This is a genomic window from Micromonospora sp. NPDC000663 (assembly GCF_042898105.1).
GTDB lineage: Bacteria > Actinomycetota > Actinomycetes > Mycobacteriales > Micromonosporaceae > Micromonospora.
In genome coordinates this window covers 455,016-547,658 of the sequence record NZ_JBIAYR010000004.1, presented here as the reverse complement: position 1 = coordinate 547,658, position 92,643 = coordinate 455,016, and the positions used below count along the sequence as shown (strand labels likewise).

The following is a 92,643-nucleotide window of genomic DNA, read 5'->3' as shown; positions in this document are numbered from 1 at the left end:
CGGTCGGCGGTCGGCGGTCGGCGGTCGGCGGTCGGCGGTCGGCGGTCGGCGGTCGGCGGTCGGCGGTCGGCGGTCGGCGGTCGGCGGTCGGCGGTCGGCGGTCAGCGGTCAGCGGTCAGCGGTCAGCGGTCAGCGGTCAGCGGTCAGCGGTCAGCGGTCAGCGGTCAGCGGTCAGCGGTCAGCGGTCAGTTAGATCCTGGTCCGTCGGCACGGTGGCTCGTCGGACGCACTCGTGAAGAAGAGCACGACGTCGGGAATGGGCGTCGTCGGGTTCCTGGCTGCTGGCCGCATACACATTGCTCACCGGCGACCAGGCCATGGACATCGCGATGACCAGGGCCATGATGTCGAACGGGTCACCGCCGCGGATCCGCCCGGCGGCCTGGGCCTCGGCGATTGCCGTGAGCTTGTGATCGTCGTAGTGCTTGTGGGTCTCGACGAGGTGTCCGGCGGGCCGGCGTTCCAGCCGCGTCCAGGTCGCGAGCCGGATGAGGTCGGGGCGGCGCAGGTACTCGTCGTAGAGGCGAACGGCCCAGTCCGCGAGATCGTCGGCGTTGATCGGCACGACGTTGGTGATGCGCTCCAGCGAGCTGAGGAAGATCGCGTCGAAGAGTCGCTCCTTGTCCCCGAAGTAGGCGTAGAGCTGCGCCTTGTTGGTGCGGGCCGCCGTCACGATGCGTTCGACGCGTGCCCCGGCGATGCCGTGTTGGGCGAATTCCTCGGTGGCGGCGTCCAGGATGCGCTGGTAGGTCGCGGCACCTCGCGAGGTCAGGGGCTGCTCCGGCATGCTCCCACCCTAGCAAAACAGAACGGTTGGTTTGCTTCGCCTCGACTCCGGGCCTAAGCTCAGACAGACCGAACAGTCTGTTTAAAGGAGTCGATCATGCGACGGACCACCGGATGGCGAGCGACCGGCCCGACGGAGCTGGGGCGTACCCCGATCGAGCGCCGTGACCTACGCCCAGACGACATCGCGGTGCGGATCGACTACTGCGGGGTCTGCCACACCGATCTGCACGCCCTGCACGACTACGACCAGCACACCAACGCACACCTGGTGCCGGGTCACGAATTCACCGGCGTGGTGACCGCCACCGGCCCCGAGGTGACCAGCTTCTCGATCGGCGAGAGTGTCGCGGTGGGCAACATCGTCGACTCCTGCGGCACCTGCGCCATGTGCGCAGCCGGACAGGAGAACTTCTGCCACTCCTTCCCGACGCTGACCTACGGCGGCACAGATCGGCAGGACGGGTCGACGACCCTGGGTGGCTACTCCCGCGAATACGTCGTGCGGAACACCTTCGCCTACCCGCTGCCCGCCGACCTCGACCCGGCCGCGGCCGCCCCGCTGCTGTGCGCCGGCGTCACCGTCTGGGAGCCCTTGCGCTCCCATCGCGTCGGCCCAGGCAGTCGCGTCGCCGTAGCCGGACTCGGCGGCCTGGGCCACCTCGCGGTCAAAATGGCAGTGGCACTCGGCGCTACCACGACCGTGATCAGCCGCACCCAGGACAAGCGCGACGACGCCCGCCGGCTCGGCTCACACGACCTCGTCGACTCCACCGATCCCCAGCAGATGGCCGCGGCCCGCGACACCTTCGACCTCGTCATCGACACCATCTCCGCACCACACGACCTCGCCCCCTATCTGAAGCTGGTGGCGATGGACGGCACCCTCAGCCTGCTCGGATACCTGGGCCCGGTCACCGTGCAGACCACCGACCTGCTCGTCGGCCGCAAGAAGCTCAGCTCCGCCGGCAGCGGAGGCCGCCGCTCGACAGCCGAGATGCTCCGGTTCTGCGCCGACCACGGCATCGCCGCCGACATCGAGGTGCTCCCGTCGGCCCAGGTGAACACGGCAATCGACCGCCTCCGGCGAAATGACGTCCGCTACCGCTTCGTGCTCGACCTGTCCGACCTGGACTGAGTGCGGTTCGCGCTCACGTGACGACGATCCGGGCGTCGTCGGGCAGTCGTCGGGTCGCGCCCCGGCGGTCCAGCAGCTCCAGCAGGGGCACCGCCACCCGCCGGGTGGTGTCCAACGCCTGGCGGGCCGCGGAGAGGGTGAACGGCTGCGGCAGTCCCGCCAGCACCCGGACCGCGCCGTCGAGCGCGTCGGGCAGCAGCACCACGTTGTCGGCCAGCCGCAGCAGGGCGCCCGCCCGCACCGCCGCGCCGATCTCCCGGGGGCCCAGACCCAGGTCGACGAGGCGGTCCGCCTCGGGGGCGCGGAACGGGCGGTCGCCGTACTCGGCGCGGACCCGTTGCACGGCCCGGGCCACCGGTTCCGGCAGCACGTCGGCGCTCGCCGCCCCGACCCGCCCGGCGTGGATCCGCAGCGGCGGTCGGACCAGCGCCTCGACCAGCGCCCGGTCGGGCAGGGCGAGGCGCTGACGCAGCGCGTCCACCGGCATCCCGGGCTCCAACGGGTGCTCCCGGGCGTGACGGGCGACCTCCTCGGTCACCTGTTCGCCGAGCCGCCGCCAGTGCTCCGGGTCGGCCAGCCAGTCACCGGCCACCGGCGCGGCGTGCACGGGCACACCCATCCGGATCAGCGCACCGGCGCGGACGAGCCGACGGCGGCGCAGCTCTCCGGCCAGGTCGGGTCGGCCGTCCAGCCCGGCCAGGGCCTGCGCGCGGGCGGCTGCGGCACCCCGGCGGGCCAGCGGTGGCGGCGCCACGTCCAGCACCCGCACCCCACCTGTCACGTGGTGGCGGCCCGGGTCGCGCAGCAGCGCCCGGTCGCCCACCAGCAGCGGCAGCGGACGGGCCAACCGCAGCCGTACGGTGTCCGGGCCGAGCGGGCGGACGCGTACCGGCACCGCCGCCGACCCGACGTGCAGGGTGAGGGCGGCCGGCAGGTCGGCGGCGGGGTCGCCGGTCAGCCGGACGTCGACCAGGTCGGTGTGGTGAAACCGGCCCGGGGTGAGCAACGCGTCGCCGCGGCCGAGCCGGTCGCGGGGCGTACCGCGCAGGTTGACCGCCACCCGGGCCACCGCCGTCACCTCCGGCCGGGCCTCGCCCAGGGTGTGCAGGCCGCGGACCCGGACCGGTTCGTCGGCCCCGGCCAGCTCCAACTCGTCGCCCACCCGCAGGCGTCCGCCGCCGAGGGTGCCGGTGACGACGGTGCCGCTGCCCCGCACCGTGAAGCTGCGGTCGACCCAGAGGCGCACCGGGTCGTCCACAGCCGGCGCGGGCAGCCCGGCGGCGAGCTGGTCCAGGGCGGCCCGCAGGTCCGGCAGGCCCGCGCCGGTCAGGCCGCTGACCGCGACCGCCGGCACCGCGCCGAGGCTCGTCGCCGCGATCTCGGCGCGGGCGTGGGCGATGGCCGGCCCCGGGTCGGCCAGGTCCGCGCGGGTCACCGCCAGCAGGCCGTACGCGACACCGAGTGCGTCGAGCGCCGCCAGGTGCTCGGCGGACTGCGGCATCCAGCCCTCGTCGGCGGCCACCACTACCAACGCCGCGGGCACCGGGCCGACACCGGCGAGCATGTTCGGCACGAACCGCTCGTGCCCGGGTACGTCGACGAACGCCATCGTGGCGCCGGACGGCAGCGTCGTCCAGGCGAAGCCCAGGTCGATCGTCATACCCCGGCGGCGTTCCTCGGCCCACCTGTCGGGTTCCATCCCGGTCAACGACCGGACCAGTGTCGACTTGCCGTGGTCGACGTGCCCCGCGGTCGCGACGACGAACACGGTCAGTCGTCCCCGGGTACGCGCAGCACAGCCGCCCGGACCGCCTCGTCGGCCTCCTCGGGCACGCACCGCAGGTCGAGCAGGAGCCGGCCCCGGACCACCCGGCCGAGCACCGGCTGCTCGCCGGTGCGCAGCGGGCCCGCGTACCGCTCGGGCAGGCTCAGCGCCCACGAGTCCAGCTCCACCCCCGGGGCTCCGCCGCCACCGACCACCGCGACGGCCGGCACCACCTCGGCCTTGCGGCCGTCCGCGCCGAGTCGGTCACGCAGTCGCTCCACCCGGCGGCGCAGCGCGCCCGGGTCGGCGTGTAGGGCCGCCCGGGTCGGTGTGTCCGGCTGGTGCAGTGTGGCGGCCAGCGCGGCCAAGGTGAGCTTGTCCACCCGCAACGCCCGGGCCAGCGGGTGGCGGCGCAGCCTCTCGACCAGCTCGACGTCACCGAGCAGCAGGCCCGCCTGCGGGCCGCCGAGCAGCTTGTCGCCGCTGGCCGTGACGAGTGCGGCACCGGCGCGCAGGGTGCCGGCCGCGTCCGGCTCGTCGGGCAGAAGCGGATCCGCGGTGAGCAGACCGGAGCCGATGTCGGCGACCACCGGCACGCCGAGGGTGGCCAGTTGCCGCACCGGGGTCGCCGAGGTGAAGCCGGTGACCTGGAAGTTCGACGGGTGCACCTTGAGCACGAAACCGGTCTGCGGGCCGAGGGCCGCGGCGTAGTCGGCGAGTGTGGTGCGGTTGGTGGTGCCCACCTCCCGCAGCCGCGCGCCTGTGCTCTCCAGCAGGTCGGGCAGGCGGAAACCGTCGCCGATCTCGACCATCTCACCCCGGCTGACCACGATCTCCCGACCGGCGGCCAGGGCGGTGGCGGCCAGCACCAGCGCGGCGGCGCCGTTGTTCACCACGTGCACGGCCTCGGCGGCGGGCACGGCGGCGGCCAACGCGTCGAGGGCGTCCCGGCCGCGGCGGGCCCGCCGACCGGTGGCCAGGTCCAACTCCACATCGGTGTGACCGGAGGCGGCCACCACGGCGGCGACCGCCTCGGGTGACAGCGGCGCCCGGCCCAGGTTGGTGTGCAGCACGACGCCTGTCGCGTTGAGCACCACGCGGGGGCCGGCCGAGGGCAGCGCGGCGACCGCGGCGTCGCGTACCTCGTCGGGGTTCAGTTCGCCGCGGCGGGCCCGGTCCTGGGCGCGGACGACGACCGCCTTGACCCGGTCCCGACCGAGCGTCGCGCTGGCGGCGGCGAGCCGAGGATCGGCGAGCAGCGTGTCGGTGCGGGGCACCCGCCGTCGCGGGTCCGTCGGCCCGTCGCCCATCACGTCATCTCCCGCACTGGTTTTGGCGGAGACGGACGGGAATCGAACCCGCCTGGCCCGGGTCCCGGACCACACCGGTTTTGAAGACCGGGAGGGGCACCAGCCGCCTGAACGCCTCCACCGGACATTCGATCACAGCACGGACGGCACCGCCCGGTCAGGTGGAAGTTCCGCCGATGTTGCGCCGGGCTTCCACCCGCTCGCGCTGCGGCACCACGGTGTACCGGGGGTCGCGGGCCGAGGCGACGCCGCCGTAGAAGATGCCGAACCGGGTCGCCACCGAAGCGGCAAGCAACGCGGCGCCGGAGAGCGCGCCGACCGTCCGGCTGCGGCGGCCCAACAACGCCCCGGCGACCCCGGAGGCGGTCAGCAGCCGACCGGCGCGCAACAGTCGACCGGGGAGGCCCAGCCGGTAGGGCTCGCTGAGCAGACCGAGGCGGGTCTCCACCCGGTGCGCGCCGTACAGCTCCAGGGCCGCGCCGGCCACCGCCATCCGCCGGGCCGGTCCGGCCTGGGCCGGCGGCGCGGCGAGCAGACCCACGCCCGCGCCGCTGGCCAGCGCGCTGCCCGCGAAGATGACAGGCAACTCGGGGTACGCCTCATGCCACGACGGCACCGCCGTGTCGGCCAGCAACACCCCGGTGTACGTGGCCAGCGCGGGCGCGGCACCGCCGGCGAGCAGCCCGGCGGTGTGCCCGACCGACGGCAACGCCCGGCCGGCCAGCCCGAGCAGGCCGTGGCGCGGCAGCACACCGGCGGCCTCGGCGATCGCGGCGACACCGGCAGCCGGCCCGTAGGCGGTGAGGATCCAGGTGCCCATAGACATCGGCGAGGTCGGCTTCGCCACCCGCAGCATGTGGTGGAACCGCGCTGGGCGGCCCAGGTCCTTGACGAGGAACACGGCGCTGGCGCTGACGGCGGCCAGCGCGGTGACCCGACCGGCACGCCGCAACGCCGGCCGGCCGGTGAGCTGCCCACCGGCCGCGAGCAGCGACGATCCGGCCGCCAGCCCGCCGGTGAACAGGTACGCGGCGATGTCCCACTTCCAGACCGGCCCCTTGAGGATCGGCCGACCGTAGTACGACGTGAACTCCGCCTCCGGAACTCGCAGCTCCTCGCCGCCGCGACCGCCGCGTCGGCGGCCCGTGCGTCGACCGGGCTGGTCGACGGAGGTCCCCTGCGGTCCGGCAGCCTGGTGCCGCGTGGCGATCTCCTGCGGCGGGGCGGTCGCGTGCGGACGGTGGTCGTCGGCCCCCGTCGGCTCGCGGTCGGCACCGGGCTCCGGCCGCGCCGAGACGCCCGGTCGGTCGGAACCCTCGGCGGCCAGCCGGGCACGGAAGCGGCGGAACAGGTCGCCCACCTCGGGGCGCTGCGGACTCACGAGGAACCTCCGACGAACGCGGCGACGGTGGCCGCCGCCATGGCGAGCGCGGCGAGGCCTGCGCGTTTCCACATGGCCGGCAGGTCGCGGGTCGTCACGATCGGGTCCGGTGGCAACCCGTACACCTCGGGCTCGTCCAACAACAGAAAGAACGCCCCGTCGCCACCCACACCATCATTGGGGTCGTGCCCGTACAACCGGGCCTCGGGCACCCCCCGCTCATGCAGCGTCGCCACCCTGGCCGCAGCCCGCTCCCGCAACTCCTCCAAAGGCCCGTACTGGATCGACTCCGTCGGACACGCCTGCGCACACGCAGGCGTCATCCCCGCACCCAACCGGTCGTAGCACAACGTGCACTTCCACGCCCGACCGTCACCCTTACGCTGATCGATCACCCCGTACGGACACGCCGAAATGCAGTACCCACACCCATTACAGATGTCCTCCTGCACCACCACCGTGCCGAACTCCGTCCGAAACAACGACCCCGTCGGACACACATCCAGACACGCCGCATGCGTGCAGTGCTTGCACACATCCGACATCATCAACCAGCGGAAGTCAGTGCGCTGCTCGGCGCCGGTGTCCCGCCCCGGCGGTTGCGCCCCCGGCATCCCCAGGAACTGCGGTCCCGAGCCCGCGTCGACCGACCGCTGCCCGGCGGCGTTCACCGGCTCGCCGAGCACGTCCGCCGACGACGGGTGCTGCCCGGCCGGGCGGGGCTGCTCGACGAACGCAACGTGCCGCCACGAGTTCGCCGTCAACGCACCCGTGTTGTCGTACGACATGCCGAGCAGATCCAACCCGCTCTCCGGCACACCGTTCCACTCCTTGCACGCCACCTCACACGCCTTGCACCCGATGCAGACACTCGTGTCGGTGAAGAACCCCATCCGGGGCGGCGCGTTCACATAGCCCGCGTCGGGCGCAGGGTCCAGCGGACCGTAGAGGCTGTTCGGGTCAGGAAGCACCGCGCTGCTCCCCCTCGCTGTCGGTGGTGATCGCCGGAGCGTTCTGGCCCGGCGTCATCCCGGCACGCCGCTGGTAGTCGGCGACCAGGTCCAGCAATGCCGAGCCGGTCGGGCGACGGCCGGGCCGCACGTCGCAGGTGCCGACCTTGCTCTCCTGGATCAGCACGTTCGGGTCCAGGCTGATGCCGAACAGATCGTTGGCCGAGTCACCGGTCACCAGACCCTCGAAGCCGAAGTGGTACGGCAACCACACCTGGTGGATGATCCGGCCCTCCACCCGCAGCGGGGTGAGCCGATCGGTGACGAGCACCTTCGCCTCGATCACCGCCCGACCGCTGACCATGTGCGCCCACCCCAGGTGGTCGAGCCCTCGTTCGGCGGCCAGCTCCGGTGACACCTCGACGAACATCTCCGGCTGCAACTCCGCCAGCGGCGACACCGTACGGCTCATCCCACCCGCCGTGTGGTGCTCGGTGAGCCGGCTGACAGTGAACACGTACGGGAACACCTGACTGTGTTCCTGAGGCGGGCTCGGGTTCACCGAGTTCACCGGGTGCGCGTACATCTTGCGGGTCGGGTTGGCCTGCTGGCGGTACAGCGGGTTGCGCACCGGCGACTCCACCGGCTCGTAGTGCGTCGGCAGCGGCCCGTCCAGGACACCGCTGGGCGCGTACAGCCAGCCCTTGCCGTCACCCTGCATGACGAACGGGTCGTCACCGGCGATGCCCTCCGGCCCTGACGCTCCGGCCGGCGGCCGGTACGACGGCGGCTTGGTCTTCTCGAAGTCCGGCACGTCGTAGCCCGTCCACTCGCCCCTGTCCGCGTCCCACCAGACGTAGCGCTTGCGCTCGCTCCACGGGTTGCCGTCCGGGTCGGCCGACGCACGGTTGTACAGGATGCGGCGGTTAGCCGGCCACGCCCAGCCCCACTCGGCGGCGACCCAGTCCTGCTCGTGGCGGGACCTGCGCCGGGCCGCCTGGTTCACCCCGTCGGCGTACACCCCGGTGTAGATCCAGCAGCCCACCGCCGTGGAGCCGTCCGCGCGGGCCTCGGCGAAACTGGACAGCGGGCTGCCGGTCGTCACGTCGTACCCGTTGATCTCCCGCAGGACCGCCTCGGCGCTCGGCTCCGCGTGCGGACCGTGCGTGGGGTAGTCCCAGGTGAGGTCGAGCAGCGCCCTGTCGCGCGGCAGGTCGGAGCCGGCCAGCTTCTCGCGCAGCTTGCGCCCGAGGTGGTAGAAGAACCACAGCTCGGAGCGGGCGTCGCCCGGCGGCTCGACGGCCTTCTCCCGCCACTGAAGCAGCCGCTGCGTCTGGGTGAAGCTTCCCTCCTTCTCCACATGGGAGGCGGCGGGCAGGAAGAACACCTCGGTGCGGCACTCCTCCGGGACGATCTCACCGGTGGCCACCTCGGGACCGTTCTGCCAGAACGTCGCACTCTCGATCATGAACAGGTCCCGGACGACCAGCCAGTCCAGGTTCGCCATACCGAGCCGCTGCGCCCGACCGTGAGCGGAGCCGACCGCCGGGTTCTGCCCCAACAGGAAGTACCCCTTGATCTTCCCGTCGATCATGTTCAGCACCTGCTGGTAGGTGCCGTGGTCACCGGTCATCCGCGGCAGGTAGCCGTAGCAGAAGTCGTTCTCCGGGGTGGCCGCGTCACCCCAGTAGGCCTTGAGCAGACTGGCCGCGAACGACCGCGCGTTGCCCCAGAAGCCCTTCTGCCCCGGGTGCCGGATGCTGTCCACCCACTCGTCGAAGCTCGGGTGATCGGCGTGGTGCGGCATCGGCAGATAGCCGGGCAGCAGGTTGAACAGGGTCGGGATGTCAGTGGAGCCCTGGATGCTGGCATGCCCGCGCAGCGCCATCACACCGCCACCCGGACGACCCATGTTGCCCAGCAACAGCTGGATGATCGCTCCGGTCCGGATGTACTGCACGCCCACGCTGTGCTGCGTCCACCCCACCGAGTAGATCAGCATCCCGGTGCGCTCCCGGCCTGAGTTCGCCGTCCACGCCTGCGCCAACTCGAGGAACTGCTCCTGCGGGATGCCGCAGACCCGCTCCACCATCTCCGGCGTGTAGCGGGCGAAGTGCCGCTTGAGGATCTGGTAGACGCAGCGCGGATGCTGCAACGTCTCGTCCCGCCGGGTCTGGCCACTCACCTGAGCGCCGTGCGACTCGTGGGTCAGTCCGGCGGCGCTGTCCCGCTCCTGGGCGGTGTGCCCGCTGCCGGAGGAATCCTCGTGACCCTCGTACTGCCAGCTGTCCTGCACGTAACTGCCGGTCTCCGGGTCGAAGCCGGAGAAGAACCCGTCGCCGTCCTCGGTGTCGCTGAACTCCTCACTGACGATCGTCGCCGCGTTCGTGTAGGCGAGCACGTACTCCCGGAAGTCCAACTCGTTGTCCAGGATGTACCGCACCACCCCACCGAGCAGGGCGATGTCCGTGCCCGCCCGGATCGGCAGGTACGCGTCAGCGACAGCGCTGGTCCGGGTGAACCGGGGGTCGACGTGGAAGACCTTCGCACCCCGGCGCTTGGCCTCCATCACCCACTGGAAACCCACCGGGTGCGCCTCAGCCATGTTCGAACCCTGAATGACGATGACGTCAGCGTTGGCGATGTCCTGCTGGAAATCCGTCGCACCGCCACGACCGAAGCTGGCCCCCAGACCGGGGACGGTGGCGGAGTGTCAAATACGGGCCTGGTTCTCGATCTGCAACGCGCCGGCAGCCGTGAACAACTTCTTGATGAGGTAGTTCTCCTCGTTGTCCAGCGTCGCCCCACCCAGACTGGAGAAACCAAGCGTCCGGTTGAGCGGCCGGCCCTGCGCGTCCACGTCCTCCCAGGTCTGCTCACGCGCGGCGAGCATCCGGTCGGCGATCATGTCGAGCGCGGTGCCGAGCTCCAGGTCTTCCCACTGCGTCGAGTACGGACGGCGGTAACGGACAGTCGTCTGCCGCAACGGACTCGCCACCAGGCTCTTGCTCGCCGAACCCTTCGGACACAGCCGGCCCCGCGAGATCGGGCTGTCCGGATCACCCTCGATCTGACTGACCCGCCCGTCCTTCACGTACACCCGCTGGCCACAACCCACAGCGCAGTACGGGCACACCGAACGGGCCACGCTGTCGGCGGCCTCGGTACGGGGGGTCAGCTCCGCCGAACGCGCGGACTGCGCGGCGGCGCCCCGCCCGAGGGGGTCGGTGCCGGTGAGCTGCCGGTAGACAGGCCAGCCCTCGATGAACGTCCGCAGACCCATCCTCGACACCCCCTCCCACACGAGCGACCCCATGAACATAGGCCAGCCGAGACATCTTCGCGAGCGGGGGAAGTCAGACAACGCCGCCCCGGCCCGGGTGGGTCGGGGGCGGCGCTGTCTGTCGGTGTGCCTGTCGCCTCTCGGCGAGTGGCGCGACGGGGCTCCAACGGGAACTGTCCACGATCTCGACGCTGGACATGCCGATGGCCGGCACCCCGGAAGGCCGGCCATCGGTGGGGTCGTGCGGTGGGTCAGCTGTTCCAGTGCTGGGTGACGAGGTCGGTGGCCTGCTGTTCCCACTGGGCGTAGGCGTCCGGGTAGGCCGAGACCTGCACGGTCTGCGCGGCGTCGGTCAACGCCATGTCCTGCCACCCGTCGACCTGCTTCAAACCCTTGAGGAACGCGGTGGTGGAGTACTCGGGGTCAGTGATCTGCTCCGGCGTACCCCAACCACTGGACGGGCGCTGCTGGAACAGGCCCAGCGAGTCGTGGTCGTTGCGGTCGCCGAGGTGCCCGAGGTTCTCCAGCTTCGACTCCTGCAGGCTCGTGGCGATCGAGATGACCGCGGCCCGCTCGGGCAGGCCGGCCTTCTTCGTCGCGGCGATGATCGCCTTGACGTTCGCGCTCTGCTCGTCGTTCAGGGTGATGTGCGACTGCTCGCCCTGCGGCTTCGACGCGGCCACCTGCACCGCGGCGGGCTTGGCGTCGACCGGGGTGGCGGCGTGGGCGGCGACGGGGCCGGCGAAGACGCCACCGGCGAAGGCCAGACCAGCAACGGACAGCACACTCTTGCGCATGATCGTGTTCATGGGGGTAGCTCCTTCGGGGGTAGGAAACACCCGCGTGACAAGCCGGGTGTGAGCACCTCGTCCGGCGCTGCACAAAGTCGGGGGGTCGGCGGCCAGCGAGCCGGGGGCTCACGGCGCCGGGGTCCGGGTGTAACCAACCGGGGGCCGAAGTCATTCCGGGGCCGGCGGCACCCGCATCGAGGCGGTGCCTGGGGGGTCTGCAACGACCGGGCCGGGCTTCCCATTCCCACCGCGTGCGGGCGGGCCGAGCGGCCGTGGTCCTGCGATCGTCAGGGTATGTAACGACCCCCGGCCCGCCACGATTCCGCCGCACCGATGCCCCCGGTCACAACCCAGACACCCCAGGACCGGACATAACACTCACCCCACCCGGAGCCGAGCAGCGACCCGCCGATGATCCGTCCGGCATCTCCGACAACGGGCCATCCCGACGCACAGGACACCCCACGTCGCCGAACTCGCACCACACCAACCGGGCGCGTCTGCACCACATGTCCACCCGGCGGCCCACCGCGTCGGCGAGGCAACCGACCCGGCGAGAACCTGGTTGAGCGACACCCGGACTGCCGGGCGTTACCCTGACACCATGCAGGCCGTCTCCCCCACCGCGACCGACGTGGCCTTCCTGGCCCGCCCGGGTCGCCCCGCCGTGGTGGCGCGGACGCTCGCCGAGCTGGCCGGCCCCACCCGGGGGGTGGTGGAGTTGCCGGTGCGGTTGATGTGGAACGCGGAACGCACCTTCGACCTCGGCGACCCCGACCAGTTGCTGTGGATGTACGAGAACGTGCTGCGGGAGACCACCCGCGCCGAGGACCTGCGCGTCCTGATCAACGGTCGGACGCTGCGGCGGGTGTGGCGGCTGCTCAACCTGCCTCGGGGCGTACGCCTGGCGTGGGAGAGCCGCCACCGGGGCCTGCGGGCGGCGTGATCGCGCCGCATCTGCACGAGTTCTACCGGGAGGTGGCCCGGGTGGCGTTGGCCGCCGCCGGCCCGTACCGCTTCGTGTTGGGCGGCGGGGTGGCCTGGGCCGCGCACGGCCTCGTCGCCCGCCCGACGGAGGACGTCGACCTGTTCGCCGACGTCGAGGGTGCCGCCGCGGCGGCCTCCGCCGGCGTGCGTGTGGCGTTGGAGCGCGCCGGGTTCACCGTCACCGACGCCGACCCGGACAGCGACCTCGCCGAGCTGTTCGACGGGTTCGAGCGGGACATGAAGGACTTCGTGGTGGGCCGTGACGGGCGGCAGATCCGGCTCAGCCTGGCCCGGCTGGACCGGCAGCAGAGCCCCGTGGTGATGGATCTCGGCCCGGTCATGGACGTCCGCGACCTGGTGGCCAACAAGGTCGCGGCGCTGGTCAACCGGCGGGAGGTCCGCGACTTCATCGACGTGGCTGCGGCACTGGAGCACTACGACGTGACCGAGTTGCTGGTGCTGGCCCGGCAGGTCGACCCGGCACTGGACCCGGACGACGTGCGGGCCGCCGGCCGTTACCTCGACCGGCTGTCCGAGCAGCGCTTCGGCCGGTACGGCCTGGGCAGCGCCGACGTGGCCCGGGTCCGGGAGCGTTTCGCCACCTGGCCGCGCTGACCACCGCGCACCGTGCGGGCGGGCGACCCGGGGCCGCCCGCCCGTCGGCGGGTCACTTGGTCGGTCGACCGCCCGTGACGCCGAGGATCTCACCTGTGACGTAGCTGGACTCCTGCGAGGCGAAGAAGACGTACGCGGGAGCCAGCTCCGCCGGCTGACCGGGCCGGCCCTCCGGGGTGTCGGTGCCGAACTGTTCCACCTTCTCCTTCGGCATGGTCGCCGGGATCAGCGGCGTCCAGACCGGGCCGGGTGCCACCGCGTTGACCCGGATGCCCTGCTCGGCGAGGTCGGCGGCGAGGGCCTTGGTGAAGTTGGCGATCCCCGCCTTGGTGGTGGCGTAGTCGAGCAGCTGCGGCGACGGGTCGAACGCCTGGATCGACGCCGTGTTGATGATCGCCGACCCCTCCGGCAGGTGCGGGATGGCGGCCTTGCACAGCCAGAACATCGCGTACAGATTGGTCTTGAGCACCCGGTCGAACTGCTCGGTGCTGATCCCGAGGATCCCCTTGTCCTGCGACATCTGGTAGGCCGCGTTGTTCACCAGGATGTCGATGCCGCCCAGGTCACGCACCGTGCGGTCGACGAGTTCCTGGCAGTGCGCCTCGTCGGTGATGTCGCCGCGCACCGCGACACCCCGCCGGCCCGCGTCCTCGACCAGCCGGATGGTCTCCCGGGCGTCGACGTCCTCCTCCTCGCTCAGGTAGGAGATGACCACGTCGGCACCCTCCCGGGCGTACGCGATCGCGATGGCCCTGCCGATCCCCGAGTCACCACCGGTGATCAGCGCCCGTTTGCCGTCGAGCTTGCCGCTGCCCCGGTACGTGTCCTCCCCGTGGTCAGGCTTCGGCGTCATCTCCGCTGTCGAGCCGGGCGGCGACTGCTGCTGCCCGGGCTGGCCGGACTGCTGGCCGTACTGGCTGGTCGGGTCCTGCTGGGTGTGCTGGTCCTCACTCACCGACGTCTCCTCGCACCGCGCGGGTTCCTTCCCGCGACAACCGTTCCCCACCGCCCTACCCGGCGACGGCCTGCGGAAACCGGGGCTGACGTGGCAGGAGTGACGGGCTGTGGTTATGGTGCGCGAGTCGCCCACGAGGCGCGTCCACCCCCTTGGAAAGGCATGTCATGACCTCTCCCTCCGGCCCGTCGCGTCGCCAGGTGCTCGCCGCCGCGGCCGCGGCGGCGACCGCCCCGCTGATCGCTGCCGCCCCCGCGCAGGCGGCCGGCCCGACCCGGTCACGCACCTGGGACCTCACCCTCCTGGGCACGTCGGACACCCACGGCAACGTCTACAACTGGGACTACTACCGCGACGCCGAGTACGACGACAGCAAGCACAACGACATCGGCGTCGCGAAGCTCGCCACTCTGATCAACCAGATCCGCGCCGAGCGGCGCGGCCGGGCGACGCTTGTGCTCGACGCCGGCGACACCATCCAGGGCACTCCCCTCGCGACGTTCTACGCCAAGCAGGAGCCGATCACCGCCACCGGTGAGAAGCACCCGATGGCCCGCGCCATGAACATCATCGACTACGACGCGGTGACGCTCGGCAACCACGAGTTCAACTACGGTCTGCCGTTGCTGGACCTGTGGATCCGCCAGCTCGGCTTCCCGGCGCTCGCCGCCAACGCGGTGAACGCGAAGACCGGCAAGCCGGCCTTCCAGCCGTACGTCATCAAGAAGGTCTCCCTCGGCTTCGCCGCGCCGACCCTGCGCGTCGGCATCCTCGGCCTGACCAACCCCGGCGTGGCCATCTGGGACAAGGGCAACGTCGAGGGCCGGCTGCGGTTCGACGACATGGTCGCCACTGCCGCGAAGTACGTGCCGATCATGCGGGCCCGCGGCGCGGACCTGGTGCTGATCTCGGCGCACGGCGGCGACAGCGGCACGTCCAGCTACGGCCCGGAGCTGCCGAACGAGAACCCGGTGGCGCTGATCGCCCAGCAGGTGCCGGGCATCGACGCGATCCTGTTCGGGCACGCGCACAACGAGGTGGTCGAGCGGTTCGTCACCAACGAGCGCACCGGCGCTCAGGTGCTGCTCTCCGAGCCGTCGAAGTGGGGCCAGCGGCTCACCCGGATGGACTTCACCCTCGCGCGCGAGCGGGGCCGGTGGACGATCACCAAGAAGGCCGCCACCATGCTGAACACCAACACGGTGGTCGAGGACCCGAAGGTGCTCGCCGCCGTACGGGCCCAGCACCAGAAGACCATCGCGTACGTCAACCAGGTGGTTGCCCAGGCCACCGTGGAGATGTCCACGGTGGAGTCGCGGTACAAGGACACGCCCATCCTGGACTTCATCAACCACGTCCAGGCCGAGACCGTCACGAAGGCCCTGGCCGGCACGCAGTACACCGATCTGCCGGTGCTGTCGCAGGCCTCGCCGTTCAGCCGCACCGCGGTCTTCCCCGCCGGCGACGTCAAGATCCGCGACGTGGCCGGGCTCTACGTGTACGACAACACCCTCGAGGCGGTCGTGCTCAGCGGCGCCGAGGTGCACGCGTACCTGGAGTACTCGGCGAAGTACTTCCGGACCCTCGCCCCGGGCGCCCCGGTCGACCCGGAGCAGATCAGCGACTCGCCGGCCGTGCCGGACTACAACTACGACGTGATCTCCGGCCTGGACTACGACATCGACATCTCCAAGCCGATCGGCCAGCGGATCACCCGCCTGGTGCTGCCCGGGACCGACACCCCCGTCGCGGACAACGCGCAGTTCGTGATGGCGGTGAACAACTACCGGCGCAGCGGCGGCGGCAACTTCCCCGGCATCGTCAAGACCCAGGTCTACAACGAGCAGCAGGAGATCCGCCAGCTGCTCATCGACTGGGCACAGGCCAGGGGGACGATCAACCCGGCCGACTTCTTCCAGCCCAACTGGCGCCTCGTGCGCGAGGGCGTGCCGGTCTTCTGACCGGAGCAACCCGTCGAGGCGGGCCGTGGGTGTTGATCACCCGCGGCCCGTCGCGCTTTCTCAGCCCTGCACGTTCCAGCGGATCGGGTCCTCGGTCCTGTCCGGCCCGTCCCGCCCCGGGTCCGTCTCGGTCAACGCGACCCGGTCGTCCGGGCGGACGGCGGGCGGCAGCTCCCCGAACCGTACGTAGCGCAGAAACGCGTACTCGTCATCGGTGAACGGCTGCTCGGCCATCGTCACCTCCCTGCTCCCCCGCCATTCTCCGGCCGCTGGTGCGTCGGCGGAAGCTTCCGCTGTGCGGCAGGGTGCACAGCCTGTAAGCCGTCCTAGGATCCTGGGTGAATGGAGGGCGACGATCAGCCGGGCAGCCGCTCCAGCACCGCGAGCGCCGCCCGGATAGGCCGGCGCTGGAGCATCTCGGCGAAGCTCGCCCGCCCCTGACAGAACTGCACGAACATCCGCCAGCCCGGAGGCGTCGCCAGCAGCGCGTGGAACACCTCCGGACGGCGGGTGAACACGTCGAGCAGCCGGAACCCCGCCCGCATCTCCGGCACCAGACGCTCGGCCACCGCCCGCTCGTACCCGTCCAGCTCGCCGGCGGCGACAGCCACGCCTGCCAACTCCCCGGAGCGCAGCGCGAAGCTGATGCCCTCGCGGCTCCACGGCTCCAACAGCCCCGCCGCGTCACCGGCCACCAGCACCCGACCGGCACGCAGCGGGGATTCCTCCTCGCGGCAGCGCGTCAGATGACCGGAGTCATGCTCCGCCGGCAGCCCGGTCAACCCCAACCGGTCGACGAAGCGCCGCAGATACTCCCGCGTCCCCTCCCCCGCGCCCCGGGCCGCGATCACCCCGACCGTCAGGCGCTCCCCCTTGGGGAAGACCCACGCATAGGAGCCGGGCATCGCCCCCCAGTCCAGCAGCAGACGCCCCCGCCACCGCTCCTGCTCCGCCGGCGGCACCGGCACCTCCAACTCCAGACCGAGATCCACCTGCCGGTACCGCACACCCACGTGCCGGGCTGTCACCCCGGACGACCCGTCCGCGCCGATCACCGTCCGCGCCGTGAGCGTCGTACCGTCGGCCAGTCGCAGGCGTACCTGATCGGGGTCCTGCTCGATCGCACGGACCGCGACCTGCTCGCGGACCTGCGCGCCGGCGGCAACCGCCGCCGCGCGCAACCGGTCGTCGAACTCGTCCCGACGCACCATGGTCACCACCGGGGTGCCGTGCCGGCGGGTGAACTCCCGGCGACCGTCCCTGGTGAACGTCACCCGATCCACCCGGTCGCGCGCCGGCACCTCGATCCGGTCCCGGACGGCGGTCAGCGACGTGCCGATCAGGCCACCACCGCACGTCTTGTACCTCGGGTGCGCGGCCCGCTCGACGACCAGGGTGCGCACGCCCGCGCGGGCGGCTGCGTGGGCCGCGGAGAGCCCGGCGGGGCCGGCGCCGACGACGATGAGATCCCAGATGATCACGGTTGCAGCCTAGGGCACCGCACGCCGCGCGGACCGGCTGCGGCACGCCGCCTCGACCGCCCGATCGGGTGGGCATCTTCGCTGCCCCAGGGGGTACCCCACGCTGCGCAAACGTCCGCGCGGAGCGGACGGACAAAGGAGGAGATCATGCAGCAGGTGCAGCTGTCGGAGGTCGAGCAACGGGTGTACCAGGCGGTCACCACCCTCGAACAGCGCGGGCACGTGCCGTACCCCGACCTCATCAGCGAGGAGGCCGGACTGACCGAGGAGCAGGTGCACGCCCCACTGCACCAGCTCACCGAGAAGGGCCTGCTGCACCGCGAGGACTCCCCGATGGCCGGCCTCGACTTCGGACCCCGGTTCTGCGCCCGCCAGATGGCGTGACCCGAGGGACCGCCCGCGGCGATTCGGCCCCCGACGACCGGGGTAGCGAGCAGAAATGGACGATCACCGGTCGGCGGGCGGCTCGATGAGCACAGCGCAGGCGCCGCAGCCGCTCGACCCCGCCGAGAACCGCAAACGCTGGCAGGCCCTCGGCGTCGGGTTGGTCGCCGCGTTCATGACGCTGCTCGACGTGAGCATCGTCAACGTCGCGGTGCCGTCCATCGACCGCGCGTTGCACGCCTCACCGAGTGACCTCCAGTGGGTCCTGTCCGGGTACGCGCTCACCTTCGGCCTGGTCCTCGTGCCCGCCGGTCGCTTCGGCGACGCCCGCGGACGGCGCAACGCGTTCGTGTTCGGCATCTCCCTGTTCACCCTTACCAGCGCGCTCGCCGGCCTGGCCACCTCACCGACCTGGCTGGTCGCGGCCCGGCTGCTCCAGGGCGCCGCGGCAGGCGTGGTCAACCCGCAGGTGACCGGGCTGATCCAGCAGCTGTTCCGGGGGTCGGAACGCGCCCGCCCGTTCGGGCTGCTCGGCGCCACGATCGGTATCTCCACAGCCGTCGGGCCCCTGCTCGGCGGACTGCTCATCGCCGTCGGCGGCGAGGCGCACGGCTGGCGGTGGGTCTTCTTCGTCAACGTGCCCGTCGGCATCCTCGCGGTCATCCTCGGCTGGCGACTGCTGCCCAGCCGCCCCGAGGGCAAGCCGGACCGGCGGCGGCTCGACCCCGTGGGCGTACTGCTGCTCGGCGTGGGCGTGGTCCTGCTCCTGCTGCCGCTTGTGCAGGAACAGCAGTGGCAGACCCCGTGGAAGTGGGCGCTCATCCCGGCCGGCCTCGCGGTGCTCGTCGCGTTCGGGCTCTGGGAGCGGTCGTACGCTCGCCACCACGAGCCCCTGTTCGACCTGAAGCTGTTCACCTTCCAGTCGTACTCGCTTGGCGCACTCATCGCGCTCATCTACTTCGGTGGCTTCACCGCGATCTTCTTCGTCTTCACCCTGTACCTGCAGAACGGCCTCGGCTACAGCGCGCTCGTCGCCGGCCTGGCCATCACACCGTTCGCCCTCGGGTCGGCCGCCGCGTCCGCGCTGGGCGGACGTATCGTCAACCGGTTCGGTCGACCGCTTGTCGGGATCGGACTGCTCGCCGTGGTCATCGGCCTGGCCGCGACGGTCGTCGCGCTCCGCCTCGCGCCGGACGCCCCGGCGCCCTGGGTCACCGCCGCTCCCCTGCTCGTCGCCGGGATCGGCAGCGGGCTGGTGATCGCCCCCAACCAGACACTCACCCTCGCCCAGGTGCCCGTGCACCAGGCGGGCAGCGGAGCGGGCATGCTCCAGACCGGTCAGCGGATCGGCGCCGCGGCGGGCATCGCTGCGGTCGGCTCGATGTTCTTCTCCACCCTCGCCGACAGCCGCGGCAACTGGACCACCGCCTTCGAGACGTCACTCGTGCTGGCCACCGGGATCATCGCGCTCGCGCTGGTCGCCGCCCTCGTCGACATCCTGCGCAAGGGCTGACAACCCTGGGGTACGCAGATGGCCGGCGCCCCGGGTCGGGGGGCCGGCCATCTGCGGCTCAGCTGTTCCAGTACTGGGCGACCAGGTCAGCGGCCTGCTGCTCCCACTGCGCGTACGCGTCCGGGTAGGCCGAGACCTGCACCGTCTGCGCGGCGACGGTCAGCGGCATGTCCTGCCAGCCGTCGACCTGCTTCAGACCCTTGAGGAACGCCATCGTCGAGTACTCGGGGTCGGTGATCTGCTCCGGCGTACCCCAACCACTGGACGGGCGCTGCTGGAACAGGCCCAGCGAGTCGTGGTCGTTGCGGTCGCCGAGGTGGCCCAGGTTCTCCAGCTTCGACTCCTGCAGGCTCGTCGCGATGGAGATGACCGCGGCCCGCTCGGGCAGGCCTGCCTTCTTCGTCGCGGCGATGATCGCCTTGACGTTCGCGGTCTGCTCGTCGTTCAGGTCGATGTGCGACTGGACGCCCTGGGTGCCGTGCGGGATCAGCGTGCCGATGTCCGGCTTGTCGGCCTGCACGACCGCCACCGGCCTGGCATCGCCGACGGGGTTGTCGACGGCGTGGGCGACCGGGCCGGCGAACACGCCACCGACGAACGCCATACCAGCAACCGACAGCACACTCTTGCGCATGATCGTGTTCATGGGGGTAGCTCCTTCGGGGGTAGGTCCACCCGCTGCCACCGATGGGTGGAGCCGGGTGTGAGCACCTCGTCCGGCGCTGCGCGTACACGGGGAAAGTCTTCGGTCCCGACCGCCACGAGCGGGGGCTCGCGGTGCCGGACCGGGTGTAACGACTGGCGGCCGGGGGTCATTCCCGGGGCCTGACCCGCTGGCCGGCGGGCCCGTGGTCCTGCGGTCGTCGGGGTGTGTAACGGCCCCCGGCCCGCCACCATTCCGCCGCACGGGTGCGCGCGGCCACGGCCCAGACCCGGACATACCACTCAGGTTGGTGGCGATCGGATGCGCTCGGACAATCCGCACACAGGACGGGCTGGTGCCCGCCGGACGAATCCGGCGGGCACCAGCCTCAGGTGAGATCCGGGCACTGCCCGGCGGTGGTGCCGATCAGTGCGCAGCCCCACCGAAGCGCTGGCGACGCCGCCAGGCCAGGGTCAGCAGCAGCATGATCGCGCCGGCGCCGACGAGGCCGCCGCCGAGCTTCATGGGCGTACCGATGCTGTCACCGGTGACGGGCAGCGGCTGCTTCTTGTGCAGCACGCGCAGCTCGGTGCTGGCGGTCCGGCCGGACTCCCGACCGGTGGCGGTGAAGGTCAGCAGACCCGTCACCGACGGCCGGTAGCTCCTGGTGAAGCGGCCCTGGGAGTCGGTGAACGCCGTGAAGCTCAGCGGCGCGCTCGCCTGGTACGCCACCGGCGCCATGGCGACCGTGGTGCCGTCGCTGCGACGCGCCGGCGCCTGACCGGCCGCGGGAGCGGCGAGCGGCGTCACCGTCACCGTGATGTCGACCGTCTCGTTCGGACCGAAGCCCCTGCCGGTCAGCACGACCGTCTCGCCGAGGTAGATCGTCGGCCGGTTGACGGTCAGTGACGCGGCGGTCGGCGGGTACGGCGGCGGCTGGGGCGGGTCGGTGGTCGCGCTGGGCGTCGGCTGCGGCTGTGCCGCCCCCGCTGCCGTCGGCACGGCCACCACGGCCAGGCCGACCGTGAGCGCCATGATGATGCGGGATAGCCGCATGATTGGTTCCCTCCTACTGGTCACAGCTTGGTGCGGAATGAACTTGGGTGGTCCAAGGGCTGGCGGTGGGGGTCAGCCACAGCTCGGCCTGTCCGACGCCGGTCTTGGCCGTCAGCACGGTGACCTCCAGCGCCCGTTCGGCCCCGGGGCCCACGTCGACGTTCGCCGTCGCCACCTGGCGGCGGCGTTCCGTGCCGCTGCCGAGTGCCGTTTCGACCCCGTCGAGCCGGGCCTCGAGCACCGCTCCACCGGCCGGGCTGAAGATCGACACCAGGGTGCGTGCGGTGTACGGATCACCGGCCAGGCCGAGGCCGAGGACGGACTCGCTGAGTCCGGACTTCGGCGCCGTCGAGCGCAGGGTCACCCGCAGCCGGAGCTCGCGGCGACCGTCGGGGCGGCATTCGCCCACCGTCAGGTTCGCCGTCGGCCGCAGGTAGTAGCCGAGCTTCGCGCCGCTGCCGTCGTTGAGGAACACGCCGACGGTCGGCACGGTGTCCTGTTCCGGAAGCGTCCCGGCCATCCGGCTGCCGCCGAACGTCCGCTGTTCCTCAGGTCGGGCACTCCAGAACAATATCCGGCGTTCCGTGATAGCACGGTCAAATGCGGACAACAACACCCGTGGGTTGACATTCTTCTTGAAAAAGGCGTCAAACACCGCAGCGGCCGAGGAGGCGAAGAACCTGTCCTGCTCCCGGATGTCCAGCCGCTGGTAACTGTCATTGAGCAGGGTCTGCACGACCTTCTCGCTGGCCAGTGGCACGCCTCCGGGCACCAGCACCGGCCCTGTCGCCTTGAGCAGATAGGACAGCACCACCGGGTCGACGGCGAGCACACCGTCCACAGTCGTCCCGGTCTTGCGCCGGAACATCTCCCGGTACAGCGCGGCGGCGGTCGGGAAGTGCGGGCTCAGGTTGACGTCTGCGGGATAGATGCCGGGCAGGTCGGTCCAGATCGCGCGGGTCTCCGCCGGCAGCTTCAACGCCGGCGTGAACCGGCCCAGGGACGCGCTGCTGCCCTGCTGACCCATCTTGACCGCGCCGTTCTTGGCCTCGATCATCGCGTACGCGCCGAACATGCCGCCGGTCGCCCGCAACTCGGCGAGGTTCTGCGAGACAAGCAGGTACTTCCGCGAGCCGTGCATGCCGAGAAGCGGCGGCAGCAGCCGGGCACCCTGGTCGGCGGCGGTGGTCAGGCCGGCCAGGCGGTCGATCTCACCCCGCAGGTCGGTAAGCGCCTGGCGGATCTGGCTGACGAGCCGGTCGGCGGGCACCTCGGCCAGGTCGCGCCGGGTGCGCTGCACCGCCTCGTTCACCCCTGACAGTTCGGTGGAGACCGAGGTCAGCCGGGCCAGGTCCAGCCGGCCGTCGGTCGGGACGAGGCTGGTCAGGTCCGTCCGGAGCAGGGTCGGGAACGCGTGCCGGGCCAACTCGTCGATGGCGACCGCGATCTGCCGCACGGCGTCGAGGTCGTCGCCAGCGATCGGCGTGTGCCGGCCGAGCGCCCAGCCCGGGTCGTTGGTCGCGGCTCGGGCCGCGCCCGCCTGCTCCTGGAGTGCGGCGAGTGTCCGCAGGGCGCGGTCGGTGTCCCCGCCGACCACCTGGGCGCTCAACTCCCGCGCCAGACCGGCGGCGTTGAGCAGGTGCGAGCGCGCCTGCCACCCACGAAAGCCGACCCAGCCTCCCACCGTCAGCAGCAGCGACGCGACCACCAGGGCGCCGAGCAGCGCCCGTCGCAGTCGCGCCCGCCGGCGACGCCGGGACCGGCTACGCCGCCGGCGAGGCCGTTCGCTCTCCGTCACACCACACTCCCCATCCGGAACCGGACACAAAGTCCGATTTCCCCTGACGTTCTTAGCACGCATCGCGCACTCTCGTACCGTTATGGCATTTCTCGTCGCTTACGCGAGGTTCATTCGCGGGGCCGCGAGCTCCTCGACACGACCGGCCGCCTCGTACAGCAGCCGCTCGATCCGGTCGACCCCGGCCGGCAACGACATCTCCCGCAGGTACGCCGCACGCCCTCGGCGACCCATCTCGACCCGCGCCGGACCGGGGATCGTCGCGGCCAACCAGAACCGGTCGGCCAGCGCGGCCCAGTCCTCTGGCGGGCAGGACAGCCCCGCCCGGGCCCGTTCGACCAGCTCGGCGGTATCGCCGCCGGCCGAGGCCACCACCGGCGCGGCACAGGAGAGCGCGGCCTGCAGCTTGCCGGGCACCATGCCCCGCAGCTCCGGCAGATCCCGCAACATCACCAGCTGATAGTCGGCGGCGGCGTACAACTGCGGCATGTCGACAGGCGAGCGCCGCTCCACGAAGCGGACGTTCTCCGCGCCCAACTCGGCGGCGAGCCCCCGCACCCGCCGCTCCTCGCCACCCGAGCCGACCAGGACCAGATCCATCGTCCGGTCCAGCGCCGCCGCCGCCCGTACCGCCGTCTCCAGCCCCTGCCGGACGCCGATCGTGCCGGCGTGCATCACCACGCACCTACCGTCGCGGCGGACCAGCTGGCGGGCCGCGGCGTCCGGCGTCGCCGGATGGAAGATCCGCTCGTCGGTCCAGTTCAGCACCACCTGGACCCGTGCCGGGTCGGCGCCGGCGGCGACCACCAGGTCCCGCATGGACGGCGCGGCCACCGCCACCCGCGCGGCGGACCGGTAGATCCTCGTCATCGCGGCGGACATCCGCGTCGCCCACCGCCCCTCGGCCGCCTCGGCGGCGCCGTCGCGCGCCCAGACGTCCTGGACGTGCAGCACCGTCGGCACCCGCCCAAGCAGCCGCAACACCCCTGCCGCGGCGAACGTGGTGGCGGGCAGCTGGAAGACATACAGCGCGTCGACATCGCCCAGGACGCGGCGCGCGGCCATCGTGGCGCTGCCCGCGAAGGACAGGTAACTGGCCATCCGGGCGCCGGTGGAGGCGCCCGCACCGGTGTACCTCGGCACGCGCCGGACGGTCAGCCGTTCACTGTGCGTCTCGTGGTGCCAGCGCTGCCGCCAGCCCGGGTAGACGTGCCCGCCGGGATAGTCCGGGAAGCCGGTGAGCACCCGTACCTCGTGCCCCCGCGCGGCCAGCGCCTCGGCGAGGCTCCCCGGGATGAACGCCGGTTCGGGTGGGAAGTGGTACGACAGGATGCCGATCTTCACCGGGACACCGCCGTCCACAGCGGATCGACCCCGGTCGGCGCGGCACCGCACCCGGCCGGCACCCGGCCCGCGTACGATGCCGACAACCCCTCCCCGCGCGGCCACCGGCGTCGACGCACCGCGCTCGCGGTGCGCCCAGCCGGGTCCGCACCGACGGAAGGGACACCGATGGCCGACCGCGTGCTGTTCGTCTGCCACGCCAACCTGTGCCGATCGCCGATGGCCGAGTACCTGGCCCGTCGCCTGCTCGCCGACCAGCCGGTCACCGTGGCCAGCGCCGGCACCGACGCGATGGACGGCATGACCATGCATCCGTACGCCATGGAGGTCGCGGCCGAGAGCGGCGCGGACCCGGCGGACTTCCGGAGCCGGACGCTGCGGGCCGAATACCTGGCCGACGCGACGCTTGTGCTGACCGCGACCCGGCGCCAGCGCTCGGTCTGCACCTCGCTGGCGCCGGCGGCGCTGCACCGGACGTTCACGATGCTCCAGTTCGGCCGGTTGGCCGCGGCGGCCGAACCGGCCACCGAGCCGGCCGACGACCCGCTGGGAGCCGCGATCGCCGCCGCCACCCGCGCCCGGGGGCGGCTGCAACCCGCCGCCCCCGACGCGGATGACCTCCGGGACCCGATCGGCGGCACCGCCGCCGACTTCCGACGCTGCGCCGAGGAGATCGAACGGTCGCTGCGACCCCTCGCCGCGCTCATCGGGGCAGCCGGGTGAGCTCCTGGGTGCGGTCGCTGACGCCGTTGACCCCGTTGCTCTCGCTGTGCTTGGCCGCGGTGGCCCGGTCGGTCGGCACCGACGGCGTGGCGGTCGACGCGACCACCCGGTAGGCCTCGTACTGGTACGCCTCGGCCTTGGCCACCTTGGCCATGTTCAGCACACAGCCCAGCAGCCGCACCGAGACCGAGTGCAGCGAACGGGCCGCGGCGGCCACCTGGGTCCGCGAGGTGCGGCCCTGCTGGCTCACCAGGAGCGCGCCGTCGGCCTGCACGGCCACGACCACACCGTCGGTCACCGCGAGCAGCGGGGCGGTGTCGATGATGACGATGTCCGCCGACTCGCGCAGCGCCAGCAGCAGATCGGCCATCGCCTTGGAGCCGAGCAGCTCGCTCGGGTTCGGCGGGGCCGAGCCGCTGGGCAGCACCAGCAGGGACTTGTCGCCCCAGCGCTGCACCACGTCGCCGACCTGTACGTCGCCGACAAGCACGTCGGTCAGGCCGACGCCGGCGTCCAGACCCAGGTATTCGTCGACCTTGGGTCGGCGCAGGTCGGCGTCGACGAGCAGGACCCGCCAGCCGGCCTCCGCCAGAGCGATGGCCAGGTTGCAGGAGAGCGTGGTCTTGCCCTCGCCCTGCAGGGCGCTGGTGACGGCGATGACCCGGGCCGGCTCGTGCACGTCCACGAAGCGCAGGTTGGTCCGCAGCTTGCGGACCGCCTCGGCGCGCGCCGAGGTCGCCGCGTCGCCGACGATCAGCGGCGAGGTCCGGGCGCTGCTCTCGAACGGGATCTCACCGAGGAGCGGACTGCCGGTGGCCCGTTGCAGGCCGGCGGCGTCGCGCAGCCGGATGTCGGCCACGCCGCGCAGGATCGCCAGGCCGACGCCGAGCACCAGGCCGATCAGCGCACCGAGGGTGAGGTTGCGTACCGGCTGGGGTGAGACGGGGCTGGCGCTGACCCGTGGACCGCTCACCACCTCGATCTTGATCGGGGCCTTGCCCTCGGGTGGCGTCTCCACCTTCTGGACGAGGTCGACGAACTTCGCGGCGAGGGTCTCGGTCACCCGCAGGGCGCGGGTCTGGTCGGTGTCGGTGATCGACGCCCGCAGCAGGACGGTGCCGGCCTCGGTGGTGGTGCTCACCCGGCGCTGCACCTCGTCTGCGGTGAGCCCGACCGGGGTCTCGGCCACCACGCTCTGCGCCAGCCGGTCGCTGGTGAGCAGGTCGGCGTACGACTTGACGCGCTGCTGCAGGAAGAGCCCGCCCTGGTAGGCGTCGGTGACGCCCTGGTTGGGGGTGGTGACGAAGAACGTCACCGAGGCGACGTACCGGGGTTGGGCCCGTACGGTCAGGAACGCCGAGAGACCCAGAGCGACCATGACCGTGACCAGCACGAGCCACCAGTGCCGACGTACGTGCCGCAATTGGCGGAGCAGGTCCATCAGGCGCGCCTCCGTGCCGATCCGGTTACGCCAAAGAACTTCACGAAAACCCCCAAGGTCGTCTTAAACTCGTGAAACCATTAAAGCCGCTCATACGGCTTATGTCCGGAGTTATGTATTTTCGGCGACGAGATGTGCGCCGACATGACCAACCCGACAGAAGGCCATTCGGCAGCGGCGACATCGGGGAAAAGTCGCCAACCGATCAGGCGGTTTCCGTTCGGCACCCGCGGTCGCCGCGGCGCGCGCCCCCGGATAGGGTCGACAGCGGTGTGCCGGGAAGTCTGGTCGGCGAACGGATCCTGCCGTCCCGACACCCGAGGTGAACCCCGCACATGGCCGATCCCACCCCGCCCGCCGACCGGTTCCGGCTGTTCTCCCGGTCGTCCTGGCCCGAGGCGCGGCACCTGGCCGACGTCCTGCGCACCGAGACGGTCGGCGGCGCCCTGCTCCTGCTCGGCGCCGTGATCGCGCTGATCTGGGCGAACTCGCCCTGGTCCGACGCGTACCTGCGGTTCGGCGACTGGGTGCCCTGGCCCGCTGGCGCGCGCTGGCACCTCGACCTTTCCCTGGCCACCTGGGCCGCGGACGGCCTGCTGGCCATCTTCTTCTTCGTGGTGGGGCTCGAACTCAAACGCGAATTCGTCGTCGGGGAACTGCGCGACCCGCGACGGGCGGCCCTGCCGGTGGTGGCCGCCCTCGGCGGAATGCTGCTGCCCGCGCTCATCTACGTGGCGGTCGTGGTGGCCGGCGGCGGAGAGGGGCTACGCGGCTGGGCGATCCCGACCGCCACGGACATCGCCTTCGCGCTGGCCGTGCTCGCGGTGGTGAGCTCCCACCTGCCCCAGGGCCTGCGCGCCTTCCTGCTCACCCTCGCCGTGGTCGACGACCTGTTCGCGATCACCATCATCGCGGTCTTCTACACAGCCGACTTCCATCCCGTACCGCTTCTCGCCGCGCTGGCGCCGATCGCGATCTTCGCGCTGCTGGTTCGTCGGGGGCGTACCTGGTGGTGGGCCCTGATCCCCCTCGCGGTGGCCACCTGGGCGCTGGTGCACGCCTCAGGTGTGCACGCCACGGTGGCCGGAGTCCTGCTCGGCTTCACCGTGCCGGTCCTGGCCCGCCGCCCGGCGGGCGAGCCGTCGAGCGCCGCGCGTCCGACCGACGACGCCGGTGGTCTCGCCGCGCACCTGGAACACCTGTGGCGGCCGGTGTCCGCAGGCTTCGCCGTGCCGGTCTTCGCCCTGTTCGCCGCCGGCGTCACGCTGCGCGGCACCGACGTGGGGGCTCTGCTGACCGACCCGGTGGTCATCGCCGTCGTCGCCGGTCTGGTCGTGGGCAAGAGCGTGGGGATCTTCGGGTCGACCTGGCTGCTGGCCCGATTCACCCGCGCCGAACTCGACGAGGACATCAGATGGGCCGACCTGCTCGGCATCGCGCTGCTCGCCGGCGTCGGGTTCACCGTGTCGCTGCTCATCGGCGACCTGGCCTTCGGCGCCGGCACGGTCGCCGACGGACGGGTGAAGACCGCGGTGCTGGCCGGCTCGGTGATCTCCGCCGGGATGGCCGCCGTCGTGCTGCTGCGGCGCAACGCCGCGTACCGGCGCGTCGCCGAACGGGAACGGGTGGACGCCGACGGCGACGGCGTGCCCGACGTCTACCAGCGCCCGGGCGGCCGATGACCTGAAGCGCGGGCCGGCACCGACCCGCGCTCCCCGACGTACCGTCCGTGCCGGTCAGCGCCCCCGGTCCGCGGGGCGGCGCTCCTCGGTCTCCTCGAACAGCGCCTCGGCCGCCGGCCCGGTGAGGTCGTCACCGGGCACCGCCACCTCCTCGGCCACGTCCCGCTCGTCGGGCTTCCCGCCGGGCTGCGGCTCGGGAGCGGTGGCACCGCCGGCGAAGCCGTACTCGTTCGGTTCGTCGTGCCTGCTCATGTGGTTGTCCTCCCGCTCTCGCCGGTTCCGCCTCTCACCGCCAACGGTAGGTGGTGATCGTCCCCGCCGCAGGGCGGCCGGGATTGTCGACGCGGCCACACCGGCGCGGTGCCCAGCGCCGCCCAGAGCAGCTGGCGAAGCGCGACGATCGCCGCCGCGCCGGCCAGTCCGCTCCAGTCCGGCTGGCCGACGAGCCGGAGCAGACCTGCCGCGACCAGCAGGTCCAGCAGCACCCGGACGGCGGTCCGGGGAGCCCCGGTGCTCAACACCACCACCACACCCGTGACGAGGGCCAGCGCGGTGACCGCCAGGGCCGGCGCGCCGGTCACGACCGGCGCTCGCCCTCGGCCACCTGCCGCTGCTCCTGACGGATCTCCCGACCCAGGAAGTAGTTGAGCGCCGTCCGGATCGTGGCGATGGCGGCCAACTGGCCGATCTGGGTGAACGACGGAGACACCGCTGTCCGGAGCACGTCGGCCGCCAACTGGAACTCCAGACCCAGGGTCAGGAAGCGACCCAGGGTGAGCCGGATCGGCGTGAAGACGGCGGCGGTACGGTGCCGCAGCCCTTCGACCACGAACCGCACCGCCGCCCAGACGGCACCCACGAAGATCACCACAGCTCCGGCGACCTCCACCACGGCGACCAGCACCTCGTCGCCGTGGCGCAGCAACTCCGCCGGCTCCACCCCGGGCCGTTACCCGCCCTCGGGTCGCCTAGTCGGCGCTCACGTCAGCTCGTTCACCGCCTCCAGGATCAGCCAGAGGCCCGAGATGGCGAAGAGGATCGCGGCGCCGTACCTGATGGTCTTCTCCGGAAGGCGACGGCCGAGCATCCGGCCGACCATGATCGCGAGGGCGTCCGCCGCCACCATGCCGATCGTGGAGCCCAGCCAGGTGCCGAACCAGCCGTACTTGGTCGCAAGGGTGATCGTGGCGAGCATCGTCTTGTCGCCCAACTCGGCAAGGAAGAACGCCACCGACACGGCCACCAGCGCCGTCTTGTTGGTCTTCTCCGCCTTGCTCTTCTCCTCCTCCGTGAGCTTGTCCCCCCGCAGGGTCCACGCGCCGAAGCCGAGGAACGCCACACCGGCCACCAGAGAGATCCAGTCGGTGGGAAGCACGGCCCCGAGACCCACACCGATGGCGACCGACGCCAGGTGCACCACCGCCGTCGCGACGGTGATGCCGATCAACACCGGGATGGGCTTGAACCGCGTGGCGAAGGTCAGCGCCATCAACTGGGACTTGTCCCCCAGTTCGGCGACGAAGATGACGCCGAAGCTGACCACCAGCGCGGCGAAGAATCCCTCCATGACATCCTTCCCGTTTTCACACCGGGAGGAGGTACAGGGGCGCCCTCGACCCGGCTGCTACAGCCTGAGTCGAAGGTCTCGCCCGCCCCTGAGAACCGGGGCCGCGTGGCCGGATGCGGAACGCACCAGTATGTCGACCACGACATTGGGGGCTACTCCCCTTCGCGCGACAAGCCTAACGGACCACTCCCCGAGGCCGGGCGGCCGGGTGGGTGGGCGGCCGGGTCGGTGGGCCGGCTCACCGCGCCCGCGCCAGCGTCACGCCGAACAACCCGTCCGGGTCGGTCCAGAACTCCGCCGCGGTGAACCCCGCCGCGCCCAACTCCGCGGCGATCCCCGCCGGACGGAACTTCGCCGACACCTCGGTCCGCAAATCCTCCCCCGCCGCGAACTCGACAGTCAGGTCCAGCACCCGCACGGTCATCGGCCGCGTGGCGCGCAACCGCATCTCGATCCACTCGTGCTCGGAATCCCAGAGAGCGACGTGCGCGAACGCCTCCGGGTCGAAGTCGGCCCCCAGCTCCCGGTTGATCACACGCAGCACGTTGCGGTTGAACTCGGCGGTCACCCCTGCCGCGTCGTCGTACGCGGGCACGACCACCGACGGGTCCTTCACCAGGTCGGTGCCGAGCAGCAGCCAGTCACCGATCTCCAGAGCGGCGCGCATGGCGGCCAGGAACTCGGCCCGCTCGGCCGGCAACAGGTTGCCGATCGTGCCACCGAGGAACGCCACCAGGCGACGGCCGCCGGTCGGCAGCCTGTCGAGCTGCCGGGTGAAGTCCCCGACGATGCCCCGCACCCGCAGGCCCGGGTAGTCCGCAGCGATCCGCGCGGTGGACCCCAGCAGCGCGCTCACCGACACGTCGAGCGGAACGAACGAGCCCAGCCCGCCCCGGCGGGTGAACGCGTCCAACAACAGCCGGGTCTTCTCCGACGAGCCCGAACCCAACTCGACAAGCGTCTTCGCGCCGGTCACCGCCGCGATGTCGGAGGCGTGCCGTGCCAGCACCGCCCGCTCGGCCCGGGTCGGGTAGTACTCGGGAAGACGGGTGATCTCCTCGAACAGCTCACTGCCCCGGGAGTCGTAGAACCACTTCGGCGGCAGCCACTTCGGCTCCGCGGTCAACCCGGTCCGGACGTCCTGACGCAGGCCACGCTCCACATCCTGCTGCTCAAGGTAGATCTCCAACGGTTCCGCGGTCATCGGCCCTGCCTCTCTGCTCAGTCAACACGCGCGTGCCCGACCGGTGCCGCTCACCGGACCGGCAATGGGCGTACCCGCACCCCGTCCGCCGTGGCGGTTACCAGCTGCCCCTCGGGCACCGGCCGCCACCCCGGGTCGTCGTCGTGTGGCTCCGAGGCGAGCAGCACCGAGCCGCGCGCCGCGCGCACCGACAACGCGTGCCCGGCCACGCTGGCCACCACCGACCGCCCGTCGGTGAGCAGCAGGTTCAACCGGGACCCGGGCGCCGCCGCGGCGACGTCGGCCACCGTCTCGGTGACCGCCCGCGCCGGGTCGTCGCCGGCCCGCAGCCGATGCCGCACCAGCGCCCACAGCAGGGCCGAGTCGGTGGCCGCGTCCAGGGTCAGCAGGTCGCGGACGGGCAGCGTGGCGGCGAGCGGCACCACCGCGTCCGGCCAGCCACGGATCACACCGTTGTGGCTGAACAGCCACCTGCCCTCAGCGAACGGCGCGGCGGCCCCGTCGAGCACCGCCATCCCGACGGTGGCCGACCGCACCGCGGCGAGAACCGCGCCGGAGCGGGTCACCGCCGCGAGCTCCGCGATCGTCGGATCACTCCAGATCGGCTGGGCCCGCCGGTAGCGCACCGGCTCGCCGTCACCCGGATACCAGCCCACACCGAAACCGTCGGCGTTGATCGTGCCGCCGCCGCGCATGTCACGCGGCGCCCAGGACTGGCGCACCAGCGAGTACGCGGGCTCGAACAACAGCTCGGCCAGGGTGACAGGGGGCCCCAGATAGGCCAGGTGGCGGCACATCAACGCCACCCGTGCGCCGCGCGTCGCGTCACAGGCGCGACTCGTCCGGGTCGGCGTCCCGCGCACACCGGAAACCGCTGAAGATCTGCCGGCGGATCGGATAGTCCCAGTTCCGGAACGTGCCCCGGCAGGCCGACCGGTCCGTGCCGAACGAGCCGCCACGCAGCACCCGGTAGTCGTCGCCGAAGAAGACCTCCGAATACTCCCGGTACGGGAAGGCGGTGAACCCGGGATGCCCCCGAAAGGCAGTCGACGTCCACTCCCAGACGTCGCCGATGAGCTGGTGCACGCCCAGCGGCGAGGCGCCCGCCGGGTACGCGCCCACCGGAGCCGGCCGCAGGTGGCGTTGGTCCAGGTTGGCGTGCGCCGCGGTCGCCTCGTCGTCGCCCCACGGGTAGCGGCGCGAGCGCCCCGTCGCCGGATCCCACCGGGCAGCCTTCTCCCACTCCGCCTCGGTCGGCAGTCGCTTTCCGGCCCACGCCGCGTACGCCTGTGCCTCGTGGAAGCACACGTGCACCACCGGCTCGTCCGCGCGGACCCGGTCCCACCGGCCGAACCGCCGGTACGACCAGCCGTCGCCGGCGCGCCGCCAGTGCATCGGGGCCTCGAGCCGCTCCCGGACCCGGTGCGCCCAGCCGGCCGGGCTCCACCAGCGCCTGTCGGTGTAGCCGCCGTCGGCGATGAACGCCTCGTACTGGCCGTTGGTGACCGGGGCCGCGTCGATGACGTACGCGGGCAGGTCGACGCGGTGCGCGGGACGCTCGTTGTCCAGGGCCCACGGATCGGTGTCGGTGCCCATGGTGAACTCGCCGGCCGGGACCAGCACCTCCCCGCCGACGGACGCGGACGGCTCCGGTGGCGCCGGGGCGTGCAGCACCGCAGGCCCGGCGCGCAACTGGTGGGTGGCGAGCATCGTCTCGTCGTGCTGCTGCTCGTGCTGGACGATCATGCCGAAGGCGAACCCGTCGGCCACCAACGGACGCTCGGTGAACCGCACCGTGTCGAGCAGGTCGTGCACCTTGTCCCGAACGGTGCCCAGGTAGGCGCGGGCCTCCGCGGGCGGCAGCAGGGGCAGCGTCGGCCGGTCGCGGCGGGGCTGTTTGAACGCGTCGTACAGCTCGTCGATGTCGCACCGGACCGGCTCGCGGCCCCCGACGTCGCGCACCAACCACAGCTCCTCCTGGTTGCCGACGTGCGCCAGGTCCCAGACCAGCGGCGACATCAGCGGCGAGTGCTGGCGCATCAGGTCGGCGTCGTCGACAACCTCGGTCAGCAGCGCGGTACGGGATCGGGCCCGGGCCAGCTCCGCCGCGATCCGGTCGCGCAGCCGCTCCCCGTCGGTGTGTCCCGTCGTCGTGCTCGCGGTCACCGGTCTCCCCTCTCCGCGGCGGTCAGCCGCCGCCGAACGCCTCGTGCGATGTCGTCGTGGATGTCGGTAGGCAGATCCAGAAGCGGCAGCCTGGTCAGGGCCAGGTCGAGCAACGCCGAGGCGGCGGCGGCCAGCGCCGCGTCGGCGAGCCCGTGCCGGGCGGCCGCGGACCAGCGGTGCGCCACCGCGGCGGCGATCGTGTACGCGTCACGCACCGTGCCCGGGTCGGCGAACAGGGCGCTCAGCACCGCCAACGGAAGCCGCCAGTCCCGCCCCGGCTGGGCGTCCAGGTACCGCAGTTCGAGGTAGCCGCGGGGACGCACCGGCGGGAACAGCGTGCTGACGTGGTAGTCGAGATCGTCGGTGGTGGGTGGGTGGGGCAGCGCCCCGTCGAGCCAGTCGGCGAACGTCACGCCGGGCGGGGCGGCCCAGTCCGGGCCGTGCCGGCGCAGGCAGAGCAGCGGCGCCGCGAGCACGTACCGCGCCCAGGTGTTCCTCGGGTCCTCGTGGGCGTTCGCCGCCGTCCAGACCGGCCGGGTGCGGGACGGGTCGATGGCCAGCCACGCCGCCATCCGGGCTGAGGCCCAGCCGGTGCGACGCCCGGCGTGCCGGGTCGCGGACGCGAATGCCGCGAGCAGCGGTGGGCCGACCGCGTGCGCGGCTGCCCACCGTGCGGAGACCTGGTCCGGTTCGCCGGCGTCGAGGCAGATCTGAAGGCCTGCGGTGCTGTACATCATGGTCCGGCCGGCCGGACCACGCCTGTCGAAGGCGCCGCGCATGGCGCGGTAACGGGGAGTTTCCACCACCGGGCGGGGCCGTCGGTGCGGGTCGATGCCGCTGCGGCCGAGGATCAGACCGGCGGCGGCCAGCAGGTCGGTGACCTGGGCGATGTCGGCCTCGGTGGCCTCGATCAGCGCGGCGGTCGAGGAGCGCGGCGGGGTGGAGATCTCCAGTTGGCCACCCGGCTCCAGCGTCACCGTGCCGCCGTGTCGCAGCGGCTCGGCCGAGCTTGTGACGTCCAGGGTGACGGGGCTGTGCCGTCCGAGCGCCGCCCTGAGCCACGTGGGAGTGACAGGGCGGGCGGGATCGGCGGCGTCGTGCACGGTCCATTCCAGTTCGACGCCGGTGTGGGTGGGCGGGCCGGTCTTGAAGCAGATTCGGGCGAGATGTCGCACTGCGGCGGCGGACTCGCGCAGAATCGCGCTGCGGTCCAGCTCGGGTGACGTCACCAACTGTCGTGCCCCCTCTCCGTGTGCCGACTTTGGGACACGGTGCCACCGTAAACCCGCCCACCGACAACGTCCGGGCGTCCGCGGCGCCACCAACCCCTGTCTAACAGACGAATTTGGGCCCGCAGGCGGAACGAACCGCGATCCTCAGTCCCGGACGGGATGCGCCGTAGGCGGATCCGACGGCTTGACCCTCGCCGACTCGGACGGCTTCGACTTCGGCTTCGGCTTCGTCGAGGGCGGTGCGGGCGACGTGGTCGGGGCCGGCGTCGCCTCGGGCAGCAGCCGGTGGCAGTACGGCCCGACCTGGGCCGGCCCGCCCGCGGCGGTCACCAGCTCCCGCCAGCCGGGTGTGCGCAGCGCCTTCTCCCGCTGGTCGGGCTTCTTGGCCTGCCAGGCACGGCACAGCCCGCGCAACTGGCTCGCCGGTACCGCCCCGGACGGGGTGGCGCCGGTGGCCGACGGCGCACCAGGTGTCGCTCGATCGGGCACAGCTCCCCGGTCGCCGGAGGGGCTCGCCCCGGCGTCGGTGGGGCTCGGCCGGGGACTGCTCGGCGCCGGCGGCGACGGGTCGGGTCGCTGGTCGAGGGTGACGGCGGCGAAGGCGACGCCCGCCGTGGCGGTGGCCGCCAGCGCGCCGACCCAGGCCACCGCGCCGGCGGTCAGCCGGCGCCGGCGCGACCGGCGGGACACGGCGGGCTGCGGGTCGGCCCGGGCGGCCCGGAACGCGGCAAGTGCCGCCTGCTCACCGGCCAGCTCACCGGGCCGGGCCGGGGCGGCAGCGGCGGCGAGGAGGCTGGCCAGCGGGTCGGGGTCGGCCGTGGGCGCGTGTTGAGGCGCCGGCGGCGCGGCGGCGCGGGCGGCGTCGAGCAGCCGTTCGGTCTCGGCGCGGTCGGCCCACCGGTCGGGCCGGTTCGGGTTCATCCGGAATCCCCTCACGTCAGCCATCCGCCGACTCGGCGTGCGTCCGACCTGACAGCCCGCGCGGACGGGGCGGCTGCGCTATCGTCCCGCCGTCGACCGACGACACGCCGTCGTCGACACCGACCGGCGACGCGGCGCCATCTCCGTCGACGGGTGGCGGGACGGTCCGGGCGCTCGGTGTGCCGGCGACGGCCGGATCCGGGCGTTCCAGGAGGGCCGCGAGACGGCGCAGGCCGCGGTGCGCGGCGGTGCGCACCGCGCCGGCCCGGCGACCCAGCACCTGACCCGCGGATTCCGCGTCCAGGCCGATCACCGCCCGCAGCAGGACGGCCTCCGCCTCCCGGGGCGGCAGGGTGGCGATCAACGCCAACGCCGACTCGGTGCCGATCGTCTCCCCGGCCCGCTCGGCGGTGTCCGCGTCGCTGGCCAGGTCGGCGAGCGCCTGCACCGGCACCGGCAGCGACGGTCGACGGCGCAGCTTGCGCAGGTGGTCCATCGCCCGGTTGCGGGCGACGGTGACGGTCCAGGCCCGGAACTCGCCGCCGGTGAAGCTGGGTAGGTCACGGGAGATCTGCAGCCAGGTCTCCGACGCGACGTCCTCGGCGTCCCCGCCCACCAGGGCGGTCAGGTAGCGCAGCAGCCCGGGCTGAAGGCTGCGGTAGAGAAAGCGGAACGCCTCCTCGTCTCCAGCCTGCGCCGCGGTGACCGCGTCGGTCAGTTCGCGGGTCATCGGTGGCCCGCGGGTCGCCGCGCCGCGTTCGATGAGGCGCGACGTGCCGGCTCGACCAGCATCCGCACCCGCACCGCCCTCCACCGACTCTGGTCATGCCACGACCGAGGTCGTCTCGGCCGGGGGTCTGGGCCAGCGCGATGACGGTCGGCTCCCGACGGGTCACCCGCCGTGGCCGCCGGGCGGTGCCCGAGCCGCGCTAACGCTAGGAGCGGACCCACCGGGCGACAAGTCGGCACCGCGTCACGGAAGAGTGACAATTGTCAAACCGCTGAATCGGCGCGTCCACGTAACGGCGGGCGGCCGGCGGACGCTCCCCGTGCCCGCGGTCGGGCATGAGCATTCCTCGACAACAGGCTAGCGTCCACCCGTCGACCTTCCGTGACGCCGGGCTACCAGCCCGTCACGAAACGGCGATCCCCACCCAGGTCACACCCGATGACGGGCCGTCCGGCGGGACGCCCACAGCGCGCCGTTCCGCGCCACTCTAGGTACGGTAATGCTGTGTTGTCATCGGAGGTCGTGCTCAGCGGGCGGTACCGCCTGGACGAACGTGTCGCCACCGGCGGCATGGGCGACGTCTGGCGCGCCTCGGACCTGGTCCTGGGCCGACAGGTGGCGGTGAAGGTCCTGCTGCCGGCGCTGGTCTCCGACCCCGACTTCATCGCCCGCTTCCGGGCCGAGGCGCGGATCATGGCGGCGCTGCGGCACCCGGGCATCGTGCAGGTGTACGACTGCGGCGAGGACGACCTGCCCGACGGCGGTCGGGCCGACTACCTGGTGATGGAGTTCGTCGACGGTGAGCCGCTGTCCAAGCGGATCGAGGCGGCCGGCCGGCTCGACGTCTCCGAGACGATGTCGATCGTGGCCCAGGCGGCCCACGCGCTGAACGCGGCGCACCGTGGCGGCATCGTGCACCGCGACGTCAAGCCGAGCAACCTGCTGGTGCAGGAGGACGGCAGCGTCGTCCTGGTCGACTTCGGCGTGGCCCGCTCCACGAACGTCACGAGCATCACCAGCACCAACGCGGTGCCCGGCACCGCCCTCTACATGGCGCCCGAGCAGGCCGCCGGCAGACCGGTCAGCGGCGCCACCGACATCTACGCCCTGGGCGCCGTCGCCTACTGCTGCCTCACCGGCGGTCCACCGTTCACCGGCGACAACCCGCTCCAGGTCGCCGTGCGCCACCTCGACGACGAGCCGCCGGAGCTGCCGCACGAGATCCCGGAGGCGGTCCGCGCCCTGGTCTCGCGGGCGCTGGCCAAGGATCCTCTCGACCGTTTCAGCAGCGGCGCGGCGATGGCCGAGGCGGCCCGCACGGCGGTGACCGGCGGCGAACCGCCCACCGCCATGGCGTCGTCCGTTCCGTTGCGGGACGCCGGGCCGGGCACCCGCACCGACGTGCCGGTCGGCGCGGCCGTGGCCCCGGCGGGTCGTCGACGCGGCCGGCGGGGCGCGCTGGTCGGCGCCGCGGCGACGGTGCTGGTGGCGGTCACCGCGCTGGTGGCCGCGCTTGGCGCGACGAAGAACGCGGACGCCCCGGCGGTCAAGTTGCCCACCACCTCCCCGACCGTGGCACCGACCGGCCAGGTGGAGTTGCCGGCCGGGAACGAGCAGGTCACCGAGGACTCGGCCCGCCCGAACCGGCCGAACGCTCCCGCGACCAGTCCGTCGGCCCCGGTCAGCGCGACGCCGAGCATCCAGCCGAGCCAGACGACAACCCCGCCGACACCGACGGCGACGGCGACCACCTCGGCTCCGACAAGCGGTCCGACGACCGCCACCCCGAGCGACCCGACGACGGGCCCGACGACCCCGACAACCCCGCCGGTGACGGACCCGGACGACCCGACGAACGACTGAACGGGCGGTCCGACCAGGCCCCCACCAGCACCGATATCACCAAAACGGACTTACGTCGTCGACTACCACTCTAGGCTCGCAGCAGGTCATTTCCACCATCTGCCGCAGGAGCCCGGGTGAGCGCTGAGAAGCTGGTCGTGATCGGCCAGGGGTACGTCGGACTGCCGCTGGCCATGCGCGCCGTCGAGGCGGGTCTGGACGTGATCGGCCTCGACGTCGACACCGACCGGGTCAAGCGGCTCGCCTCCGGCGAGTCCTTCGTCGAGGACATCCCCACCGACCGGCTGGGCCGGGCGTTGGGCAGCGGGCGGTACCGTCCCAGCTCCGACTACGCCGACGCCGAGGGCTTCGACGTCTGCGTCATCACCGTTCCCACGCCGCTGCGCGACGGCACCCCCGACCTGAGCTTCGTCGAGCAGGCAGGCGTCGGGATCGGCCCGTACGTGCGGCCGGGTTGCACGGTGATCCTGGAGTCCACCACCTACCCGGGCACCACCGAGGAGCTGCTGCGTCCGCTTCTGGAGTCGGCCAGTGGGCTGCACAGCCCCGGCGACTTCCACCTCGGCTACAGCCCGGAGCGGATCGACCCGGGCAACCCGACCTGGCGGCTGGAGAACACGCCGAAGGTGGTGTCCGGCGTGGACCCGACGTCGCTGGCCCGGGTGGACGGCTTCTACAGGCGTCTGGTGGAGCGCACCGTGCCGGTGGACTCCACCCAGGTCGCCGAGCTGACCAAGCTGATCGAGAACACCTTCCGGCAGGTCAACATCGCGCTGATCAACGAGCTGACGATGCTCTCGCACCCGTTGAACATCGACGTCTGGCAGGCGATCGAGGCCGCCGAGACGAAGCCGTTCGGTTTCCTGCCGTTCAAGCCCGGCCCGGGCGTCGGCGGGCACTGCCTGCCGATCGACCCGTGCTACCTGTCCTGGCAGGTCAAGCGCCGCCTCGGCCGGCAGTTCCGGTTCATCGAGCTGGCCAACGACGTCAACCACGAGATGCCCGAGCACGTCACCCAACGGATCATGGCCGGGCTGAACCGGACCGGCCGCGCCGTCAGTGGCGCCCGACTGCTGCTGCTCGGTCTGGCGTACAAGAAGAACACGGGTGACATGCGGGACTCCCCCGCGGTCGACGTGGCCCGCCGGCTCCAGGGCCTCGGCGCCGAGGTCCACGCCGTCGAGCCGTACGCCGAGGCGCACCAGATTCCCGCCGGGGTCACAGTGGTCGGCCTGACCGAGCGGGAGGTGCGGGCCGCCGACGCGGTGGTGGTCGTCACCGACCACGACAGCTTCGACTACGACCTGGTGGTCGAGCACGCCCGCTACGTCTTCGACACCCGCAACAGGTGCTCCGGCCCGGTGGTCGAGCGCCTGTAGACCCGGCACCGCTGGCCGGTCCCGCCGCCGGGGAAGACGGCGGGGCCGGCCGGCGGATGTCCGCCCGGACGGTGCGACGCGGCACGCCGGCGCAGTGGCCGGGTCCACCGAGCCCGGTCGCACGCCGGCCGGCTCACTGGTCGGCGAGCGCCTCGACGACGGGCCGGGACAGCGCACGACGGGCCGGCAGTACCGAGGCGAGCAGGGCGGCCAGCACCGCCACGCCGAGGATCAGCCCGAGCTGGCCGAAGGGCAGCACCACGTGAAAGTCCCCGCCGAGACGGTCCAGCAGGGCCATCGCGGCGGCGCTGACCCCGGTGCCCAGCCCGATCCCGAGCACCGCGCCGACCAGCGCCATCAGCACTGCCTCCGCAGCGAGCATGGCCCGCATCCGCCCCCGGGTCATGCCGACCGCCCGCAGCACCGCGTTCTCCCGGGTCCGTTCGACAACCGACAGGCTCAGCGTGTTCGCCACGCCTACCAGAGCGATCACCACGGCCAGGCCGAGCAGCGCGGTGACGAACGCCAGAAGCATGTCGACGGTGCCGGTGAGCATCTTCTTGTACGCGCCCTGGTCCATCAGGTTGACCGTCGGGTAGCCGGCCAGCACCTGCGCGATGGCGTCCCGCGCCCGGTCGACGTCGACGCCGGCGGCGGGGTCGATCTCGGCCAGGAAGCCGCGCCGGTCGGGAAAGAGCGCGGCGAAGTCCGCGTCGGCCATGTCGATGACGTGCCCGGCCGGCGCGTCGCTGGCGGCCATGGCAGGCCTGTCGTCGGTCACCACGGTGGCCACCTGGAACCCCCGCCCCTTGACGGTGACAGGTGAGCCGACAGTCCAGCCGTTGGCCCGCGCCAACTCCTCGTGCACCAGCACCCGCCCCGGTCCGAGCCGGCCCGCGTCGCCGGAGAGCACCCCGGTGATGGTCCGGCCGACCAGTGCCGGGTGGGCGGCGCGGACCTGGATGTCGGCGGTGACCGCGCTGCGCTGTTCGTGCACCACACCCAACTCGGGGCGGGCGGCCAGCTCGCCGGTGAGCGTGGCGGGAAGGTCCTGTCCGATCCCGCTGACCACGAAGTCGGTGCCGATCTCGGCGTCCACGCTGCGTTCGATGCCGTCCTTGGTGCTGCGGGCACCCACCACGAACGCCGACACCAGTCCGATTCCGATCACCAGGGCGGTGGCCGTGGCGGCGATCCGGCGCGGGTTACGGACCGCGTTCGCCACCGCGAGGGTGGCTGTCGTCCCGACCAGCCCCCGCAGCGGCCAGCCGAACACCCGGACCAGCGCCGGGACGAGCACCGGTCCGAACAGGACGATCCCGAAGAAGGCAAGCACGCCGCCGGCGGCCACCAGCACCAGTTGACCGGCGCCGGCGGCACCGGCCAGCGCGGCGACGCCGGCACCCAGCACGACCGCGCCGAGCGCCAGCCGGAGCCGGCCCGCTCCCCGGCCGGGCTGCACGGCGGCGTCGGTCAACGCGGCCACCGGCGGGACCCGCGTCCCCCGCCACGCCGGGAGAAGGGCGGCGCCCACGGTCAGGACGGTGCCCAGCAGCAGAGCGGTCACCACCGTCGAACCGGTCACCCGCAACCCACCGGAGACCGGCACGTCCAGGCGGATCAGCAGCAGTCGCATCCCCCCGGCGAGGGCCACCCCGAACAGCACCCCGAGCGCCGAGGCGACCACCCCGAGCACCGCCGACTCCAGCAGCGCCGACCGGAAGACCTGCCCACGGGTGGCGCCGACCAGGCGCAGCAGGGCGGTCCGTCGGGTGCGCTGCGCCAGCACGATGGCGAAGGTGTTGGCGATCACGAAACCGGCCACCACCACGGCGACCGCCACGAAGATCATCAGCAGCATGGTGAACTGGGTCAGGTCACGGACCGCCTCGTCCACGGCGTCGTCGAGGATCTGCTGGCGATCCTTCACCGTGGTGCCGGCGCCGGCCACGGCACGTACCCGCTCGGCGAGCGCGCCCGCCGGGACACCCGGCCGCGCCGCCACCATGATCCGGCCGTAGCCGGACTCCCCGGTCACCGCGAGGGCGTCCGTCCCGACCAGACCGATGAACGGCCCGCCGATGTCACGCGCCGTGCCGGCCACGTCGACGGTACCGACCAGGGTGTACGGGCGGGCCGGACCACCGGTGCCGCCGACCCGCACCGGGCCGCCGAGCGTGAAACCCTCCTTCGCCACCGTGTCGGTGTCCAGCACCACCTCGCCGGCGCGGTCGGGGAGCCGTCCGGAAACCACGTCGTACGAGCGCAGCGCGGCCTCGGTCGGGATGGCGGCGAGCACGGCGTAGCCGAGCACCGGTCGGCCGTCGGCGCCCACCACACCGCCGGTGCCGGTCAGCTCCCCGCCCGCGGCCGCCACCCCGTCGGCCTCCCGGACCCGGTCCAGCAGAGCGGTGGGCAGCGACCGTTCGCCGGTGGCGTACACGGCCAGGTCGGTGTGCCTGTCGAAGGTGCCGGCCCGCTCGTACGCCCCCGCGCGCATCCCGTCCACGAGGATCAGGGTGCCCGCGACGAACGCGACACCGAGCACGACTGCCAGCGCGGAGAGCAACATGCGCAGCGCCTCGGCACGCAGCGAGCGCAGGGTCAGGCGGATCATGCGGGACTCCCGGGAGGCGGTACGGACCGGACCCCTCCGACGCTAGGGCCGGCACCGGTCAGTCGATCTCCACCTGCGCGCTAGACCTCTGTGCGCCCCGGGTCGCGGTACGCCCGCCGACCGGTACGACCCAGGTCGTACGCGGACTCATCCGCCGGGCGTGACCAGCCCGCTCTCGTACGCCAGCACCACCGCCTGGACCCGGTCGCGCAGCTGGAGCTTCGCCAGGATCCGGCCGACGTGGGTCTTCACGGTCGCCTCGGCCACGTGCACCCGGGCGGCGATCTCCGCGTTGGACAGCCCCTGCGCGACGAGCAGCAGCACCTCGCGTTCCCTCTCGGTGAGCTGCGCCAGCCGGGGGTCGACCGTCGGGCCGGTGCCGAACTGCCCGGCGAACCGGTCCAGCAGCCGCCGGGTGATCGACGGCGCCACCACCGAGTCACCCTGGGCGACGACACGGATCGCGGCCAGCAGCTCCTCCGGGGGGACGTTCTTGAGCAGGAAACCGCTCGCCCCGGCCTGGAGGGCGGCGAACGCGTCCTCCTCGGTGTCGAAGGTGGTGAGCACCAGCACCCGGGGCGGACCGGCGGGCCGGTCGGCGCAGAGCCGGCGGGTGGCCTCCACCCCGTCCATGGTCGGCATCCGGATGTCCATCACCACCACGTCGGCCTCGGTACGGGCCAGCACCCGCAGGGCGTCCGCGCCGTCGATTGCCTCCCCGACCACCTCCAGGTCGGCCTGCGAGTCCAGCACCATCCGGAACCCGGCGCGCACCAGCGCCTGGTCGTCCACGATCACCACGCGGATCGTCATGCCGCGATCACCTCCGTTGCGGGACCCGACGGTAGCGGTAGCCGTGCCTCGAGCTGCCAGCCGCCGCCCGTCCGGGGGCCGGCGGTGAGGCTGCCGTCGTACACGGTCACCCGCTCGCGCATGCCGAGCAGGCCGTGACCGCCGGACGGCGCCGGGCGGACCACCGGACGGCCGCGACCGTCGTCGGCGGCCCGGACCACGACGGCGTCGGCGGTGTACGCCAGGGACAGGTCGACGTGGGCGCCGACGCCCGCATGTTTGAGCGCGTTGGTCAGCGCCTCCTGGACGACCCGGTAGACGGTCAGCTCCAACCCCGGCGGCAGGGCCGGCGCGTCGCCGGTGACGGTGTGCCGGATGCTCAGCCCGGCGTCGCGGAACCGGGCCAGCAGGTCGGTGAGGTCGGCCAGGGCCAGCCTGCGGTGCTCCGGGTCGGCGGGTACCGCCGAGTCCCCGGCGCCGGTGGGGCCCGCGTCGCGCAGGACACCCACCAGCCGGCGCATCTCCTCCAGGGCCTGCCGGCCGGTGTCGGCGACCACCTTCACCGCCGTGCGGGCCTGCTCCGGGTCGCGGTCCAGCATGAACCGCGCCCCGTCCGCCTGCACGATCATCACGGCCATGCTGTGCGCCACCACGTCGTGCAGCTCCCGGGCGATACGTGTGCGTTCCTCGGCGACCGCGGCGCGGGACTCGGCCTCCCGCTCGCGTTCCAGGGTGGTGGCACGCTCCTCCAGGCTGAGCACGTAGAGCCGGCGGGTGCGCACGTTCAGCGCGACAAGCCAGACCGCTCCGGTGACCAGCCCGTACCACAGCGCGGTCACCCACCAGTGGACGACACCGGGGGTCTGGGTGGCGGCGAGCAGCACCCCCACGGCGGCCACGCCACCGGCGAGCACGCCGTCGCGCAGCCGCCGGCCGTACTTCACCACGCTGTAGAGGGTGATCAGGACGGCGACGTCGTAGACGAGCGGACCCCACCGGGCGATCACCTGGACCATGGCCAGCGCTGCGACGACCACGGTCACCGCACCCGGGTGGGTACGCCGGAACAGCAGCGCCACGGCCATCGCCATCCCGACCAGGGTGGCCGCCCAGCCGCCGGGCTGGTTCACCGCCGCGGTCAGGCTGACGAGCGCCACCAGGGCGGAGACGGCCACGTCGAAGGCGACGCCGCGCAGCGGGCGACCGAACACGGTGCGTCTCACGATCAGCCAGCGTACGTGCCGGGCGGCCGGCGGCCCGTCGCGTGCCCGGTCCGGTCGGTGGTTCCGCGCCGGCGGCGGGCGCGCCGGTGGGGCCGGTCACCCGCGCGGGGGCAGCGACCACGATCACCGCGAGACTGTGCCAGCGTGGGCAGACGTGAAGACCGCCGCCCCGCCCGAACCCGCCGTGCGCTGGCGTCCGTACCCTCTCGACCTGGTGGCGGTCGTCCTCGCGGTGGTCGGGGTCGCCTGCTCGCTGAGCGGGCTGCTGCCCCGCGCGGAGACCACCGCCACCCTGCACCGGATCCTGCCGCTGCTGCTCTTCCTCGGCACCGTGATCGTGCTCGCCGAGCTGACCGCCATGGCCGGTGTCTTCGACGTGCTCGCCAGCCGGCTGGCCATCGCGTCGCGGGGCAGCTGGGCGGCGCTGTTCCTGCTGTGCGGCGCGCTGGCCACGGTGACCACCCTCGTGCTCAACCTCGACACCACAGCCGTGCTGCTCACCCCGGTGCTGCTCGCGTTGGCCCGCACCCTGCGCGTCCCGGCGGCCCCCCTGGCGGTCACCACGGTCTGGCTGGCCAACACCGCGAGCCTGCTGCTGCCGGTGTCCAACCTGACCAACCTGCTCGCCGCGGACCGGGTCGACCTGGCGCCCCTGGCGTACGCACAGCGGATGGCGCTGCCGCAGCTCGCCGCAGTGCTCGTCACCATGGCGTTGCTCTGGTACGGCTGGTGGCGGCGCGACCGGCCGGCCGGGGGGCGTTTCGTCCCGCCGGCCCGGCATGTCCCGGCCGACCCGGTGCTGCACCGCACCGCGCTCGGCGGCTGCCTGCTCTTCGTCGCCGGCATCCTGGCCGGGGTGGAGATCGGGCTGGCCTCCAGCGTGGCGCTCGCTGTGGTGCTGCTCGGCTTCGTGGTCCGCTCCCCCGGCACGCTGCGTCCCGGCCTGGTGCCGGTACGGCTGCTGCTCTTCGTCGTCGGCCTGTTCCTGGTGGTGCAGACCCTCGGCCGGCACGGCCTGGACGACCTGGTGGGCGGCCTGCTCGGTGCCGACGGCGGAGCGTTGGGCGCGGTGCGGGCCGGCGGCACCGGCGCGCTGCTCGCCAACGGGGTGAACAACCTGCCCGCCTACCTGGCCGGCGAGTCGGTGCTGCCGGTGGCCGACCACACCCGCCTGCTGGCCCTGCTGATCGGCACCAACGTGGGCCCGCTGGCCGCCCCCTGGGCCTCGCTGGCCACCCTGCTGTGGTTCGAGCGGTGCCGGGCGGCCGGGGTGACGGTGCCGGTGACCCGGTTCGTGCTGACCAGCACGCTGCTCGCGGTCACCGGCACGCTCGCGGCGGTCGGGGCGCTGCTGCTGGTGAGCTGAGCGCCGACCCCGGTCGGCGGGTCGGCGGGACGGACCTGGCGGTGCCCGGCCGGGCGTCAGCGCCGCGCGGGGCGCGGGCCGACCAGCCGGCGGACCATCGGCGCGGCGTTCCACTTCGCGGCCCCGACCAGGTCGCGGGCATGCTCCAGGACTGTGTAGTCGGGGCGGCTCAACCCGTCGGCGATGGCCCGGTCCAGGTCGTTGCCGCACCGGCTGAGCACCGTGTCGAAGTCGCGGCGCACGGGTTCCAGCAGGTCGTAGCCGAACGCGCGGTGCAGCCGGGCGAAGAGCGGCTTGTACAGCCGCACCCGCTCGTGCAGCCCCGACGAGTACGACATGGGGTGTTTCGGTCGCCGCAGGATGTAGTCCGGCAGCACGTCGGCGAACGCCCGCCGGACGATCCACTTTTCCTGCCCGTGGCGCAGCTTCAGCCCCAGCGGCAGTCGCATCGCCAGCTCCACGACACTGAGGTCGAGGAACGGCACCCGCGCCTCCACTCCGTGCCCCATGGCGGCCCGGTCGACCCGCTGCAACTCGGTGCGGCACAGGTTGCGGATCCGGTGCAGGAACAGGCGCCGGGCGTCGGTCGGGCCGACCCGGTGGTACATGGGGTACCCGCCGAACAGCTCGTCCGAGCCGTCGCCGGTGAGCACCACCTTGATGCCCAGCTGCTCCAGCCGCCGGAAGATCGGCACCGAGACCACCGCGTTGATGATGTCGCCGTACTCGGTCAGCTCCGAGATGCGGATGGCCTCGCGCACGTCGGCGAGCCGGATGTCGCGCGGGCGCAGCTCGACCACGACGTGCGGCACGTCGAGGTCGGCGGCGAGCCGCCGCGCGTACGCCACGTCGGGGCTGTCCGGCACGCCGACTGTCACCGCGACGCAGTCCGGGTGCAGGTCCCGTACCTGGCGCAGGGTCACCGAGCTGTCCAGCCCACCGGAGAGGACCACACCGACGGTGAGGTCGGTGTCCACCCGCATGCGGATGGCGTCGCTCAGCGCGGCACGGACGAGCAGGGCGGCCTCGTCCGGGTCGTCGATGACCGGCAGGCCCTCGCCGATGGTGAGCAGGTCGACGTACGGCCGCAGCCGCACGTGTCCGTCGGTCTCCGCCCACCCGTGGTGCCCGGGCGGCACCTCACTGATCGGGGCGCGGTGCCCGACGAGCGCCTTGACCTCGGAGGCGAGGTGCAGGCAGCCGGGCCGGCGGGACCAGTACAGCGGTTTCACGCCGAGCGGATCGCGGGCGAGGTAGACCCGGCCGGTGGCGCGTTCGACGACGGCGAAGGCGTACTCGCCGCGCAGCCGCGTGACCGCCGCCTCACCCCACTGCTGGAAGGCGGCGAGCAGCACCTCGGTGTCGCTCTCGGTGCGAAAGGCCCGCCCGAGCCGGGTGAGCTGCGCGCGCAGCTCCCGGTGGTTGAATATCTCGCCGTTGAAGCAGAGCAGCAGGCGTTCGTCGGCGGAGGTCCAGGGCTGCTCCGCCCGATCCCGGTCGACGACCCGCAGCCGGCGGGTGCCGGCGAGCAGCCCGTTCTCGGCCCGGGTCTCGGTGACCTCGCCGCGGGGCGCGAGGACGGCGAGCATCCGCCGGAACGTCGCCGGGTCGGCCTCGGGGCCGATGCTCAACGCGATGCCGCACATCGGCTCAGATCCCCATCTCGGCCTCGTACGCCCGGCGCAGACGACGCCGGGCGGTTGGCGCGAGGCACAGGTGCCAGGCCTGCCCCTCGTCGATCACGTTGATCTCGCCGGCCTCCTGCCGGGCCAGCAGCAGCTCGCCGAGAGCGTCCCGCGCGCCGAAGCGCTCGAACCAGGCCAGCTCGACGTCGGCCGAGTAGCCGAGGCAGTGCCCGCTGGGCAGCATCGCGGCGTACCCCAGGCGGCGCAGCCGGTACTGGTGCTCGGCGCTGCGAACCAGGCTGGTCACCCACAGCGGTGGGGTGGCCGGCGGCGCCGCCGCCGCGAACTCGCGGGCGATGTCGTTGAGCAGGGCCACCACCTCGCGGCGGGCGCGGCGGAACAGCAGCCCGGCGGTGCGGGGCGTGGCGTCCGGTCGCAGCCGGCGGCGCAGTCCCCGCGCGGCGCGACCGAGCGCCGTGGCCGGCTGATCCTGGTACCGGAAACGCAGCAGGTCCCGGCGGCGCAGCCACTCCAGGTCCACCAGGTCGGTGCTGCCGTTGACCTGGTCGTCGGTGACGAATGTCGGGGCGTCCTGCCACCAGAAGACGTCGACGCGCGAGAGCAGGTAGATCCGTACCAGCGCGGTGAGGTCCCGGGCGGAGGTGCGCTCGTTCGGCTGGTAGCGGGCCATCTCCAGCAGCAGCGTCTCGCGGGCGCCGATCAGCCCCTGCGGGGTGGCGTCCAGGACCGCGGCGAGCGCCGGTTCGCGCAGCCGCTCGTCGATGAGCACCTGCCGTGCCCGGGTGCTCGCCGCGTCGGCCAGGGCACTCACCTCCACCAGCAGCTCGGCGACGGCGGCCCGGTAGGCGGCCAGGTCGGGCGCGGCGGCGGGCAGTCGGCGTGGGGCGGTGCCCAGGGGCCGCCGGCGGGCCGGGGCGGTGGGCGACACGGGCGAACCGGGCTGCTGTCCCGGACTACGGCTGGGCACTCGCATGACGGTCCCTTTCTCCGGTCACGACACCTGTGGTTCGCCCTGAAACACACCGTAATCATCGGGACCGGAACGGACCGAACAATCCTCCTATCTACCCTCGAACGGACCGATGTCGCGCGGGCCGTCGGGGACCGTCAGTCGCCGTCCGCGGGCACCAACGCCTGCACCTCGGCGTACGACGGCAGCTTCCGCGGCGCGGCCGGGCCACCGTCGCGTACCCCGTCGACGGCGGCGAGCGCGGCGCCAAGCGCGGCACGGAACAGCAGCGAGCCGGTGCTGACCCGGGCCACCCCGGCGGCGCTCAGTTCGTCCAGGCCCGGGCCGCCCGGCTGGTACAGCGCGTTCACCGGCGCCTCGATCCGTTCGGTCAGCAGCCGCAGCGTCGCCAGGTCGACGGCGCCGGGCACGAAGATCCCGTCGGCGCCGGCGGCCCGGTAGGCACGCGCCCGGGCCAGGGTCTGCGCCAACGGGTCGTCCACCCCGAGCCACCAGGTGTCGGTGCGGGCGTTGACGAACAGGCCTGGGACCGCCGCCCTGACCGCCGCGACCTTGTCGGCGACGCACTCCGGCTCGGCCAGGGTGCCGTCGGCACGCCCGTCCTCCAGGTTGATGCCCACCACGCCGAGCCCGGCCAGCTCGGCCGCGTATCCGGCGACCTCCGCCGGGTCGTCGCTGAACCCGCCTTCGATGTCGACGGTGAGCAGCACCGGCACCGTGGCGAGGCGGCGGGCCAGGGTGAGGGTCTCGGCGGCGGTGGCGCCGGTCCCGTCGGGCAGACCGGCGGCGGCGGCGACCCCGAGGCTGGTGGTGCCGATCGCCGGGTGGCCGTGCGCGGCGAGCGCCGCCGCCGAGGCGTGGTCCCAGGCGTTCGGCAGCAGCAGGGGTCGGCCGGCGTGGTGCAGGGCGCGGAACGCCGCGACATGGTCGGTCATCGAACGCTCACCTCCAGGTTCGTCGGGACACGCAGGGTCGGGTGCGGCTCGTGGTCCAGGTCGGCCGGGGCGCGGCGGCAGCGTTCCCGCAGCACGTCGAACACCCCGACCGCGAGGGCCAGGGCATGCCTGTCGCCGGGGCAGCCGCGCTCCCCCGCGCCGAAGGTCAGCGGTCCGGCACCGGGCCGGCCGGGCCGGAACGAGTCAGGATCGGTGAACACCTCAGGGTCACGGTTCGCGGCGTCGAACCGCAGCAGCACCTGACTGCCCGGCGGCAGGTCCCGGCCGCCCAGCCGTACCGCGGCGGTGGTGACCCGTCGGGTGGCCCGTACCGGCGGGTCGAGCCGCAGCACCTCGGCCAGCAGGTCGGCGCTGCCCACCCGCGCCGTCGCCCGCAGGGCCGGCGGGGTGAGCAGGTGGTGTGCGGCGGCGCCGATCAGGCCGGCTGTCGCGTCGCAGGCCTGGACCAGGAGGCCGATCAGGTTCGCCCGTACCTGCGCCGGGCCCGGCGGCGAGAGCGCCAGCAGCGCCGCCACCGCACCGTCCGCGCGCCGCAGCAACGCCGGGTCAACCCCCGGGTGGTACGCGGCGGCGACGACAGCCACCGCCGTACCGGCGGCGACCGGATCGGCGAGACCGAGCCGGGCGGCCAGCACCCGCAGCGGTACCGGACGGGCCACGGCGGCCATCACGTCGACACGACCGCCCGCCCGGTCCAGCGCGGCGGCTGTCATGTCGGCCGCCTCGCGCCGCAGCTCGTCCGGGTCCAGCGTGGCAAGCGCCGCCACGCCGATCGCCCGGCGCTCGGCGTGCCGGTGCGGCGGGCTGAAGCGGCTCACGGTTGCACGCAGCCAGGCGAGCGTGCCCGGCAGGCCGGCGTCGACGGCCGGCACCACGACTGTCGGATCGGTCAGGGCAGCTCGGACGTCGGCGTACCGGGTCACGCGCCAACCGCTGTCCGGGGCGAACGAGGGCGGCCCACACGCGGGTGTTCCGGCGGCGGGCGGTACGACGGGCCAGGCATCGGTCATCGTTCGACAGTAGGTGCGTGACCGTTCGGTCCCCACCGAACAGTCAGCGCCTCGCGGCCACGGTCCGCGCCGGGTCGCCGGGGGCGGAGGACGAACGCCGGAGCAGGAGTCAGGCGCGGCCGCCGGTGGGCCGCGGCGCCGGGGTGGGAGCGAGGGTGTGCTCGGCGACGGCCAGGGTCTCGGCCAGGGCGGACAGGCCGCTAGGCGTGATGCGGACGACGCGACCGGTCCCTGGGGTGATCCAGCCCAGCTCGGTGAAGCGACGGCAGAGCGCCGCCCCGAGCGCCCCGGCCAGGTGCGCCCGGCGCTCGGTCCAGTCCAGGCAGTCGCGGACCACCTGACGCCTGCCGCTGCGCAGCGCCTCCACGGGTACGCCCAGCCCGGCGGCCCACGCCCGTCCGTCGGGCGTCAGCGTCAACCCGCTGGTCCGGTCCAGTCGGCCGTCGGCAAGCAGCGCGTCGTACATGCGCACGCCGAGCCGTCCGGCGAGGTGGTCGTAGCAGGTCCGGGCGTACGCCAGGGCGGCGCCGGCGGTGACGGCCCGCAGCGACCCGGTCGGCGCGGGTGCGGCCGGGGCGTGCCCCGCCAGGCTCTCGATCAGCTGGGCCACCGTCGGCCCGGCCAGGCGCACGTAGCGGTGCCGGCCCTGGCGCTCCTCGACCAGCAGCCCACCCCGGACGAGGCGGGTGAGGTGGTCGCTGGCGGTCGACGGCGCGACTCCGGCCCGCCGGGCCAGCTCCCCCGCTGTCCAGGCGCGGCCGTCGAGCAGCGCGAGGCAGATGCCGGCCCGGGTGCCGTCGGCCAGCAGGGCGGCCAGCTCGGCCAGGCCCCGGCCCTCGGTGACAGCGCTCATCGTCCCATCATCGCCCGGGCCCGCCGCACCTCCGGAGCCGGGTCGCACCGCGCCGACCGCACCGGCGCGAGTCGGTGGGCAGGTCTTTACAACGTTGTATCCATCGTTGTAGAAACGGTGGCACACACCGACCCTTGTCGACACCCGCCCACTCTCCCGAGGCAGGTCCCCATGCGACACCTCCGCCGCGGCGGCGCGCTCGCCGCCGCGTTCGGTCTGATCCTGGCCGCCACCGCACCCGTGCACACGGCAAGCGCCGACAGCCCGTCGCGCTACAGCAATCCGATCTCCACCGCCGTCGGCGACACCTTCGCCGACCCGGTCGTCGTCCGTGGCGACGACGGCTTCTGGTACGCCTACGGCACCACCGACCCGCTCCGCGAGGGCGAGCGTGAGTTCCACCGGGTACCCACCGCCCGCTCGGCCGACCTGGTCGACTGGACGTACGTCGGCGACGCGTTCGGCCCCGACCAGCGCCCGCCGTACGCGGCACCCGGCGCTGCGTTCTGGGCACCTGACGTGCGCCGGATCGGCGACCGCTGGGTCATGTACGTGACGGTCACCGACACCACCGTCTCCGCCGAGGGCAGCGACTACGCCATCGGCGCGGCCACCGCGCCCTCCCCTGCCGGCCCGTGGACCTTCGCGCCCGAGCCGGTCGTCGCCCCGCGCCCCGGCGGTGGCGGCGGTTACCTGTGGACGATCGACCCCAGCCAGTTCACCGACGTCGACGGGCGCGGCTACCTCTACTACGGCAGCTACTACGGCGGCATCTCGGTCACCGAACTCAGCCCGGACGGGCTGAGCGCCGTCGGCACACCGACCCAGGTGGCGATCGACAACAAGTTCGAGGGCAGCTACGTCCTGCGCCACGACGGGTGGTACTACCTGTTCGCGTCCACCGCGAACTGCTGTGCCGGCCCGGCCACCGGCTACTCCGTCCAGGTCGGCCGGGCGCGCGGCCCGCGTGGCCCGTTCACCGACCGCGACGGGGTCCCGCTCACCGCCTCCCGGGCCGGCGGCACGCCGGTGCTCACCCAGAACGGCAACCGCTGGATCGGCACCGGGCACAACGGTTTCCTCACCGACCTGTCCGGTCAGGACTGGATCGTCTACCACGCCATCGACCGCGCCGACCCGTACCTCGACGAGCCGTTCGGCATCAACGAACGGCCGATGCTGCTGGACCGGCTCGACTGGGTCGACGGATGGCCGACGGTGAACGCCGGCGCCGGCCCCTCGGAGGGCAACCGGCCGGCACCGGTCACCACCGGTCGGATCGACGAGAGGTTCGACACCGCCGGGCTCACCGGCTGGCGGCGCGACGCGGGTCGCTGGCAGGTCACCGACGGCCGGCTCACCGGCAGCGGCGCGCTCACCAGCCGTACCTCAGTCGGCGGTGACGTGCGGGCGGAGGCCGACCTGCGGCTGACCGGCGCGGCCGGCGCCGGAATCACGGTCGGCGACCGGGTCGAGGTCCGGGTGGACGCGGCAGGCGGCCGGCTCGTCGCCAGCGACGGCCGCCGCCACGCCAGCACCCCGCTGCCCGCCGGGCTCGACCCGGCCGCCCGGCACAATCTGGCCATCGAGGTACGCGGACAGCAGCTCGTCGCCGAACTGAGCCCCGCCCGCCTCGGTGACCAGCTCGCCGTCGTGTCGCTGCGGCTGGACCGCCCGGTCGCCGGTCGCGTCGGACTGACCGCCACCGGCGGCACTGCCGAGTTCGACAACGTCAGCGCGACCCGGCTGTACCAGCCCGCGCGCAAGGCGGTGCCGGAGCCCTCCGTCGGCGCGCCGCTGCGGGCGTACTCCGACGAGTTCAACGACGGGCTGGACGGGGACTGGCAGTGGGTCCGCGAGGACCCGGCGGCAACCGTTGCCGGCGGCGCGCTGCGGTGGCCTGTGCAGTCCGCCGACCTGACCGGCACCGGCAACACGGCGGGCGTGCTGCTGCGCGACGCCCCGCGCGGCGACTACGTCGCCGAGACGAAGGTGACGCTGGACCTCGGCGAGGAGACGGTCCGCAACTACCAGCAGGCCGGCCTCGTCGCGTACGTGGACGACGACCGTTTCGCGAGGCTGACGCAGGTGGCGATCTGGAACACCCGGCAGGTCGAGTACGGCTACGAGCTGCCGTTCGCCGGTCAGCCGGTGTACGGCGGCAGCATCGTCGGCACCCCGGCCACCACCACCTGGCTGCGGCTGGCGCACCACGTCGACCCGGTCACGGGTGAGCACGAGTACCGGGCGGGTTCCAGCCGCGACGGGCGTACCTGGACGTGGGGTGCGGTGTGGACTTTCCCGGCCGACACCACTCCCCGGATCGGGCTTGTCGCCCACGGCGGCGCCGAGCCGACGGTCACCGCGCAGTTCGACTACCTGCGCTTCTACCGCTGACACCGTCGACAAGCAACGACCCGGGGGCCTCCGTCGCGTGGACGGAGGCCCCCGGGGCCGTCGGTGCCGAGGATCAGGCCGGCGGGGCCGGCCAGAGGTGCGCCGTGAAGCTGACCGCCGACGGCTTCACCCTCGCCGTCGTCATCCCCGCCGGGGCGGCGAACCGGCGGTCGAGCGCGATGGTGGTGTTGTTCCGGTTGCGGTACACCACCACGAACCCGGGTCCGCCGGAGTTCTGGATCGGCGCGATCGTGGGATCGGTAGCGGCGGTGGCGGCGGTCGGGTCGCCCGGGTTCTCGTACAGCCGCAGCCACTCACCCCAGGTGCCGGAGCTCTGCTCGGTCTCGTACACCCGGTACATCTCGTTGTCGGGGCCTCGGGCGACGACGGCGATACGGCCCAGCGCCGGGTCGAGGATCGCCGCCGGGGACCCGGCCGCGGTGAACGTGCCGACCGTCTGCCAGGTGGCCGGCCACCCGCCGCCCAGGTCCTGCTTCTTCATGACCACCGAACCGTCGGCCGCGCGCGCCACCACGGCGGTGCGGTAACCCTGGTTGAGGAAGGCCGCCGGCACCCCTGTCACGTTGCCGCCCAGGTCGGTCCAACCGGTGAGGCTGCCGTCGGTGGAGTAGACCGCGGTCTTGATGGTGCCGGTGGCGGTGGTCGCGACCAGCCGGACACCGGTGTCGATCTTGACCACGGTGACGCCGCCGATCAGGTCGACGTCACCCAGGCTCTTCCACGACGCGCCCGTCGCGGACTGGCGGTAGTGCCACAGGCGACCGTCCACGTCCACACCGAAGATCACGCTGGTGCCGTCGGCGAGGGTGACCGCGGCGGGCCGTCCCACCATGGTGCCGCCGAGGTTCCCGGTCGTCGCCCAGGTCGCCGCGTTCGCCGCCGTCTGGGCAGCGGTCCGCACCGTGCCGTCGGTGTGCAGGGCGCTGACCTGCACCTGCTTGTTGCCGCTCTGCACGTTCAGCGCGGGCTGCCCGGTGAATGCCTCCGCGCCGAACTGGGGGATCTGCTGGACGCTGCTGAAGTCGTCGGGGTTCTGCTGGTGGATGACCCGCACCTGACCGGTGTTGTCGGTGTGCGCGTACACGATGACCCCGAGCGAACTGCCGTCGCTCGGCTCCCCCTGAAGTGCCGTCGAGCGGGAGAAGGATTCCGTCGGCAGGAACGGCACCGGGTCGGCGAACCAGCCCTGCAGGTCGACCACGATGTGCACGGTCCCGCTGCTGGTGTTCTTGATCCGGACCTTGCCCTCGGTGCCCAACTTGGTCACCACGAGGCTGGACCGGGCGACATGCGCGGCGGGGAAGTTGGCCGTCGACCAGGTGTTGGGGGTGCCGTCCAGCGGCGTGACGGTGAGGAACCCGGCCACCGTCGGGGCGACCGCGTGCACGTTGAGGACGGCGGCGGCGATGCCCCGCGTCGGCAGGCCGTTCGTGCCGCCGACGGCGACGTCGACGCTGCCGTTGGCGGGTACCGGCTGGGCGCCGCTCGGGAAACGGCTGTCGTACAAGGTGGTCGCGGCAACCGTACGCAGGCCGGCGCCGGTGGTCGCACTGCCGGTCCAGTAGCCCTGCACCGTGATCGCGACGTGCACAGCCGAGCCGCGGTTATCCAACGTCACACTGCCGTTGCTGCCGGGGTTCAGCTTGACGACCATCCCCATCGACGTGATGCCCTTGACATAGTCGATGCCGGTCTCCGCGACCGCGCTGGACCCGACGGTCATCCAGCCGTTCCCGGTCGAGCCGCTCACCACGACGTCGAGCATGACCGCCGTCGCCGTGCTCGGCACCAGCCCGCCGCCGGAAATGTTCGCCACACGCGTGCCACTGGTGGGCAGCGTGCCCGCGGTGATCCCCTGCCCGCTCCGGCTGTCGACGACCCGGGTGTGGTTCACCGGCACGAAGCCTGACCCGGTGCTGCCGGTCGCGGTGGTGAAGTAACCCACCACGTCCACCCGGATATGCACGTTGCCGCCCGCGTTGCGCACCGCGAGCTTGCCGTTCGTACCGGGCTTCACCACCGCCGAGTTGGTGATGACCTCACCGACGGAGGCGTTCATGGCCGACGCCTTCGGGTCCGTCAGGTCCGGGTAGATGGTCAGGAACGTGTTGGCGGTCGGGTTGATCGCCGTGACGTCCACCATCAACGCGCTGACCCCGGTGGCGGGGATGCCACCGATGCCGACGGCGGTGAAGGTGGTGACGGACTTGGCACCCCGAACACCGGTAGTGCCGCCGGTGCCGTCGCGGGTGTCCAGGAGGGCGATGCTGTCGATCGGTACGTAGTCACCACCGCGGCCGGCGGCGTCTGCACGTGCTGGTGAATCCGCCGTGGTCAACGACATCCCAGCCGACAGGGTAATCAAAAGGATTGCCACGAGGGCCCGAATGATATGCCGCTCAAATGCTCTCAACAACTTCCCCTCATCTTCCGTTCAGGTTCCCACACTTCGCCGATATGACGATAATTACCGGCCGGTATTGCAGCACGTTCCCAAACTGGCGACGGGCCTGACCTGCAAGGACGTCCGTCAACATTGAGCCCAACCGCCAGCGGAGAATTCAACAGCGTGAGACAAATTCGGCTGCCATCATTCTGGCGCAAGCACCAGCTGATTGGCAACGAGGGTTAATTCACCTCTAATGGCAGCCTCATAGGCCGCGCCGCCGACGCGAAACCTGCGCTCCTGGGTAGGGCCGGAAGTCAGGTTGCCGGAGACGCGCTTAAGGTCGGCTCTAGTCGCGGAAATCATGATCTCCCACAGCGCACGAACATACGCGGCCGTTTCCCTATGATCCGAGTCGTATGCGGCGGCCCAACGACCCACATGCAACTCCCCACCCTGGAGCCGGCAGCGCAGCCACTGCACGACGGGACCAACCACTGGACCATCAACACTTCCATTCGAACGCACAACGCCCACCAATTCGGGCATGATTCTCGAGTTCCATAGGCCAATCGCATGTGCGCACTCCGCAGGAGATTCGCGCAGCGGCGGGCGCAACGGGTCTTCCCATCGCCACTCGTCCACGAATCTAACTTCAGGCATTGTGCGACTAACTTCAGAGGCCACGCTCGCTTCATCGTCAGGCGTTAGGAAAAACGAGATCTGCTGCCTTCGTGCCGGCACATCAACTCCAAAGGGCAATCATCTGCGCTTGGGGTACGTAATCACCGGACCATTCCCCCAGCGAGCGATATCAAGGGCATTTTCGAGTTCGCGAATATCAGGAGCACCATTCCGATAGGTATCGACTGTTTGCACGTAGATCGGAGAGCCGCTTTCAACATGCACGAATGTGAGGTCAGGGAATCGAGCTTCACCGTTGGGGCCAAAAACCGCCTCCTCCGGACGGGAGCCACCTGCAGTGTGCTGCCAGCCTTGATTCGCGTCGAGAATTTCATCCCTTAGATCATCGAGCTGCGCCCTGGTGGAAGGCTTACCCTTTCTTCCAAACAAATTCTTCGGAATTCGCGGCGCACCACCAGCAGCGCAGGTGCACTTTGTTGAGTGCCCGGCGACCGCCCCACCGCAGTTGTGCGCAAGCACCGGCCTGTCGCCGGCCACCACATAGTACGTGTGGAGCGCATCGACGGTCAGGTTGTGGACCTGGCGATACTCCGTCCACTTCCGAGTAGCAATGACGGACGCTGGCCGATGATCCGCCGTCTCGAAGACGTAACCGCTCGCCAGATCTTTCGCCTCGACCCAACGCTTCTGGTCAGCCACCCAGAACGGGTGGCCGGCCGTAGCGGTCAGGTTCTCCGTCCGGTCACTCTTCGTGCCGTCAGTGTCGACGGTGATCTCGACGAGGTCCTTATTGCCTGCACCAAGGATGAGTGCGGTAACCGCGCGTTCCTCGGTACGCCCGGTCGTGGGGTCCGTTGCGAGCACCTTCTCGCCGACCTGCACCTGGTCGATTCGCTTGGAGGTGCCGTCCGCCATCAGCACCCGGGTCTCGCCGGTGAAGCTGTTCATGGTGGGGCACTTGCCGAGCAGGCCACGACCAATGCTGCGGGCCTCGCCCATGCCCGCGTTCAGCGCCTTGCTACCGGCCGAGCGAAGCCCTCCGCCGAGACCCCGGATGCCCGCACCCAGCGCCTGGCCGCCGATGGAGCCGAGTGCACCGCCGAGGGCACCGGTCAGACCACCCATCGCGGTCGCGCCGGCGAGGTCCCAGCCGCGCTTGCCGTCCATGTAGCCGGTGACCGCGGAGCCGACCGCGCCGGCGAGCGCCCCGCAAGCCACCGCTCCGACGCCGGTCCAGCCGATCGCCGCGCCGCAGCCCAGGCCGACGACGGCTCCGACGGCGAAGCCGGCGATCTCGGCGGCGTGGTCCTCGACGAATTGGGTCGCCTTGTCCCACATCTTCTCGGCGCCCTCGACGAGAGGCGCCAACCTCTGGGCGGCCGCCAACCAGAGGTTCTGTTTGAACTTCTGCGGGTCCTGGATGGCCATAGTGGTGACCGCGACGACGCTCGCGGCCATCTTGAATCCGGTGGAGACCACCTTGCCGAGCGCTAGAAGCGGCTTGGTGAGCGCCTGGATCACTGGCAGCTTGGTGAACTGGACGGCCTTCTTGATGGCGCCCTTCGCGGCGGCTGTCACCGCGACCTTGGCTCTGTGGATCTGTTGAGCGACAACCTTGGCCTGCTGTTTCGCCCAGTCGGCGGCGCGGGCCAATTGGTTGTAGCCACTGCGGAGCACGTTGCCGACAGTCTTGACCGCGCTCACGGCCTTGTCGGCCAGCCACCTAGCGCCGGTGGAGATGGCGCTACCGACGGCCTTGATGGCGGATTTGGTGTAGTTCCACGCCGTCGAGGCGAAACTCTTGGTGTAGTTCCACGCCGTCGACGCGTAGCTGCTCGCCGTGCTCACGACGTTGGAGACGGTATTGCTGACCACGCTCGCCGCGCGCTTCATCCAGCGCGGCCAGTGGCCGTCCGGGTCGTCGAAGTCCAGCGGGGCGCCGGCGCCGTACGTGTAGCGGTTGGCCAGGATCGAGTCGCCGGAGGTGTAGTTGACGCTGTCCCGCGAGGTGAACGTGCCGGTGCCGGGCTGGTACCAGCGGGCGCCCATGTCGACCTGCCCGGTGTCCGGGTCGGTCCAGTCCCCCTGGAAGCCCAGCCGGCCGGTGCTGCCGGTGCTGCTCACCTTCTTGCCGAACGGGTCGTACGCGGTGGAGTCGTTCAGGGTGGACAGTTGCGTGTCGGCGGGGTTGATGGCCGCCACCACGTCACCGTGCGCGTCGGTAAGCGACAGCCGCTTGTCGGCGCCGTGGGCGGTAGCGAGCAGCTCGTCGTTCGGGCCGCGGCCGTAGTACTCGACGCCGTCGTGCACGACCTCGTCGCCCAGGCCGGCGTAGACGAACGAGTTCCCCGTCCGCGAGGCGACCCGGTCCAGGCCGTCGTACGTGTAGGTCTGGTCCTGCGCCCCGGTGAGCCGGTCGAAGGCGTCGAAGGAGAACTGCTCGGCCAGGCCGGAGCTGGTCCGGGTACGCAGGGTGCCCCGCGGGGTGTACGCGTAGGTGTAGTCGCCGTCGGAGAGCAGCCGGTTGCGCTCGTCGAAGGTGGCCGTCTTGGATCCGGCCCGGACCCGGTTGCCGCTGGCGTCCCAGGCGTACGTGACGGTCCCCGCCGGACTGGTCCAGGAGATCAGCCGGCCGGCCTTGTCGTAGTCGTACGTGTTGGTGCCGGCACCGGCGGTGCCTGTGGTGTTCTTGCTGGTCAGGTGGCCGTTGAGGTCGAAGCCGTAGGTGACCGAGGCGACCGTCTGGCCGCCGGCGTTGCGCAGCACGTCGCTGGCGACCCGCCCGTAGTCGTCGTACCCGAAGGTGCGCACGCGGCCGGCGCCGTAGTCGACGGTCTTGACGTCGCCTGCGGCGTCGTAGTCCAGCTTCTGCTGCTGGCCGGTGATGCTGTCGGTGAGCGTGTCGAGGCGGCCCTTGACGTAGCCGAAGCTGGCCGTGCCGGTCAGGTCCGTGCGGCTGGTCACCTGGCCGTCGTCGTTGTAAGCGAAGCTCGCCGTGCCGGACGGGCCGGCGGTGGACAGCAGCCCACCCCTGTCGTTCCAGCTGTAGGTGTTGCTGCCATTGGGGGCGTTGACGCTTGTCAACCGGCCGTCCTGGTCGTAGTCAAGGGTCCGGGTCGCCGTCGGGGTGTCACCTCCGGAACCGGTCTCCACTGTCAGTCGACCGGCCGCGTCGTAGGTACGTGTGCGGCTCACCCCGCCGGGGGCGCTGAGCCGAACGGCGTTGCCGTCGGCGTCGTACGCGACGGTCCAGGTCCGGTCCGCGGCAGCCGGGTGGCTCGCCGTGGCCGGCTCGATCGCCGACTCCGGCAGACCAAGGGAGTTGTACGTGTAGATCGTGGAGTTGTTGCGACCGTCGGTGTAGCGGGTCCGGTTGCCGGCGGCGTCGTACCCGAACGTGGTGGTGATCGGGTCGCCGTCGGTCGGCTCGACCTGCTTGACGAGCTGGTCAGCCGCGTCGAACTCGTACGTGGTGACGGTGTTGTAGGGGTCCTTCGACGAGGTCATGTTGCCGGCCACGTCGTACCCGTAGGTCTGGGTGCGCAGGACCGTGCCGTCGGCCTTGAGGTTGAGGGTGGCGACCCGGTTGCCGAACTGGTCGTACCCGACGCGGGTGGTGCGCCCGAGGCCGTCGGAGACGCGGACCTGGCGGCCGGCGAAGTCGTACCCGAAGATCATGGCCTCGCCGGTCGGCGCGGTGCTGCGGGTGATGTCGCCGGCCCCGTTGAAGGTGTTGACGGTTGTCGCCCCGGACGGGGACACCGTCGAGGTCAGGTTGCCCGCGTCGTCGTAGGCGAGCTTGCTGACCAGGTTGCGGGTGGTCGGTCGCCGCTCGACGACGGTCTGGGTGACCTGCCGGTCGAGGTCGTCGTATGTCGACTCGACGCGGGCGCCGGTCGGGCCGGTGACGGACAGGACCTCACCGGTACGGGTGTAGGTGTAGCGGGTCAGCGCCCGGTCGTCGTTGGTCTTCGACGGCTCGTCCCGCACCGTCAGGCGGTTGAGCTGGTCGTACGTGTAGCTGGTGGTGCCCGCCGGATCGGTCTCCTCGACCACGTTGCCCAGGGCGTCGTAACGGCGCTTGTGCTCCGGGGTGACCGGCTGGGTCACGCCCGGCGCCTGGTACGTCGGCGCGAGGCTGCGCACCACGCGGCCGAGCTTGTCGTACTCCGATGTGGAGACCCGCCCGAGCGGGTCCTTGACCGCGACCTGCTCACCGAAGGTGTTGTAGCCGACCGAGCTGGCCGGGTTGGTGGGCACGGCCGGGTTGCCGCCGCTCTCGGCGAGGACGGTGGGGCCGCTCTGCCCGATCTGGCGGCCGAGCTCGTCGTAGCGGAAGGTGCTGGTGAACGCGGCCTTGTCCGCTCCCGCGACGTTGCCACGCGGGTCGGTGACCGAGGTGCGCAGACCGCGCTGGTCGTACGTGTAGCTGGTCACCCTGGTCTCGCTGCCGGCGGTGATCTTCTCGGTTTTCACGTTGCCGGCGTCGTCGTAGGTGTAGTCGACGACCTCGGAGGTGGCCAGCACCTCCCAATTCAGGTTCGACGGGTTACCGGTCCGGACGGTCTGGGTGACATTGCCGTTGAGGTCGTAGGTGAAGCTGTTCGTCCGACGCACCCCGGTCGGGTCCAGCACCGTGCTCTTCACCTTGCCGGTCTTGTCCGGCGTGTGGTCGGTGACCTGGGTGCCGTTGGCGGCGACCTTGCGGGTCACGTTGCCCGCGCCGTCGTAGGTGTTCTCCTCCACGACGTAGTCGCGCTTGCTGCCGTCGGGGTTGCGGAAGTCCTTCAGGGTGATCTTTTTCAGCAGGTCGTCGCGGTAGTACTCGTACTCCAGTCGCCGGCCCATGGCGTCGGTGTCGCTGGCCAACCGTCCGGCGAAGTCGTACGAGTAGGAGTGCAGGACGAGGTAGTCGCCCGTACCGGTGCCGGGGGTACCCGCCGGGTCGCTGCGCCAGTCGCGTAGCCGCACCTCGGCCACCTTGTTCTGCGCGGTGTACGCCCAGTCGTAGCGGTTGCCGTTGGCGTCGGTCATCGTCGTCTTGTTGCCGAACCGGTCGTACCCGTAGCTGGTCTCGTTGCCCTCGGGGTCGACCACGCGGACCGGCCGGCCCTCGTCGTCGTACTCGGTGCTGGTGACCCGCTCGGGGTCACCACCGAGCAGGTCGGAGACGGTGACCTTGGTGGGGTTGCCGTCGGCGTCATACTCGTTGACGGTGCGGCTCTGGTGCTGCTTGCCGGTGACGGCGTCGGTGGTGACCGGGCCGGTGACGGTTGCCACCCGCGAGTGCCCGTCGTAGGTGATCGTGGTGGTGACACCCGCGGGGTAGGTGTCGGAGATGACCTTCTCGGTGATCCGCCGGCCGAGCGCGTCGTACGTGTACTCCGTCACGAGCCCGGACGGCTCGGTCACCCTGGCCAGGTCACCGTTGCCGTAGTACGTGTACCTGGTGACCTTGGAGCGCGCGTCGGTGCTGCTGTCCAGCAGCCCGGACGGGGGGATGCCGTTGACCCCGGGTCCCGCGCCGGTGGTGTAGGTGTGGCTGACCGTGCTGCCGTCCGGGTTGAACTGGCTGAGCAGCTGACCGGTGCGGTGGTACGAGAACGTGGTCCGGTAGGTGTTGTCGGTCGGGCCGCTGGAGCGGCCGTCGCGCTGCTCGACGGCCAGATCGACCCGGGGGTCGAACTGGTCCGTGATGGTGGTCGAGTAGGTGTAGTAGTTCGTGAAGCACTGGGTGGGCGTACGGCAGCTCTTGCGGGTGGCGAGACGACCCTTGCTGTCGTACGTCATCTCGACCGTGTCACCGTTCTCGTTGGTGACCTTGCTCTGCTGGCCGTCCTCGTTGTAGGAGAACGAGCGGATGGCCATGCCGTCCAACGGGTGCCGCACGAAGATCGGCCCGCCGGCGTCGCCGGGGATCACTGTGCAGAAGGCGGGATCGTTCGGGTCGGGCTGCGTGCAGACCTCCGTCGGCGGTGGCGTCGGTGTCGGACTGGTTTGCCCGGGCCGGTCCTCCTCCCGGATCTCCAAGCCGAGCGGGGTGCCGGAGCGCAGCAGACGACCGGCGAGCGCGTCGTACTCGTACAGGTAGGGGCGGTTGGCCGGGTCGAGGACCTGGACGCTGCGCCGCAGGTCGGTGTCACCGCCGTAGACGGTGGGCTGGCCCACCTTCCAGGTGCCGCCGTTGTCGTCGATGTACTCCTTGACCCGGTCGGTGGCCGTGTCGTACTCGACCTCCGTGGCGACCCGGCCGCTGGGCAGGGTGACCTTGGTCAGCTGCTGGGCGGCAGGCTTGGCGTACTGGAAGTGGGCCTTGGCGGCGTCCGGGCCGATCGGGTGGGAGTAGACGGCTACCTCGTCGATCGTGCCGGCGAAGTAGCGCTGGGCGGTGGTGCCCCAGCCCGGCCAGGACGTGGGCGTGGTCGCCGAGGCGAGGCCGACCTGGTTGAAGGTCAGCAGCGAGTGTTCGATCGGCTGCCCGGTCAGGTCACCGACCTTGACCCCGTCGAGGTACATGGTCTGGGTGTTGGCCATCGCGGACAGCACCACGTGGTGCCACTTGTTGTCGTTGACCGTGATGCCCGACGTGATCGGCGCGATCGTGCCGGCGGCGAACTGGCCGCGCAGCTTGCCGTCGGTCCCGGTGTAGAGCACTGGTACGCCGCTGGTGGCGGCGGTGCCGACGGCCTTGTCCTGGTAGCCGATGAGCGGGCCGCCGGTCTGGGTCAGGCCGATCTTGAACCACAGCTCGACGGAGACGTCGCGGCTCTTCTTGATCAGGCCCTTGGGCAGTTCCAGGTAAGCCGAGGTGCCGTTGAAGCCGGCGGCCGTGCCGTTGGTGCCCTCGAGCACGCCGGGCTGGCCCAGCGTGACGTTGTTGCGGTAGGTGCCGGCGTCCTTGCCCAGGTTGATAGCCACGTCGCTGGCCGCGCCGGTGCCCTCGGCCTCGCCGAGGTGGTAGTACGAGTCGGGCTTGGCGTCGAGAACGGCGGTGCGGTAGTGCGAACCGGCCGCGTAGGTGTAGTTGGTGCAGGCGGACTCCGGGCCGCAGACCTTCGTCAGCAGGTCACCGTTGTAGGTGTAGTTCCAGGTCAGCTTCGCGCCGTTGACCGGGTCGGTGCTGACCGTGGCGATGTGGTTGCCGTTCCAGGTGAAGGTCAGCGACCTGCCGGCGGTGTTGGTCTGGCTGTTGGAGACCTGGGCGCGGGCGAGCTTTCCGGTCATCGGGTCGAGGGTCAGGTTGACCGAGTGCCCCGAGTTGTCGGTGATCTTCTGGAGCTTGTTGAGCAGGGAGAACTGGTAGGTGCTGCCGGTGCGGTCGACCAGCTTCCAGTTGCTGCTGTCCACTGTCAGCTTCGCGACCCGGCCCGGCGGCGGGGCGTACGTGCCGTCCGGGTTCTTGCCGAACCGCACCTCCTGACCGTCCGGGTAGCGGACCACCACGTTGCCGGTGCCGTCGTTGTCGGGTACCAGCGTCATGTCGTACCTGCTGGACCAGCCGGCGCCGAAGACCCCGGACGTGCGGGGGTCGAGGCTGTTGTAGGTGCGGACCAGGTTCAACTCCGGTCCGACGGTCACCACCGTGGCGTCCACCGCCGAGGTGGCGAAGTTGCCGGTCTGAGCGTCGAACTCGCGGCCCTGTTCGGCGCCGGGTGACGTGGCGATCCGGGACAGCAGGTCCGGTTGCGGCACCGAGCTGAGCATCGTCGAGTACGGGGAGATGACCTCGTTGGCGCTGTCCTTGACGTAGGAGCGCCACAGGTAGCTCTTGCCCCAGAACATCCGACCCGCGGGCACCACCCAGGACTGTTTGGCCTGGTACCCGGAGTTGGTGCAGTTGGTCGCCGCCCCGGCGTCGGTGCGGTCACAGATCTCGAACTTGAACGACAGGGTCGCGCCGGGTGCGGCGTCGGTGTCCACGGCCCGGGCCCAGAGCAGCGGGGTGAGCGTCGGCGCCTGATAGCCGTTGTCCGGGTAGAGCTCCTGCACCACAGGCGGAACGTCGAAGACCTGCAGCACGATCCGCCCGGGTGGCACCTGATGGTCGGTGAAGACCGCGCCGCCGGTACGCACCATCGTGAAGTCGAGGAAGTAGTTGCCGGGCTCCAGCCGCTTGATTGTCGCGTCGAGCGTGACCTTCGCACCACGGGCCAGGGTGGCGGGGAGGTTCGCGGCACGCTGCTGGGTCACCGCGGCGCCAGTCTGGGCGTTGTAGACCCGGTAGGCGAGGTAGTAGTTGGCAGGCGTCCACGCCTCGGCACCACGGTTGGTGACTGTCACCTTCACCTTGCCGTCCTGGTTACGCAGGACGGGCGGCTCGGGTGTGGGCTTCGGGATCGCGTACCCGGCGTTGTACGGGCTGTGCGTGATGTAGAGCGCCGGCGGGTTGGCGGTGCCGGTGCCGGCGAACTTCTTCCAGGCGGTGGTGTCGGTGGTCGACGCGCGCAGCGAGAGACCGTTGTTGGCCTGCTCGCCGTTGACCCAGCGCTGCACGAGGTTGCGGCCGGCAGCGCCCAGGTCGAACATCTCCCCCGCCGCCGGGCACGCCGACTGCGACTGGCCGAGGCCGACGTACCCGTGCGCGAACGAGCGGCTGACCAGCGCGCCACCCACCGACGGACCCGGGTAGGAGTAGCCGGTGCCGGCCGACCACGACTCGGTGACCGGGTGGACGGTGACCGCACGCGCCTTGCAGGAAGCCGCGTCGAAGTTGACAGCGGAGAGCGCCGCGCCGTGGATGGTGTGGTTCTGGAGCCGGCTGACGAGGTTGCCGAACTTGAGATACGCCGCCGCGTTGGAGCCACCGGAGCGGCCGACCAGCAGCTCGCTTCCACCCGAGGCGGAGCTGCTCCCGTGCACGTACATGCTGCTGTCGGCGTTGACCGCGTCCACCGGTGGGCCGACGGTGGGGTCGACCTCGACCGGGTAGCGCCGGGCCGGGTCGGTCAGCCAGGCCCGATCGGGAGTGACCTTCAGCGCCGTCTGCCCACTCGTGGTGACCAGCTCGTACGCCACCTTCGTGGAGGTGGCGGGACCGGCCGCGCCCGAGCCGGCGTCCACCATGTAACCCGGTGGAATGACCCCACGCTGACGCCCGTCCCGGTCACTGAGGACGACCTGACCGTCGACCAGCTTCGCGGTGAGGTTGCGCAGGTTCAGCGGGAACACGTACGAGGTGGGTGCCTTGGCCGAGTGCAGAACCAGGGTCTCCTTCACGCCGCCAGCGCGGGGCTCCAGGCGCAGGTCGACGTCGGGGCGTACGCCGGGGAAGGTGACGGCGTTGCCGTCCACCCGGCCCGGCGCGTTGACCGCCTCGGCCAGGCCGAAGCCGAACTCGGTGTCGCCGTCGAAGCTCAACCGGGCCACCTGGCTCGCGGCGCCGTTCGAGGCGATGCGCAGGCCTACCGAGTCGGCGGTGGTCCCCCACCCGTCGGCGGCCGGCACCAGGGCGTGGTCGATGGGCGCCCAGGTGCCGTCGGGCTTGCGGTAGTTGACCGGGGCGGAGGAGAACTCGGTGGTCTGGGTGCCGTCGGCGTTGTCGTAGACGCGCTGGTTGGCGTCACGCTCGGCGGGTCGTTCCCGGCTGGTCCGCCTGTCGAAGCCCTGGGTGTCATCGACGGGCGCGGTGGCAACCGAGGCCTTGTTGCGCCCGGGGGCGGGCTTGTCGGCCAGCTTGTGCAACGGGTACTGCCCGCGCTGCGACTTCGGCACGTCCCGGTTGGGTCTGCCGGGCGTCACGTGTGACCGACCGGCCGCCGAACCCCACGCCTGGTTCGGCTTGTCGCCGCCGCCACGCTGCCCGGTGGAGGCCGCGCCGTCGCGGTCGCGCGCACCACCGCCGGCCGGCAGCGCGGTCACTCCGCTGCCGCCCAGGTTGAGCATCAGCACGCCGGCCAGGGCGGCCGCCAGGACGGACCGGGTGGCGCCGGAGCCGAACACCGTACGTCGTCGGGGCAGCCGACCACGCAGATCGGTCAGCCGGCCGCGCGGGTCGGGCAGACGCCGAATGCTGAAGGACATGGTCACCCCTGAATCGAGGACGGGCTGAACAGCGGAGAGGAGACACGCGAGTGCCGCGCGGCCTGTGCGGGTCGCACGAATCCGTGTGCTTGTCGCCGGCGCCATTTCCAGGCGCGCGGCGGTGCGCCGTCGACCCGTCGGTCGACGGGGACGTCAGGAGATGAGAAGAGGCGACTCGGGTGGGCCGAAATCACGTCGGAACGGATCGGCTGGCAGACTCGATATGGCCCCGTCACGGCAGAATGCCGCCAGGTGAGCGGTCACAGCTTCACACCCCCGTGTGCTGCTACTCGTCGATACGCCGCTGTAGGTTGCAGCACCTCCAATCCGCTGTCAAGCCGCGATCCCCGCGAATGTCGTCATCTGCGGTTCGACCAGGGTCGATTACTTTCCGTCAACATCATGGGGATTTTGATGGCTTAGGTCCGTTTGCTACTTGGTCGAAGGGAATCCGCAGTCCACCGTGGACCGGGGGTCGCTCCGCGCTTGGCAGGTGACCTGAGGTCGTGCATGATGAGCCCGGCCGACGGGAAAGACGGGCTCCGCGTGCGGTTGGCACCTTTGGATGTCGCCCAGGAGCCCCGCTTTCACAGGTCGATAGACGTCGGTTCCTAATTCTCGGGGGAGGATGACATTAAAGTGTCCCGATTGGCCAAGGAATCAGTAGCGTCGGCGCCTTTTCGGCGTCGTACTCTCGCATTCGCCGGCGCACTTCTCATAGGCGGTGCCGGTCTTGTGGCGCCGCTGCCGGCGTCTCCCGCACAGGCGGCGACTGACGCTTTCAGCTGCACCGGATCGGCGGCGTTCTTCAACTCGACCACGGGCGGCACGCTCGCCCGTCGCCAGTACAGCACCCCGGGCCGGGACGGCGGCGTCTTCACCGCCGCCAGCACCGTCGGGCCCGCCGGCTGGCAGACGTTCGGTCGACTGCTGGGCGGACCCGACGGGCGGGTCTACGGCATCAACTCGACCGGACTGAACCGTTACCGGTGGACGGGCACCGCCTGGGAAACCGTCGACGGCAAGCAGAGCTGGATTATCAGTACGAGCTTCACGAACTACGCGACGGCCTCATTCCGCGACAAGATCACTGTGGACCAGATCGGCGACTTCTACGCCGTTGACGCCCTCGGCAAACTCCGTTGGTACCGGTTCGACGAGTCGACGCGGACGTGGACCATCGACGCGCGTGTCATCGACACCGGATGGGACCGGTACAACCTGATCGTGGCCGGCGCCCCCGGCACCCTCTACGCCCGAGCGGCCGACGGCAAGCTCTACCGGCACCGGTTCGATCCGGCGAGCCAGCGGTGGATCAGCCGTGACCGTCAGGTCGGTTCGAGCGGCTGGCAGGCCTTCACCAAGGGGCTCTTCTCCGCCGGCGGCGACACCCTCTTCGGCATCCAGACCGACGGCGACCTGTTCCAGTACCGCTACCGCGAGGACAACATGTCCTGGGCGCTGACCGCCGACCAGATCGGCAACGGCTGGGCCGGCTTCCCGAACGTCTTCACCACCACCAACACCTGCCGTCAGGGGGCGATCACCGGTCCCGCGCTGCCGGCCACCCCGGTGCAGCAGAACGCCCCCCTGGCGATCACCCAGGCCCCGGCCGCCGGCACCGCGCTGGGCACCCTGGAGATCGCGTACAGCGACAACATCGGCCAGCTGCGGCACGGACGCGCCAACCCGGACGCGTTGGCCTCGATCCAGTGGTCCGCGGTGCCCGGCACGGACGCGTACACGGGCAAGCCGTCCCTGGTCTCGGACGCCCAGAACCGGGTCACCATCGTCGCCCACGAGACCACAAGCAACGTGGGTTCGTTGACCCAGAAGACCCCTGCCATGCCGGAGTGGAATCCGTGGCTCGCCCTCGGCGGGGCGATGCGCTCGGAGCCGACCGCCGTCCGACTCTCCGACGACACCCGCGCGGTCTTCGCCCTGGACGCCGGGGGCGGCCTGTGGCACCGCCGGCAGGACGGCACCGCCGGAGACCTTCTTCCCTGGACGCCCCTCGGTGGCACCGGGTTGACCGGCACGCCTGTCGTCATGCCGGGCGTGGAGGGTACGGCCACGGTCCTGCTGGCCGACGCGGCGGGCACGCTCCAGGCCGCCACGTACAAGGCGGGCGCGCTCACCTCCGCCTGGGCCGGGCTGGGTGACGCGGGCTTCGTGGACACGCCGAGTGTGATCACCCTGCCCGGCCGCCGCCTCATGGTGGTCGCCCGGCACGCCGACGGAACGATCCGGAGCCAGTTGCAGGACACCGACGGCACCTGGCCCGGCACCTGGAGCGCTGTCGGCGACACCGGCATCACCCCGGTCGGCTCCCCGACCGCGGTGTTGAGTCCGAACACCGGCCGCGTCTCGGTGTTCACCCGGACCACAGGCGACACCATCCACCACTCGCGACAGACCGCCGCCGGCTCCGCCACCTGGGGCAACTGGGCTTCGGCGACGGTGCCGGACGAGGCCTACCCGACGGATCCGACGGCGTTCGTCTACCAGAACTCCGGCGGCACCCGACTCGGGTTCGTGAGCCGGACCGCCAACGGTTCCGTCCGGCTCTACGACATGGACGAGTCGGCCGCGTCGAGCACCACCCGCAGCGCCACGGCGGGGGACGTCTCCTTCACCAGGCGGGAGATCCCACAGCCTCGCGACTGACACAGGTTCGCCGGCCGTCGGGGGGTTACACCCCGGCGGCCGCACCTATCCGAGCGGGGTCACCGTCCGGTCCGTACCGTCGTAGCTGCGCGCGGCGGCGAACGCGCCCGTCGGGCGCTGCCCACCCGCGACCGCACGGGCCATCCGCAGGTCCGCGTCGCGGAACCGCAGGGCCAGGCTCAGGTGTGGCACCCACGCCCCCGGGGCGTGCCACGGACGCTGCCCCTCGGCGTCGGCGAGAACGTCCCAGACGGCGGCGTGCAGCGCGGTCAGCGCCGGCGTCGGCCGCACCAGCCAGACCAGCGGTGCGCTTCCGTCGAGGACGACGACCCGCTCCAGCGTGACGGGCACCGGCAGCGCGGCGTCGAACAGCCCGGCCAGGCGGTGCTCGGCGCCTGGCGGAAACCCGTCCACGGCGGCGAGGGTCAGGTGCGGCCGGTTGGTCGGGTGGGTGTTGCGGGCCAGGCTGGGCAGCCCGGCGGCCGCCAGCCGAGCCCAGACCGCCCGGACCGCGGCGTCCAACCCGGGCGAGCAGACCAGTTCCACCGTACGCACGCGCCCACGTTAGCCCGGTGGTCAGAGCCAGCCGTTGTCCTGGGCGGTGCGCACCGCCTCGGCCCGGTCGGCCGCGCCGAGCTTCTGCACGGCGGCGGAGAGGTGGTTGCGGACGGTGCCGGTGGACAGGTGCACCCGGCGGGCGATCACCGCCACCGGGGCGCCGAACTCGGCCAGCCGCAACGTCTCCAACTCCCGGGGCGTCAACGGGCAGTCGGGCAGGGTCAGCGCGTCGGCGGCCAGCGACGGGTCGACGTACCGGCCTCCGGCGTGCACCCGCCGGATCACGTCGGCCAGCGCGCCGCCCGGCGAGCCCTTGGGCACGAAACCGCGCGCGCCTGCGGTCAGGGCTTGACGCAGGTGACCCGGACGGCCGTGCCCGGTGAGCACGACCACCGCGCACTCGGGACGGACGCGGGTGAGTTCGGCGGCCACCGCGATGCCGTCCAGGCCGGGCATCTCCAGATCCACCACTGCCACGTCCGGGCGGTGGGCGAGCGTCGCGGTGACCGCCGAGGGCCCGTCGGCGGCCTGGGCCACCACGTCGAGGTCCGGCTCCAGGCCGAGCAGGGCGGCGACCGCGACCCGGATCAGGTCCTCGTCGTCGGCGAGCAGGACGCGGATCACGACGACACCGGCACGGTGACCTCAAGGGTGAACACCGCGTCCTGGCGGTGCACCCGCAGCTCTCCCCCGACCGCGGCGAGCCGGTCGGCGAGGCCGCGCAGGCCGTGGCTGTGTTCGTCCGGACCCCGGTCGTCGGCGCCGTCGTTGACGACAGTCATGGTGGCCACCTTCTCCTCCCGGTCGACGCGGATCCGGCACCAGTCGGCCCGGCTGTGCCGCAACACGTTGGTGCCCGCCTCGCGGAGCACCGCAGCCAGTTCGCTGGCCGCCGGCTGCGGCACCTCCGCTGGTGGTGGCTGCACCGTGCAGCGCACCCCGCAGGACCGCAGCACCTCGGCCACGGCTGCCAACTGCTCGCCGAGGTCGACCGCGCGATAGCCGTGCACGGTCTCACGGACCTCGGCCAGCGCGGCGGCGGCGAGGCGCTGCACCTCGGCGGCCTCCCGGCCGGACCGCTCGGCGTCCACAGGCGCCAGCCGGGCGGCCAGTTCGGCCTTCAACGCGATGACTGTGAGGTGGTGCCCCAGCACGTCGTGCACGTCGCGGGCGAACCGCAGCCGCTCCTCCGCCGCGGCCAGTTGAGCCTGGGCGGCCTGACCCTGCCGGGCCTCCACGAGCAGCCCCCAGAACCAGACCTGCAGCCAGTTGACGGCTGCCACGGCGACCCCAACCCCGCCGGTCACGACCAGGTAGCGGACGACCGAACCGCCGGTCCACCAGGCCACGCCCGCCGACACGAGCAGGGTGCCGGCGGTCACCGCCGCCGCGCCGGGGAGGCCGAACAGCAGCGGAGCCATCCCGACCAGGGCGGCGCCTATCCACGCCCAGGTCGGCCAGGCGCCGGCCGCCACCGGGGCGGCCAACGGCACGGTCAGCGCCGCCACGGCGGCCAGAGCGAGCTGGGCGCGGCGTCGCCACCGCTGGGCGAGCCACGGCGTGACGGCCGCGTACAGCACGGCGGTCTGGGCTGCCGCGAAGGCGCAGATGCCTACCGCGCCGAACGCGACGCGGGACGTGTCCGGCTCCCGGGTCAGTCCCACGGCGGGCAGCAGCACAGTCGCCCACACACCGGTGGCCAGCGACAGCAGCGTCGCCTGCCGGGCCCGGTGCATCCGGCGGTCCGCCCGGGGAATCACCGCCTCGCTCGCCACGCGTCGATCCTAGGGCCGCCGGGCGCACGGTCCACAGGTGCGAGTTGTCACGGTCGGACCGTGCGCCGCGCACGGGATTCCGGTGACGGACGAGCCTGCCGACCGCGCCGGAACGCCGGCAGTGTCGACGGCATGGAGAAGAAGACACCGATGTACGCGAACACCGCCACCGTCGTACCGTCGCCCGGGCCGCTGGCGACCCACCGGCCGGCACCGCCCGACGCGGCACCTGCCGGCGGCGCGCGGCGGCTGCTGTGGCATCTCGGCGAGATGGCGCTCGCGATGGTCGCCGGAATGGTGCTGCTCGGGCCGCTGTGGGAGACGGTAGGGCGCCCGCTGGGGCTCGGCGGGGCGTTGGGCCGCGCGGACGTGGCCGCGCTGGTGATGGCCACCAACATGACGGTCGGGATGACCGTGTGGATGCGCTACCGGGCGCACCACTGGCGGGGCGTCGTCGAGATGGCCGCCGCGATGTACGTGCCGTTCCTGCTGCTGCTCGTCCCGTTCTGGGCGGGTGTGCTGGGCGGCGATGTGCTGATGCTCGGCGGTCACCTGCTGATGGTGCCGGCGATGGTGCTGGTGGCGGTGCGGCACCGGCACGAGACGCCGTCGGTGATCCGGCGGAGGCCGGCCGTGGTGGCGTTGGCCCGCCGCTGGCCGACTGGGCTGGCGCTGCTGATGACCGTGGACATGTGGGTGGATCCCTTCGTGCTCAGCCCGTGGACGATGCTGGTGCTGCCCGGCGGTTACCTGCTGATCGGCCTGGTCCGCCGCTCGCTGGGCGGGCCGGGCGTGCTCGCCACCCAGCTCGTCGGTCTGGCCGCCTGGGTGGCCCTGACGCTCGTCGCGGTCGCCGTCGGGGGGCGGACGGCCTCCTGGCTGGTGGCGTTCGGGTGGCTGGCGCACGCCGGCTGGGACCTGGCGCACCACCGCACCGGCCGGGTGGTGCCGCGCGGCTACGCCGAGTGGTGTGGAGTGCTCGACGCGGCTCTCGCCGCGGTCATGATCCTGGCGATCCTGAGCAGCGGCGACTGACCCGGGTGCCGCTCTTGTGCCGGTCGCCGCAGCGGGCCGGACGGCGTGATGAAAGGCTTGGCACATGAGTTCCGCACCTGCACAGCACGACGCACCGACCGACACCACCCCCGACGGCACCGACGAGGCGAACGCCTTCACGGAGCTCGGGCTGCGCGCCGAACTGCTGGGCGCCCTGGCCGCCCTCGGTTACGAGGAGCCGACCCCCATCCAGCGGGAGGCGATCCCACCGCTGCTCGACGGCCGCGACCTGCTCGGTCAGGCCGCCACCGGCACCGGCAAGACGGCGGCGTTCGCGCTGCCGCTGCTGCACCGGATGGTGGCGCACCGCGACGGCGGGGACCCGGTGGCGCTGGTGCTGGTGCCGACGCGGGAGCTGGCCGTGCAGGTGTCCGAGGCGTTCCACCGCTACGGCAAGGACCTGGGCGCGCGGGTGCTGCCGATCTACGGCGGACAGCCGATCGGGCGGCAGCTGCGGGCGCTGGACAGCGGGGTGGACGTGGTGGTGGCCACCCCGGGCCGGGCCCTGGACCACATCGCCAGGGGCACCCTGCGCCTGGGCGGCCTCGCCACGGTGGTGCTCGACGAGGCGGACGAGATGCTCGACATGGGCTTCGCCGAGGACATCGAGGCGATCCTGGAGCACGCGCCGGCGCAGCGCCAGACGGTGCTCTTCTCGGCCACCATGCCGTCCCGGATCGACGGGATGGCCCGCCAGCACCTTCGCGAGCCGGTCCGGATCGAGATCGGCCGGGAGCAGACGGTCGCCGGTGAGGCGCCCCGGGTGCGGCAGAGCGCGTACATCGTGACGCGGGCGCACAAGCCGGCCGCGCTGGGCCGGGTGCTGGACGTGGAGTCGCCGACCGCCGCCATCGTCTTCTGCCGCAGCCGGGAGGAGGTGGACCGGCTGACCGAGACGATGAACGGCCGGGGCTACCGCTCCGAGGCGCTGCACGGCGGGATGAGCCAGGAACAGCGCGACCGGGTGATGGGCCGGCTGCGGGCGGGCACCGCCGACCTGCTGGTGGCCACCGACGTGGCGGCCCGTGGCCTGGACGTCGAGCAGCTCACCCACGTGGTGAACTACGACGTGCCGTCGGCGCCGGAGTCGTACGTGCACCGGATCGGCCGGGTGGGCCGGGCCGGCCGGGAGGGTGTGGCGATCACCCTGGCCGAGCCGCGCGAGCACCGGATGCTCAAGACCATCGAGCGGGTGACCGGCCAGCGGATCACCATCGACAAGATCCCCACTGTGGCGGACATGCGCACCCGCCGGCTGGAGCTGACCCAGGCGGCGCTGCGGGAGAGCCTGCTGGAGGACGACCTGGACCCGTTCCGGGTGATCGTGGAGACGCTCACCGACGAGTTCGATCTGATGGAGGTCGCCCTCGCCGCGGTGAAGCTGGCGCACGAGGTGACCTCCCCCGGTTCGGACGACGAGGAGGAGATACCGCAGGTGCCGGTGCGCGGCCCGCGCGAGGGCCGGCCGGAGGCCGGCGGTCGGGGCGGGGACCGGCGCGGCGGGGGCCGGCCGCGTCCGGGCGGCGGCAACACCGTGCAGGTCTTCGTCGGCCTGGGCCGGCGGGCCGGGGTGCGCCCGCAGGATCTCGTGGGAGCCATCACCGGGGAGACGGGCATCCGGGGCCGGGACATCGGCTCGATCGAGATCGCCGACCGGTTCTCACTCGTGGAGGTGCCGCAGGGAGTGGCCGACGAGGTGATCTCCGGGTTGCGCTCCAGCACGATCAAGGGCCGCAAGGCCACTGTCCGTCGGGACCGCGGCGGCGAGCGCTGAGCCCGCCGCCGGCGACCGCCGGGGGTACGACGGTCGCCGGCGGCGTGGATCAGAAGGCGTACGGGCCGAACCGGCCCCAGGCGACGACCGCGGCGAGCACGAGCAGCACCGCACAGGTGAGGGCGCCCTGGATCTCCATCCGACGCCGGTCCTGGTTGTCGGGCTTCTTCATGTCGCGCAGGTGCACCAGGATGCCGCCGATCATCACGATGACGAGGCCCACCGCGGCGAGGGGTGTCAGCACGGTGGCGATGCCGGTGAGCGGGGGCAGCACCAGCCCGACGGCGGCAAGCACCTCGACCGCGCCGAGCGCCTTGACCTGCGACGGCGGGACGGGGTCCACCCATCGCATCGGGTCGCGCAGCTTCTCCTTGGGCTGGGTCAGTTTGGCCAGGCCGGCGCCGGCGAAGATGGCGGCGAGCAGGATCTGGACGACCCAGAGCGCAACGTTCACAGGGGTTCCTCCGGGGGCACCGCCTCGCGGCGGAGAGGTGGGGTGAGGGTTCGAGCGGGACAGTAGTCCCCCACCCGCGTACAGCGACGGCCCCCGCCGTCGAGGAGACGGCGGGGGTCGTCGTGTGCGGAGCGTCAGGCGGCGGCGAGCGCCGGACCGTCGAGCGCCTCCACGTCGGCCGGGCGCAGCGCCAGGGCGAGCACGTCGGCCACGTCGGCCAGGGTGTGCACGGTCAGCGCCTCGCGCACCTCGGTCGGCAGGTCGTCCAGGTCGGGCTCGTTACGCGCCGGGATGATCACCTCGGTGAGGCCTGCCCGGTGCGCGGCGAGCAGCTTCTGCTTCACCCCGCCGATCGGCAGTACCCGCCCGGAGAGCGTCACCTCGCCTGTCATTCCGAACTCCGGTCGGACCGGGCGGCCGGTGACAAGCGAGGCCAGGGCCGTCACCATCGTGATGCCGGCGCTCGGGCCGTCCTTGGGCACCGCGCCCGCCGGGAAGTGGACGTGGATCCGACGCCCGGCCAGGACGTTCGGGTCGATGCCGAACCGCCGCCCGTTGGAGCGCAGGTACGACAGGGCGATGTGCGCCGACTCCTTCATCACGTCACCGAGCTGGCCGGTCAGGGTCAGCCCCGGCTCGCCCTCCATGCTGGTCGCCTCGATGAAGAGCACGTCCCCACCGGCGCCCGTGACGGCGAGACCGGTTGCCACTCCGGGCACCGCGGTGCGCTCGGCCGACTCCGGGGTGAACTTCGGCCGCCCCAGGTAGCCGGCGAGGTTGTCGGTGTCGACGCGTACCGGGGTCGGGTCGGTAGCCAGGGTCACCGCCACCTTGCGCAGGATCTTGGCGAGGCCACGTTCGAGCTGCCGTACGCCGGCCTCCCGGGTGTACTCCCCCGCGATCAGCGCGAGGGCCTCGTCGGCGATCTCGACCTCGTCGGCGGTCAGCCCGGCCCGCTCCCGCTGCCGGGGCAGCAGGTGGTCGCGGGCGATGGCGACCTTCTCGTCCTCGGTGTACCCGTCCAGCATGACCAGCTCCATCCGGTCCAGCAGCGGGCCGGGGATGGACTCGACCACGTTCGCGGTGGCGAGGAAGAGCACGTCGGACAGGTCGAGGTCGACCTCCAGGTAGTGGTCCCGGAAGGTGTGGTTCTGCGCCGGGTCGAGGACCTCCAGCAGGGCGGCGGCCGGGTCACCGGCGTAGCCGGCGGCCAGCTTGTCCACCTCGTCGAGGAGCACGACCGGGTTCATCGAGCCGGCCTCGCGCAGCGCGCGGACGATCCGGCCGGGCAGCGCGCCCACGTAGGTGCGCCGGTGACCGCGGATCTCCGCCTCGTCGCGGACGCCACCGAGCGACACCCGGACGAAGTTGCGCCCGAGCGCCCGGGCGACGGACTCGCCGAGGCTGGTCTTGCCCACTCCGGGAGGGCCGGCGAGGGCGAGGACCGCGCCGGAGCCGCGACCGCCGACCACGCCGAGGTTGCGCTCGGCCCGCCGGTTGCGCACGGCCAGGTACTCCAGGATGCGGTCCTTCACGTCGGCCAGGCCGGCGTGGTCGGCGTCGAGCACCGCCCGGGCCGCGGCCAGGTCGGTGTTGTCCTGGGTACGCGTACCCCACGGCATCTCGAGAACCGTGTCGAGCCAGGTACGGATCCAGCCCGCCTCCGGGGAGGCGTCACTGGCCCGCTCCAGCTTGCCGACCTCACGCAGGGCGGCCTCGCGGACCTTCTCCGGCAGCTCGGCGCTCTCCACCCGGCTGCGGTAGTCGGCCGAGCCGTCCGGCTCGTCTTCGCCCAGCTCCTTGCGGATGGCGGCGAGCTGCTGGCGCAGCAGGAACTCCCGCTGGGACTTCTCCAGCCCTTCGCGGACGTCGCTGTTGATCTGCTCGGTGACCTCCTGCTCGGCCAGGTAGTCCTTCACCCAGCCGACGAGCAGCTCCAGCCGGGCGGTGACGTCCGGCGCGGCGAGCAGCTCGGTCTTCTGCTCCAGGGTCAGCCAGGGCGCGTAGCCGGCCGAGTCGGCCAGCTCGGACAGGTCGGTCATCCGCTCGACGGCGTCGATGACCTGCCAGGCGCCACGCTGCTGGAGAACGGAGGTCACCAGGGCGCGGTACTCGCGGGCGAGTTCCCGGGCGCGGCCGGCGGGAGCGGGTTCGTCGAGTTCGGTCGCCTCGACCCAGAGTGCGGCGCCGGGGCCGGGCACGCCGGAGCCGATCCGCGCCCGGGACAGGCCACGGACCACGGCGGCGGGCTCGCCGTCGGGCAGCCGGCCGACCTTCTCGATGGTGGCGACCACGCCGACGGGGCCGTACTCGCCGTCGATGCGCGGCACGGCCAGCAGCCTGCGGTCGTCGGTCGTCCGTGCGGCGTCGATCGCGGCCTGGGTGGTCGGGTCGAGGGTCACCGGGATCACCATGCCGGGCAGCAGCACGGCGTCGGTCAGGGGAAGTACCGGAAGAGTTGCCATCGAACACCTGCTATCGCGTTGAGTTGAGCGTGTCTCACTCAAGTAACAAAGCGTTCCCCTTGTTCCGCGATGTGACCCAGACCACTCCCGAAGGAGCCCGTCAGGTCGCCCGGAACCGGCCGGGCGACCCGACGGGACAGCTCAGGTGAGCTTGTTCTTGACCGTGTTCACGACCGAGCCGGCCATCCCTGGGTTGGTGCCGTACAGGCGCGGGTCCCCCGGAGGCAGCACCGGCTCGGGGGCGTTCGCCCGCGGGCTTTCGCCGTACCGGAACTCACCCTTGCCGTCCGGCGTGGGCCCGGACGCCCAGCGTCCCTCGCTGGCGTCGCTGCCCGCGGAGAAGCTCAGATAGGTGTAGCCGAACTCCTCGGTGAACTCGCCGGAGTCCGGGAACGCCTCCGGCACCGGCATGTCCTCCAGCCCGTCCTCCTTGAGCTGCTCGATCGCCGCCAGCCACATGTTCTGGTGCATGGTGTCGCGGGCCAGCAGGAAGCGCAGCATCTGCTTGACGCCCGGGTCGTCGGTCATGTTGAACAACCGGGCGACCTGGAGCCGGCCCTGCGCCTCCGCGGTGACGTTGAGCTGGAAGTCGGCAAGCAGGTTGCCGCTGGCGGTGATGAACGCGCCATTCCACGGCACCCCGTTGGAGTCGGCGGGCAACGCCCCGCCACCGGAGTGGATGAAGTGCGCCGGGTTCGACCCGGCGTAGGTAGCGGCGCCCCCCGGGTTGTCGGCAACCCCCTCGGACAACGACAGCGGCGCATTGTCCAACAACCGGGTGATCATGGTGACGATCATCTCGACGTGGCCCACCTCCTCGGTGCCCACGTCGAGCAGCAGATCCTTGTACTTGCCCGGCAGCCGGCAGTTCCACCCCTGGAACAGGTACTGGTTGGCCACCGTCATCTCACCCCACTTGCCGCCCAGAACCTCCTGCAACCGGCGGGCGAACGCGGCATCCGGCCCGTCCGGCTTCGCCTCGAACTGCAGATCCTTGACATGACTGAACATCTGAACCTCCTCGTACCGGAACTGCTGGTGACGAGGCATCCCCACCTCGGTGACCCCACCGGGCCAACCTGTGTCCCCACCGGGTCAGGGCACCGGATGCGCGGCGACAACAGGCCCGGTACGCCCTATCGTTCGCAGATCCACCCGAGCCACCTCGTTCGGTGCCGGGCCGCATGATCCGTGCCCAACGGGGAACGGCGCAGACATGCCGGGCAGTTCCACACTCCGTATCGCGGTCGTGGACGATCACCCCCTTTTCGTCCACGGCCTGGAACTGCTGCTGCCGACGACCAGCGACGGTCGCGCGGAGGTCGTCGGCTCGACAGGCAACGCGGCGACCGCGGCGGGTCTGGTCAGCCGCTGCCTCCCGGACCTCGTCCTGGTCGACCTGCACCTGCCACCGCCCGGTGGCATCCGGGCCGTGGCGGCCATCCGGCGGACCACTCCCCAGACACGGGTGGTGGCGATGTCCGGTTCCACCGACCCGGCACCGGTGCTGGAGGCCCTGCGCGCCGGCGCCGAGGGCTATCTGCCCAAGACCAGCGGGCCGGAGGAACTGCTCCCCCCGCTGCTGGCCGTCCTCGACGGCTGGGCGGTGCTGCCGGCGGAGCTGCTCCGCGTCCTGCTGCGACCGTCGCGCTTCACGCCCGTCGACCTGGACGCCGAGGAACGCCGGCTGCTGTGCGCCATAGCCGCCGGCCGCCACACCGTCGATATCGCCGAGGAACTGCACGTGTCGGAGCGGACGGTGAAACGGATGACCGCCGCGCTGCTGCGCAAGCTGCGAGTGGCCAACCGCGCGGAGGCGGCCGCCGTGGCCGGTCAGGCCGGCCTGCTCGAATGAGGTTGGACCGCGATTCGGCGCCGATTCGCGGTTTCCCGTCACCGAATCGCGACGCGCCGAAATGAATGCGGCGCATATTGTTGCGGATTCCCCGGGTAGTAGGTCAGACTTTGGACACATCCCGCCACACACAGGGAGTAATCGGCAATGGCGAGAAAAGTAATCACGGTCCTGACCGACGACCTCGACGGCGGGAAGGCCGACCGGACAGTCGAGTTCAGTCTCGACGGCGTGGCGTACACGATCGACGTCTCGGACGAGAATGCCGGCGTCCTGCGCAAGGCGCTGGATCCGTACATCAATGCGGGCCGGCGCATCGGGCGAGGTGCCGTGGAGAACACCCGGACCGTTCGGCGTCCGGGTCGACCCAGCGGCGCGGGAATGGATCGGGAGCAGAACCGGGCCATCCGGGAATGGGCCGTCAAGAACGGCTACAAGATTTCCGAGCGAGGCCGGATCCCGGTCGAGGTCGTCGAGGCGTACAAGAACCGCTGACCGGACGACACGCAGACGGGGCCGCGCCGAAACGGTGCGGCCCCGTCATATTGTCGGCACTGTTCGTGACGGCGACGGCCGGTCACCCCGGGCTGTTCCGCCCCGGGTGACCGGCCGCCACCGACCGTACGACTACTCAGTTGACGGTGATCCGCACCGAATCGAACGCGGGCGTCTGGTTGGCGCGCTCCATCATCGGCAGGCGGTGCGAACCGTCACCCGCCCAGATCGAACACTGCGCGGTCCCCGACTCCGGCAGACCCGGGATCTGGATGGTCACCTCGTCCGGGTCGGCACCACCGCGACCGTCCTCGGTGGCCACGAAGAACGCGGGCACCTCCTGCGGCTCCGGCGGGGTGGTCAGGCTGTCCAGCATCCGGCACGCCGTGTGGAAGTGCCCCCGGACCAGGCCCTGGGCGTTGAGCAGCGAGCTCTCCACGTAGTACCCGCCCTGGCCGGCGGCCAGGAAGCGGTCCCGGACCAGGTTCCGGGTGCTGACCCGGAGCGTGAACGGCTGGTTGCGGCCCACCTGCTGGGGGAACTGGGTGATGAGCAGCGAGGGGTTGTTCGCGGCGGCGCCGACCTCACCGAATGCGGTGCTCACGCAGCGGTTGCCGTTCTGGAAGCCGTCGTGCGCCTGGAGCTGGCTCTCGTCGCAGTTGTTGGCAAGTACGCCGAGCCCGGCACCGGGAGCGGTACCGCCGTTGTTCCCGCCGCCGTTGTTGTTCCCACCGCCGTTGTTGCCACCGTTGCCGGTGCCACCGCCCGTGTTTCCACCGCCCGTGTTTCCACCGCCGGTGCTGCCACCGTTGTTGCCGCCGCCGCTGTTGCCGCCGGTCGGCTGCACCTGACACTCGGCGAGCTGCGCCAGTCCCTGCGGGCGCGGCCCGACCCGGTCGATGGCGGTCGTGATGCGGTCCAGCACCGCGCGGCGCTTGCCCGCCAACGGCTGGAGGATCGCGTTGCGGATGAAGGCCTCACCCTTGTTTCCCTCGGCGGCGAGTCGACGGTCGGCATCGGCGATCTGGGCCGTCAACTGGGCGAGATTGCGGTCGACCTCGGCCCGGGCCCGCTGCGGCACCTGCGGCAGCTTCGACGCCACGTCCGGGCAGGCCACCGCCGAGCCGGTGCCCACCGTGCCGTCCTTGCCGTCCTCACACTCGGGGACGGACTGCTGCCCGTCACCCCAGTGGTTACGGACCCACCGGCCATTCTGCCAGGTCCGCGTGGTCGAACCATTTCCGCTCGGCGCGGTCGCGCCCGAGCTGGGTTCCACGCACTGCCCCGCGGCCGGGCGGGGTTTGTTGGTCCGCCGATCCTGGGCCGACGAAATCTGGGTCACGGCGACAACTCCGCCGAAGACCACGAGCGTGCCGACAACGGCCAGCAGACGCTTGCTCCGCGCGTTGCCGGATGGCCGGCGCGCCCGAGTGGACCTGCGCATCGAATTGCTCTCCTTCTCGATCCGGTACTGGATTCCTGCCCTCGGCGGACCGACGGATTTGAGATGGCACGCGTCAACGGCGGCCACCACGACCTACCCGGTGATGTGTCGACGGCCGACGATGCCCTTTCCGCACCGTCCCCCGCGTCGGCTCGACGCGGATGGGGAGATCCTCTTCATTCGCGCAGGAGTACGGGACGGCGCGCGGGAAGGTTCAACCGGAGCGCAGAAAATTGTCGCGGGCCGACCCGGAGCGGGGTCAGCTGGGAAAACGGGCGCTGGTCAGTCGGCGCACAGGTGGTCGAAGGCGAACCCACCGACCATCTCCTCGCGGCGACGGCTCAGCGCGGCGATCTGCGCCGTCAGCTCGGCGCGGGGCAGAAGCCGAGCGTCGTCGGGCCCGGCGGCGCGCAGCCGCTCCCCGACGGCAACCGTGGCGAGGTCCTCGGCCAGCCGGGCCGCGTCGACGCCGCAGGAGAACCGGTGCTCGGTCACCGAGACCCGCTCCACGAGGCAGGCGTCGGGGCGCACCTGCACCCAGCTCCACCCCTGCGCCGGGCCGTCCGCCCAGCGCACGTGCAGTCCCCGCACGATCGGGTCGGCGAGCTGCCCGGCCACGTACGCGTCGACCGCGGCGGCGCGGGTCAACGCGCCGAGGTCGTTCACCGGGCCGGTACGACCGTCCGGCAGGCGGCCCAGGATGTCCCGGAAGCCCACCGGGGCCGGCTCGTCGTCCCCGCCCGTGCCCAGCCCGGCGCCCGCCGCGTAGGCCCGCGCGTCGATCACGTACTCCATCAGGCGACGGCCCTGCTCGGCGGCCCGCAGCGTCGGCGAGCCGATCCGCAGCACGGGCAGCCCCACCGCGGCGCTCACCGCGTCAGTCAGGCGCTCGGCGCGCTGCTCTGCGGAACCGGCCGGCGGCACCGGGCCGATATTCACGGCGACGACCGGCCACCCGGTGTCGGCGTAGAGGACGAAGTCGAACGCGGCCCGGCTCGCCGAACTCCACTGGCTGCCGGTGACACCAGGTGGGCATCCCTGGACGAGGTCGCTGAGCCGACGCGTCGCGTACACCCGGTGGCCGGCACGGCTGAGCAGCGCGCCGCCGCCGTCGGCGGGCGCCGCCCGCAGCCAGCCGCGCACGTCGCTGCCGGTGCTCGTCATCTGCCTGATCCATCCGCCGGTCGGTCGGGCCGGGCCGAGTCTAGGCGGTCGATCATGGCGCGCGCCTCGCCGGTGCGGCCGACACCGTGCCCGGCCGGTCGGACCGACGATTCCGGCGGCGGTTACTCGGCCGCGCCCATCACCAGGCCCTCGATCGTGTGCTTCTGCCGGATCGGTTCCAGCCGGTCCACCACCGGGCAGGGCAGGTGCTCGCGGACCAACGGGGGCAGGCTCTCCCAGTAGTCCCGGGTGACGGCCATGTCGTGGTGGGCCGCGTTGCCCGCACCCGGGGCGTCGACGCCGAGCACCAGCACCGGCCGGGCCAGCCGGGAGACGTTCGGGGTGCCGCGGTGGATGGTCAGCGCCGACCGGGCCGAGATGTCACCCCGGCGCGGGTACCTGCGCACCCCGCGCTGCTGGTACCGGGGGTAGCGCTCCCGGGGCGGGAACATCCCGTGGTCGAAGTCGGTCCCGTCGTCCCACTGGGTGCCCGGGGCGATCTCGAACGGCCCCATCTCCTCGACGGTGTCGACTGTGGTCAGGTTGAACGCCAGCGACGTGAGCCGCCGCTGCCGCCGGGTGTCCTGCGGCATCGGGAAGTCCCGGTGCCAGGGCTGCATCGCCGCGCCGGGAAAGGGGATGTCGAAGCCCAGTTCGACGATCTCGTACTCCGGGCCGAGCACCGCGGCGCAGACCGACACCACCCACGGATGGGTCGCCAGGTCGACGAAGCCGCGCAGTTGCTCCGGATGGATCTCCACGTACCAGCGTTGCGGGCCGCGGCCGACAGCGCCGTCCGGGCGGGAGCGGGCCTCGGAGAACGCGCTGGCCACGTCGCTGCCGACCTGGTCGACCCAGGCCGGGTCGAAGGCGCCACGGCAGGCGGTGATGCCGTCGCGGTAGAGGTCGCCGAGCGCCTCGACCGGCACCTCGCCCTCGTCGACGGGCGCGGGGTCCGTGGCGGGCGCCTCGTGAACGCGCATCGGGGGCCTCCTCATCGTCATTACAACGTTGTAGAAGCGTGCCAAGGGTTGGTGGTCGGCGCCAGAGCTGCGGGCGGTGATGTGATCCGGATCACAGCTCATCCGTGTTCCAGAGGTCCCTGCCCGGTGTAAGCAGCGGGGTCGCCGGCAGCGGGCCGGCCGGGAGGTCAGCATGTCGCGACAGCAGGTCGGCGGCCTCGCCGACAGTGCCCCTGGCGCTCGCCCACGCCTCACCGACCGTCCTCGACCTGCTCGCCTGCCCCGCCGGGCCGGCGATCCGACAATCCTGCGCCGGCCACGCGCCGACCGGGCCGGGAGACACCACCGCCTCCCCCAGCGACCGGTCGCCACCCGCCGGCCCAACCCCGGCCTGTTCCGCCGCGTCGGCGGGGAGAGCAGCGCCGCCGCCGCCAGCGCGAACCGGCGGGAACGGGAAACCGTCGAGGCGGCGGACGTCGCGCGGATCGCCACCGACGCGGCGGGTCGCGTACCGGGGGTCGCGAGCGCCCGCCCGGCCACCGTCCGCCTGGGCGGCCAGTCGGTGGGCCTCGACCTGAACCTCGTCACCGCGTACGGACACAGCGTGCCCGCCGTCGCCGAGGCCGCCCGGGTGGCCGTCGCCGACCGGGTGGCGGACACCACCGGGCTCGCCGTCGCCGCCGTCACCGTGACGGTGGACGACCTGCTCGTCCCCGGCGCGGACGGCGCCACACCGCCACGACCGGCCCACCGGCCGGAGAACGGCATGCGGACCGTCAACCGAGCGGCCTCACTGGCGCTGTCCGTGGCCCTGCTCGTCGGCGGCACACTGCTGGCCGCGCAGGCGCTACTGGCCACGCTGGGCCGCCCGGCACCGGCGATCGTCCCCGCCGGCTGGTACGACACGCTGACCACCGCCCGCTGGCACGACCCGAACGTCCGGACGGCGGCCGTCGGGGCCGTCCTTCTGGGGCTCGTCATCCTGGCCGCCCAACTGCGCCGCTGGACACCCGTCCGCCTCCACGCAGGCGAACGCGACGGCTGGTACCTGCGCCGCAGGTGCGTGGAACGCCGCCTGACCGACGCGGCCGGCACCGTTCCGGGCGTACGGCGGGCGCGGGTGCGGATCCGCAGGCGCGGCGAGCGGTGGCACCCCCGGGTACGCGCCGCCGGCGACCCGGCAGCCCGGGCGGAGATCGAGTACGCGGTGCACCAGGAACTACGCAACCTCGCCCCGCCCCGCCACGGCCACGTCGAGATCCGGCTCGCGCCGTACGGGCGGCCGACATGACCGACGCCGCGCACCGACTGTTGTGGACGATCGTCGCGCTCGTCCTGGTGGCGGGCGGGGCGACCACGCTCGTGGTCAGCTTCGGTGTGCCGCCGGGCGGTGGTCCCGACGCGGCGGTGCTCGGTGACGGGCTGCTGGACGCGTGGCGGCTGGCCACGCCGTGGAGCACCCTGGCCGCTACCGTCGCCGGGCTGCTGAGCGCACTGACCGGGCAGCGCCTCCTGGCCCGCGAGGTGCGCAGACCCGGACGGGCACTGCGCGGCACGTTGAGCCGCCCCGGGAACCGCCCGGGACGCACCCGGCTGGCGGCCGACCTCCTCACCCGGGCGTTGGAACGTGACCTGACCGCCCACCCGGCGGTACGAGCGGCCCGTGTCGTGCTCACCGGCACGCCACCCCACCCCGACGTGTGGATCCGGATGGACCTGACCGCCGACGCCGGGGCGGTCGCGGTACGCGAGCACGTCCACACCGCGGTCAGCCGTTTCGCCGTGACCGCCGGGTGCCGGCCCGCCCACCTCGACGTGACCGCCCGGATCACACCCGGGCGACCCTGACCGGCGCCGCGCCGGCCCGGCGGGCATCATCGGTACTGACGACGGACGGGGGTACCTGGGATGCGTGTGGTGTCGCTGGTGCCGTCGCTGACCGAGGCGGTGGCGCTCACCCTGCCCGGGACGCTTGTCGGCGCCACCGACTGGTGCGTCCACCCGGCGGATCTCGACGTCGCCCGGGTCGGCGGCAGCAAGTACCCCGACCTGGACCGGGTCCGCGCCCTCCGGCCGGACCTCGTCCTGCTCAACGTGGAGGAGAACCGCCGCGCCGACGCGGACGCGCTGCGGGCCGCCGGTGTGCCGGTACGGGTCACCTATCCGCGTACCGTCGCGGGCGCCTTGACCGAGCTGGGCGAGGTGCTCACCGAACTGGGCGCGCCGACCGAACCGCCCTGGCTGCGGGCGGCGCGACGCGCCTGGGCCGACCCGCGCGCGCTGATGCCGGCCCGCCGGGCGGTGGTGCCGGTCTGGCGGCGGCCGTGGGTGGTGCTCGGCGGCGACACGTTCGCCGGCGACGTGCTGCGGCGGCTCGGGGTCGTCAACGCCTACGACGACCACCCCGAGCGCTATCCCCGACCGACCCTCGCCGACCTGCGCGGGCGGTCGCCGGAGCTGGTGGTACTGCCGGACGAGCCGTACCGGTTCACCGCCGACGACGGGCCCGAGGCGTTCTCCGGCGTACCGTGCGCTCTGCTCTCCGGTCGGCACCTCACCTGGTACGGCCCGTCCCTGGCCGAGGCGCCCGCGCTGCTGGCCGACCAGCTGTCCCGGCCGGTACGCGCCTACTGAACCGGGCACGTCACCGGGCGCGTCGCGCGGCCACCACGCTGGCGCCGACGGCGACGGCCAGACTCAGCACCACCACCGCGAGGGTCAGCCAGACCGGCAGTTCACCCACCGGCGTCTCGGCCAGGATCAGCTTCAACCCCGCGAAGGCGAGCACCACGGCCAGCCCGTAGCGCAGGTAGCCGAAGTGCCGCAGCAGACCGGCGAGGCAGAAGTAGAGGCTGCGCAGCCCCAGCACGGCGAACGCGGTGGCCGTCCACACCAGGAAGGTGCTGGTGGTGATGGCGAGGATCGCCGCCACCGAGTCGACCGCGAAGACGATGTCGGTGGCCTCGATCGCGACAAGCGTCACGAGCAGCAGGGTCGCCACCCGTCGCCCGCCGACCCGGGCGGTGAACCGGTCACCGTGGTACCTGGCGTCGGTGGGCACCACCCGCCGGAACAGCCGCACGACCCGGTTGCGCTCCGGATCGACGTCCGGCTTCCCGCGTACGGCCAGCCGGCACCCGGTCCACACCAGGAACACCCCCAGCACGACCCCCGCCCAGGCCAGCCGCTCCAGCAGCTCGGCGCCGGCGAGGATGAACAGCAGGCGGAACGCGAGCGCCCCCACGACGCCCCAGAACAGCACCTTGTGCTGGTAGCCCGCCGGCACCCGGAAATACCCGAACAGCAGCGCGAAGACGAACACGTTGTCCACCGAGAGCGCCTTCTCCAGCAGGTAGCCGGAGAAGTACGCGACGGCCGGCTCGGCGCCCAGGCCGAACCAGACGACCAACCCGAACAGCAGGCCCGCCGCGATCCAGACGCCGCTCCACAGCAGCGCCTCCCGTAACCCGATGACATGGTTGTCCCGGTGCGCGAGCATGTCGACCGCGAGCATCACGGCGATCACCCCGCCGACCGCGCCCCACGCCCACAGGGGCACCGCGACCGTCGCCTCAGCCACCCGGCGCCCCCCGGCATCGACCACCGCGCCGCACCGCCGCCGCGCCGGCCGGCCGCTTTTGAGCCTAGGCGAGCGGCGCGGCCGACGTCGGCGCTCCGGCCAACTCGACCCCGGCGGCGGGGATCACGCGACAGGCATCACCTGAGCCAGATCGACGACCGTGTCGTCGGTGTCGTACGCGATCGCGTTCGTCACCCGGACGACACCACTGACCTGGGCCGCGAGCCGGCCGGCGAGGTCCACGGCGGAACGGTGGTCCAGCCGGCCGGCGAGGTCGACCTCGCCGTGGCGCACCTTCACGGTGACCAGGCCGTCCCGCACGGCGAGCACCCGACGCAGCACCTCCTGCACCACGTCCTCGCGGATCTCGGCGTCCGAGCGCAGGTGCACACGCAGCAGGTCGGCGCGACTGACGATGCCGACGAGCCGGCCGAGGTCGTCCAGCACCGGCAACCGCTTGACCTGCTCGCGGTCCATGAGCCGGGCGGCGGCCGCGAGCGTCGCCTCCGGGTACGTGGTGACCGCCGGCGCCGTCATCAGGTCCCCGGCCACCAACGCCTCGCTCCTGCTGCGGGCGTCGCGCCGGTGGCGGCTCTCGAAGACGCGCCGCTGTGCCGGCTCGCCGGCCCGTTCGATGCGGTGCAGAAGATCAGCCTCGGACACCATACCGAGCACCCGGCCGAAACCGTCGACCACCGGCGCCGCGCTGACGTCGCGGCGCAGCAGCACGTCGACGATCTCCCGGTACGGGGTCTCGACCACCACGGTCGCGACCTCCCGCGTCATCACGTCACCCACCTGCCAGGCCCTCATCACGACCTCCCTCTCGTCATCCACTCCGGACGCTACGGCCGTACGGCGGCCGTGGTCAGAGGCAGGAGGCCGGTCCCGAACAGGTCCAAGGTCCCGGGTCGACGAGGCCCGGTCGGCCCTGCCGCGGACGCCGCGAGGGGCGTCCACTGGAGATGCCACCGGGAAGTGCGGTGCGAGGCAACGAAGGGACGTGGAGACCATGACCGCGACGATCGAGCGGACCACCGCCACCACACCGGCGGCCGGCGCCCGGGAGAGGGCCGTCCGGTACGTCCTGGCCGGCACCCGCCTGGCGCTCGGCTGGATCTTCCTCTGGGCCTTCCTCGACAAGCTCTTCGGCCTCGGACTGGCCACCGAGTCGAAGAACGCCTGGATCAACGGCGGCAGCCCCACCAAGGGCTTCCTCACCTTCGGCGTGACCGGCCCCTTCAAGGACCTCTACGCCGGCATCGCCGGAGCCGCCTGGGCGGACTGGCTGTTCATGATCGGTCTGGCCGGGGTCGGCGTCGCCCTGATGCTCGGCATCGGCATGCGGGTCGCCGCGGTGGCCGGCGGGCTGCTGCTGGTCATGATGTGGACCGCCGTCCTGCCCCCGGAGAACAACCCCTTCATGGACGACCACCTGATCTACGCCGCGGTGCTCGCGGTGCTGGCGCTGGTCAACGCCGGCGACACCTGGGGCCTCGGCCGGTACTGGGCGAACCTCCCGATCGTCCGCCGGTTCCCCTGGCTCCGGTAACCCCACCCCCTCCCACGGCGGGCGTCCCCACCCCAGGGGCGCCCGCCGCACCGCGCTTTGCGAGAGGGGCTTCCCCCGCTGGGGGGTGGGGTGCCGGGTCCGCCGAACATCGGTGGGGCGTGATCCGGCAGGATCGAGGTGACCGGACACATCACCCAACACGGCAGGAGATCCCCACATGAACCAGGCAGCAGGCGCCCGTTCGGGCAAGCCCGAGGTGGGTCCGATCGAGGGTGCGCCGCCGGCCGACCTCGTGATCGAGGACATCACCGTGGGCGAGGGCCCGCAGGCGCAACCGGGCCAGCTGGCCAGCGTGCACTACGTAGGCGTGTCGCACTCCACGGGCACCGAGTTCGACTCGTCGTGGAACCGGGGCGAGGCGTTCGAGTTCCCGCTCGGCGGCGGTCAGGTCATCGCCGGATGGGACCAGGGCGTGGTCGGCATGCGCGTCGGCGGCCGGCGTCGCCTCACCATCCCGCCGCACCTCGGGTACGGCGACCGGGGCGCGGCCGGCGTCATCAAGCCGGGCGAGACCCTGGTCTTCGTGGTCGACCTGCTCGACGTGCGCTGACCGGAGCTCCTCGGGGGTCGCCGGCCGACACCGGCGGCCCCCGCTCCCGGGCGCACCGCGCCCGGACCGGGCAGCCCCGGGACAGGGCTCAGGCGGCCAGCATCAGGTCCGTCGGAGGAGTGGCCGGGCGGCGTGCCGTGTCGACGAGGCGGGCGGCCTCGACCACGCGGGACGGCTCCAGCACCGTCATCACCCGGTGCAGACCGGTGGCGCGCAGCACCCGCGCGACCACGGGAGTCGGGTCGACGAGGACGAGCTCGCCGCCACGGGCACGGATGCGCAGGTGCGCGGCGAGCAGCGTCCGCACGCCCGCGGCGGAGAGCAGCCGCAGACCGGACATCTCGAGATGAAGCACCGGGCGTGCCGGCGCGGACCACAGCGCGGACCGGAACGCAGCCACCGTGGCGATGTCGACCTCGCCGGCCACCCGCACCCGGACCACCAGGTCACCCACGTTGACCTGCACGTCCAACCGGCCGCTGCGCTCTTCCATGCCCTGAAACCTATCCCCCACCACCGACAGTTTCGCCCGTCCACGGAGTGATTCCGGGTACGCCCAGGGTCATCCCCGGAGGCACCCCGGGTCCCCCTCGGGGTGGAGCCCGGGGTGCACCGCCCCGGCCGGGCGTACGACCCCGGGGTCCGCGGGCCGCGTGGAGCACACCGGCGGGTCGATCATGGTCGGGGCGCGCGGCGGTGCGGCGGACGACGACATCGGCGGGTGAGAATGGAACGATGGTGATTCCCCGCCCCCGGCCGCCCCGGCTGATCCGGCCCGTCCGGGAGCCGGCCACCGTGCCTCCGCCGCTCGCCGGGGCGTGGGCCGCCACCGACAGCCGACTCGACCAGGTCGACCTGCTGCCGCTGCCCGACGGCGCCGTCGGCCCCGAGGACGTGCTTGTCGACCCGGCCGGACGGGTGATCAGTGGCGACGAGGACGGCCGGCTGTGGTGGTGGCCGGCCGACGCGCCCGCCGGCACCCGGCCCCGGCTCCTGGCCGAGACCGGCGGCCGGCCGCTCGGCATCGAGCTGGACCCCTCCGGGGAGACGCTTGTCGTCTGCGACGCGTACCGGGGGCTGCTGCGGGTCACACCGGACGGGGCGGTCCGCGAGTTGACCGGGACGGCGCCCCCGGTGCACCTGGCCAACAACGCGGCAGTGGCCCGCGACGGCACCGTCTACTTCACCGACTCGTCGGACCGGTTCCCCGTCTCGCACTGGAAACGGGACCTGCTGGAGCACCGCCCCAACGGCCGGGTGCTGGCGCACCATCCGGGCAGCGGACGCACCGAGGTGGTGGCCGACGGGCTGTACTTCCCCAACGGGATCGCGCTGACCCCCGACGAGTCGGCGCTGATGCTCGTGGAGACCACCACCCACCGGTTGCTCCGCGTCGAGCTGGGCGGCGGGGTGCGGGTGCTCGCCGACCTGCCCGCGTACCCGGACAATCTCTCCGCGGTGGGCGACGGGACGTACTGGATCGCGCTGCCCAGTCCGCGGGTGCCGATCGCCGAGCGGCTGCTGCCGCACCCGCGGCTGCGCCAGCTCGCCGCGCTGCTGCCCGACGCGATGCAGCCGCAACCGCGCCGCTACGGGCTGGTCGCCCTGGTCGACGGCGCGGGCACGGTCCGTCGGACGCTGCACGGTCCGGCCGGGCACTACTGGATGATCACCGGGGTACGCCAGCACGGCGACCACCTCTGGCTGGGCAGCCTGATCGGGCCGGGCGTGGCCCGCGTACCCCTGCACTGACGGCCCGGGCCGGCCCGCCGCAGTGGCGGGCCGGCCCGGACGACCGTCGGTGGTGTCTCAGCGACCGCTGACCGAGGGCGCCGGGGCGGGCGATCCCCCGGCCACCGCCCCCGGGTGCGCCGGGGCGACCGGCGCGGGCTTGAGCCCCGGCGACACCGGCAGGGCGCTGCCCCGGACGAACTCGTCCCAGCTGACGTTCCACGCGGTCCAGCCGTTGCCCGGCTGCAACTCCACCTCGGTGCCCTTGACGGTGATCAGGTCACCGACCTGCGTCACGCCCATCAGCCAGTCGGCCGCGGCGGCGGAGACGTTGGCGCAGCCGTGCGAGACGTTCGTGTTTCCCTGGTCGCCCTCGGACCACGGGGCGGAGTGGATGAACTCGCCACCCCAGGTGTAGCGCTGGGCGTCGTCGACGTCGACCACGTAGCCGCCGTTCGGCTCACCCCGGGTGTCGAAGGTGGTCCGCTCGTGCTTCTCCATGATCACCATCTTGCCGCTGGAACTGGGTGTGCTCGGCTTGCCCAGGCTGACCGGGATACGGCGGATCTGCTTGCCGTCGCGCAGCACCGTCATCTGCTTGGTGGCGTTGTCGATCTCCAGCGCCTGCTGCCGGCCGATCTTCGAGGTGGCGGTCCGCTCGGCGTCGCCGACCCGGTCCTTGCCGATCGGCAGGCCCTCCAGCCCGGCCCGAACGCTGATCGTCGTACCGGGCTTCCAGAAATCGGGCGCGCGGTAATAGACCTGCGTTCCATCCTCAAGCCAGGACCAGGTGCCCGGTTGCGGCGGATTAGTCTTTACGAACAACCGGCGTTGGACATCTGCTCTGGCCTCTTTCGGAATTCCCGGGTCGAACGCCACGGTTACCGGCATCGCCGTGCCGTACGTCCGGTTGCCGTTGAAATAGAGGGTGCTGGTGATCTGCGGTTTGCTGGACCTGGCCATCGTGGTGAACGTGGTGGTGCGCGTGGTGGTGGCGCCCGAGTCGCCGGTCGCGGTCACCTCGGCCGTGTACGTCCGCTTGGGTTGCAGCGGCGCGCTCGGCACCCAGCCCGAGCCGTCCTCGCGCGGTTCGGCCTTGACCTGCGCGCCCTTGTCGTCGGTCAGTCGTACGCCGGTGACCCGGCCGCCCTTGACCGTGGTCCCCACCTCGGCGCTCACCGGTACGTCGCGGGCCTTGTCCCCCGGCGACACGGTGACCTCCGGAGGCGCGGCGTGCCCCTTGGCCGACCCGGCCGCCGGCTCCCGCTCGGCGGTACAACCGCCCAGGACGAGTGGTGCGGCCGCGATGGTTACCGCCAACAGCGTCAGTCGCCGCCTCGACGTCATGTTTTGTCCCCCCGTTTTCGGCTTCCCTCTGCCACATCTTCGTCGCCTCGGCAGGGGTGTCCACGCCATTCGGAAATAATCGGCGGCGCATTTACCGGCGCATTTTCCGGCGCTGCGTCGCCTGGCGGAACAAGGGCCATCTGCACGCACTCGCGTCCTTTGCTCCGCTTGCCGGGAGGCGACACCCGTTGTCCGGATGGACGGCCCGCCGGCACCCGGCAGGCGGCGGACCCCGGGGCGCCGACCGGTACCGGCGGGAGGTCAAGGGCCGGCGCGCACCCCGGGCGCGGACTTTTGTCAGTTGGAGCGAAACTTTCGGCGATCACGACGAAGCTTTGCCTTCGTCCGGGGGCAAGGGTAGGGTCCGGATCGAGATAGAGGGTTGCCCATTCGTCGATCAGCCTGCCGCCGCCCCTGCCGGGCCGCGCGTCCCGCCCCGATGGGTCCGGGTCGTGCCCCGCGTGCCGTCCCTCACCGTTCCGCCGGAGCGTGCCTCCGGCTGGTCCGGCGCGCCCCGGGACGGGCGGCAGTCGGTCGACCGCCGATCGACGGCGTCCGCGCCGTCAGGAAGGGACCACCACCATGGATCAACAGACCAACCAATCGGAGCCGACAGCGGCGTCCGAGGCGGTCAGCCGTCGCGGCCTGCTGCGCGCCGCGACGGTCTCGGCCGCCGCGGTCGGCGCCGCCGGCCTGCTCGCCGGCCCGGCCACCGCCGCTCCCAGCGCCCAGGGCGGGCACTCCGGCGGCCGCCGGCGGGTGCCTGTCGACCGGATCAGCATCCAGCTGTACACGGTGCGCGACCAGCTGGCCGCCGACCTGCCCGGCACCCTGGACGCGCTGCGGCGGATCGGCTACCGGCGGGTCGAGCACGCCGGCTTCGTGGGACGCACCGCCGCCCAGTTCCGCGCCGCGCTCGACGAGGCCGGGCTGCGCGCCACCTCCGGCCACACGGGCATCCCGCAGCCGTTCGACGACGCCACCTGGCAACGCGCCCTCGAGGACGCGCACACCGTCGGCAGCAAGAAGATCGTGCACCCGTACTTCGGCCGCGACGCCAGCGGGCAGGCGATCAGGGACCCCGCCGTCTACCGGGCGCTGGCGCGGGACCTCAACCGGGCCGGTCGGCTCGCCGAGCGTGCGGGGCTCGACTTCGGCTACCACAACCACCAACTGGAGTTCGTGCCGCTGACCGACGGGTCGACCGGCTTCGAGATCCTCACGGGGCAGACCGACCCGCGG

The 92,643-nt window shown here is 72.2% G+C and carries 73 protein-coding genes and 1 tRNA gene (1 of these 74 cut by a window edge); 25 read left to right on the top strand and 49 right to left on the bottom strand.

Annotation, left to right across the window (positions count from 1 at the left end; genetic code table 11):
* On the top strand, positions 1-193 hold a 193-nt coding region (locus ACFY1S_RS17960; protein ID WP_387118998.1), incomplete at its 5' end, for a hypothetical protein.
* Here ACFY1S_RS17960 and ACFY1S_RS17955 read toward each other — a convergent pair.
* Entirely contained in the window at positions 179-787 is a 609-nt protein-coding gene (locus ACFY1S_RS17955; protein ID WP_387118995.1) for a TetR family transcriptional regulator, read from the bottom strand. The two genes, ACFY1S_RS17960 and ACFY1S_RS17955, sit on opposite strands and share 15 nt — an antisense overlap.
* Positions 788-883: 96 nt before the next feature.
* Here ACFY1S_RS17955 and ACFY1S_RS17950 point away from each other — a divergent pair, with 96 nt between their 5' ends.
* Positions 884-1,924 carry an NAD(P)-dependent alcohol dehydrogenase gene (locus ACFY1S_RS17950; RefSeq protein ID WP_387118992.1) on the top strand — a complete coding sequence of 347 codons (1,041 nt, stop codon included), beginning with the start codon at positions 884-886 and terminating at the stop codon, positions 1,922-1,924.
* A 13-nt stretch (positions 1,925-1,937) separates the two neighbouring features.
* Here the strand turns inward: ACFY1S_RS17950 and selB are convergent, their stop codons facing one another.
* The 7 genes from selB to ACFY1S_RS17915 form a co-directional block, all read right to left on the bottom strand.
* A complete protein-coding gene (selB, locus tag ACFY1S_RS17945) occupies positions 1,938-3,692 on the bottom strand; it encodes a selenocysteine-specific translation elongation factor (protein WP_387118989.1) in 1,755 nt (584 codons plus the stop codon).
* A gap of 2 nt (positions 3,693-3,694) precedes the next feature.
* Positions 3,695-4,999, bottom strand: coding sequence for an L-seryl-tRNA(Sec) selenium transferase (selA, locus tag ACFY1S_RS17940; protein WP_387118985.1), 1,305 nt, complete (start codon positions 4,997-4,999; stop codon positions 3,695-3,697).
* 23 nt (positions 5,000-5,022) lie between these two features.
* A tRNA-Sec gene (locus ACFY1S_RS17935) sits at positions 5,023-5,118 on the bottom strand.
* A 38-nt stretch (positions 5,119-5,156) separates the two neighbouring features.
* Complete coding sequence (gene nrfD, locus ACFY1S_RS17930; RefSeq protein ID WP_387119335.1) at positions 5,157-6,110, bottom strand: NrfD/PsrC family molybdoenzyme membrane anchor subunit; 954 nt, start codon at positions 6,108-6,110, stop codon at positions 5,157-5,159.
* A gap of 266 nt (positions 6,111-6,376) precedes the next feature.
* Positions 6,377-7,351 carry a 4Fe-4S dicluster domain-containing protein gene (locus tag ACFY1S_RS17925; protein ID WP_387118982.1) on the bottom strand — a complete coding sequence of 325 codons (975 nt, stop codon included), beginning with the start codon at positions 7,349-7,351 and terminating at the stop codon, positions 6,377-6,379.
* Positions 7,341-10,613 carry a formate dehydrogenase gene (gene fdh / locus ACFY1S_RS17920; protein ID WP_387118979.1) on the bottom strand — a complete coding sequence of 1,091 codons (3,273 nt, stop codon included), beginning with the start codon at positions 10,611-10,613 and terminating at the stop codon, positions 7,341-7,343. The genes ACFY1S_RS17925 and fdh overlap by 11 nt, the downstream gene beginning before the upstream one ends.
* 251 nt (positions 10,614-10,864) lie before the next feature.
* The gene (locus ACFY1S_RS17915; protein ID WP_387118976.1) at positions 10,865-11,422 is read right to left on the bottom strand and encodes a hypothetical protein; all 558 of its coding nucleotides are present in this window, start codon (positions 11,420-11,422) and stop codon (positions 10,865-10,867) included.
* Between the two features lie 586 nt (positions 11,423-12,008).
* On the opposite strand from ACFY1S_RS17915, the gene ACFY1S_RS17910 reads away from it, so the two are divergent.
* Both ACFY1S_RS17910 and ACFY1S_RS17905 read left to right on the top strand, forming a co-directional pair.
* The gene (locus tag ACFY1S_RS17910) at positions 12,009-12,350 is read left to right on the top strand and encodes a hypothetical protein (protein ID WP_053659560.1); all 342 of its coding nucleotides are present in this window, start codon (positions 12,009-12,011) and stop codon (positions 12,348-12,350) included.
* Positions 12,347-13,006, top strand: a complete 660-nt coding sequence (locus ACFY1S_RS17905) for a nucleotidyl transferase AbiEii/AbiGii toxin family protein (protein WP_387118973.1) — start codon at positions 12,347-12,349, stop codon at positions 13,004-13,006. Before ACFY1S_RS17910 ends, ACFY1S_RS17905 begins: the two co-directional genes overlap by 4 nt.
* A 52-nt stretch (positions 13,007-13,058) precedes the next feature.
* Here the strand turns inward: ACFY1S_RS17905 and ACFY1S_RS17900 are convergent, their stop codons facing one another.
* A complete protein-coding gene (locus tag ACFY1S_RS17900; protein WP_387118970.1) occupies positions 13,059-13,961 on the bottom strand; it encodes an SDR family oxidoreductase in 903 nt (300 codons plus the stop codon).
* A 167-nt stretch (positions 13,962-14,128) separates the two neighbouring features.
* Between ACFY1S_RS17900 and ACFY1S_RS17895 the strand changes: the two genes are divergently transcribed.
* Positions 14,129-15,922, top strand: a complete 1,794-nt coding sequence (locus tag ACFY1S_RS17895) for a bifunctional metallophosphatase/5'-nucleotidase (RefSeq protein ID WP_387118967.1) — start codon at positions 14,129-14,131, stop codon at positions 15,920-15,922.
* A gap of 60 nt (positions 15,923-15,982) precedes the next feature.
* Here the strand turns inward: ACFY1S_RS17895 and ACFY1S_RS17890 are convergent, their stop codons facing one another.
* Positions 15,983-16,156 carry a hypothetical protein gene (locus tag ACFY1S_RS17890; protein ID WP_387118964.1) on the bottom strand — a complete coding sequence of 58 codons (174 nt, stop codon included), beginning with the start codon at positions 16,154-16,156 and terminating at the stop codon, positions 15,983-15,985.
* Positions 16,157-16,278: 122 nt separating this feature from the next.
* Positions 16,279-17,403 (bottom strand): geranylgeranyl reductase family protein, encoded by a 1,125-nt coding sequence (locus tag ACFY1S_RS17885; RefSeq protein WP_387118961.1) that lies wholly within the window; start codon positions 17,401-17,403, stop codon positions 16,279-16,281.
* Positions 17,404-17,550: 147 nt separating this feature from the next.
* Here ACFY1S_RS17885 and ACFY1S_RS17880 point away from each other — a divergent pair, with 147 nt between their 5' ends.
* Both ACFY1S_RS17880 and ACFY1S_RS17875 read left to right on the top strand, forming a co-directional pair.
* Positions 17,551-17,787 (top strand): hypothetical protein, encoded by a 237-nt coding sequence (locus tag ACFY1S_RS17880; protein ID WP_354826964.1) that lies wholly within the window; start codon positions 17,551-17,553, stop codon positions 17,785-17,787.
* An 85-nt stretch (positions 17,788-17,872) separates the two neighbouring features.
* Positions 17,873-19,300 (top strand): MFS transporter, encoded by a 1,428-nt coding sequence (locus tag ACFY1S_RS17875; RefSeq protein WP_387118957.1) that lies wholly within the window; start codon positions 17,873-17,875, stop codon positions 19,298-19,300.
* Between the two features lie 58 nt (positions 19,301-19,358).
* On the opposite strand, the gene ACFY1S_RS17870 is transcribed toward ACFY1S_RS17875, so the two are convergent.
* The 4 genes from ACFY1S_RS17870 to ACFY1S_RS17855 form a co-directional block, all read right to left on the bottom strand.
* The gene (locus ACFY1S_RS17870; protein ID WP_387118954.1) at positions 19,359-19,946 is read right to left on the bottom strand and encodes a hypothetical protein; all 588 of its coding nucleotides are present in this window, start codon (positions 19,944-19,946) and stop codon (positions 19,359-19,361) included.
* Between the two features lie 423 nt (positions 19,947-20,369).
* Positions 20,370-20,999, bottom strand: coding sequence for a hypothetical protein (locus ACFY1S_RS17865; protein WP_387118952.1), 630 nt, complete (start codon positions 20,997-20,999; stop codon positions 20,370-20,372).
* A gap of 13 nt (positions 21,000-21,012) precedes the next feature.
* Entirely contained in the window at positions 21,013-22,797 is a 1,785-nt protein-coding gene (locus ACFY1S_RS17860; protein ID WP_387118949.1) for a DUF4012 domain-containing protein, read from the bottom strand.
* Between the two features lie 99 nt (positions 22,798-22,896).
* Positions 22,897-24,141: a glycosyltransferase family 4 protein gene (locus ACFY1S_RS17855; protein ID WP_364364840.1), complete on the bottom strand. Its 1,245-nt coding sequence runs from the start codon at positions 24,139-24,141 to the stop codon at positions 22,897-22,899.
* A gap of 168 nt (positions 24,142-24,309) precedes the next feature.
* Between ACFY1S_RS17855 and ACFY1S_RS17850 the strand changes: the two genes are divergently transcribed.
* Positions 24,310-24,864, top strand: coding sequence for a low molecular weight phosphatase family protein (locus tag ACFY1S_RS17850; RefSeq protein ID WP_387118944.1), 555 nt, complete (start codon positions 24,310-24,312; stop codon positions 24,862-24,864).
* On the opposite strand, the gene ACFY1S_RS17845 is transcribed toward ACFY1S_RS17850, so the two are convergent.
* Entirely contained in the window at positions 24,845-26,305 is a 1,461-nt protein-coding gene (locus ACFY1S_RS17845) for a polysaccharide biosynthesis tyrosine autokinase (RefSeq protein WP_387118941.1), read from the bottom strand. The genes ACFY1S_RS17850 and ACFY1S_RS17845 overlap by 20 nt on opposite strands.
* Before the next feature lie 335 nt (positions 26,306-26,640).
* Between ACFY1S_RS17845 and nhaA the strand changes: the two genes are divergently transcribed.
* A complete protein-coding gene (nhaA, locus tag ACFY1S_RS17840; protein ID WP_387118938.1) occupies positions 26,641-27,987 on the top strand; it encodes a Na+/H+ antiporter NhaA in 1,347 nt (448 codons plus the stop codon).
* Positions 27,988-28,041: 54 nt separating this feature from the next.
* Here nhaA and ACFY1S_RS17835 read toward each other — a convergent pair whose 3' ends face one another.
* The 10 genes from ACFY1S_RS17835 to ACFY1S_RS17790 all read right to left on the bottom strand — a co-directional run bounded on the left by ACFY1S_RS17835 (position 28,042) and on the right by ACFY1S_RS17790 (position 35,807).
* Positions 28,042-28,239, bottom strand: a complete 198-nt coding sequence (locus tag ACFY1S_RS17835; protein ID WP_387118935.1) for a hypothetical protein — start codon at positions 28,237-28,239, stop codon at positions 28,042-28,044.
* Positions 28,236-28,568: a hypothetical protein gene (locus ACFY1S_RS17830; RefSeq protein ID WP_387118932.1), complete on the bottom strand. Its 333-nt coding sequence runs from the start codon at positions 28,566-28,568 to the stop codon at positions 28,236-28,238. Before ACFY1S_RS17830 ends, ACFY1S_RS17835 begins: the two co-directional genes overlap by 4 nt.
* The gene (locus tag ACFY1S_RS17825) at positions 28,565-28,927 is read right to left on the bottom strand and encodes a DUF1622 domain-containing protein (protein ID WP_357990394.1); all 363 of its coding nucleotides are present in this window, start codon (positions 28,925-28,927) and stop codon (positions 28,565-28,567) included. Before ACFY1S_RS17825 ends, ACFY1S_RS17830 begins: the two co-directional genes overlap by 4 nt.
* Before the next feature lie 39 nt (positions 28,928-28,966).
* The gene (locus ACFY1S_RS17820) at positions 28,967-29,554 is read right to left on the bottom strand and encodes a TMEM165/GDT1 family protein (protein WP_364364823.1); all 588 of its coding nucleotides are present in this window, start codon (positions 29,552-29,554) and stop codon (positions 28,967-28,969) included.
* Between the two features lie 238 nt (positions 29,555-29,792).
* A complete protein-coding gene (gene egtD, locus ACFY1S_RS17815; RefSeq protein ID WP_387118928.1) occupies positions 29,793-30,758 on the bottom strand; it encodes an L-histidine N(alpha)-methyltransferase in 966 nt (321 codons plus the stop codon).
* A gap of 50 nt (positions 30,759-30,808) precedes the next feature.
* Positions 30,809-31,555 (bottom strand): ergothioneine biosynthesis protein EgtC, encoded by a 747-nt coding sequence (gene egtC, locus ACFY1S_RS17810; protein WP_387118925.1) that lies wholly within the window; start codon positions 31,553-31,555, stop codon positions 30,809-30,811.
* Positions 31,556-31,583: 28 nt separating this feature from the next.
* On the bottom strand, positions 31,584-32,924 hold the full coding sequence (gene egtB, locus ACFY1S_RS17805; RefSeq protein WP_387118922.1) for an ergothioneine biosynthesis protein EgtB: 1,341 nt from the start codon (positions 32,922-32,924) through the stop codon (positions 31,584-31,586).
* Complete coding sequence (gene egtA / locus ACFY1S_RS17800) at positions 32,921-34,156, bottom strand: ergothioneine biosynthesis glutamate--cysteine ligase EgtA (RefSeq protein WP_387118919.1); 1,236 nt, start codon at positions 34,154-34,156, stop codon at positions 32,921-32,923. The genes egtB and egtA overlap by 4 nt, the downstream gene beginning before the upstream one ends.
* A gap of 144 nt (positions 34,157-34,300) precedes the next feature.
* Positions 34,301-35,101, bottom strand: a complete 801-nt coding sequence (locus tag ACFY1S_RS17795; RefSeq protein ID WP_387118916.1) for a hypothetical protein — start codon at positions 35,099-35,101, stop codon at positions 34,301-34,303.
* Positions 35,094-35,807: an RNA polymerase sigma factor gene (locus tag ACFY1S_RS17790; protein WP_387118913.1), complete on the bottom strand. Its 714-nt coding sequence runs from the start codon at positions 35,805-35,807 to the stop codon at positions 35,094-35,096. The genes ACFY1S_RS17795 and ACFY1S_RS17790 overlap by 8 nt, the downstream gene beginning before the upstream one ends.
* Positions 35,808-36,311: 504 nt before the next feature.
* Between ACFY1S_RS17790 and ACFY1S_RS17785 the strand changes: the two genes are divergently transcribed.
* Entirely contained in the window at positions 36,312-37,670 is a 1,359-nt protein-coding gene (locus tag ACFY1S_RS17785) for a protein kinase (protein WP_387118910.1), read from the top strand.
* A gap of 116 nt (positions 37,671-37,786) precedes the next feature.
* On the top strand, positions 37,787-39,049 hold the full coding sequence (locus ACFY1S_RS17780) for a nucleotide sugar dehydrogenase (protein WP_387118907.1): 1,263 nt from the start codon (positions 37,787-37,789) through the stop codon (positions 39,047-39,049).
* A gap of 133 nt (positions 39,050-39,182) precedes the next feature.
* Here ACFY1S_RS17780 and ACFY1S_RS17775 read toward each other — a convergent pair whose 3' ends face one another.
* The 3 genes from ACFY1S_RS17775 to ACFY1S_RS17765 form a co-directional block, all read right to left on the bottom strand.
* Positions 39,183-41,666 carry an ABC transporter permease gene (locus ACFY1S_RS17775; protein WP_387118904.1) on the bottom strand — a complete coding sequence of 828 codons (2,484 nt, stop codon included), beginning with the start codon at positions 41,664-41,666 and terminating at the stop codon, positions 39,183-39,185.
* 147 nt (positions 41,667-41,813) lie between these two features.
* Positions 41,814-42,479 (bottom strand): response regulator, encoded by a 666-nt coding sequence (locus ACFY1S_RS17770; protein WP_387118901.1) that lies wholly within the window; start codon positions 42,477-42,479, stop codon positions 41,814-41,816.
* The gene (locus ACFY1S_RS17765; RefSeq protein WP_387119332.1) at positions 42,476-43,687 is read right to left on the bottom strand and encodes a sensor histidine kinase; all 1,212 of its coding nucleotides are present in this window, start codon (positions 43,685-43,687) and stop codon (positions 42,476-42,478) included. Before ACFY1S_RS17765 ends, ACFY1S_RS17770 begins: the two co-directional genes overlap by 4 nt.
* A 148-nt stretch (positions 43,688-43,835) precedes the next feature.
* On the opposite strand from ACFY1S_RS17765, the gene ACFY1S_RS17760 reads away from it, so the two are divergent.
* Positions 43,836-45,047 (top strand): SLC13 family permease, encoded by a 1,212-nt coding sequence (locus ACFY1S_RS17760; protein WP_387118898.1) that lies wholly within the window; start codon positions 43,836-43,838, stop codon positions 45,045-45,047.
* A gap of 56 nt (positions 45,048-45,103) precedes the next feature.
* Here the strand turns inward: ACFY1S_RS17760 and ACFY1S_RS17755 are convergent, their stop codons facing one another.
* The 5 genes from ACFY1S_RS17755 to ACFY1S_RS17735 all read right to left on the bottom strand — a co-directional run bounded on the left by ACFY1S_RS17755 (position 45,104) and on the right by ACFY1S_RS17735 (position 50,482).
* Entirely contained in the window at positions 45,104-46,693 is a 1,590-nt protein-coding gene (locus tag ACFY1S_RS17755; RefSeq protein ID WP_387118894.1) for an asparagine synthetase B family protein, read from the bottom strand.
* Positions 46,694-46,697: 4 nt separating this feature from the next.
* Positions 46,698-47,666: a DUF5715 family protein gene (locus ACFY1S_RS17750; RefSeq protein WP_387118891.1), complete on the bottom strand. Its 969-nt coding sequence runs from the start codon at positions 47,664-47,666 to the stop codon at positions 46,698-46,700.
* A gap of 134 nt (positions 47,667-47,800) precedes the next feature.
* Positions 47,801-48,598 carry an isocitrate lyase/phosphoenolpyruvate mutase family protein gene (locus tag ACFY1S_RS17745; RefSeq protein ID WP_387118888.1) on the bottom strand — a complete coding sequence of 266 codons (798 nt, stop codon included), beginning with the start codon at positions 48,596-48,598 and terminating at the stop codon, positions 47,801-47,803.
* Positions 48,595-49,629 (bottom strand): cytochrome P450, encoded by a 1,035-nt coding sequence (locus tag ACFY1S_RS17740; protein ID WP_387118886.1) that lies wholly within the window; start codon positions 49,627-49,629, stop codon positions 48,595-48,597. Before ACFY1S_RS17740 ends, ACFY1S_RS17745 begins: the two co-directional genes overlap by 4 nt.
* Positions 49,630-49,738: 109 nt before the next feature.
* Entirely contained in the window at positions 49,739-50,482 is a 744-nt protein-coding gene (locus tag ACFY1S_RS17735; RefSeq protein ID WP_387118884.1) for an ArsR/SmtB family transcription factor, read from the bottom strand.
* A 171-nt stretch (positions 50,483-50,653) separates the two neighbouring features.
* Here ACFY1S_RS17735 and ACFY1S_RS17730 point away from each other — a divergent pair, with 171 nt between their 5' ends.
* A complete protein-coding gene (locus ACFY1S_RS17730; protein ID WP_387118881.1) occupies positions 50,654-52,879 on the top strand; it encodes a family 43 glycosylhydrolase in 2,226 nt (741 codons plus the stop codon).
* A 73-nt stretch (positions 52,880-52,952) separates the two neighbouring features.
* Here the strand turns inward: ACFY1S_RS17730 and ACFY1S_RS17725 are convergent, their stop codons facing one another.
* Both ACFY1S_RS17725 and ACFY1S_RS17720 read right to left on the bottom strand, forming a co-directional pair.
* The gene (locus ACFY1S_RS17725; RefSeq protein WP_387118878.1) at positions 52,953-55,244 is read right to left on the bottom strand and encodes a hypothetical protein; all 2,292 of its coding nucleotides are present in this window, start codon (positions 55,242-55,244) and stop codon (positions 52,953-52,955) included.
* Between the two features lie 804 nt (positions 55,245-56,048).
* The gene (locus tag ACFY1S_RS17720) at positions 56,049-65,951 is read right to left on the bottom strand and encodes a LamG-like jellyroll fold domain-containing protein (protein WP_387118875.1); all 9,903 of its coding nucleotides are present in this window, start codon (positions 65,949-65,951) and stop codon (positions 56,049-56,051) included.
* 735 nt (positions 65,952-66,686) lie between these two features.
* On the opposite strand from ACFY1S_RS17720, the gene ACFY1S_RS17715 reads away from it, so the two are divergent.
* Entirely contained in the window at positions 66,687-68,618 is a 1,932-nt protein-coding gene (locus ACFY1S_RS17715) for a tachylectin-related carbohydrate-binding protein (protein WP_387118872.1), read from the top strand.
* A 45-nt stretch (positions 68,619-68,663) separates the two neighbouring features.
* Here ACFY1S_RS17715 and ACFY1S_RS17710 read toward each other — a convergent pair whose 3' ends face one another.
* The 3 genes from ACFY1S_RS17710 to ACFY1S_RS17700 are packed head-to-tail and all read right to left on the bottom strand — an operon-like array spanning position 68,664 to position 70,951.
* Positions 68,664-69,173 (bottom strand): 2'-5' RNA ligase family protein, encoded by a 510-nt coding sequence (locus ACFY1S_RS17710; RefSeq protein ID WP_387118869.1) that lies wholly within the window; start codon positions 69,171-69,173, stop codon positions 68,664-68,666.
* Between the two features lie 21 nt (positions 69,174-69,194).
* The gene (locus ACFY1S_RS17705) at positions 69,195-69,800 is read right to left on the bottom strand and encodes a DNA-binding response regulator (RefSeq protein WP_387118866.1); all 606 of its coding nucleotides are present in this window, start codon (positions 69,798-69,800) and stop codon (positions 69,195-69,197) included.
* Complete coding sequence (locus tag ACFY1S_RS17700; protein ID WP_387118863.1) at positions 69,797-70,951, bottom strand: sensor histidine kinase; 1,155 nt, start codon at positions 70,949-70,951, stop codon at positions 69,797-69,799. The genes ACFY1S_RS17705 and ACFY1S_RS17700 overlap by 4 nt, the downstream gene beginning before the upstream one ends.
* 132 nt (positions 70,952-71,083) lie before the next feature.
* On the opposite strand from ACFY1S_RS17700, the gene ACFY1S_RS17695 reads away from it, so the two are divergent.
* Both ACFY1S_RS17695 and ACFY1S_RS17690 read left to right on the top strand, forming a co-directional pair.
* Positions 71,084-71,986: a hypothetical protein gene (locus ACFY1S_RS17695; protein WP_387118860.1), complete on the top strand. Its 903-nt coding sequence runs from the start codon at positions 71,084-71,086 to the stop codon at positions 71,984-71,986.
* Between the two features lie 64 nt (positions 71,987-72,050).
* Positions 72,051-73,781, top strand: coding sequence for a DEAD/DEAH box helicase (locus tag ACFY1S_RS17690; RefSeq protein WP_387118857.1), 1,731 nt, complete (start codon positions 72,051-72,053; stop codon positions 73,779-73,781).
* 49 nt (positions 73,782-73,830) lie between these two features.
* Here the strand turns inward: ACFY1S_RS17690 and ACFY1S_RS17685 are convergent, their stop codons facing one another.
* From ACFY1S_RS17685 to ACFY1S_RS17675, 3 genes are all read right to left on the bottom strand, one after another.
* Positions 73,831-74,235 carry a DoxX family protein gene (locus ACFY1S_RS17685; protein WP_387118854.1) on the bottom strand — a complete coding sequence of 135 codons (405 nt, stop codon included), beginning with the start codon at positions 74,233-74,235 and terminating at the stop codon, positions 73,831-73,833.
* A gap of 134 nt (positions 74,236-74,369) precedes the next feature.
* Positions 74,370-76,700: an endopeptidase La gene (gene lon, locus ACFY1S_RS17680; RefSeq protein ID WP_387118851.1), complete on the bottom strand. Its 2,331-nt coding sequence runs from the start codon at positions 76,698-76,700 to the stop codon at positions 74,370-74,372.
* Between the two features lie 141 nt (positions 76,701-76,841).
* Positions 76,842-77,711 (bottom strand): manganese catalase family protein, encoded by an 870-nt coding sequence (locus tag ACFY1S_RS17675; RefSeq protein ID WP_387118848.1) that lies wholly within the window; start codon positions 77,709-77,711, stop codon positions 76,842-76,844.
* A 238-nt stretch (positions 77,712-77,949) separates the two neighbouring features.
* On the opposite strand from ACFY1S_RS17675, the gene ACFY1S_RS17670 reads away from it, so the two are divergent.
* Entirely contained in the window at positions 77,950-78,555 is a 606-nt protein-coding gene (locus ACFY1S_RS17670; protein WP_387118845.1) for a response regulator, read from the top strand.
* Between the two features lie 147 nt (positions 78,556-78,702).
* Complete coding sequence (locus tag ACFY1S_RS17665; protein ID WP_139586539.1) at positions 78,703-79,050, top strand: Lsr2 family protein; 348 nt, start codon at positions 78,703-78,705, stop codon at positions 79,048-79,050.
* Between the two features lie 136 nt (positions 79,051-79,186).
* Here the strand turns inward: ACFY1S_RS17665 and ACFY1S_RS17660 are convergent, their stop codons facing one another.
* The 3 genes from ACFY1S_RS17660 to ACFY1S_RS17650 all read right to left on the bottom strand — a co-directional run bounded on the left by ACFY1S_RS17660 (position 79,187) and on the right by ACFY1S_RS17650 (position 82,641).
* Positions 79,187-80,494, bottom strand: a complete 1,308-nt coding sequence (locus ACFY1S_RS17660; RefSeq protein WP_387118842.1) for a hypothetical protein — start codon at positions 80,492-80,494, stop codon at positions 79,187-79,189.
* 282 nt (positions 80,495-80,776) lie between these two features.
* Positions 80,777-81,658: a hypothetical protein gene (locus ACFY1S_RS17655; protein WP_387118839.1), complete on the bottom strand. Its 882-nt coding sequence runs from the start codon at positions 81,656-81,658 to the stop codon at positions 80,777-80,779.
* Between the two features lie 122 nt (positions 81,659-81,780).
* On the bottom strand, positions 81,781-82,641 hold the full coding sequence (locus ACFY1S_RS17650) for a phytanoyl-CoA dioxygenase family protein (protein WP_387118836.1): 861 nt from the start codon (positions 82,639-82,641) through the stop codon (positions 81,781-81,783).
* A gap of 172 nt (positions 82,642-82,813) precedes the next feature.
* On the opposite strand from ACFY1S_RS17650, the gene ACFY1S_RS17645 reads away from it, so the two are divergent.
* The 3 genes from ACFY1S_RS17645 to ACFY1S_RS17635 are packed head-to-tail and all read left to right on the top strand — an operon-like array spanning position 82,814 to position 85,254.
* Positions 82,814-83,911, top strand: coding sequence for a DUF6286 domain-containing protein (locus tag ACFY1S_RS17645; protein WP_387118833.1), 1,098 nt, complete (start codon positions 82,814-82,816; stop codon positions 83,909-83,911).
* Complete coding sequence (locus ACFY1S_RS17640; RefSeq protein WP_387118830.1) at positions 83,908-84,468, top strand: hypothetical protein; 561 nt, start codon at positions 83,908-83,910, stop codon at positions 84,466-84,468. The genes ACFY1S_RS17645 and ACFY1S_RS17640 overlap by 4 nt, the downstream gene beginning before the upstream one ends.
* A 60-nt stretch (positions 84,469-84,528) precedes the next feature.
* Positions 84,529-85,254, top strand: coding sequence for a helical backbone metal receptor (locus tag ACFY1S_RS17635; RefSeq protein ID WP_387118827.1), 726 nt, complete (start codon positions 84,529-84,531; stop codon positions 85,252-85,254).
* Between the two features lie 10 nt (positions 85,255-85,264).
* On the opposite strand, the gene ACFY1S_RS17630 is transcribed toward ACFY1S_RS17635, so the two are convergent.
* Both ACFY1S_RS17630 and ACFY1S_RS17625 read right to left on the bottom strand, forming a co-directional pair.
* Positions 85,265-86,200: a TerC/Alx family metal homeostasis membrane protein gene (locus ACFY1S_RS17630; RefSeq protein WP_387118824.1), complete on the bottom strand. Its 936-nt coding sequence runs from the start codon at positions 86,198-86,200 to the stop codon at positions 85,265-85,267.
* Between the two features lie 123 nt (positions 86,201-86,323).
* Entirely contained in the window at positions 86,324-87,013 is a 690-nt protein-coding gene (locus ACFY1S_RS17625) for a CBS domain-containing protein (protein ID WP_387118821.1), read from the bottom strand.
* Between the two features lie 190 nt (positions 87,014-87,203).
* Here ACFY1S_RS17625 and ACFY1S_RS17620 point away from each other — a divergent pair, with 190 nt between their 5' ends.
* Entirely contained in the window at positions 87,204-87,752 is a 549-nt protein-coding gene (locus ACFY1S_RS17620) for a hypothetical protein (RefSeq protein WP_387118817.1), read from the top strand.
* 178 nt (positions 87,753-87,930) lie between these two features.
* Positions 87,931-88,323 (top strand): FKBP-type peptidyl-prolyl cis-trans isomerase, encoded by a 393-nt coding sequence (locus ACFY1S_RS17615; RefSeq protein ID WP_364364706.1) that lies wholly within the window; start codon positions 87,931-87,933, stop codon positions 88,321-88,323.
* Positions 88,324-88,411: 88 nt separating this feature from the next.
* On the opposite strand, the gene ACFY1S_RS17610 is transcribed toward ACFY1S_RS17615, so the two are convergent.
* Complete coding sequence (locus tag ACFY1S_RS17610; RefSeq protein ID WP_387118812.1) at positions 88,412-88,816, bottom strand: STAS domain-containing protein; 405 nt, start codon at positions 88,814-88,816, stop codon at positions 88,412-88,414.
* Between the two features lie 242 nt (positions 88,817-89,058).
* Between ACFY1S_RS17610 and ACFY1S_RS17605 the strand changes: the two genes are divergently transcribed.
* Positions 89,059-90,075: an SMP-30/gluconolactonase/LRE family protein gene (locus tag ACFY1S_RS17605; RefSeq protein WP_364364701.1), complete on the top strand. Its 1,017-nt coding sequence runs from the start codon at positions 89,059-89,061 to the stop codon at positions 90,073-90,075.
* Positions 90,076-90,132: 57 nt separating this feature from the next.
* Here ACFY1S_RS17605 and ACFY1S_RS17600 read toward each other — a convergent pair whose 3' ends face one another.
* Positions 90,133-91,401: an Ig-like domain-containing protein gene (locus tag ACFY1S_RS17600; protein ID WP_387118808.1), complete on the bottom strand. Its 1,269-nt coding sequence runs from the start codon at positions 91,399-91,401 to the stop codon at positions 90,133-90,135.
* 582 nt (positions 91,402-91,983) lie between these two features.
* On the opposite strand from ACFY1S_RS17600, the gene ACFY1S_RS17595 reads away from it, so the two are divergent.
* Positions 91,984-92,643, top strand: the 5' portion of a protein-coding gene (locus ACFY1S_RS17595; RefSeq protein ID WP_387118805.1) for a sugar phosphate isomerase/epimerase family protein. The gene runs 306 nt beyond the window's last position; only the first 660 of its 966 coding nucleotides appear in the window; it begins with the start codon at positions 91,984-91,986; the stop codon falls past the right edge of the window.

Bases quoted from the DNA above. Each gene is read 5' to 3' on its own strand.
- ACFY1S_RS17745 (WP_387118888.1), bottom strand. From the start codon at position 48,598: ATGACCGACCATGTCGCGGCGTTCCGCGCCCTGCACCACGCCGGCCGA.
- ACFY1S_RS17775 (WP_387118904.1), bottom strand. From the start codon at position 41,666: ATGATCCGCCTGACCCTGCGCTCGCTGCGTGCCGAGGCGCTGCGCATG.
- ACFY1S_RS17845 (WP_387118941.1), bottom strand. From the start codon at position 26,305: ATGGACCTGCTCCGCCAATTGCGGCACGTACGTCGGCACTGGTGGCTC.
- ACFY1S_RS17915 (WP_387118976.1), bottom strand. From the start codon at position 11,422: ATGAACACGATCATGCGCAAGAGTGTGCTGTCCGTTGCTGGTCTGGCC.
- ACFY1S_RS17645 (WP_387118833.1), top strand. From the start codon at position 82,814: ATGTCGCGACAGCAGGTCGGCGGCCTCGCCGACAGTGCCCCTGGCGCT.
- ACFY1S_RS17690 (WP_387118857.1), top strand. From the start codon at position 72,051: ATGAGTTCCGCACCTGCACAGCACGACGCACCGACCGACACCACCCCC.
- ACFY1S_RS17835 (WP_387118935.1), bottom strand. From the start codon at position 28,239: ATGAGCAGGCACGACGAACCGAACGAGTACGGCTTCGCCGGCGGTGCC.
- ACFY1S_RS17640 (WP_387118830.1), top strand. From the start codon at position 83,908: ATGACCGACGCCGCGCACCGACTGTTGTGGACGATCGTCGCGCTCGTC.
- ACFY1S_RS17870 (WP_387118954.1), bottom strand. From the start codon at position 19,946: ATGAACACGATCATGCGCAAGAGTGTGCTGTCGGTTGCTGGTATGGCG.
- ACFY1S_RS17655 (WP_387118839.1), bottom strand. From the start codon at position 81,658: ATGACGAGCACCGGCAGCGACGTGCGCGGCTGGCTGCGGGCGGCGCCC.
- ACFY1S_RS17755 (WP_387118894.1), bottom strand. From the start codon at position 46,693: ATGTGCGGCATCGCGTTGAGCATCGGCCCCGAGGCCGACCCGGCGACG.
- nhaA (WP_387118938.1), top strand. From the start codon at position 26,641: ATGGCCGATCCCACCCCGCCCGCCGACCGGTTCCGGCTGTTCTCCCGG.
- ACFY1S_RS17610 (WP_387118812.1), bottom strand. From the start codon at position 88,816: ATGGAAGAGCGCAGCGGCCGGTTGGACGTGCAGGTCAACGTGGGTGAC.
- ACFY1S_RS17625 (WP_387118821.1), bottom strand. From the start codon at position 87,013: ATGAGGGCCTGGCAGGTGGGTGACGTGATGACGCGGGAGGTCGCGACC.
- ACFY1S_RS17850 (WP_387118944.1), top strand. From the start codon at position 24,310: ATGGCCGACCGCGTGCTGTTCGTCTGCCACGCCAACCTGTGCCGATCG.
- ACFY1S_RS17660 (WP_387118842.1), bottom strand. From the start codon at position 80,494: ATGCGCAGGTCCACTCGGGCGCGCCGGCCATCCGGCAACGCGCGGAGC.
- ACFY1S_RS17865 (WP_387118952.1), bottom strand. From the start codon at position 20,999: ATGCGGCTATCCCGCATCATCATGGCGCTCACGGTCGGCCTGGCCGTG.
- selA (WP_387118985.1), bottom strand. From the start codon at position 4,999: ATGGGCGACGGGCCGACGGACCCGCGACGGCGGGTGCCCCGCACCGAC.
- ACFY1S_RS17635 (WP_387118827.1), top strand. From the start codon at position 84,529: ATGCGTGTGGTGTCGCTGGTGCCGTCGCTGACCGAGGCGGTGGCGCTC.
- ACFY1S_RS17875 (WP_387118957.1), top strand. From the start codon at position 17,873: ATGAGCACAGCGCAGGCGCCGCAGCCGCTCGACCCCGCCGAGAACCGC.
- ACFY1S_RS17605 (WP_364364701.1), top strand. From the start codon at position 89,059: ATGGTGATTCCCCGCCCCCGGCCGCCCCGGCTGATCCGGCCCGTCCGG.
- ACFY1S_RS17795 (WP_387118916.1), bottom strand. From the start codon at position 35,101: ATGGCTGACGTGAGGGGATTCCGGATGAACCCGAACCGGCCCGACCGG.
- ACFY1S_RS17750 (WP_387118891.1), bottom strand. From the start codon at position 47,666: ATGCGAGTGCCCAGCCGTAGTCCGGGACAGCAGCCCGGTTCGCCCGTG.
- ACFY1S_RS17615 (WP_364364706.1), top strand. From the start codon at position 87,931: ATGAACCAGGCAGCAGGCGCCCGTTCGGGCAAGCCCGAGGTGGGTCCG.
- egtD (WP_387118928.1), bottom strand. From the start codon at position 30,758: ATGACCGCGGAACCGTTGGAGATCTACCTTGAGCAGCAGGATGTGGAG.
- ACFY1S_RS17880 (WP_354826964.1), top strand. From the start codon at position 17,551: ATGCAGCAGGTGCAGCTGTCGGAGGTCGAGCAACGGGTGTACCAGGCG.
- ACFY1S_RS17720 (WP_387118875.1), bottom strand. From the start codon at position 65,951: ATGTCCTTCAGCATTCGGCGTCTGCCCGACCCGCGCGGCCGGCTGACC.
- ACFY1S_RS17740 (WP_387118886.1), bottom strand. From the start codon at position 49,629: ATGACCGATGCCTGGCCCGTCGTACCGCCCGCCGCCGGAACACCCGCG.
- ACFY1S_RS17790 (WP_387118913.1), bottom strand. From the start codon at position 35,807: ATGACCCGCGAACTGACCGACGCGGTCACCGCGGCGCAGGCTGGAGAC.
- lon (WP_387118851.1), bottom strand. From the start codon at position 76,700: ATGGCAACTCTTCCGGTACTTCCCCTGACCGACGCCGTGCTGCTGCCC.
- ACFY1S_RS17820 (WP_364364823.1), bottom strand. From the start codon at position 29,554: ATGGAGGGATTCTTCGCCGCGCTGGTGGTCAGCTTCGGCGTCATCTTC.
- ACFY1S_RS17910 (WP_053659560.1), top strand. From the start codon at position 12,009: ATGCAGGCCGTCTCCCCCACCGCGACCGACGTGGCCTTCCTGGCCCGC.
- ACFY1S_RS17665 (WP_139586539.1), top strand. From the start codon at position 78,703: ATGGCGAGAAAAGTAATCACGGTCCTGACCGACGACCTCGACGGCGGG.
- ACFY1S_RS17695 (WP_387118860.1), top strand. From the start codon at position 71,084: ATGGAGAAGAAGACACCGATGTACGCGAACACCGCCACCGTCGTACCG.
- ACFY1S_RS17950 (WP_387118992.1), top strand. From the start codon at position 884: ATGCGACGGACCACCGGATGGCGAGCGACCGGCCCGACGGAGCTGGGG.
- egtC (WP_387118925.1), bottom strand. From the start codon at position 31,555: ATGTGCCGCCACCTGGCCTATCTGGGGCCCCCTGTCACCCTGGCCGAG.
- ACFY1S_RS17600 (WP_387118808.1), bottom strand. From the start codon at position 91,401: ATGACGTCGAGGCGGCGACTGACGCTGTTGGCGGTAACCATCGCGGCC.
- ACFY1S_RS17650 (WP_387118836.1), bottom strand. From the start codon at position 82,641: ATGCGCGTTCACGAGGCGCCCGCCACGGACCCCGCGCCCGTCGACGAG.
- ACFY1S_RS17890 (WP_387118964.1), bottom strand. From the start codon at position 16,156: ATGGCCGAGCAGCCGTTCACCGATGACGAGTACGCGTTTCTGCGCTAC.
- ACFY1S_RS17770 (WP_387118901.1), bottom strand. From the start codon at position 42,479: ATGACGATCCGCGTGGTGATCGTGGACGACCAGGCGCTGGTGCGCGCC.
- ACFY1S_RS17955 (WP_387118995.1), bottom strand. From the start codon at position 787: ATGCCGGAGCAGCCCCTGACCTCGCGAGGTGCCGCGACCTACCAGCGC.
- ACFY1S_RS17725 (WP_387118878.1), bottom strand. From the start codon at position 55,244: ATGTCGTTGACCACGGCGGATTCACCAGCACGTGCAGACGCCGCCGGC.
- ACFY1S_RS17675 (WP_387118848.1), bottom strand. From the start codon at position 77,711: ATGTTCAGTCATGTCAAGGATCTGCAGTTCGAGGCGAAGCCGGACGGG.
- ACFY1S_RS17730 (WP_387118881.1), top strand. From the start codon at position 50,654: ATGCGACACCTCCGCCGCGGCGGCGCGCTCGCCGCCGCGTTCGGTCTG.
- ACFY1S_RS17895 (WP_387118967.1), top strand. From the start codon at position 14,129: ATGACCTCTCCCTCCGGCCCGTCGCGTCGCCAGGTGCTCGCCGCCGCG.
- ACFY1S_RS17735 (WP_387118884.1), bottom strand. From the start codon at position 50,482: ATGAGCGCTGTCACCGAGGGCCGGGGCCTGGCCGAGCTGGCCGCCCTG.